The organism is Heyndrickxia sp. FSL W8-0496 (assembly GCF_038007825.1).
Taxonomy (GTDB): Bacteria; Bacillota; Bacilli; order Bacillales; family Bacillaceae_C; genus Heyndrickxia; species Heyndrickxia oleronia.
The window spans coordinates 4258187-4373529 of sequence record NZ_JBBOXX010000001.1 but is presented as its reverse complement, the minus strand read 5'-3'; the positions used below and the strand labels follow the sequence as shown (position 1 = coordinate 4373529).

At 34.4% G+C, this 115343-nt stretch carries 122 protein-coding genes, 2 pseudogenes, 2 riboswitches and 2 other annotated features (1 of these 128 cut by a window edge); of the genes and pseudogenes, 91 read left to right on the top strand and 33 right to left on the bottom strand.

Annotation, left to right across the window (positions count from 1 at the left end):
• The 10 genes from NST63_RS22235 to NST63_RS22190 all read left to right on the top strand — a co-directional run.
• Positions 1-45: the 3' portion of a peptide ABC transporter substrate-binding protein gene (locus NST63_RS22235; protein ID WP_341043775.1), read on the top strand. The gene continues 1626 nt to the left of window position 1, outside the view; the window shows 45 of its 1671 coding nt (coding positions 1627-1671); the start codon falls outside the window, past its left edge; its stop codon occupies positions 43-45.
• A 125-nt stretch (positions 46-170) separates the two neighbouring features.
• Positions 171-1100: an oligopeptide ABC transporter permease gene (gene opp3b, locus NST63_RS22230; protein ID WP_212943973.1), complete on the top strand. Its 930-nt coding sequence runs from the start codon at positions 171-173 to the stop codon at positions 1098-1100.
• On the top strand, positions 1100-2119 hold the full coding sequence (gene opp3C / locus NST63_RS22225) for an oligopeptide ABC transporter permease (RefSeq protein ID WP_212943975.1): 1020 nt from the start codon (positions 1100-1102) through the stop codon (positions 2117-2119). Before opp3b ends, opp3C begins: the two co-directional genes overlap by 1 nt.
• A gap of 16 nt (positions 2120-2135) precedes the next feature.
• The gene (locus NST63_RS22220) at positions 2136-3197 is read left to right on the top strand and encodes an ABC transporter ATP-binding protein (RefSeq protein ID WP_212943977.1); all 1062 of its coding nucleotides are present in this window, start codon (positions 2136-2138) and stop codon (positions 3195-3197) included.
• A gap of 2 nt (positions 3198-3199) precedes the next feature.
• Complete coding sequence (locus NST63_RS22215; RefSeq protein WP_212943979.1) at positions 3200-4132, top strand: ABC transporter ATP-binding protein; 933 nt, start codon at positions 3200-3202, stop codon at positions 4130-4132.
• Between the two features lie 284 nt (positions 4133-4416).
• On the top strand, positions 4417-4845 hold the full coding sequence (locus tag NST63_RS22210) for a MarR family winged helix-turn-helix transcriptional regulator (protein ID WP_058006377.1): 429 nt from the start codon (positions 4417-4419) through the stop codon (positions 4843-4845).
• A 234-nt stretch (positions 4846-5079) separates the two neighbouring features.
• On the top strand, positions 5080-6690 hold the full coding sequence (locus NST63_RS22205) for an MFS transporter (protein ID WP_341043773.1): 1611 nt from the start codon (positions 5080-5082) through the stop codon (positions 6688-6690).
• 14 nt (positions 6691-6704) lie between these two features.
• Positions 6705-7334 (top strand): efflux RND transporter periplasmic adaptor subunit, encoded by a 630-nt coding sequence (locus tag NST63_RS22200; RefSeq protein WP_071977668.1) that lies wholly within the window; start codon positions 6705-6707, stop codon positions 7332-7334.
• Positions 7335-7504: 170 nt separating this feature from the next.
• The gene (locus tag NST63_RS22195; RefSeq protein WP_058006380.1) at positions 7505-7813 is read left to right on the top strand and encodes a CotD family spore coat protein; all 309 of its coding nucleotides are present in this window, start codon (positions 7505-7507) and stop codon (positions 7811-7813) included.
• 433 nt (positions 7814-8246) lie between these two features.
• Positions 8247-8846 (top strand): YdcF family protein, encoded by a 600-nt coding sequence (locus tag NST63_RS22190; protein ID WP_212943981.1) that lies wholly within the window; start codon positions 8247-8249, stop codon positions 8844-8846.
• A gap of 149 nt (positions 8847-8995) precedes the next feature.
• Here the strand turns inward: NST63_RS22190 and NST63_RS22185 are convergent, their stop codons facing one another.
• Positions 8996-9586 (bottom strand): NADPH-dependent FMN reductase, encoded by a 591-nt coding sequence (locus NST63_RS22185; RefSeq protein WP_212943983.1) that lies wholly within the window; start codon positions 9584-9586, stop codon positions 8996-8998.
• 454 nt (positions 9587-10040) lie between these two features.
• On the opposite strand from NST63_RS22185, the gene NST63_RS22180 reads away from it, so the two are divergent.
• The 3 genes from NST63_RS22180 (at position 10041) to NST63_RS22170 (ending at position 14189) form a co-directional block, all read left to right on the top strand.
• The gene (locus NST63_RS22180) at positions 10041-10817 is read left to right on the top strand and encodes a CPBP family intramembrane glutamic endopeptidase (RefSeq protein WP_341043772.1); all 777 of its coding nucleotides are present in this window, start codon (positions 10041-10043) and stop codon (positions 10815-10817) included.
• Between the two features lie 313 nt (positions 10818-11130).
• Positions 11131-13161 (top strand): methyl-accepting chemotaxis protein, encoded by a 2031-nt coding sequence (locus NST63_RS22175; RefSeq protein WP_212943989.1) that lies wholly within the window; start codon positions 11131-11133, stop codon positions 13159-13161.
• Positions 13162-13562: 401 nt separating this feature from the next.
• Entirely contained in the window at positions 13563-14189 is a 627-nt protein-coding gene (locus NST63_RS22170) for a hypothetical protein (RefSeq protein WP_212943993.1), read from the top strand.
• A 102-nt stretch (positions 14190-14291) separates the two neighbouring features.
• Here NST63_RS22170 and NST63_RS22165 read toward each other — a convergent pair whose 3' ends face one another.
• Both NST63_RS22165 and NST63_RS22160 read right to left on the bottom strand, forming a co-directional pair.
• Entirely contained in the window at positions 14292-15866 is a 1575-nt protein-coding gene (locus NST63_RS22165; protein ID WP_341043771.1) for an IS1182 family transposase, read from the bottom strand.
• Between the two features lie 188 nt (positions 15867-16054).
• Positions 16055-16759 (bottom strand): TerC family protein, encoded by a 705-nt coding sequence (locus NST63_RS22160; protein WP_212943994.1) that lies wholly within the window; start codon positions 16757-16759, stop codon positions 16055-16057.
• Between the two features lie 283 nt (positions 16760-17042).
• On the opposite strand from NST63_RS22160, the gene NST63_RS22155 reads away from it, so the two are divergent.
• The 6 genes from NST63_RS22155 to NST63_RS22130 all read left to right on the top strand — a co-directional run bounded on the left by NST63_RS22155 (position 17043) and on the right by NST63_RS22130 (position 22523).
• A complete protein-coding gene (locus NST63_RS22155; protein ID WP_058006387.1) occupies positions 17043-17408 on the top strand; it encodes a hypothetical protein in 366 nt (121 codons plus the stop codon).
• A 45-nt stretch (positions 17409-17453) separates the two neighbouring features.
• Positions 17454-18452 (top strand): 3-oxoacyl-[acyl-carrier-protein] synthase III C-terminal domain-containing protein, encoded by a 999-nt coding sequence (locus tag NST63_RS22150; protein WP_212943995.1) that lies wholly within the window; start codon positions 17454-17456, stop codon positions 18450-18452.
• Between the two features lie 46 nt (positions 18453-18498).
• Positions 18499-19758 carry a methyl-accepting chemotaxis protein gene (locus tag NST63_RS22145; protein ID WP_212943996.1) on the top strand — a complete coding sequence of 420 codons (1260 nt, stop codon included), beginning with the start codon at positions 18499-18501 and terminating at the stop codon, positions 19756-19758.
• A gap of 230 nt (positions 19759-19988) precedes the next feature.
• Positions 19989-20073, top strand: a riboswitch (cyclic di-GMP riboswitch).
• Positions 20074-20161: 88 nt separating this feature from the next.
• Entirely contained in the window at positions 20162-21352 is a 1191-nt protein-coding gene (locus tag NST63_RS22140) for a sensor domain-containing diguanylate cyclase (protein WP_341043770.1), read from the top strand.
• 215 nt (positions 21353-21567) lie between these two features.
• Positions 21568-21960 (top strand): globin domain-containing protein, encoded by a 393-nt coding sequence (locus NST63_RS22135; RefSeq protein WP_180211492.1) that lies wholly within the window; start codon positions 21568-21570, stop codon positions 21958-21960.
• Between the two features lie 107 nt (positions 21961-22067).
• The gene (locus tag NST63_RS22130; RefSeq protein WP_212943999.1) at positions 22068-22523 is read left to right on the top strand and encodes a DUF2269 family protein; all 456 of its coding nucleotides are present in this window, start codon (positions 22068-22070) and stop codon (positions 22521-22523) included.
• Between the two features lie 103 nt (positions 22524-22626).
• Here NST63_RS22130 and NST63_RS22125 read toward each other — a convergent pair whose 3' ends face one another.
• Positions 22627-23094 carry a CBS domain-containing protein gene (locus NST63_RS22125; RefSeq protein WP_341043769.1) on the bottom strand — a complete coding sequence of 156 codons (468 nt, stop codon included), beginning with the start codon at positions 23092-23094 and terminating at the stop codon, positions 22627-22629.
• A gap of 151 nt (positions 23095-23245) precedes the next feature.
• On the opposite strand from NST63_RS22125, the gene NST63_RS22120 reads away from it, so the two are divergent.
• Positions 23246-23644 carry a hypothetical protein gene (locus NST63_RS22120; RefSeq protein WP_235849535.1) on the top strand — a complete coding sequence of 133 codons (399 nt, stop codon included), beginning with the start codon at positions 23246-23248 and terminating at the stop codon, positions 23642-23644.
• Positions 23645-23813: 169 nt separating this feature from the next.
• The gene (locus NST63_RS22115; protein ID WP_242598181.1) at positions 23814-25235 is read left to right on the top strand and encodes an alanine/glycine:cation symporter family protein; all 1422 of its coding nucleotides are present in this window, start codon (positions 23814-23816) and stop codon (positions 25233-25235) included.
• A gap of 271 nt (positions 25236-25506) precedes the next feature.
• Here NST63_RS22115 and NST63_RS22110 read toward each other — a convergent pair whose 3' ends face one another.
• Positions 25507-25866, bottom strand: coding sequence for a winged helix-turn-helix transcriptional regulator (locus NST63_RS22110; RefSeq protein WP_065107337.1), 360 nt, complete (start codon positions 25864-25866; stop codon positions 25507-25509).
• Between the two features lie 129 nt (positions 25867-25995).
• Here NST63_RS22110 and NST63_RS22105 point away from each other — a divergent pair, with 129 nt between their 5' ends.
• Positions 25996-26625 (top strand): nitroreductase family protein, encoded by a 630-nt coding sequence (locus NST63_RS22105; protein WP_058006393.1) that lies wholly within the window; start codon positions 25996-25998, stop codon positions 26623-26625.
• A gap of 82 nt (positions 26626-26707) precedes the next feature.
• Here NST63_RS22105 and NST63_RS22100 read toward each other — a convergent pair whose 3' ends face one another.
• The gene (locus tag NST63_RS22100; protein WP_341043768.1) at positions 26708-28060 is read right to left on the bottom strand and encodes an amino acid permease; all 1353 of its coding nucleotides are present in this window, start codon (positions 28058-28060) and stop codon (positions 26708-26710) included.
• Positions 28061-28378: 318 nt separating this feature from the next.
• Between NST63_RS22100 and NST63_RS22095 the strand changes: the two genes are divergently transcribed.
• Both NST63_RS22095 and ald read left to right on the top strand, forming a co-directional pair.
• The gene (locus tag NST63_RS22095; protein ID WP_212944001.1) at positions 28379-29617 is read left to right on the top strand and encodes a PucR family transcriptional regulator; all 1239 of its coding nucleotides are present in this window, start codon (positions 28379-28381) and stop codon (positions 29615-29617) included.
• 117 nt (positions 29618-29734) lie between these two features.
• A complete protein-coding gene (ald, locus tag NST63_RS22090; protein WP_212944002.1) occupies positions 29735-30868 on the top strand; it encodes an alanine dehydrogenase in 1134 nt (377 codons plus the stop codon).
• Positions 30869-30902: 34 nt separating this feature from the next.
• Here ald and NST63_RS22085 read toward each other — a convergent pair whose 3' ends face one another.
• Together NST63_RS22085 and NST63_RS22080 are read right to left on the bottom strand one after the other, a co-directional pair.
• Complete coding sequence (locus NST63_RS22085) at positions 30903-31289, bottom strand: VOC family protein (protein WP_212944003.1); 387 nt, start codon at positions 31287-31289, stop codon at positions 30903-30905.
• 91 nt (positions 31290-31380) lie between these two features.
• Positions 31381-32448, bottom strand: coding sequence for an undecaprenyldiphospho-muramoylpentapeptide beta-N-acetylglucosaminyltransferase (locus NST63_RS22080; RefSeq protein WP_212944004.1), 1068 nt, complete (start codon positions 32446-32448; stop codon positions 31381-31383).
• Between the two features lie 119 nt (positions 32449-32567).
• Here NST63_RS22080 and NST63_RS22075 point away from each other — a divergent pair, with 119 nt between their 5' ends.
• On the top strand, positions 32568-33146 hold the full coding sequence (locus NST63_RS22075; RefSeq protein ID WP_212944006.1) for a sigma-70 family RNA polymerase sigma factor: 579 nt from the start codon (positions 32568-32570) through the stop codon (positions 33144-33146).
• Positions 33136-34116 (top strand): hypothetical protein, encoded by a 981-nt coding sequence (locus NST63_RS22070; RefSeq protein ID WP_341043767.1) that lies wholly within the window; start codon positions 33136-33138, stop codon positions 34114-34116. Before NST63_RS22075 ends, NST63_RS22070 begins: the two co-directional genes overlap by 11 nt.
• 66 nt (positions 34117-34182) lie before the next feature.
• Here NST63_RS22070 and NST63_RS22065 read toward each other — a convergent pair whose 3' ends face one another.
• Together NST63_RS22065 and NST63_RS22060 are read right to left on the bottom strand one after the other, a co-directional pair.
• Positions 34183-35718, bottom strand: coding sequence for an MDR family MFS transporter (locus tag NST63_RS22065; RefSeq protein ID WP_341043766.1), 1536 nt, complete (start codon positions 35716-35718; stop codon positions 34183-34185).
• A gap of 206 nt (positions 35719-35924) precedes the next feature.
• On the bottom strand, positions 35925-36146 hold the full coding sequence (locus NST63_RS22060) for a spore germination protein (RefSeq protein ID WP_212944011.1): 222 nt from the start codon (positions 36144-36146) through the stop codon (positions 35925-35927).
• A gap of 151 nt (positions 36147-36297) precedes the next feature.
• On the opposite strand from NST63_RS22060, the gene NST63_RS22055 reads away from it, so the two are divergent.
• Positions 36298-37035, top strand: a complete 738-nt coding sequence (locus tag NST63_RS22055; RefSeq protein WP_212944012.1) for a metallophosphoesterase family protein — start codon at positions 36298-36300, stop codon at positions 37033-37035.
• A gap of 27 nt (positions 37036-37062) precedes the next feature.
• Positions 37063-37524 carry a GNAT family N-acetyltransferase gene (locus tag NST63_RS22050; RefSeq protein WP_341043765.1) on the top strand — a complete coding sequence of 154 codons (462 nt, stop codon included), beginning with the start codon at positions 37063-37065 and terminating at the stop codon, positions 37522-37524.
• An 84-nt stretch (positions 37525-37608) separates the two neighbouring features.
• Here NST63_RS22050 and NST63_RS22045 read toward each other — a convergent pair whose 3' ends face one another.
• From NST63_RS22045 to NST63_RS22005, 9 genes are all read right to left on the bottom strand, one after another.
• Complete coding sequence (locus NST63_RS22045; protein WP_341043764.1) at positions 37609-38838, bottom strand: sensor histidine kinase; 1230 nt, start codon at positions 38836-38838, stop codon at positions 37609-37611.
• Complete coding sequence (locus tag NST63_RS22040; RefSeq protein WP_341043763.1) at positions 38838-39518, bottom strand: response regulator transcription factor; 681 nt, start codon at positions 39516-39518, stop codon at positions 38838-38840. Before NST63_RS22040 ends, NST63_RS22045 begins: the two co-directional genes overlap by 1 nt.
• Positions 39519-39923: 405 nt before the next feature.
• Complete coding sequence (locus tag NST63_RS22035; RefSeq protein WP_341043762.1) at positions 39924-40973, bottom strand: alpha/beta fold hydrolase; 1050 nt, start codon at positions 40971-40973, stop codon at positions 39924-39926.
• The gene (locus NST63_RS22030; protein WP_212944018.1) at positions 40966-41319 is read right to left on the bottom strand and encodes a hypothetical protein; all 354 of its coding nucleotides are present in this window, start codon (positions 41317-41319) and stop codon (positions 40966-40968) included. Before NST63_RS22030 ends, NST63_RS22035 begins: the two co-directional genes overlap by 8 nt.
• A 22-nt stretch (positions 41320-41341) precedes the next feature.
• Positions 41342-42115 carry an SDR family oxidoreductase gene (locus NST63_RS22025; protein WP_212944020.1) on the bottom strand — a complete coding sequence of 258 codons (774 nt, stop codon included), beginning with the start codon at positions 42113-42115 and terminating at the stop codon, positions 41342-41344.
• 366 nt (positions 42116-42481) lie between these two features.
• Positions 42482-42685 (bottom strand): YwbE family protein, encoded by a 204-nt coding sequence (locus tag NST63_RS22020; RefSeq protein ID WP_212944022.1) that lies wholly within the window; start codon positions 42683-42685, stop codon positions 42482-42484.
• The gene (locus tag NST63_RS22015; RefSeq protein ID WP_058006203.1) at positions 42686-42889 is read right to left on the bottom strand and encodes a hypothetical protein; all 204 of its coding nucleotides are present in this window, start codon (positions 42887-42889) and stop codon (positions 42686-42688) included.
• A gap of 172 nt (positions 42890-43061) precedes the next feature.
• A complete protein-coding gene (locus NST63_RS22010; RefSeq protein ID WP_212944024.1) occupies positions 43062-43826 on the bottom strand; it encodes a hypothetical protein in 765 nt (254 codons plus the stop codon).
• 40 nt (positions 43827-43866) lie between these two features.
• Entirely contained in the window at positions 43867-44331 is a 465-nt protein-coding gene (locus NST63_RS22005) for an Hsp20/alpha crystallin family protein (protein WP_212944026.1), read from the bottom strand.
• Positions 44332-44588: 257 nt separating this feature from the next.
• Between NST63_RS22005 and NST63_RS22000 the strand changes: the two genes are divergently transcribed.
• Together NST63_RS22000 and NST63_RS21995 are read left to right on the top strand one after the other, a co-directional pair.
• Positions 44589-44804: a hypothetical protein gene (locus NST63_RS22000; RefSeq protein WP_058006214.1), complete on the top strand. Its 216-nt coding sequence runs from the start codon at positions 44589-44591 to the stop codon at positions 44802-44804.
• Between the two features lie 106 nt (positions 44805-44910).
• Positions 44911-45390 carry a hypothetical protein gene (locus tag NST63_RS21995; RefSeq protein WP_341043761.1) on the top strand — a complete coding sequence of 160 codons (480 nt, stop codon included), beginning with the start codon at positions 44911-44913 and terminating at the stop codon, positions 45388-45390.
• 130 nt (positions 45391-45520) lie between these two features.
• Here the strand turns inward: NST63_RS21995 and NST63_RS21990 are convergent, their stop codons facing one another.
• The 3 genes from NST63_RS21990 to cidR all read right to left on the bottom strand — a co-directional run bounded on the left by NST63_RS21990 (position 45521) and on the right by cidR (position 47530).
• A complete protein-coding gene (locus NST63_RS21990) occupies positions 45521-45892 on the bottom strand; it encodes a hypothetical protein (protein WP_078110927.1) in 372 nt (123 codons plus the stop codon).
• A gap of 15 nt (positions 45893-45907) precedes the next feature.
• Complete coding sequence (locus NST63_RS21985; protein ID WP_058006198.1) at positions 45908-46426, bottom strand: acyl-CoA thioesterase; 519 nt, start codon at positions 46424-46426, stop codon at positions 45908-45910.
• 225 nt (positions 46427-46651) lie between these two features.
• A complete protein-coding gene (cidR, locus tag NST63_RS21980; protein ID WP_341043760.1) occupies positions 46652-47530 on the bottom strand; it encodes a cidABC operon transcriptional activator CidR in 879 nt (292 codons plus the stop codon).
• A 203-nt stretch (positions 47531-47733) separates the two neighbouring features.
• Between cidR and NST63_RS21975 the strand changes: the two genes are divergently transcribed.
• The 5 genes from NST63_RS21975 to NST63_RS21955 all read left to right on the top strand — a co-directional run bounded on the left by NST63_RS21975 (position 47734) and on the right by NST63_RS21955 (position 51879).
• Positions 47734-48576 carry a DegV family protein gene (locus NST63_RS21975; RefSeq protein WP_212944032.1) on the top strand — a complete coding sequence of 281 codons (843 nt, stop codon included), beginning with the start codon at positions 47734-47736 and terminating at the stop codon, positions 48574-48576.
• Between the two features lie 159 nt (positions 48577-48735).
• Entirely contained in the window at positions 48736-49149 is a 414-nt protein-coding gene (locus tag NST63_RS21970) for a hypothetical protein (RefSeq protein WP_341043759.1), read from the top strand.
• 63 nt (positions 49150-49212) lie between these two features.
• On the top strand, positions 49213-50016 hold the full coding sequence (locus NST63_RS21965; RefSeq protein WP_341043758.1) for a S41 family peptidase: 804 nt from the start codon (positions 49213-49215) through the stop codon (positions 50014-50016).
• Positions 50017-50354: 338 nt separating this feature from the next.
• Complete coding sequence (locus NST63_RS21960; RefSeq protein ID WP_212944439.1) at positions 50355-51224, top strand: YitT family protein; 870 nt, start codon at positions 50355-50357, stop codon at positions 51222-51224.
• Between the two features lie 163 nt (positions 51225-51387).
• A complete protein-coding gene (locus tag NST63_RS21955; protein ID WP_212944034.1) occupies positions 51388-51879 on the top strand; it encodes an NUDIX hydrolase in 492 nt (163 codons plus the stop codon).
• 398 nt (positions 51880-52277) lie between these two features.
• Here the strand turns inward: NST63_RS21955 and NST63_RS21950 are convergent, their stop codons facing one another.
• Positions 52278-53552 (bottom strand): ATP-binding protein, encoded by a 1275-nt coding sequence (locus NST63_RS21950; protein ID WP_341043757.1) that lies wholly within the window; start codon positions 53550-53552, stop codon positions 52278-52280.
• 503 nt (positions 53553-54055) lie between these two features.
• Here NST63_RS21950 and NST63_RS21945 point away from each other — a divergent pair.
• From NST63_RS21945 to NST63_RS21865, 17 genes are all read left to right on the top strand, one after another.
• Positions 54056-54877 (top strand): lipoate--protein ligase family protein, encoded by an 822-nt coding sequence (locus NST63_RS21945; RefSeq protein WP_212944443.1) that lies wholly within the window; start codon positions 54056-54058, stop codon positions 54875-54877.
• Positions 54878-54889: 12 nt separating this feature from the next.
• Positions 54890-55858, top strand: coding sequence for a lipoyl synthase (gene lipA, locus NST63_RS21940; protein ID WP_212944035.1), 969 nt, complete (start codon positions 54890-54892; stop codon positions 55856-55858).
• A gap of 91 nt (positions 55859-55949) precedes the next feature.
• Positions 55950-56181, top strand: a binding site (T-box leader).
• 52 nt (positions 56182-56233) lie between these two features.
• Positions 56234-56469, top strand: a binding site (T-box leader).
• 99 nt (positions 56470-56568) lie between these two features.
• Complete coding sequence (locus tag NST63_RS21935) at positions 56569-57645, top strand: bifunctional 3-deoxy-7-phosphoheptulonate synthase/chorismate mutase (protein ID WP_251346143.1); 1077 nt, start codon at positions 56569-56571, stop codon at positions 57643-57645.
• 95 nt (positions 57646-57740) lie between these two features.
• Complete coding sequence (locus tag NST63_RS21930; RefSeq protein ID WP_341043756.1) at positions 57741-59090, top strand: sodium-dependent transporter; 1350 nt, start codon at positions 57741-57743, stop codon at positions 59088-59090.
• A gap of 87 nt (positions 59091-59177) precedes the next feature.
• A riboswitch (cobalamin riboswitch) is annotated at positions 59178-59365 on the top strand.
• 269 nt (positions 59366-59634) lie between these two features.
• Positions 59635-60603, top strand: a complete 969-nt coding sequence (locus NST63_RS21925; RefSeq protein WP_341043755.1) for an ABC transporter substrate-binding protein — start codon at positions 59635-59637, stop codon at positions 60601-60603.
• Between the two features lie 28 nt (positions 60604-60631).
• A complete protein-coding gene (locus tag NST63_RS21920) occupies positions 60632-61228 on the top strand; it encodes a cob(I)yrinic acid a,c-diamide adenosyltransferase (RefSeq protein WP_341043754.1) in 597 nt (198 codons plus the stop codon).
• 104 nt (positions 61229-61332) lie between these two features.
• Positions 61333-62382 carry a FecCD family ABC transporter permease gene (locus tag NST63_RS21915; protein WP_058006186.1) on the top strand — a complete coding sequence of 350 codons (1050 nt, stop codon included), beginning with the start codon at positions 61333-61335 and terminating at the stop codon, positions 62380-62382.
• A gap of 3 nt (positions 62383-62385) precedes the next feature.
• Positions 62386-63852: an adenosylcobinamide amidohydrolase gene (locus NST63_RS21910; RefSeq protein ID WP_341043753.1), complete on the top strand. Its 1467-nt coding sequence runs from the start codon at positions 62386-62388 to the stop codon at positions 63850-63852.
• A complete protein-coding gene (cbiB, locus tag NST63_RS21905) occupies positions 63849-64814 on the top strand; it encodes an adenosylcobinamide-phosphate synthase CbiB (protein WP_341043751.1) in 966 nt (321 codons plus the stop codon). Before NST63_RS21910 ends, cbiB begins: the two co-directional genes overlap by 4 nt.
• Positions 64789-65865 (top strand): threonine-phosphate decarboxylase CobD, encoded by a 1077-nt coding sequence (cobD, locus tag NST63_RS21900; RefSeq protein WP_341043750.1) that lies wholly within the window; start codon positions 64789-64791, stop codon positions 65863-65865. Before cbiB ends, cobD begins: the two co-directional genes overlap by 26 nt.
• On the top strand, positions 65847-66431 hold the full coding sequence (locus NST63_RS21895; protein ID WP_341043749.1) for a bifunctional adenosylcobinamide kinase/adenosylcobinamide-phosphate guanylyltransferase: 585 nt from the start codon (positions 65847-65849) through the stop codon (positions 66429-66431). Before cobD ends, NST63_RS21895 begins: the two co-directional genes overlap by 19 nt.
• An 8-nt stretch (positions 66432-66439) precedes the next feature.
• Entirely contained in the window at positions 66440-67927 is a 1488-nt protein-coding gene (locus tag NST63_RS21890; protein WP_341044235.1) for a cobyric acid synthase, read from the top strand.
• On the top strand, positions 67924-68748 hold the full coding sequence (gene cobS, locus NST63_RS21885; RefSeq protein ID WP_341043748.1) for an adenosylcobinamide-GDP ribazoletransferase: 825 nt from the start codon (positions 67924-67926) through the stop codon (positions 68746-68748). Before NST63_RS21890 ends, cobS begins: the two co-directional genes overlap by 4 nt.
• Positions 68706-69329 carry a histidine phosphatase family protein gene (locus NST63_RS21880; protein ID WP_212944047.1) on the top strand — a complete coding sequence of 208 codons (624 nt, stop codon included), beginning with the start codon at positions 68706-68708 and terminating at the stop codon, positions 69327-69329. The genes cobS and NST63_RS21880 overlap by 43 nt, the downstream gene beginning before the upstream one ends.
• On the top strand, positions 69281-69724 hold the full coding sequence (locus tag NST63_RS21875; protein ID WP_212944048.1) for a bifunctional adenosylcobinamide kinase/adenosylcobinamide-phosphate guanylyltransferase: 444 nt from the start codon (positions 69281-69283) through the stop codon (positions 69722-69724). Before NST63_RS21880 ends, NST63_RS21875 begins: the two co-directional genes overlap by 49 nt.
• 14 nt (positions 69725-69738) lie before the next feature.
• Positions 69739-70224: an ECF transporter S component gene (locus NST63_RS21870; RefSeq protein WP_212944049.1), complete on the top strand. Its 486-nt coding sequence runs from the start codon at positions 69739-69741 to the stop codon at positions 70222-70224.
• 1 nt (position 70225) lies between these two features.
• Positions 70226-70927, top strand: coding sequence for an ATP-binding protein (locus tag NST63_RS21865; protein ID WP_212944050.1), 702 nt, complete (start codon positions 70226-70228; stop codon positions 70925-70927).
• 13 nt (positions 70928-70940) lie between these two features.
• Here NST63_RS21865 and NST63_RS21860 read toward each other — a convergent pair whose 3' ends face one another.
• Entirely contained in the window at positions 70941-72335 is a 1395-nt protein-coding gene (locus tag NST63_RS21860; RefSeq protein ID WP_341043747.1) for a protoporphyrinogen oxidase, read from the bottom strand.
• Positions 72336-72604: 269 nt separating this feature from the next.
• Between NST63_RS21860 and gdhA the strand changes: the two genes are divergently transcribed.
• Entirely contained in the window at positions 72605-73984 is a 1380-nt protein-coding gene (gene gdhA / locus NST63_RS21855; RefSeq protein WP_436580674.1) for an NADP-specific glutamate dehydrogenase, read from the top strand.
• A gap of 194 nt (positions 73985-74178) precedes the next feature.
• On the opposite strand, the gene NST63_RS21850 is transcribed toward gdhA, so the two are convergent.
• Positions 74179-74622 carry a MerR family transcriptional regulator gene (locus NST63_RS21850; RefSeq protein WP_212944055.1) on the bottom strand — a complete coding sequence of 148 codons (444 nt, stop codon included), beginning with the start codon at positions 74620-74622 and terminating at the stop codon, positions 74179-74181.
• Positions 74623-75013: 391 nt separating this feature from the next.
• Here NST63_RS21850 and NST63_RS21845 point away from each other — a divergent pair, with 391 nt between their 5' ends.
• From NST63_RS21845 to NST63_RS21830, 4 genes are all read left to right on the top strand, one after another.
• Positions 75014-76204: an MFS transporter gene (locus NST63_RS21845; protein WP_071977700.1), complete on the top strand. Its 1191-nt coding sequence runs from the start codon at positions 75014-75016 to the stop codon at positions 76202-76204.
• Positions 76205-76241: 37 nt separating this feature from the next.
• The gene (locus tag NST63_RS21840; RefSeq protein WP_280616208.1) at positions 76242-76661 is read left to right on the top strand and encodes a universal stress protein; all 420 of its coding nucleotides are present in this window, start codon (positions 76242-76244) and stop codon (positions 76659-76661) included.
• Between the two features lie 222 nt (positions 76662-76883).
• Positions 76884-77474: a hypothetical protein gene (locus NST63_RS21835; RefSeq protein ID WP_341043744.1), complete on the top strand. Its 591-nt coding sequence runs from the start codon at positions 76884-76886 to the stop codon at positions 77472-77474.
• Positions 77475-77633: 159 nt separating this feature from the next.
• Positions 77634-81137, top strand: coding sequence for a S8 family peptidase (locus NST63_RS21830; RefSeq protein WP_341043743.1), 3504 nt, complete (start codon positions 77634-77636; stop codon positions 81135-81137).
• A gap of 159 nt (positions 81138-81296) precedes the next feature.
• Here the strand turns inward: NST63_RS21830 and NST63_RS21825 are convergent, their stop codons facing one another.
• Positions 81297-81710, bottom strand: coding sequence for a GNAT family N-acetyltransferase (locus NST63_RS21825; protein WP_078111279.1), 414 nt, complete (start codon positions 81708-81710; stop codon positions 81297-81299).
• A 26-nt stretch (positions 81711-81736) separates the two neighbouring features.
• Positions 81737-82774 carry a serine hydrolase domain-containing protein gene (locus tag NST63_RS21820; protein ID WP_341043742.1) on the bottom strand — a complete coding sequence of 346 codons (1038 nt, stop codon included), beginning with the start codon at positions 82772-82774 and terminating at the stop codon, positions 81737-81739.
• 239 nt (positions 82775-83013) lie between these two features.
• On the opposite strand from NST63_RS21820, the gene NST63_RS21815 reads away from it, so the two are divergent.
• The 6 genes from NST63_RS21815 (at position 83014) to NST63_RS21790 (ending at position 87675) form a co-directional block, all read left to right on the top strand.
• The gene (locus tag NST63_RS21815) at positions 83014-83496 is read left to right on the top strand and encodes a DUF2975 domain-containing protein (RefSeq protein ID WP_071977705.1); all 483 of its coding nucleotides are present in this window, start codon (positions 83014-83016) and stop codon (positions 83494-83496) included.
• 10 nt (positions 83497-83506) lie between these two features.
• Positions 83507-83734, top strand: a complete 228-nt coding sequence (locus tag NST63_RS21810) for a helix-turn-helix domain-containing protein (RefSeq protein WP_058006168.1) — start codon at positions 83507-83509, stop codon at positions 83732-83734.
• A gap of 53 nt (positions 83735-83787) precedes the next feature.
• Positions 83788-84615 carry a DUF817 domain-containing protein gene (locus NST63_RS21805; RefSeq protein ID WP_341043741.1) on the top strand — a complete coding sequence of 276 codons (828 nt, stop codon included), beginning with the start codon at positions 83788-83790 and terminating at the stop codon, positions 84613-84615.
• Positions 84616-84991: 376 nt separating this feature from the next.
• Positions 84992-86185 (top strand): YhgE/Pip domain-containing protein, encoded by a 1194-nt coding sequence (locus NST63_RS21800; protein ID WP_341043740.1) that lies wholly within the window; start codon positions 84992-84994, stop codon positions 86183-86185.
• Between the two features lie 45 nt (positions 86186-86230).
• Complete coding sequence (locus NST63_RS21795) at positions 86231-86770, top strand: PadR family transcriptional regulator (RefSeq protein WP_341043739.1); 540 nt, start codon at positions 86231-86233, stop codon at positions 86768-86770.
• A gap of 410 nt (positions 86771-87180) precedes the next feature.
• Entirely contained in the window at positions 87181-87675 is a 495-nt protein-coding gene (locus NST63_RS21790) for a DinB family protein (RefSeq protein WP_341043738.1), read from the top strand.
• Positions 87676-87699: 24 nt separating this feature from the next.
• Here the strand turns inward: NST63_RS21790 and NST63_RS21785 are convergent, their stop codons facing one another.
• A complete protein-coding gene (locus tag NST63_RS21785) occupies positions 87700-88596 on the bottom strand; it encodes a LysR family transcriptional regulator (RefSeq protein WP_341044234.1) in 897 nt (298 codons plus the stop codon).
• 625 nt (positions 88597-89221) lie between these two features.
• On the opposite strand from NST63_RS21785, the gene NST63_RS21780 reads away from it, so the two are divergent.
• The 4 genes from NST63_RS21780 to NST63_RS21765 all read left to right on the top strand — a co-directional run bounded on the left by NST63_RS21780 (position 89222) and on the right by NST63_RS21765 (position 92369).
• Positions 89222-89965, top strand: a complete 744-nt coding sequence (locus NST63_RS21780; protein ID WP_341043736.1) for a DUF5694 domain-containing protein — start codon at positions 89222-89224, stop codon at positions 89963-89965.
• A gap of 79 nt (positions 89966-90044) precedes the next feature.
• Entirely contained in the window at positions 90045-90743 is a 699-nt protein-coding gene (gene uppS / locus NST63_RS21775; RefSeq protein ID WP_212944064.1) for a polyprenyl diphosphate synthase, read from the top strand.
• A gap of 365 nt (positions 90744-91108) precedes the next feature.
• A complete protein-coding gene (locus NST63_RS21770) occupies positions 91109-91690 on the top strand; it encodes a histidine phosphatase family protein (RefSeq protein WP_212944066.1) in 582 nt (193 codons plus the stop codon).
• A gap of 115 nt (positions 91691-91805) precedes the next feature.
• A complete protein-coding gene (locus NST63_RS21765) occupies positions 91806-92369 on the top strand; it encodes a GNAT family N-acetyltransferase (protein ID WP_212944068.1) in 564 nt (187 codons plus the stop codon).
• A 56-nt stretch (positions 92370-92425) separates the two neighbouring features.
• Here NST63_RS21765 and NST63_RS21760 read toward each other — a convergent pair whose 3' ends face one another.
• Entirely contained in the window at positions 92426-92950 is a 525-nt protein-coding gene (locus tag NST63_RS21760; RefSeq protein WP_341043735.1) for a hypothetical protein, read from the bottom strand.
• A 618-nt stretch (positions 92951-93568) separates the two neighbouring features.
• On the opposite strand from NST63_RS21760, the gene NST63_RS21755 reads away from it, so the two are divergent.
• From NST63_RS21755 to NST63_RS21730, 6 genes and pseudogenes are all read left to right on the top strand, one after another.
• Positions 93569-93703 carry a hypothetical protein gene (locus tag NST63_RS21755; RefSeq protein WP_341043733.1) on the top strand — a complete coding sequence of 45 codons (135 nt, stop codon included), beginning with the start codon at positions 93569-93571 and terminating at the stop codon, positions 93701-93703.
• 197 nt (positions 93704-93900) lie between these two features.
• On the top strand, positions 93901-93993 hold the full coding sequence (locus tag NST63_RS21750; protein WP_236036520.1) for a putative holin-like toxin: 93 nt from the start codon (positions 93901-93903) through the stop codon (positions 93991-93993).
• Positions 93994-94149: 156 nt separating this feature from the next.
• Positions 94150-94485, top strand: coding sequence for an ArsR/SmtB family transcription factor (locus NST63_RS21745; RefSeq protein ID WP_212944452.1), 336 nt, complete (start codon positions 94150-94152; stop codon positions 94483-94485).
• A gap of 66 nt (positions 94486-94551) precedes the next feature.
• Positions 94552-95058, top strand: a complete 507-nt coding sequence (locus NST63_RS21740) for an SRPBCC domain-containing protein (protein WP_341043731.1) — start codon at positions 94552-94554, stop codon at positions 95056-95058.
• Complete coding sequence (locus tag NST63_RS21735) at positions 95058-95888, top strand: alpha/beta fold hydrolase (RefSeq protein ID WP_341043730.1); 831 nt, start codon at positions 95058-95060, stop codon at positions 95886-95888. Before NST63_RS21740 ends, NST63_RS21735 begins: the two co-directional genes overlap by 1 nt.
• A gap of 399 nt (positions 95889-96287) precedes the next feature.
• Positions 96288-96488: pseudogene (locus tag NST63_RS21730) on the top strand (hypothetical protein); the annotation flags it as partial.
• A 268-nt stretch (positions 96489-96756) separates the two neighbouring features.
• Here NST63_RS21730 and NST63_RS21725 read toward each other — a convergent pair.
• Complete coding sequence (locus tag NST63_RS21725; protein ID WP_212944087.1) at positions 96757-97104, bottom strand: winged helix-turn-helix transcriptional regulator; 348 nt, start codon at positions 97102-97104, stop codon at positions 96757-96759.
• Positions 97105-97144: 40 nt separating this feature from the next.
• Positions 97145-97684, bottom strand: a complete 540-nt coding sequence (locus tag NST63_RS21720; RefSeq protein ID WP_212944088.1) for an NAD(P)H-dependent oxidoreductase — start codon at positions 97682-97684, stop codon at positions 97145-97147.
• A gap of 454 nt (positions 97685-98138) precedes the next feature.
• On the opposite strand from NST63_RS21720, the gene NST63_RS21715 reads away from it, so the two are divergent.
• The 9 genes and pseudogenes from NST63_RS21715 to NST63_RS21675 all read left to right on the top strand — a co-directional run bounded on the left by NST63_RS21715 (position 98139) and on the right by NST63_RS21675 (position 102907).
• Positions 98139-98495 (top strand): YunG family protein, encoded by a 357-nt coding sequence (locus NST63_RS21715; RefSeq protein WP_212944089.1) that lies wholly within the window; start codon positions 98139-98141, stop codon positions 98493-98495.
• 230 nt (positions 98496-98725) lie between these two features.
• Positions 98726-99673: a helix-turn-helix transcriptional regulator gene (locus NST63_RS21710; RefSeq protein WP_341043728.1), complete on the top strand. Its 948-nt coding sequence runs from the start codon at positions 98726-98728 to the stop codon at positions 99671-99673.
• Between the two features lie 339 nt (positions 99674-100012).
• A complete protein-coding gene (locus tag NST63_RS21705) occupies positions 100013-100432 on the top strand; it encodes a VOC family protein (protein WP_341043727.1) in 420 nt (139 codons plus the stop codon).
• A pseudogene (locus NST63_RS21700) lies at positions 100414-100740 on the top strand (MFS transporter); the annotation flags it as partial. The gene NST63_RS21705 and the pseudogene NST63_RS21700, both read left to right, overlap by 19 nt.
• A gap of 169 nt (positions 100741-100909) precedes the next feature.
• Positions 100910-101044 carry a hypothetical protein gene (locus NST63_RS21695; RefSeq protein WP_276513984.1) on the top strand — a complete coding sequence of 45 codons (135 nt, stop codon included), beginning with the start codon at positions 100910-100912 and terminating at the stop codon, positions 101042-101044.
• Positions 101045-101172: 128 nt separating this feature from the next.
• Positions 101173-101328, top strand: coding sequence for a hypothetical protein (locus NST63_RS21690; RefSeq protein ID WP_341043726.1), 156 nt, complete (start codon positions 101173-101175; stop codon positions 101326-101328).
• Between the two features lie 300 nt (positions 101329-101628).
• On the top strand, positions 101629-101970 hold the full coding sequence (locus NST63_RS21685; protein WP_212944093.1) for a DMT family transporter: 342 nt from the start codon (positions 101629-101631) through the stop codon (positions 101968-101970).
• Positions 101971-101973: 3 nt separating this feature from the next.
• A complete protein-coding gene (locus NST63_RS21680) occupies positions 101974-102288 on the top strand; it encodes a DMT family transporter (protein ID WP_212944095.1) in 315 nt (104 codons plus the stop codon).
• A gap of 34 nt (positions 102289-102322) precedes the next feature.
• Positions 102323-102907 carry a TetR/AcrR family transcriptional regulator gene (locus NST63_RS21675; protein ID WP_212944097.1) on the top strand — a complete coding sequence of 195 codons (585 nt, stop codon included), beginning with the start codon at positions 102323-102325 and terminating at the stop codon, positions 102905-102907.
• A 652-nt stretch (positions 102908-103559) separates the two neighbouring features.
• Here NST63_RS21675 and NST63_RS21670 read toward each other — a convergent pair.
• Complete coding sequence (locus tag NST63_RS21670) at positions 103560-104606, bottom strand: YdcF family protein (RefSeq protein WP_212944099.1); 1047 nt, start codon at positions 104604-104606, stop codon at positions 103560-103562.
• A 450-nt stretch (positions 104607-105056) separates the two neighbouring features.
• Between NST63_RS21670 and NST63_RS21665 the strand changes: the two genes are divergently transcribed.
• Positions 105057-105506: a DUF1569 domain-containing protein gene (locus NST63_RS21665; protein ID WP_341043725.1), complete on the top strand. Its 450-nt coding sequence runs from the start codon at positions 105057-105059 to the stop codon at positions 105504-105506.
• Positions 105507-105782: 276 nt separating this feature from the next.
• The gene (locus tag NST63_RS21660; protein WP_341043724.1) at positions 105783-106499 is read left to right on the top strand and encodes a dihydropteridine reductase; all 717 of its coding nucleotides are present in this window, start codon (positions 105783-105785) and stop codon (positions 106497-106499) included.
• Positions 106500-106861: 362 nt separating this feature from the next.
• Here the strand turns inward: NST63_RS21660 and NST63_RS21655 are convergent, their stop codons facing one another.
• Entirely contained in the window at positions 106862-107230 is a 369-nt protein-coding gene (locus NST63_RS21655; protein WP_212944105.1) for a hypothetical protein, read from the bottom strand.
• Between the two features lie 413 nt (positions 107231-107643).
• Here NST63_RS21655 and NST63_RS21650 point away from each other — a divergent pair, with 413 nt between their 5' ends.
• The 7 genes from NST63_RS21650 (at position 107644) to NST63_RS21620 (ending at position 115295) form a co-directional block, all read left to right on the top strand.
• Complete coding sequence (locus NST63_RS21650) at positions 107644-108639, top strand: NAD(P)-dependent alcohol dehydrogenase (RefSeq protein ID WP_212944107.1); 996 nt, start codon at positions 107644-107646, stop codon at positions 108637-108639.
• Positions 108640-108944: 305 nt separating this feature from the next.
• Entirely contained in the window at positions 108945-109631 is a 687-nt protein-coding gene (locus NST63_RS21645) for a response regulator transcription factor (protein ID WP_341043723.1), read from the top strand.
• On the top strand, positions 109628-111406 hold the full coding sequence (locus NST63_RS21640; RefSeq protein ID WP_341043722.1) for a sensor histidine kinase: 1779 nt from the start codon (positions 109628-109630) through the stop codon (positions 111404-111406). The genes NST63_RS21645 and NST63_RS21640 overlap by 4 nt, the downstream gene beginning before the upstream one ends.
• Before the next feature lie 196 nt (positions 111407-111602).
• Positions 111603-112271 (top strand): GDSL-type esterase/lipase family protein, encoded by a 669-nt coding sequence (locus tag NST63_RS21635; RefSeq protein WP_341043721.1) that lies wholly within the window; start codon positions 111603-111605, stop codon positions 112269-112271.
• Entirely contained in the window at positions 112261-113430 is a 1170-nt protein-coding gene (locus tag NST63_RS21630; protein WP_341043720.1) for an acyltransferase family protein, read from the top strand. The genes NST63_RS21635 and NST63_RS21630 overlap by 11 nt, the downstream gene beginning before the upstream one ends.
• 301 nt (positions 113431-113731) lie before the next feature.
• A complete protein-coding gene (locus tag NST63_RS21625) occupies positions 113732-114580 on the top strand; it encodes a polysaccharide deacetylase family protein (RefSeq protein WP_341043718.1) in 849 nt (282 codons plus the stop codon).
• A gap of 40 nt (positions 114581-114620) precedes the next feature.
• A complete protein-coding gene (locus NST63_RS21620; protein ID WP_212944113.1) occupies positions 114621-115295 on the top strand; it encodes an N-acetylmuramoyl-L-alanine amidase family protein in 675 nt (224 codons plus the stop codon).
• Positions 115296-115343: the final 48 nt, after the last annotated feature.

The following is a 115343-nucleotide window of genomic DNA, read 5'->3' as shown; positions in this document are numbered from 1 at the left end:
TTTGGCCCTGACTATACAATGAAAAATACTTATATTCAAAAATAAGTCAATTTTCAATAGAATTAATGGGACCAAAGTAAAGAGAGTATTTTTATTAAGAATACTCTCTTTCTCCTTTTAATCGTTCTGGTTGAAAATTTTAAATAATTCGTGATTAGGAGGCGGATTGAATGGCGAAATATATTTCAAAACGTATCATTTATATGATCATTACGTTGTTCATCATTTCATCATTTACGTTTTTCTTGATGAAATTATTGCCTGGTACGCCGTTTCGAGCGGAAGAGAAGCTAAACGATGAACAGAAGATCATCTTACAAGAAAAATACGGATTGAATGATCCAATTCCTGTGCAATATGGGCGTTATATGATGAATATTGCAAAAGGGGATTTAGGGATTTCATTCCAGTTTGATAATCAACCGGTTACAAAACTATTAATCAACCGAATGGGACCATCACTTCAATTAGGTTTCCAAGCCATGTTTATAGGAACATTAGTAGGGATATTATTAGGTGTTCTAGCTGCGATGTTCCAAAATACGTGGATTGATTATGGAAGTACATTTTTAGCAGTATTAGGTAAATCGATTCCTTCTTTCGTTTTTGCTGCTCTTTTACAGTATATTATAGGTGTAAAATTGCAATGGCTTCCAGTTGCCTCGTGGGATAGTTTTGCTTCATCAATCATGCCTACCATCGCATTGGCTATTTTCCCAATCGCAACAGCAGCCCGTTTCATGAGGACAGAGCTAATTGAAGTGTTAAGCTCAGATTATATTACTCTAGCAAAAGCAAAAGGAAATTCAAGAATGGAAATTTCATTTAAACATGCTGTCCGAAATGCATTGATTCCATTAATTACTGTATTAGGACCTATGGCAGTTGGTTTAATGACAGGTTCCATGGTAGTAGAACAAATCTTTGCCATTCCAGGGATTGGGGAGCAATTTGTTAAATCGATACAAACAAATGATTACCCTATCATCATGGGAACAACAATTTTCTTTGCATTCCTATTAACTTTAATTATCTTAATTGTTGATATTCTTTATGGAATCATAGATCCAAGAATTCGTGTAGCGGGAGGGAAAAAATAATGGCTGAAATGTTAGAAAAAATACCTAAAGAATTGCTCGAACCCGCTCCAATGAACCATGGAGAAAGTGAAGTAATAGCGAAACCGCAACTTTCCTTTGCTAAGGATGCATGGCTAAGGGTCAGAAAGAATAAAGGGGCAATTATTAGTCTAGTTTTATTAGTACTAATTATTCTTATGGCGATTATTGGGCCCCATCTTTCGCATTTTAATCCAAATACACAGGATCTTTCACGGGCGAATCTTCCTCCAAGAATCCCTGGTTTAGAAAAAATGGGTATTTTTGATGGAAGTCAAAAAATTGGTGGCGTTGAAACGAATGTTTATAAAGAACAGCATATAAAAGATTATTATTGGTTTGGAACAGATGGACTTGGCCGTGATCTCTTTTCAAGAGTATGGCTTGGAACAAGGGTTTCATTATATATTGCTTTTCTAGCAGCGATCATCGATATGGTCATTGGTGTAACCTATGGACTAATTTCTGGTTTTAAAGGCGGACAGGTTGACAATGTGATGCAACGTATATTAGAGGTCATCTCTGGTGTACCGAATTTAATTGTTGTTATTCTCATGCTATTAATTATGAAACCTGGGATATTATCAATTACCATTGCGATGGTTATTACCGGATGGATAGGAATGGCACGTGTTGTACGTGGACAAGTACTAAAACTAAAAGGTCAAGAATATGTCATGGCTTCAAGAACATTAGGGGCTTCAAATGGCAGAATCTTATTAAAACATTTATTGCCAAATTTATCAGGTGTCATTATTATCAATACAATGTTTACAATCCCAAGTGCGATCTTTTTTGAAGCATTTTTAAGCTTTATCGGTATTGGTTTACAAGCACCAAATGCATCGTTAGGAACATTAATTGAAGATGGATATAAAACATTCCAATTCTTACCTCATTTAATGATCATTCCTTGTTTAGTTATCTGTATTATTTTAGTTGCATGTAATCTAATTGGTGACGGACTTCGTGATGCATTTGATCCGAAAATGAGAGATTAAAAGTGAGGTGAAAAAGATGAAGAAAATGCTAGAAGTGAAAGATTTGAATATTTCGTTTCATACATTCGCTGGAGAGGTAAAAGCGATTCGCGGTGTAAACTTTGAATTATTTGAGGGAGAAACACTTGCAATTGTTGGAGAATCTGGTTCCGGAAAATCAGTTACCACTAAATCAATTATGAGATTGCTACCCCCAGGGAATTCTGAAATTAAGAACGGGCAAATTCTATTTAATGGAACAGACATAGCGAAAGCTTCTGAAAAGGAAATGCAAAAAATCCGTGGTAAAGATATTTCAATGATCTTCCAGGATCCAATGACGTCCTTAAACCCAACAATGACGATTGGTAAGCAAATTATGGAACCACTTTTAAAGCACCAAAAGCTAGGGAAAGAAGAAGCGAGAAATCGTGCAATTAACTTATTAAAGCTGGTAGGAATTCCGAAGCCTGAATCCCGTATGAAACAATATCCACATCAATTCTCTGGTGGGATGAGACAGCGTGTTGTTATTGCCATTGCTTTAGCTTGTAATCCGAAAGTGCTTATTGCCGATGAACCAACAACTGCTTTGGACGTAACGATCCAAGGTCAAATATTAGATTTAATGAAGGAATTACAAAAGAAAGTTGATACGTCTATTATTTTTATTACACATGATTTAGGTGTTGTTGCTAACGTAGCTGACCGTGTGGCGGTTATGTATGGCGGGAAAATTGTTGAAGTTGGAACAGTTGATGAAATTTTCTATAATCCAAAGCACCCATACACATGGGGACTGATTAGTTCTATGCCAAGCCTTGATGCGACAGAGGAAGAATTATATGCAATTCCAGGAACACCACCGGACTTGTTAAATCCGCCTAAGGGGGATGCATTTGCTCCACGTAACCCTTATGCGTTGAAAATAGATTATGAAAAAGAACCACCAATGTTCAAAATTTCCGATACACACTATGCGGCAACATGGCTGCTTCATCCAGATGCACCGAAAGTAGAACCACCAGAGGCAGTGAAGAAGAGAATGCATAAATTTATTGCTAAGAACAATGCTACTCCGAATAAGGAGGCAAACTAACCATGGCAGAAAAATTATTAGAAATTAAAAACTTAAAGCAATACTTTAATAAGGGAACATCAAATGAAGTACGTGCGATTGATGATATTTCCTTTGATATATATAAAGGTGAAACATTAGGTCTAGTTGGCGAATCAGGTTGTGGAAAGTCAACAACAGGACGTACGATCATTCGGTTATACAATGCAACTGATGGAAAAGTCCTTTTTAATGGAGAAAATGTACATGCGAAAAAGTCTAAAAAGGAATTAAAAAAATTCCACCAAAAAATGCAAATGATCTTCCAGGATCCTTATGCATCACTGAATCCACGATCAAAAGTTGCTGATATAATCGCTGAAGGCATAGATATTCACGGTTTAGCGAAATCGCCACAAGAAAGAATGGAAATGGTAGAACAACTCCTTGAAACAGTTGGCTTAAATCGTGAGCATGCGAATCGTTATCCACATGAATTTTCAGGTGGGCAAAGACAGCGTATCGGAATAGCTCGTGCACTTGCAGTAAATCCAGAATTTATCATTGCCGATGAACCAATATCAGCATTGGATGTTTCTATCCAAGCACAAGTCGTAAATTTAATGAAAAAGCTTCAAAAGGAAAAAGGATTGACTTATTTATTTATTGCCCATGATTTATCTATGGTTAAATATATAAGTGATCGTATTGGGGTAATGTATTTTGGTAAATTAGTGGAATTAGCACCTGCAGATGATTTATATAATCATCCACTACATCCTTATACACAATCGCTGCTTTCAGCTATACCACTTCCAGATCCAGATTATGAACGTACACGTGTTAGAAAAACTTACGATCCGTCTGTTCATCAATATGAACAAGGTGAAGAAGTGAAAATGCGTGAAGTAGTACCGGGACATTTTGTTTATTGCTCTGAGAAAGAATTAAAGCAATATCAAGCTGAATATAAGTAATCAGGAAGGGTTGTCATTTGGCAACCCTTTTTCTATGCAATTTTTCATCAATAACTTTGGCTCTTATCTCAATATTAGGTAAAGTCCTAACCAATAAAAATAGGATTAAACAGTTAAAATTTTTCATTTCACAAACTTCGTAGAAGAATTGACTCCTATAGTAGATTTAAAATTGTATTATGACTTTTACAAAAGCAATAAACCTATACTAAAGCATTCATATCTTTTAGTATGCTATACTAAATTTAACGGTTGTATGTACGTATGAGGAAGGGGAAAGAAGGATGAATGACAAAACTGTCCAGTTGATTGAATATGAAATTGCTTTACTTGTTCGATTGACAACAGCCCATAGTCCCCGGCTTGGTAGTCTAGACAGGGCAGAGTATCTATTATTAAGTCAACTTCAAAAATCTAGTCCCATTGCAATAAATGCCTTAGCAGAACAATTATTGCTTAATCTTTCTACTGCGAGTAGACAAATTGCTGTCTTGGAGAAGAAAGGGTATATTAAGCGCTTTCCTGACCCAATTAATGGAAGAATTAGTCTTATCGAGCTAACGGAGAAGGGATCGAATATTCTTAAAAAAGTACAAGATGCACGCTCTTCTGCTTATACTGAAATGCTAAATGAATGGTCACCAGATGAATTAATACAGTTAAAAGATAGTCTAACGCGTCTTAATCAAGATTTTAAAAAGTGGAGAAAGTAATCTATAGAGGGATAAAGTCTATCATCCCTCTTATTTGAGGTAAAAGAATATATGTAAAAAAATTCTATTGACCTTTTTTATATAAGTTGTATAATACATATTGTATTATGAAACTTATTGTGTTTAAAGGAATTTCCCTTTGTGGAGATTCTTTTTGTGTTTTAAAGAGCAATTTAGTGATGTAGTTCATTTATATGATTCATACTTTGAAGTCAATTGAAAGGAGGAAGATAGATGAATCAAGAGACCCCGAAGGGATTCATGGGAATTCCACAATATATAATTATATCCTTTTTGACTATTTTTGCTATAGGACCCCAATATTTTATAAATTTATCTTATTCAATGAATCAAGAAATTGTTCAAAATAGTCTACATTTCGATTCAGAAGGATTAATGATTCCGTCTATTTTAGCAAATATAGCTTTTGCTCTTGGTATTCCATTTGGACCTGTTTTAACAAGAGTATTAGGCTTTAAGAGAAATTACTTAATAATGGTATGTATCTTTTTACTTGGCTCGATCATTGGGGTAATATCACCTGATTTATTACTACTAATAATGGGGAGAGTCATACAAGGGGTTAGTGCAGGTATTTTGTTTTTAACCATTTTACCTGTCAGCTTAAGATCGTTTCCAAATAAAGTTCGAAATACCTTTTTGTTTATGGTAATTACCGGATTGTTTGGTGCAACTGCAATGGGAGCACTCTTCGGATCATTATCCCTAAGCGTTAATACATGGCGTTGGCTATTTATATTAAATATACTATCTGCTTTGCTATGCTTAATTGTAGGATACTTTGGTCTTCCGAGAAATGAAGTGCATGATCAACAAAAAGCAATGGATAAGACAGGGGGCTTTTTATACTGTCTTATGATGATTATATTGGCCATTCCTTTATGTAATTTAATGGAAAAAGGGTTTGCTTCACTATATGTGTGGCCATTTTTTGTTTTAGCCTTCATTTTGGCTATTTTATTTATCTTTATTGATTTAAAAGCGGAAAATCCATTAATTCCATTTCGAACTTTAAAAGCGGCAAAGCCTATTTCAGGAACGGTGATGGCGGTTGCCTCCCATGTATTGCTAGTACTATCGATTGCAGGGATAAATGGCTTTGTCCGTCATAATATGGATCTTCCATTTCATTATTTACTGCACTTTTATTTTTGGTTTTTTATTGGAATAGTAGTTACCGCAATTCTTCATACATTGCTTTATAGTGCTTTAGGTGCAGGTAAGTTAGGAATTGTTGGGTCATTAATTGTAATCTATGTAAGCTTTCAATGGAGAACGATGAGTCCTGAAATTTCTTTGTCTACCCTTTATTTTCAAATTGCATGTCTAGGTGCAGGGGTAAGTATGGTATTAGTTGGGGGGGCATTAGGAACAGCATTTGCAGGTGATTTACATTTTGCACCGATGCGTTCTGCTACCTTGCATTCTATTCGTAACTTTGTTGGGGCGATCATTACACCAATTGTAGGTTGGTTTATATCCACGCAAAATGCAATCCAATATGAAAATATCAGAGGGAATCTAGGACAATTTGGAGCGGAAACGAAATCTGAAATGGCTCAGACCATTTATCGATTAGTAGAGACAGGAATGTCAGCAAGTGAGGCAAAAACCTTAGCATCATATGAACTAATAGCCAATTCCAAAAAGGCAGCAATTCTAGGAGCCTATCATCATTTATTTACCATCATGCTAGGAGTGGCTGTTATTATGCTCATTGGCTCAATTGGTAAAATGGCAACTGGAAAGGGTATTGGTCTAGTAAAAAAGGAAAAGAAAAGTCAGGTTTCAAATGTAAAAGTAAACCCAAATCATATAAAATGAGAGGAGAAAATTGAATGAGTAAACGTTTAATATTAGCTAATATTATAGGGGTATTGATTATCTTTGTATTGATAGCAACTGGTGCCTATTTTTATTTTCAAAATGAAAACTATGTAAAGACAAATGACGCTGTAGTATCAGCTGATATGCTTCCGGTTGTGTCACCAATGACAGGTGTATTAACGAATTGGAAAGCAGATCAAGGAAAAGATGTAAAAGAAAATGAAACAATTGGTAAAGTATCCGATGGAGTAAAGGAAATTCCAGTTACATCAAAGATGAGTGGAAAAATAATCAAAAATGAAGCAAGAAAAAATCAAATGGTTCAAGCTGGTCAATCACTTGGAGAAGAGGCAGACATGGATCATTTATATATTATTGCCAATATTAAAGAAACCGATTTAAAAGATATAGAGATTGGTGAAAGTGTTGATATTGAAGTTGATGGGGATAAAGATTCGGTGTTTGCAGGAACCGTTAGTGAAATTGGCTATGCGACGAACTCAGTATTCTCAGTATTGCCACAAAGCTCTAATGGAAACTATACTAAAGTAACTCAAAAAGTAGCCGTAAAAATTGAAATAAATCAGCCATCTTCAAAAGTCCTACCCGGAATGAACGCTAGTGTGAAAATATCCATATAACATATTATGATCAGGCACTACTTAGACAAAAGAAGTTAAATCATTAGGTAGTGCCTGATATTTTTCTCAATTTTTTTGTTAAAATATAGGTATTCGTTTAGTACAACTGTCTTCCATGAACATAGTCTATACTGTATAGAAAAATATGAGGATGGAAGGAGTATTGTCCAATGAGTTACTATCATCACCAGCATCTACAAGGGTGTGGAATCAAACATTGCCCACCTTCAGTATTACCAACACAATATGATCCGGGTTTAACAGATCCACCACAGAACGCAGTCAGAACAACAGTTATCCCACATGTAATAAGACATGTTCATCCTTCACATACAACGAATGTGAATAAACATGTTTTTACACATCAACATTATTTTCCACATACAGAATCAGTTGTAAATGTATGCTGTGAGAATCACGTATTCTGTGGATGCCCAGTTGATCCATGCTGCCCACCAAGACATTTTGGATTTTATTAATGATAAGATAAAGTAGTTAGAATAAAAAACATCTACCATTTTGTGTAGATGTTTTTTTAGGTTCTTTTCTCAAACATTGTTACTTCTAAGTAAAGTTTTAACAAATAACTAACGGCTGAAGACTGCTACACCTTTCATTTCAAGGAAAACATTATGAGAATAGATGAGTCTTTTATTAGGTGTAAAAAGCCAGTTAGTTGAGCTTTTACAAAGAAACAAACTGTAAAACAACAGACTTTTTGTAGATATACTAAATTCATTCTTTTTTTATCATAGAATACTCGTCATAAAAAGGGCACTGAGCTTATTTGAGTAATTTAAAGAAGAATATACTATACTGATGATAAATTTTGGGATTATTTTAGTTTTCCTCTACGTAAGACCACTTTCATATAAAATCTTTTAAAGGCTTTTTATTAGGGGAGGTGGGATCATGAAGATATCGGAATTAAATCCAGATCAATTAACAGATAAGCAAATGGCAGACTTATTATACAATCATGTTCATGATGATATGGAGAAAGGGGATTGCATACTTGTATTCGGTAGCCGTCTAGCTACCAAGTCCCGATTGCCAAAGGCTATCCAATTATATCGAGAGGGTCGAGCGAAAAAGATTCTTTTTTCAGGTGGGACGATTTGGGGAATAGGTAATGATTCTGAGGCAATTTTATTGAAGAAGGAAGCTTTGGAGCTTGGTGTTCCAGAGACAGATATTTTGGTGGAGACGGAGTCACAAAATACAAAGGAAAATATTATCGCTTCATTATTAATTTTGGATCGATATTTTGAATTACACAAAATAAAAAGATTGCTTATTGTAACATCCAACTATCATATGAAAAGAGCCTATTTAACTTTAAAAACCTATATGCCTAGCTGGATTGAATATTCTCTATGTAAAGCAGAAAACCAATATACGAAAGAAGATAATTGGTTTCTAACCGAGGAGGGGAGAAAAAGAGTAAAGGAGGAGTCTAAAAAAATTATAAAATATGTAAAATGGGGAGCAATCATTGACGATGAGATCTAAATAATTGGAAGAAAGTATCCACATTAGGAGGCTTCATTTTTAGTGAAAATAGTATAACTATACCACTTGTAGGAATAAAAATAACTCCCCGTAAATAATGGACAATTGGCCAAATTTACGGGGAGATTTTTATTTTTTATCCTTCTGCATTAGCGAATTGTTTTTAAGGCACGGCTCCAAGTATTAACTTGATCAAGCATTAAATTAATATTGTCAAGATGAAGATCTTGTGGTTTAAATACAGTACCATTTTCAAAATCTGTAAATAATGACAATGTAGGATGAGTACGAACATCAGCAATCATCAATTCACCTAGGATACCACGTAAGTGTTCAGCTGCACGAGCACCACCAGTTGAACCATAGCTAACAATCCCTGCTGCTTTGTTATTCCATGCTTCACGAGCTAAATCAAGGGCATTTTTTAAAGCTCCTGTAATACTGTGATTATATTCTTGAACAATGAATACGAATCCATCTAATTCAGCAAGTTTTTCATTCCATGCTGCAATTCCTGGTGCATCTGCTTCACCTAAAAATGGTAGTTTGAAATCTGCAATATCAACGATTTCATAATTAGCATCTCCGCGCTTATCCGCAATTCCTTTTACCCATTCACCGACTTGAGGACTTAAACGTCCTTGGCGTGTACTACCTAAAATAATTCCAATGTTTAATTTTTCTGTCATGATTTCTTCCTCCTTCGTTGTTTTACCAAATAGTTTATTGAGAAAACTCATTTTTACACCACCTTAGTTGTTGATAGATCTATGCTATTGTGTAAAATGTATAAGCATTGAATTAATTTCACTCGTCGAGTTACTTTATGTAAGTTAGTATAGTTTAATAATTTGATTTCGTCAAGTTATTAATTATATATCATTTTGATGTTCGGAAAAAATAAAGTATGAATGATTCATTTGAAAGTTAGATTAACTAAAATATGACATTCAGATTACTATAAGAAAAAAGTTGAAATGCTCAAAGCAAGAGATATCCACTTGCTCTGCTGTCGTATGACTGAATGGAGAATAGCATGGAGGAACATGTTAAAATTTGAATATTCCATAAATTGATAATACCTTTTAAAAAGGCTCACCTTTTTATAGGTATAAAAGCCGAGAGTAGGGCGTTTACAAAAGCATAATAGAAATGAAGACAGTTTAAGTAAATAATTACAAGGAGGGGAAATGAATGAAAAAGATTAGAAATTATCTCATTCTGACATTCTTATTAACCTATGTGTCATGGGGAATCATGATAATGTATACTCAAGTAAATAATGTTCCCTTTGGTTCTTCTAGCTTTATGTTAATTTTATATGTGATCGGAGTAGTAGGTCCTGCAATAGGGGCTATAGTGGTTAATAAAAAAATGGATTCTAATGTACAATTTAAAAGTTTCTTGAAAAATATATATTATCCATTAAAAAGAATAGGATGGTACTTATTTATTGTATGTATCGTTATCATTTTTCATATGGGTCCATACATTCTTATTGGTGGAAATAAAATTGCCCCGTTTTCCCTTTTATTCTTGCAATTTCCTTTGTTTATCGTTATTGGAGGGTTTGAGGAAATTGGTTGGAGGGGACTTTTGCTTCCGGAGTTAGAAAAGAAAATATCTCCGTTTCTTAGTACCCTTATCTTAGGGAGCATCTGGAGTATTTGGCATTTACCATTGTTTTTTATACAAGGAACATACCAATATCAATTTTTAAACTTTTTTACATTTACGATTAGTACGATCGCTTTTTCATTCATATTATCGATTGTTTATTTTAAAACGAGAAGTATTTTCATGTGTATAATGACACATGCATTTTTAAATAGTATTGCAGGAGTGTTTGTTATTAACGAATCGCTGCTAGCGGAAATGATCCCTTTATTATTTGCGTGTATTATATTCTTCATTTCTTTAAATAAGAATAGAGCTTTCGTAATCAATAAAGATTCTAATCTATCAAAATGAGACATGGAGTGATTGTAAGAAAATTGACCTTAAAAAAGTAAGTAGAAAGAACTATTTATCATACAAAATTTTCAATTGATTCTCGGAATAATTCTAAAAAATGCTTCATTCATGAATTTCATTTTATTCAAGAATATTGAATAAATCAATGAAATTCGTACTTGTAGGGCCAATAAAATCCATTAATGATCAAAAATTATATGAGAAGGTGAAGGATCATTTATTGTAACTTACCTTAATGACTATAAATATCCTACTATGTTACAATAGCTCCGAAGTAATAGGTAGTTTTTACCGATATCGGAGGGATAAGATGAAACGTCATAGTAGCATTTCTACAAAAGTATCCCTTGTTTTATTTATAGTTATTGCAATTGTTCTTTCTGCAACCGCTGTTATTGTAAACGTTTATACAAAAGATATAATGGCTGAAAGTATTGAAAAGGAAGTAAACGTTGAAAGCAAATCGGTTGCAGATAAGGTAAATAATTTTTTTGAAGGGAAAGGGCAGCTGGTTGATCAGATTACTAGTAATCAAACTTTGCTCCACTACCTAAAGACAGCAAAAACACGTGACGATGCATTGACAAATAAATATTACAAGGATATGAATCAATCATTAGAAGATATTAAAAGTATGAACCCAGATATAGCTATGGTTTGGGTCGCAAGTGAAAAAGGAAATTTTTTAACTGGAACGGGAAATGTTCTTTCAGATACGGATTTTGATCTATCAGAAAGACCATGGTATAAACCAGTAACGAGTACTGAAGGTGTATATTACACGGAGCCATATATGGATCAAGTATTCGGTAAAGTAATTATGAGTGTAATGAAGGAAGTAAAGGTAGATAATGAGCCAGCAGGAATTGTGGCGGTTGACCTTTTCCTTGATTCCATTCCATCAATAATGGAGCAATATAAAATTGGTAAAACTGGTTACAGTATTTTACTAGCTCCTGATGGCAATGTGATTTATCATCCTAATAAGGATCTTATTATGAGCAAGCCGTTGACAACTCAAAAGGGAGATATCGGAGCAATTGCGAAGAAAATGATTGCTGGGAAAACTGGCCTTGAAACAGCAAAGCTTGATGATAAAGATTATTACATTGGCTATAAACCAGTAGAATCTACTGGTTGGTCCGTTGCAACAACTGTTACGCAAGATGAGGTTTTTAAACCATTAAAAAGTATGGGTACCAAACTCATCATCTTTTTCATTATTGCTATCGTGATCCTGATTACTATTGCTTATATTCTTTTAAAGTATATGTTGAAAAATCTTTCAGGAATGTCTGATATCATTAAAAAGATTGCTGCTGGGGATATGACCCATCGTATAGATATACGGTCAAAGGATGAATTAGGTCAAGTATCTAGTGATTTAAATGGAATGCTCGATAATTTAAATGGGCTTATTCGAACTGTTCAGGTTAATGCATCACAAGTAGCGGCATCATCTGAACAATTAAATGTAAGTACAGATCAAACGGCACAGGCTGCTCAAGTTGTAGCAGGTACTGTTGATTCAGTAACAGCTGGAACATTGCAGCAAATTGATAGTACAAAAAAAGCCGCAGAAACTGTTGTTAGAATGTCTAATACCTTCCAAGAAATTTCTTCTGATTCAGATGAGGTAGCGAAACGTTCCGAAGACGCTGTTCAAAAAGCAAAGCTTGGAGAAGAATCGGTTCATTCTGCGATGACTCAGATGGAAACTATTAAAGAAACGGTAAATAATGCAGCGACTATCATTGCAAAACTAGGTGAACGCTCAAATGAGATTGGCCAGATTGTAGATGCCATTTCTGAAATATCCAACCAAACAAACTTACTGGCTCTAAATGCTTCAATAGAAGCGGCGCGAGCAGGAGAGCATGGAAAAGGATTCTCTGTTGTTGCAAATGAAGTCAAAAAGCTTGCTGAACAATCGAACCAAGCAGCAGGTCAGATTGGGGAATTAATCAAGGAAATTCAGATAGATACGGATACGGCTGTAAACTCAATTAATAAGGGAACTCATGAGGTGAATAAAGGATCAGAGGTTGTTCAAACTACAGGGGAAACCTTTAATGAAATAACGTCTATCGTATCTCGTGTCTCTCAACAAATGATTGCTATTTCTTCATCAATTCAGCAGTTATCATCAGAAACAAAACAAGTAGTCGAAATTATTCAAGATGTAGATGCAGTTGCCCATTCAACTCAAGAAAGCTTTGAAAATGTAGCTGCTGCTGCTGAAGAGCAGACTGCTACTCTTGAAGAAATTGCTTCCTCAAGTCAAGAGTTATCTTCTATGGCTATGGAACTTGAAAATGCTGTGTCTAGTTTTAAAATTTGATTTTCAAGGGACAGTTCTTTTACTTAATCGAAGCTAGAGGACTGTCCTGTCTTTATTTTTAATATCCTTTTGCAAATGAAAGAATGCTTCAACGATATTGATGATTCCCTTTTGATAGAAGTAATTATTGAAGATAGTGCTTAGTCATTATACTTCACCCCATAAGCCATTCCTTATTTTCGATTCAATCTCTGGATATACCTTATAATTATTTCCATTTTTTTGTTTAAACTTATTATCTAAAGGAATAATACGAATATATACAATGGAGAGTGCAGCTCTTTTCTCAGTAAAATGAAATGAGTATCGATCCTTAGTCAATATTTATTTGTTATAACTTTACTTAAATAGCAACAATGTTTGAGAAATGAGCCTAAACAATTGATAAGGGAGATAAGATAATGGGAATAAAGATGATAATGCTTATTTGTTTATTATCATTTGGTTTAATCGCCTGTTCAACTGAAAAAAGTCCAAAGGATAATAGTGATTCTAGTGATCACACTCATAAGCAAGATCAGCAGGATTTAAAACAATACTCACATGATCCAGACAAAGATTCTGATGAAGATTTTGATTTAGTAGGTAGATTAATTGAAGAAAGCGATGATCAAATTAACATAAATATTAATGGAAAAGAAGTCTTAATTCCAAAAAGTAAGTCCTTTGCGGTTAAAGGCTCACATAATAATTTGAAAAATCAGCTTGTAAGAGTAGAGATAGGAAACCACCATCAACAAGCGGAAGAGATGGAGCTAACAGCGTTGGCAAAAGCAGATCGTGATGGGGTATATGAGAAAAATGTTGATGAAACAAAAATCATTGGGAATTACATTTCTGAAACAGATAAGGACTTAACAATACAAGTGAAAAATGGAGATATGACTTATTTGAAATCCCCAGACTATAAGATAGAGGGAAAGCTTCCATCTAAACAAATAAAAGGTAAAATCGTAAGACTAGAATTACAGAAGAATAATAAAGTAAAAAGCTTAGAATATAAGCAGGAAGACCAGAATGTAAAATAAGTAAACGAGAGGCTGGGACATAACTAGCTTCAAATAGTGAAAAAGTTGAATTTGAGCGAACTCAAATTCAACTTTTTCTATTTTGGTGTGTTAATTCTTCTATTACCGTAGTTGTTTGGCCGTGAATTTTCTTAAATTCACGGCCATTAATGCGAGTCCCATTTCATTTTCTACCTTCGATTTTCCTCGTACAGAAAATCGAGTGAAACGCAAATTAGCCTTCAAGAATCCAAAAACTGGTTCCACATCGATTTTGCGTTTTCGATAGATGGAGCTCGTTTTCTCTTCTGAAAGCTTCGCTCTCACATATACTTTTTGTTGTTCCCATTGTTCATTCACCATTAGTTTTCGATTGTTGCCTTCTTTCGCTTTTGTACATGATGAACGGAATGGACATCCCGAACAGTCCTCACACTCGTAGATCTTGAACCTTCGTTGGAATCCCGTACGATCAGTACGGACAGAATGATATTGAAATTCAAGACGTTTCTGGTTAGGGCATATATATGTATCTGTTTCTTCACAATACTGCCAGTTGTCGGGATTCAATGGGTTTTGTTTGTACTTTTTCTTTTGCTCCTTCAAATACAGATTATACGTAATCAGTGCTTCTCGTTTTCTGTTCGAAAGGATATCATTATAGTTTTGTTCACTACCATAACCTGCATCTGCGACAATATGTTTCGGTAACACGAAATAATGGTTCTCGATTTCATCAAGAAATGGAATTAACGTACGTGTATCTGTTGGGTTTGAAAATAAACTATAGGCAAGCGTGTATTGCCCTTCTGTTGCGATTTGTACATTGTAACCAGCTTTCAATTGTCCGTTTTGCATATAATCATCTTTCATTCGCATAACTGTCGCGTCCAGATCTGTTTTGGAATAGCTATTACGTGTGCCTAAAATTTCAAAGTCTCGTTGATATTTTTGTTTTCGTAAGACAAAATCAATCAACTGTTTACGCACTTGTTTCGGGTATTTGCGTTCATTTCTTAAAGCTTTTCGTTCTGGAACGTCTGATGATTCCTCAATTTGTTTATCATACTCAGCTACGACATTGTCCACTTTTCCTACCAATTGAGCGAGCTCTTTCAATGATAATTGTTCATCACCTTCCCGTTCAATTTCAGGTATAATTTCGTTCTCAAGTAGCTCGTTATATAGCTGGTTTGACCTTTCAATTAAACTGTGATGATATTTCTCAATCGATTTCTTCCAGACAAACGTAAATTTATTCGCATTTGCTTCAATCTTTGTACCATCAATAAAAATTGCTTCTTGATCGATTAGTTTTTCTTCGATTAATTGGCAACGAAATTGGACGAAACATTGGCGAATTAATTCTTTCACATCTGAATGAACACGGAATCGATTGATTGTACGGTAGCTTGGTTCATACCCTTGTGATAGCCACATCATCCGGATACTGTCTTTTAATAGGGCTTCAATTTTTCGCCCTGAAAAGACAGATTGGGTGTAGGCACATAAAATAATTTTAAGCATCATGCGTGGATGATAAGCAGGATAGCCCTCATTTCGCAGATATGGTTCGAAAACTTCATGAGGAATACTTTCAACTAGATGATGGATATGAAAGGCAATATCATTTTTTTGTAATTTTACTTCTAAATCTAAAGGCAAAACTAATTGATTCATGGTATAATTTTTAAACATAAGGATCCTTCTTTCTGTATAATTTTGTTGTGGTGACTTAATTTTATCAGAAGTGGTCCTTATTTTTGTTAAAAAAATAATCAAAGCCGGTGAAATTTTACTTGTCGTAAAATTTCACCGGCTTTTTCATCTCAGAGGTGGGTTTTGTCCCAGCCTCTTTCCTTTATTAAATATTTATTTGAGAGTATTCACTTGGTTCTTTTTCTCAGTCGATTTAGCCCAATAAGTAGAACGATAATCATACAATCAAAAGCAAGAATCAGAGTCATTTTATCTACATTTATGATGTTAGTAGCCTGAAAGAAGTGATTCAGGACTTTCTGTAAAAGGGCATCTTTTGCTATTGCAAGAATGCTTATGTGCACTAAAAGTGCACCTGCGATAATTTGAATCCAATAAAATGTGTTAATCATTCGGGTTAATAGTGGGAGTAATGAGAATGCGATGACTAAACTAATGAATAGCCCTAGTAATGCTTGGAAAATATTATTCGTCATTTCGGCCATAATAAAAACAGTGTCGAAGGAGATAACAAAATCAGTTAATAAAATGATAAATAACATTTTATGAATAGGAATTAAAGGGGCAGTAGCACCAAAAGAAAACCAGCGATTATCCTCATCTTGTCCTACATTCATCACTAAACGAAAACCAATCCAAAGAATAATTAATCCCGTAAGTAAATGGAGTCCAGGGAGTTCACTAAGAGTTTGAATAATAGATACATAAAACGTTCTACTAAGAGTCAACATACAAACTGCTAATACTTTAACAATAAAAAGTGCTCTAGGATGTTGTTCGTATAAATTTTTTCTTAATAATGCAGCAATAATTAAAATATTATCAATATCATTTACTACATTTAGCAAAGCTAATTGAAAAATTTTTTCCACATTTAACCCTCCAACACTGTTGGTGAAAAGGAGCAATTTTGTCCAATCATTAAATACTATGCTAGTAAATGAAGAGACATGCTTTATATATAGTAGGGGTACTAAACGTATCATATTTTTCATGCAGAATGACCAAATGATCATACTTTTTGGTTTAGTATAGGCTAAAAGTCTAATAAACTATAAAAAAATTGGAAATTATACCGATAATAAGGTAGATAAATACAATTTTTTGTTATATGAAAATTAAAATACTTTTAATTTCAAAAAGGAGTTTAAACAGATGCCATTGTTTCAAACAGATTCAAGAAATAAAGCTTTTATCATTACAATAGAAGGCTTTGCTGAAGTTGATAGAGCGGCGGATTTTGTTGGAAAGTTAAAAAATGAGGTATCAACCATTGATGTGAACAATTATACGCTTATCGCGGATGGGACCCATCTAAAAACATTTAAACCAGAAATATTACCTCTATTGGAAAAAAGCTATGCTCTTTACATGAGCCTTGGTTTTAAAAAAGTGTTAGTTGTAAATCCACAAAGAGTAACACCACGTTTACAAGTAAAAAGAGTGGCAAAAAATGTTCAATTTACCGGAGAATTTATTCCAAGTTTACAAGAAGCACTACATATATCAGCCAATCTATAAATCTTATAAAAAATACTAGATGTTTTTGAAAATAAGGAGAAAAAAATGACAACCAGTATTACTTTAAAAGATGTAGCTATTTATCACCCAAATAATGCAATAAATAATGATTTCTATATTAATCACTTTCAGGAACAAGGAAAGGATATACATAATTTACTTCAAGCACTTGGAAGAGAAAATAGATATGTAGCGGATTATTCGAAAGAAAATACTTTAACAATGGCAATCGAGGCTTCCAAAAATGTGTTAAATAAAGTGAAGTACACAGGTCAAGATTTGGACATGATTGTTTTTGTATCTAGTACACCTGAGTATTTTGCGCCACCCAGTGCAGTTACTATACACCGTGCATTAGAGGGGAAAGAAGAAGCGATTGTTTATGATATGAATGCAGCTTGTGTTGGGATGATTGTTGCAGTTGAACAAGTGAGTAGAAGTATGCTTGCTAATCCACATATTCAACGAGCATTGGTTGTAGCCTCTGAGCAACTCCTTCGATACGCATGGGAGGAGGAAGCTGTTACTTATTCGAGCTTTGGAGATGGGGCATCTGCTGTACTGCTTGAAAAACAAGAAGAAACCGATCAAGGTTTTATCGATTCCGCATATAAAGTGAATACTGAATCAATTGATAAAATCATGCTTCCAGCATGTGGAGTTTCCAATCTGAAAGATCAGACCATCTCTGATTATGAAAAAAGAGTGAAATGGGAAAACGTTAATAATGATAATGCCTTTAAGTCCACTGTTGAGCTTATCGAAAAGCTATTAAATAGAAATAACCTAACGACCAGTGATATACAAGCTTTTTGTTTTTCACAAATTTCGAGAAAGAATATCTATAAAATACAGGAAATGTTTAATGAAGATCGTGAGAAGTTTCCTGTGGTAGGGACGAAATATGGTTACACGGGTTCGGCTAGTCCCTTTATGGCCTTTGAATATGCTGTACGGACTAAGCAGGTGAAAAAAGGTGATTATGTTGTGTTTTGGTCGGTAGGTGCGGGATCCTCTGCTTCAGCAATGTTATTTAAATATTGAGTTATAGATTAATCATTAATCATCATATTACATTAGGAGAATTAGGATGAGTAAAAATAAGGAAAAAGTAAATATTATTCCAAGCTTAGTAGTGACATCTATACTTCCATCTGTATTAATCGGTTTAATCATCATTGGAAGTTTTTTTACAAAAAATCAAATGCTACAAATTAGTGCAGTAATTATCGGGGTTATTCTTTTAATAGGGGTTACAATATTATCCTCTCTTCGCTTAAAGAAAAAGTGGATTGTTATGGATGAACTGTCGAAAAGACTAGTTTTAGGAGATCTAACCTCGTTGGAGGAAAAGAAGAATAAAGACAGCTTAGACCATATCTCCCATAATTTATACACGGCTACGAATAATATGAGAAAGATTGTTGTAAATATGAAAAATGGCATTACTGATGTAGATAGTCATTCAGATGAATTATTAGCAACAGCTACAGAGCTTACTTATATTATTCAAGATGTAAAAGATACGATAAATGAAATGACTCAGGGAGCATTGGAGCTAAGTGCAACCAATCAACAAGTTAGTGCATCAATTGAAGATATCGAAATTTCGACGAATAAATTGGCAGATAAAGCAAAGGACGCAGGGAAGTTAGCTGAGGAAATTCAGGTTCGCGCGGCTAGAGTGAGAGAGGATGCGACTCATTCAGTACAGTCTTCAGAAAAGATATTCATCGAAAAAGAAGAAAAGATAATGAAAGCTATGGAAGAATCAAAAGTAGTAGAAGAAATTACAATACTAGCCGATACAATTGGTGGTATTGCAGAGCAAACTAATTTATTAGCATTAAATGCTTCTATAGAAGCAGCACGAGCTGGAGAGGCTGGTAAAGGTTTTTCAGTTGTAGCTGAGGAAATACGAAAATTAGCTGAGCAATCTTCCAAGTCAGTAGAAAATATCCGTAATGTTACTAGTAAAGTTCAACAAGCTTTTATTAATTTAACAGATAATTCAAAGGATGTTTTGCACTATATGGATAGTGAGGTTTTACCTGATTACGAGAAATTTATACAAATTGGTATACAATACGAAAAAGATGCTGAATTTATTAAGCAAATGTCTGTTGATATTGCGAGTTCATCAGGTGAAATGGCATCTGCAATAACAGAGGTAAATAAAGCCATTCATAATATTTCTGCCACAACTCAACAATCAGCATCTGGTGCAGAAGAAGTTCTAGAGAATGTTTCTGAAGTTTCCTTAGCCATTAAAGAGGTAGAGGAAGGTGTTCAGAAACAGCATGAGTTGACAGTGAATGTAAAACGGTTATTGGATCATATTACAGTATAAATTGTTCGGGCTGGATAGACTTAATGAAGGATTATATTTCATTCTTTATAGGCTGCGTTTGTGCAGTTAGTAAAAAGAGTCTTATAATAGAAGGTATAGAGATTAGTACTTAATCGATACCTTCTTTTTTTATTTTCTATTCAATTCTGAAAATATTGACCATAGTAAAAAAGAACTATATAATATGAATGAAATAGTTTTACTTTAAGTATTTTGGTGATGGTATATGAGATTTAAAAAGGCAAATTCATTGAAAAATGAAGACGCAAAGCTATAGGGGCTAACATCATAGGATTATGCCAGCCAGTTATTGAAAATGTATGATTAAATGATTAATCGATAGATGATTAATTTTTTTTTTACCATTAAAAAATACCTTTATGATAGTTTGGAAGTGTTCTAAGTGAAAACGGAAAAACAAAATAATGAAGATCAACAAATTTTGGGCATGATTAGTAAGTTACTGAATGTATTTATTTCAAATGAAGGCAATTTATTAGAAGACATAGAAGAATTAACGGCTAAGCCTCAATATCAAACGCCAATGGTTCAAACGATCTTCAACCAGTTACAAACCATCCATGGACAAATAGAAAATATGCACTGGATGAATAAGAATTATAAAATCCTCCACGAATTTGCACAAATATGCAGTAAGACTTTGGACGTTACTGTTCTCCTTAAAAAGGCGTATGAAATGGTATCACAAGTTATGCCGACGGATTCTTTTTATATTGCTTTATATAATGAAGGGGAAACAAATATTCAATTTACTTTTGTTGTTGATGGGGGTGAGATTGCCCCTTCATTCCAAACTGAATATGGTGAAAATTTTACCTCTAAAGTGATTCGAACGAGAGAAATTATTCACCTAAAGGGAAGTAATCAATCGTTAGAATTTGAAACCAGGTATGGAGAGGTAGAAAAAGACACCAATTCTTGTCTTTTTGTTCCCCTTATCATTGATGATCACGTAAAAGGAGTCATTTCAGCACAATCCTATGCAGATTTTGCTTATCGAAAAGAGCATGAAGAACTTCTACAAATTATTGGTACACAGGTTATTAATTCAATTGAAACAGCTAATCTTTATGAAAAAATTTATACCATTTCTCAAACAGATGAACTAACTGGATTAAAAAACCATCGGGCTTTTCATAATGACTTATCGAATCTAATTAATGAGGGAACGCGAGAACTTACTTTAGTAATGCTAGATTCGGATAATTTGAAACAGGTTAATGATCAATATGGGCATGATATTGGTGATCTGTATTTGAAATCACTTGCCAATGGTATCAAAAGCATTAGTGGAGAAGGAATTGAAGGCTATCGATATGCAGGCGATGAGTTCATGGTGATTATTCAATCCAATGATCGAGATGATTTAGAAGGTATGTTTGATAGACTTAAGGAGTATCTCTCTCTTCATCCGATTTATATTGGACAGGTAAAAATAACTGTATCCATAAGTTCTGGTGTTGCTACATATCCTTTACACGGTTTAACTGTTGATTCTTTAAAAAAATCAGCTGATCAAGCATTATATACAGCTAAACAAAGTGGAAAAAACTTAATCGTTTTAGCTAATTAAGTAAATTCAATAAATTATGACACCGATAATACGGTGTCTTTTTTTTATGAATAGTGAAATGAATGAACTTTAATCGGAACAACGATAAAGATACAAAGAGTAATATGCTTATATAGGTTAATTGATAAATTCTACGGATTGATGTGATGAATATTACAGATTCTAATAAAATCTAAGGGTATAATAGATTAAGCAATAAATGGGAGGGAAGAAAAATGCCGGATCCACGATTACAAAATTTATATGATCAAATTGGTGGAGAAAAGATTGAAGAACTTGTCAATGCATTTTATCCAAAAGTTTATGCCGATCCTGATTTAAGTCCATTGTTTCAAGGCGATATGAATGAAATTATGCGAAAACAGCGGATGTTTTTGACGCAATTTCTTGGTGGACCTGCTCTTTACAGTCAGGAATTTGGACCTCCAGCAATGAGACAGCGCCATCACCCATTTGAAATTACGCCAAGAAGAGCGGAATGCTGGCTTCGATGTATGAAAGAGGCATTTGAAGAGGTTGGCTTAGATTCATATCCAGTTGGTGAATTTTTTTATAATCGCTTGAAACAAGTAGCTGCTATTATGATCAATTCTCCAGATCAAAAATAAGGGAAAGGGGCATACCCAATATTTTTTTGTTCAAAGTAGCATGTTTTCAATAGTACTTTTAGAATTGATATATATTAGGATTTACAGCTAAACGGAGGGGAACCAGATTGTTTACTTTTTATTCCATCCTCGTTTTTATACATATTTTTTCTGCAATACTTGGAATGGGACCTGGATTTATTTTAACTAGAATCGCAAAATTGGCGAATTCGATGACTGAAATAAGGCAAGCTTTTAGAATTAGAAGAGATTTGCATATTTTCGTCATGATCGGTGGAACACTACTTTTAATCACTGGATTATTAATGGGGTTCATTCATCCTTATTTGTTTAAAATGGGGTGGTATGTAACAAGCTTGGTATTATTTCTCACTGGACTTGCGATGGGTCCCTTTGTCTTATCACCAAAATCTAAGCCCATTAAGGAATTATTGGAATCGCATAAAGGGGAAGATGTTCCTAAGGAATACGAAACTTTATCTAGGGAACTATTTCGTTATGAAAGAATTTTAAATATCATTTTTCTTATTATCATAGTACTGATGATTTTGAAGCCGTTTTAGCAAGGTTTTTAAAAGTGAGATGGAGGATGCCTATAATAGACGTCCTCCATTTTTTTATCTAATAAATAATAAGCTATTCGAATGTATAATGTGTACAAAAGAATTATAGAGATTGGAGAATATTTTTTTGAATGGTACGAATAATATCTCCGCGACTGATGACTCCGACAACTTTTTGGTTCTGATCAACAACCGGAATTTTTTTGAAATGGTGTTTAGCTAGCAGTTTCAATGCCTTATCCATATCATCATCTTCTTTAACAGTAATAAGGCCATGCTTTTTGGCAATTTTAATTAAAGGTTGATCTTTTAACTGTGATAATACTTTTTCAAGGTTTCCTTTTTGATATGTGTAGGCCATTAAATTAAAATAATCATAGACCACCATATCCTTTGGTTTTATATTTCTTAACACATCACCATCACTAATCATTCCGACAAGCTTCCCATTACCGTTTACAACTGGTACTCCACCAATTTTATTTTCGACAAGAGTATTTAGTAAATGTTTAATGCTGTCGTCTTCTTTAACAGAAATTACATCTTGAATCATGAAGTCTTTTACCTTCATACCAAGTGCCTTCTTTCTCCAAAGTATTTTTTGTACCTACCATTATTTTACCATTAAAATCAGTTAATATAAATGAATACTTAAAGTTGGAATATCTCACCTGATCCTAAAATAAGTATGAATACTGACAATAGGAATGGAGGGATGGCTGTTGAATCATGATATGGATTATTTAATTACTAGGGACATGCTTGTGCACTATGACGAATTGAACCGAAAGAAAAAAGAAGTTGAGACGCAATTAGAAAAGTTGAAAAAAGCATTCAATCAGTATTTTGATACTTCCGTTGGTGAAAATGTAAAAGGAGAAATAAAAATAGGCGATTACCACTTACAAAGACAAATTAGAATATCTGAGAAGTTTGATCAGGACATAACAGTGAAAAGGCTAGAAGAGCTTAATATGCAGGATCTTATTAAGAAAAAACCGGATGAAGTGAAAATAAGATCAGCATTAAATTTAGGATTAATTAAGGAACAGGATTTAGAAGGTTGCATACAAAAAAATGCCTCACAGGCAATATATGTAAGGCAACTTAATGTGAAATAAATTGATCATTTAATGACAAAGCCAATAATTATATTGGCTTTTTTCAAATCCATGTGAGAGTGTAGCACTACCAACCACTTTTAGGTAATTGTAAATTGTATTGTCCTGATAATAAATCTTTGATAGATTAGAATTTAGTGAGCATCTTAGAAAAGAAGGTGATGGAAAGTTGAAAATTTTAGAAAGCATGGTTGGGGGAGTAAATACGATCCTGTGGTCCTATATCCTCATTATATTATTAATAGGACTTGGACTATATTTTACTTTTCGAACGAAATTTGTACAGTTTAGAATGATAGGAGAAATGTTCCGCCTACTAGGTGAGGGGGCAAAGGACGATAAAAAAGGGGTCTCATCCTTTCAAGCATTTTGTATTAGTACCGCCTCACGTGTAGGAACAGGTAACCTTGCAGGTGTTGCAATCGCCATTACAACTGGAGGTCCGGGTGCTGTTTTTTGGATGTGGCTGATTGCTTTGATCGGATCAGCATCAGCATTTGTGGAAAGTACCTTAGCTCAAATTTATAAAGTAAAAGATGGGGATACATTTCGTGGAGGTCCTGCCTATTATATGGAAAAAGCCCTAAATGCTCGATGGATGGGAATTTTCTTTGCGATATTAATTTCACTGACATTTGGACTAGCCTTTAATTCAGTTCAGGCCAATACAATAACTAGTGCATTTCACCAATCTTTTGGAATTAATAAGATTGTCATTGCGATTGTGTTAGCTCTCGTTACTGCTGTGATCATTTTTGGAGGAATTAAACGGATAGCAAGAGTTGCTGAATTAATGGTACCTGTAATGGCAGGAGCATATATTTTAATTGCACTATTTATAATGGTAACTAATATTACAGAAATACCTGGTATATTTAAATTAATTTTTGAAAGTGCTTTTGGAATAAAAGAAATTGCTGGTGGTGCTATAGGTGCTGCAATGATGGAAGGAATTAAGAGGGGATTATTTTCAAATGAAGCGGGTATGGGGAGTGCGCCGAATGCTGCTGCTACCGCTGATGTCAGTCACCCTGTTAAACAAGGGCTTATTCAGTCACTAGGTGTATTTGTGGATACATTAGTGATTTGTAGCAGTACGGCATTTATTATTTTATTATCAGGATTATATAATTCAAAGGAATCTGATGGTATTGTACTAACTCAAAAGGCGCTAGAAACTGGTCTAGGTACATGGGCTAGTATTTTCTTAGCTATTATTGTTTTATTGTTTGCGTTTAGTTCGGTTGTTGGAAATTATTATTATGGAGAATCGAACATTGAATTTATAAAGAATAGTAAACTATGGTTAAATATTTACCGAATTGCTGTTGTTGCAATGGTTGCCTTTGGTTCTTTAGCTTCGCTAGATTTTGTATGGAGTTTAGCTGATTTGTTTATGGCTCTGATGGCCATAACGAATTTAATTGCTATTGCATTATTGGGTAAAATCGCTTTCTCTGCATTAGCAGATTATAAAAGGCAGAAAGCACAAGGGAAAAATCCTGTATTCTATGCTTCAAGTATTAAAGGATTAAAAAATGTAGAATCATGGGAAGACGAACCTTCAAAAGGAAATGAAGAAATTTTATAGGGACTGACCTGTATAAATTTTGGGATAAGTAATGTAATTTTCCTGAATGCATAATCGATGCAATATGTACTGTTTTATCATTAGATATAAATGCTCTCTTTTGGGTGCTGAATCCTTTCATTTCTAGTAAGGATGAAAGGTGACAATTAGGCATTATCATGGCAATTCCTTTATGGGACATGCTTGTGGTATTGCCTTTTATTATGTTGAATAATAACGATAATAAAATGAGGATGTCTTAAAAGGCATCCCCATAATTTTTGTGAGTATATTAACTTTTTAACTTTTTATTGTCTTTTACCCATTTTAATAGTGAAAAAAGTACTGCTTCTAAGCTTTTCCCGGCTTCTGTTAACAAATATTCGACTTTTCTTGGAGAAGAGGTGAGAATTCTTTTTTCCACAAGTCCTTCATTTTCTAATTCTTTAAGACGTTCAGTAAGTAAACGATCAGAGATACCAGGAATTTCCTCAAGAAGTTCATAATAGCGCTTTGGTCCATTTAATAAGTTATAAATGATTAATCCCATCCAACGTCTCCCAATAAATTCTATAGCCCCGTGGAAATTATCACAAATATGTTGAGATTTTAACTTATTTTGTAAGCAATTATCGTTATTTGATTCATTCATTAAGGACTCCTCCTTCCCTTCTTTTATTTTATCATAATGAGTCATTATATTTGACTGTTGAGCTTACTAATAGTAAGCTAATTTCAACTTACTAATAGTAAGTTGAAAAATGGATAGGAGGATGTAAGTATGTTAAAGACATCTGAGAAAAGTTTATCAACTGTTATTAAAGAACGAAAATCAGTCAGGATATATGATCCAGAGTATAAAATTTCGAGAGAAGAAATAGAAGAGATCCTAAATGAAGCCATTCTTGCGCCTTCTTCAAGTAATCTTCAATCTTGGCGCTTCCTAGTTATTACTGATCAGGAAACAAAAAGAGAATTAAGACAAATTGCCAACAATCAGGAACAAGTAGAAACCTCTTCAGCAGTTATCGCAGTACTAGGTGATGTTGATGCATATAAAAATGTAGAAAAAATATATAGAAGCGGATTCGATGCAGGATATATTGATGAAGAAAATATGAATCGAATTATTAATAATACCAATAATACGTATCCTTATGCATCTGTTGAGGCTAGAAAAAATATTGCTTCATTCGATGCTGGGTTAGTATCTATGCAGTTAATGTTGATAGCAAAGTCAAAAGGATACGATACGGTTACAATGGGAGGATTCGATAAGGAGAAATTTATACAAAGATTTAATATTTCAGATCGCTATATTCCAATTGTTTTAATTTCCTTAGGCAAAGCAGCTGGACCTGCATTTAATACAACAAGAATGCCATTAGAAGAAGTGGCTAAATTTATATAAGCTATTATGTTGTCAGACACCATTTACACATTTTTAAATAGTCATTTAACTATATTGTGTAATTGGTGCCTGATAATCTATATTATTGTTTGTTCATTCCTTTTCCGTAATAAACCGCGACTAATAGGAGTAACCATAATGGTCCAACAATTAGTGCTATTCTTGTATCAGGGAAGAATCCCATAAGTATGACAACCATAATAAGAAAGGCTAAGGCAATATAGGATCCGTATGGCCAAAACGGAGCTTTAAATTTTATCTTCGCTTTTTCTTCTGCAGATAAATTTTTTCTATACTTAAGCTGGGATAAGAGAATCATTGCCCATGTCCATATTGCACCGAAGGTTGAGATACTTGTTACCCAGGTAAATACCTTTTCTGGTACTAAATAATTTAAAATAACCCCTATAAGCAATGCAGCCGCTGATAGAACAATAGCTAAGGATGGTACACCACTTTTACTTACTTTTTTCAATGAGGTAGGTGCCTGATTTTGCTCTGCTAAATTAAATAACATACGGCCTGTACTAAAAATCCCACTATTACAGCTAGATAATGCAGCTGTTAAAACAACGAAATTAATAATTCCTGCTGCTTGGCGAATCCCAATTTTTTCAAATGTCATAACAAATGGGCTTCCAGATGTTCCAATTTCATTCCAAGGATAAATGGACATAATGACAAACAATGCCCCTACATAAAAGATTAGAATACGCCAAAATACGCTATTAACAGCTCGAGAAATTGTTTTTTCAGGGTTTTTCGCTTCCCCTGCAGTTACCCCAAGCATTTCAATGCCTAGATAGGCAAACATAACCATCTGCAAGGACATTAGAATTCCTTTAATCCCATTTGGAGCAAATCCGCCATGCTTCCAAAGATTACTAATTCCTGTCGCAATTCCACCATTCCCAAAACCAAATAAGATAATCATTAAACCAATAACGATCATCGCAATAATGGCAACAATTTTAATTAGAGCGAACCAAAATTCAAATTCTCCATATGCTTTGACAGTAATTAAGTTTACAAGAGTCATTATTACTAAGGCAGCCAATGCCCAGATCCATCTAGGGACATCTGGAAACCAAAGATCCATATACACACCAACAGCTGTAATTTCAGCCATACAAGTAACTACCCATAAAAACCAATAATTCCAACCTGTTAAAAACCCAGCTAATGGACCTAAATACTCCTGAGCGTAACGGCTGAAGGAACCTGCTACTGGATTTTGAATAGCCATTTCTCCTAGTGCTCTCATGATGATAAACATCATCGCACCTGCAATCACATATGCAACTAATATTGCAGGTCCTGCTAATTCAATAGTTTGAGCAGACCCAAGAAATAAACCTACCCCGATACATGCACCAAGTGACATTAAGGTAATATGTCTTTCTTCTAGTCCACGATGAAGTTCTTGATTGTTCATATTGTTCCACCCCTTAGTGTAGTCTTTGTTGTCAAAAAGTTTAGTCTGTTAATTCTGACATATTATCTCGATAGAGTAATATACAATTGTATATTTTTTGAAATAATATACTGGCATTCTACTATAATAATACTATTTTGAAAATACTTTTTTGTAATCGTTTACAACATTTGTATATTAAACTATTTTAAAATAGTATAAACTACTTTCGACTTTATTTGTAGTATTTATAAAAAATATCTCTATATTTTTGTGTAAATGCACAAATGGGTGAAATTATGATAAAATAAAGATTATATTTACGAAGGGGGAATCAGTATGAATCATTCTCCATTTCTTAACGATGACTTTGATTCTTTAGAGGGTTTGGCAGATAAAATTGGGGAAATATTAAATTGCCCGATTACAATTGAAGATTCTAATCATCGAATCATTGCTTATAGTAAACATGAGGAAAATGTAGATGCTGCAAGAATAGCTACTATTATTAGAAGAAGAGTACCAGAAAATGTGATTAATACTCTTTGGAAGAATGGTGTTATGCCAAAGCTATTTGAAAGTGATGAACCGGTAGTTATACCAGCAATTGAGAAAGTAGGATTAGGTAATCGTATTGCTGTTTCTGTCCGCAAAAATAATGAAGTATTAGGGTTTATATGGGCACAAACAGATGATGAGAAATTTGGTGAAGAAAAATTACTCTTGCTTAAAGAAGCAGCGAAAATAGTGAAAAATCAATTGCTTCAACACCAGTTAAAAAGACGAAAAGTAGAGGAAGATAACCAAGACTTCTTTTGGAAGCTATTAACAGGACATATCAATAAATTGAATGACATAAAGCGCGAGGCAGATCGATTTGGAATGAAGCTTGATGGTAGTTTGGCAGTTGTGATCATTGAATTTGATAAAGAAGTCAATCAAAAGATTGAAAAGCATTCTTATTATTTGACAGAAACTTTACAGAATGTTCAAGTTGTGTGTCGTGTTTTTGATGAGAATCAACTCATTCAATTGATCCGTCTAGATTCAAATGAAGCAACAATAAAGGATTTAAAACATTTTATCTATAACTTTATCGAACGGATAAATGAAAGACTGCAAATTGGAAAGGTAAAGGGTTCCTGCGGACTAATTTATCAATCACCACAGCAGATTAATAAGAGCTATCAAGAAGCGCTGAAAGTATTGGAGCTTAAGGAGCAATTTCCACAGGAATTACAGAATACTTATAGTTATCAAGAACTTGGTATTTATCAATTTTTAAATGATCTTTATCATATTAGGACGAAAGAACAATATAAAAATTCAGCAATTGAAAAGTTAAAAGAATATGACCATAAGCACCAATCGAATTTATTGAAAACGATGAAGGCATATTTGGAATGTGATAATAATGTCCAGGATGCAGCAAAGGTATTACATGTTCATACAAATACATTGAATTATCGCCTGAAAAGGATTACGGAAATTGCAGATATGGATTTAAAAGATCCCAACCAAAAGATTACTTTTTATTTAGATTTAAAAATTGAGGAAATGAAGAGTGGTGATTTGTGAAATTTCACAAATCATCGCTCTTATTTTTTGTATTCTAAATAAAGAAATTTTCACAAAAAAGACATATAATCGAACTGTAATTGGAAAGTGACTTATATCATTGAGGAGATGTTTTAAATGATTATCGGTGTTCCAAAGGAAATTAAAAATAATGAAAATCGTGTGGCAATGACCCCTGCAGGTGTTGTCCATTTATTAAATGCTGGACATAAAGTAATTATTGAAACCAATGCTGGTTTAGGTAGCGGTTTTACAAATGAAGAATATAAACAAGCTGGTGCTGAAATAATTGAAAGCGCTTCAGATGTTTGGGCGAAATCTGATATGATCATGAAAGTAAAGGAACCACTTTCATCTGAATACAACTATTTCCGTAAAGGATTAATCTTATTCACATATCTGCATTTAGCGGCAGAACCGGAGTTAACAAAAGCGTTAGTAGACAGTGAAGTAATTGCTATTGCATATGAAACTGTAACCGTTAATCGAACGCTTCCATTACTTTCACCAATGAGTGAGGTTGCAGGTCGTATGGCTTCTCAAATTGGTGCACAGTTCCTTGAAAAGACACAAGGTGGAAAAGGAATTCTATTAAGTGGTGTACCAGGTGTTAAACGTGGAAAAGTAACGATTATCGGTGGTGGTATGGTAGGTACAAATGCTGCGAAGATTGCAGTTGGATTAGGTGCCGATGTTACAATCATTGATTTAAATCCAGAGCGTTTACGTCAATTAGAGGATATTTTTGGTACAAGTGTTCAAACTCTAATGTCAAATCCGTATAATATTGCAGAAGCTGTTAAGGAATCCGACCTAGTCATCGGTTCCGTATTAATACCAGGTGCAAAAGCTCCAAAACTTGTAACAGAAGAAATGGTTAAATCTATGCAACCTGGTTCGGTTATCGTTGATGTAGCGATTGATCAAGGTGGAAACTTTGAAACAGTTGATCATATAACAACACATGATAATCCAACTTATGAAAAACATGGTGTTGTCCATTACGCAGTTGCAAATATGCCTGGTGCGGTTCCACGTACATCAACTATTGCGCTTACAAATGTAACCATTCCTTATGCAGTACAAATTGCAACAAAAGGTGTCTTAAAAGCAGTGAACGATAATCCTGCTATTAAATCTGGTATCAATGTAGCGAATGGTCATGTAACATATGAAGCTGTTGCTAAGGATCTTGGTTATGATTATGTAACTGTAGAAGAAGCACTTTCAAAGGAATCCATTAATGCATAATATTAAAAAAAAGTGTCAGGCAATTGCCTGGCACTTATTTTTTTGCTGCTCCAAAACCAATGGAATAACCATCTGGGTCTTTAATAGAGAATTCCTTCCAAGCACCCCAATCAAACTCACTTACTTCAGGTTCCATGTCTACAATGGCTCCGTTTGATTTAAACTCGTCATACAAAGCATCGAGGGAGGAGAAATCCTCAACATAAGCATATGTATTCCAAGTTCCCTTATTTGGCTTGACATCATGAATATCTTCTGCCTGAATTAATTTAAAACCTAATCCGAAATCATCTCGAACAGCCCAAAATTCGGTTACTTCACAACCAAGTGCACGTTGGTAATAGTCCTTCGATTTTTTTAAATCTGATACGAGTAATACCGTAAGAGAACTTTCTATTTTTGCTTTTATTTTTTCTTGCATATACCCACCCCTTAATATAAGAAATTAAATTATACTATTCGCTAAATTTAAGGGATTTCCTCTATTTATAAATTTATTTAATAAAATATCATCAACCTTGCTTTTTAATTTCATTAATAATGACTTGTAACGCATCTCCATGTCCGCTCACATTCATGTTCTTAATAAAGTCATCACGATTATGTTTTAGATTATCTAATGACTGGAGAAGGGTACTACTTGTTAGATTTTCCTCCAATAGCGTGATTGAATAACCTTTTTCTTCAAATGACTTGGCATTTAATATTTGATCACCACGACTTTGCTCCTTTGTTAAAGGAATAATAATCATTGGTATCTTTAAAGCTAAGAATTCAAAGATCGCATTTGAGCCGCCTCTAGTAATAACAAGATCTGTTGCGGCTAATATGTCTGGTAATTCTTCATTGATATATTCATATTGTCTATATCCGGGAATATCGAGCAACTCGGTATCGATATTTCCTTTTCCGCAAAGATGAACAATTTGATAGGCTTTGTTAAGTTTCCCTAGAGATTCCCTTATTGCTTCATTGATTCTTTTTGCCCCTAGGCTTCCCCCCATTATTATTAAGATTGGGAGTTGTTTGTTGAAGTTCAGGAATGCTCTGCCTTTTTCAGCAGATCCAATTAAAATTTCTTTTCGTATCGGTGAGCCGATGACCTTCGTTTTTCTTTCAGGAAAGAATTTTTTCGTCTCTGCAAAGGATGTAAATATTTTAGTTGCAAATCGTTGGGAGATTTTATTGGCAAGTCCGGGTGTCATATCACTTTCATGAATAAAAATAGGAATTTTTAATGATTTAGCTGCAATTATGACTGGTACAGAAACAAACCCACCTTTAGAAAAAACTAAATTTGGCTTTAATCTCTTTAACACACGTCTAGCCTGAAAGCATCCTTTAACAACTCTGAATACATCTTTTACGTTTTCAAAATCAATATATCTTCTTAATTTCCCGCTAGAAATTCCATAGTAAGGAAGATGTAAATGATGGATTAAATCTTTTTCGATTCCTTGCTTAGAACCTATATAGTGTATATCCCATTGTGATGTATCCATTTCTTTTATGATGGCGATATTTGGTGTAACATGACCAGCTGATCCTCCACCTGTAAATACAATTGATTTTTTCTTCATATTTCCTCCATAATGATTTTTATCAATTATATCCTAATTATATGGCCTAGAAATAAAAATCGAACCTTTTGTTTATTCAGAACCAATATATAATGAAAACAATAAAGGGGGGATGAATAGTGAATGAACAAGAGATTCATTCTTTGATAAAGAAATTTATTCAGGGGGATAGACGAGCATTTGAAATCATTTATGACCAGATACATCAAAAAGTTTATCGGACGGTCTATTTTTTAGCTACGAATAAAGATGACGTAAATGATTTAGTAAGTGAAGTGTATATTGAGCTGTTTAAATCGATTGAACGGTATAATTTTGAATCACCATTTCATTCATGGCTTAATGGGTTAATTATAAGACAAGTAAATAATTGGAATCGCCAAATTTGGAGGAAGTTGAGGCTGTTCCATCGATATCAGGAGCTTGAAATTCAACCACCCAATAAGCTTTTAGATGAAATGCTTCTTGCAAATGAAGAGAATGAGGAGTTACTTCAATGGGTTGAACATCTTTCCTTTAAACTTAAGTCTGTTATCGTATTAAGATACTATCATGATTATACATATGATGAGATTGCAGGTATTCTTTGTATTCCTATTGGTACTGTAAAATCAAGACATAACCAGGCGATACGTAAATTGAGACAGTATGTTGAACGTTTATCAAAGGTGAAGGGGGAATCTTTTCATGTTTCTTGAGAATCGACTAAAAAATGAGTTTAGAAAAAAAGCAGATACAATTAAAAGCCCAAAACAATTGGATCAACATATCGCATCATTATATCACTCTCATCACGATAAAAGTCAAAGAAAAGATCATTCTTTTTCACTAAAATTTCCAAGATATGCTCTATTTGCGCTCGTATTTGTTGTTTTAGCGGGATTTGGCTATGCAACCTCCAAGCTTTTATTTGAAACAAAAAGCAACAAATTGAATCTTGAAGTGAGACAGGATACCACTCTAAAGATGAAGACTATCACAAAGGATCAAGTTAGAAGTGATATTGCGATGGTGAAGGAAAACCTTGTCCCTGGAGAAGCTGCCCTTATTTATTTTGCTGATTTTGAAAATGAATCCCATCCATTCTTTAAAGAAATGCCAGGCATGATCGTTTCAAAGCCTATCAAGGTTCGTGCATATGAACAAGGACTGAAAATGCTAGATTCAATGTTTCATTCATATAAGAAACCAATAATGAAAATAGGCAATTATTCTTTCACATATGCATTTGCGGGCTACCCATTAGATGGTGGTCTTACACCTGATATGATTAATCGTTTAGATAAATTAAAGCAGGAAGCAAAAGATACTAACAAAAATGTGATTTGGGAAAAGTTAGACGAGATTCCGCAAATCCTTCCGGCTATTACATTAACTTATAAGAATGACAAAGAAAATAAGATTTATCTTACGTTGAAAAAAATAAATGAAAACACAAAGCTTGAAACAACGATTGACGAGGACAGTAGCTTTGAAAAGCTAATGGTGCATAATAAGAAAGCATATTTCATAAAGAACACCAATCAGTTTCTAAGTTCAACAGGTGAATATGAGGAGATTCTGTGGATTGAGCAGAGTGGAAAAGAAACGATCATTTATAGCATCGCTTCGGATTCTTTGGAAGTAACGAAAGAAGATTTATTAATGATGGCAAATAATATGGATTAACGATAAAAAATGGGTTATCTATTAGGGGTGTAGTCCTTTATAGATAACCCTACTTTCAATGAGTAATTATGAAGCTTGTGATTCCTCTTTAGATGAAAGAACTTCTTTTTTCAAAAACCAACATAAAACAAATGCAATAATGGCAATGACAAATGAATATAAATAGATATGCTGGAATGATTCAACAAATAAGGTTTTAATTTTTGTGAAAAGCTCTGGAGAAAGTCCATCTGGAATTCCGCCGGCAACTAGGCTATTCATATGCTCAGACATATTCTTAGGCAGACTATTGCCTAGTGTACCAAGTTTTGATGTAAGAGTTGAAGACAATAGCGTACCGAAAATACTTACTCCTACTGTAGCACCGATCGATTGAAATAATGGAACGGTTGCTAAAGCAATTCCCTTATGTTCCTTGTCAACAGATTCCTGAACAATTAAATTATCCCCACCGAACATGACCCCTAATCCAAGTCCGGTAATTAGAAAGAAGATAATGATTTGTACAATGGTTGTGTGAATATTCATATGAGAAAATAAGTAGAAACCAATAATCGGCATAATAAATGCAATTCCAAATAATTCACGATAGCGAACTTTAGTAAGTAAGAATCCTGAGATCATTGCCGAAAGAATCGCTCCTACCATCATAGGAAGGGTTAAATAACCTGCCTCTGTTGGAGTAAGACCCAGTACATTTTGTGCAAAATATGGGAAGGATGCGAATGATCCCATAAGACCAATACCAACAGCAAATACAATCATAGACAGCACTAGAATATTACGGTTTTTGAATAAATGGAGTGGTACGATCGGTTCCTTTACTTTCGATTCAACCCATATGAAAAGACCGATTAATACAGTTCCTAAGCATAATAGACTAATAATAGTTGGTGAACCCCATGATAAACCTTCATTTTCAATTAAAACGGGTGTGATGAGTAAAGAAATTATCGCTGAAATTAACAGAATAGCTCCCGCCCAGTCAATAATGACTTTTTTCTTCTCTGTTGTTTCTTTTAACCCACTTGCCAATAGAATCGCTGCAAGAACTCCTACAGGAATATTAACAAAGAAAATCCAATGCCAACTTACTTGATCAACAAAAAATCCTCCCATTAACGGGCCTAACAGCATGGGGATGAACATTATAGGACCCATAAAACCTTGAACCTTCGCCCGTTGTTCTACTGGAAATAAGTCGCTGGAAATAGTCATTGCAAGTGGCATCAATCCTCCGGCACCAATTCCTTGAATTCCTCGTCCTATCAAAAGCATTGTCATGGATTGGGAAAGTCCACAAACAATAGATCCGCCAATAAAAAAGGCCATTGAGATTAAATATATTTTTTTTCTGCCAAATAAATCAGCCAGCTTACCAAGTATCGGCATAAAGGCAGATAAAGCTAACATATATACGCCTGCAACCCAGCCATACATGGAGAGTCCGCCCAAATCTCGAATAATTGTTGGCATAGCCGTATTAACAACTGTTTCATCTAATTCTGAGAAGATTAATCCAATAATAAGACCTACCATTACTAAAACTTTATTACTTTTATTTGTTAAAAGTGACTTATCACTTTGAACGATGTTTTCCATCTTATCAATCCCTTTCTGAAATAATATGGGTATTATATAAGGAATTTGTGAACTGAATATGAACTTATTGAGATTGATTTAAGATGGAGCGAAGATGTAATTAAAAAGTGAACATTGAGGCTTAACTAAATTACATAGGGCAATGAGTTTATCAGATATTCATCATACATATGTAGAAAAAGCAGGGGGGATGGCCGCCTGCTTTATTAATTATTTCCAGTACTAGGTTGCTCAACGATGCTAGTATCCAATGTATTGGTGGTACTATACAAGCTTATGCTATTAAAAAGGACACCTTCTAATCCACTTCCTGCACCATTTGTTGTTTTTGATGCTGATTTTGGTGAAATAAAGGCAGTATCCCCATACTGAATCGTTGCTGTTCCGCCTACATTAATAATTTGGGAGTTCCCTACAAAAGAAGGCATAGACACCATTCCTTTTCAAAACATTTATTTTATTATATTTATAACATGAAAAAATGTATAGGCAGGTAAAGGTAAACAGATGTGTAGAATATCCTTCGGTAAAGTTGTACTATTGTAGATAGAGGCATAAAGGATAAGAAGGGGTATTTTTATGAGACAGAACAGAATCCTTGCGATTAGCGATATACATGGATGCTATGATGAATTTATTGAATTATTAGATTTAGTAGAATATAACTCTAGTGAAGATCAATTGATTTTACTAGGTGATTATATGGATCGAGGCAAGAATAGTAGGGAGGTCATCTACTATGTAAAAGAATTAGTCGAGGTTCACCGTGCAATAGCGTTAAAAGGTAATCATGATAAAATGTTTTGTGACTGGTTGGATGATCCGATTGGTCAAAAAGAGAGGTATTTTAGAAATGGTGCTCAGGAAACCATTACTTCCTTTTTAGGGCAGGTTCAGCTAGATGACATTTCCGATTCCACTTATAAAGCTTGGGCAAAGGAAATTATAGAATCAAATGGGGAACTCATATCTTTTATGAAAGAACTTCCGTTATTCTATGAAATAAACGATATTATTTTTGTTCACGCAGGTATTAATCCAGAGCATAATGATTGGAAAATGACGAATGAGCATGAAATGGTTTGGATTCGTGATCCATTTCTTCAAGCGGATCTTCCATTCGATCAAACCTTTATTCATGGACATACACCAGCAATCAATTTACATGATAAAGCGGATGTTTTTTATGGAAATAAGAAAATCGGCATCGATGGTGCTTGTGTTTATGGTCATCAGTTGAATTGCTTGGAAATAAAAAATGATCAATATAGAGAGTATTTTGTAAAAAGTAAGGAAAGTAATTGGAAGGATGAATAAAAATTATTTGGAAAGTGAGATGGAATTATGGACCTCCGAATTCGAGAGGTGACAGCTGAGAATTGGCTTTCTACAGCCCTTTTATCAGTAGAAGAAGACCAGAAGGAATTTATTGAAAGTAATTCATTTTCACTGGCTCAGTCGATGTTTGAGCCTGAATGGCACTCTATAAGTCTATATGATAAAGAAATAATTGTTGGCTATGCTATGTATGGAGGGAATATATCACATGAAGGGATATGGCTTGATCGTTTCATGATAGATAAACATTATCAAGGGAAAGGGTATGCGAAACGATTCTTACCTTTAGTGATTGAACATATAAAGAGCATCTATCAATGTGATACTTTGTATTTGAGTGTATCTCCAGAGAATAAAGCGGCACAAGCATTATACGAAAAATTTGGTTTTTATCTTAATGGTGAAATAGATAATAGTGGAATAGTAGCGGGGTTGGTTATGGAATTAAAAATAAGCAACCGTAGCTAATAGAAACTGTTTAATGAAAGGGCATGACTCTAGCAAAATTGCTAAAATAAGGTCAAGCCCTTTTCTATTTGAGTATCATTCTTCTTATACATGTTTCTTTTTTGAAAATTGTAGTTCAAACCGGCTTCCTTCACCGAATGTACTATCTACTTTTATCTTTCCTCCATGTTTATCGACTATCCATTGTGCAATAGAAAGACCTAATCCTAGGCTATTCGTTTTGGTACGGGACGAATCTATTTGGTAAAAGCGATCGAAAATCTTCGTGAGCTCCTCATTTTTCATTCCAATCCCATTATCTTCAACAATAATGCCGACTACATTTTTATTTTCATAAGATGTTAACTGAATGATTCCTTTTTCATTTGTATATTTCATCGCATTATCTAAAAGGATAACGATCAATTGGTGTATCCGATCTTTATCTCCAAAGAAAGTAATCGGAGGATTGGATGTAAGAATAATCTCTTTTCCCTGGAATGAAGCTAGTTCTGAATAATGATCTACAATATCATTTAGTAATTGATCGAGAGGAAATTCCTTTCTCTCTATTTCAATTTCATTGGAGTCTGACCTAGCTAATGTAAGTAAACTGGTTACGAGCTTTGTTAGCCTGCGACATTCTTTTAAAACAATTGATATATCTAATGCCTTTTCTTGGATAGTAGCATTGGGTTCCTGCAACAATAATTCACTTCTTGATTGGATGACTGCGAGTGGAGTTCTTATCTCATGAGATGCATCAGATACAAACCTTTGTTGTTTATCCCAGGCATGCTTAATTGGCTTTAATGCTTTTTCTGCAAGAAAAAATCCAGCTACTATAGCTAATATACTTCCCGCGACACAACCGATAATCATAATTATTAAAAGACGATTCATTACTTGATGTTCGACTTGAGTACTGCGTATAAACTCAAGAACAACAGGTTTGTTATCGATATGGGCTTTGACCGAAATAACACGATAGGTCGTATTTTGTACCTTAATATCTTCCAATATATTTAATCTCTTTTGTATGAATTTTGTATAGTTCGCCTGTATGAATTCACTATTAAATAGATCATTTGCATTCAATAGCTGATTGTTTTCGTCCCAAATAAGCACGGAAATAATTTGCTGAGGCTCGCCTCTAGGTCCAGGGAGAGGTCTGCCTTTTTCAAGACTTTTAATAGAAGTTTGTAAAGAATGATCAACATCTTTATAAATATAGGAATTAACAAAGGAATAAATGATCGTTCCTAATATTGCAATAAGAATAATAAAAACAAAAGAGTTTAAGAGTGTTAGTTGTAAACGGGTTTTTTTAAACATTAGCTCTCCTTAGATGCTTTTAATATATACCCTATGCCGCGAACATTTTGGATATCTTTATGATATCCGTAGCCTTCGAGCTTCTTCCTAAGATGATGGATGTAAACCTCGACAACGGCATCCGTTGTATCAGAATCGAATCCCCATATCCGATCAAAGATTTGCTCCTTCGTAACAATTTTACCGCTATTTTGAATGAGATATTCAAGTAACTCGTATTGAGTATTGGTTAATTTTACAAGATTACTATCAATTTTTATTTCTTGCTCCTTGCCAAAGAGCACTATGCCTCTATATTTTATTGTATGATCAATGGTGAGATTTCCACTTCTTCTTAATAATGCCCGAATTCTAGCAACCAGTTCAGGCGCTTGAAAAGGCTTTACTAAATAATCATCACCACCCATTTCTAAACCAGATACGCGATCTTCAAGTGCATCACGAGCAGTTACGAAAAGGATGGGGGTCATAATATGTTCATTACGTAACTTTTTTAGAATTTCAAATCCATTGATCTCAGGCAACATCACATCAAGTAAAATGACATCATATATATTTTGCATACCTAGGAATAATCCATCTTCACCATCTGTAGCAGTTTCAACTGTAAACTCATTTTGGAGAATCATTTTCATTGAATCCAGTAAATCTACATTATCTTCTACAATTAAAATACGCATATAAATCCTCCTCGTTTTTATCATATCAAGGTATTAAAAAATAGGAAATGGTATGAGAGCTTGTCCATTGTAAGAATCGAATGAACTCATTTTATAAGTCAATGTTAATTAAATAGGATTAAATTAGTATATATAGGTATTCTTAATATTTCCTTAACGCTAGAATAAAAAAAATGTCAGAATTAGCATCTGACAATATTTTGAAGAGGAGTTTGGATTTTAATTATGTGAAATAACTTTATCAAAGGCATTCATGTTTGAGAAATGATCCTTAACAAAAGACATTGAAGATTAAACCAGCAAAACCTAAGTATCCAATAAGTTCACAATGATTTTTAAGTGGCTTATAATCTTCTAAGTTGTAAAACATAGAACAACCTCCTTTTTAGTAACCAATAATTCGAATTATGAAACTGAGCGAGCAGGAAGCCAATTCGCTAAATAGGAAGGAATGGCACCATTCTCTGGTAAGCTTGCATGACCAGAGTTAAGAAGATGAATTGTTTTATCTGCACTTGAAACTAAATCCATAATAGGGGTAATCTGATCTCGTGTAACTAATTGGTCAAAATTTGAACCAATTACAAGCAAATTAGCTGATATGTTTGACAAAGAAGCGGGACATCCATCTATTTCAAATTGGCCATCAATAAGCTTATTATCAATGATTAAATCATTAACGATTTGCTTCATTGCAGCACTTGTCATTGGGATATGTCCATTTGTCCATTTGTTTAATTGACCCCATTTTTCCCTATACTTACTGTCAGCGCCACGATTAAGAAGTGATAGATAATGAGAATAATAAACTGGAGAGGTTATTAATCTCATTCCACCTTTTACAAAAGAGGCGGGGACGAGTCCCATAGCGTCTAATATAGGATCAACCTCAATTTGTTTATTCACAAGAGAATTTTGCCACTGATCGAACTTAGGAAAACTTCTGAAATCAATTGGTGTTAAGGAAAGAATGATATTTTTTATAGGCTCCTTAGCTATACTTGCATACATAGTTAAAAGTGTTCCACCTAGGCAAAAACCCATCAAGCTAATCTCCTTAGCTCCTGAGTGGGCTAATGCGCGACGAACTCCCCTTTGAATATATTTTGTCACGTAATCATCGAGGGATGAATCTTTATCCTCATATCCTGGAATGCCGAAATCGAGAAGGTAAACTTCAAAACCCTCATCCATTAACGTCTGTATTAAACTATTTTCAGGTCCTAAATCGAGAATAGATGGTTGATTAATGAGTGAGTAAATAAGCAATAGCGGGACATTATATTTTCTTTCTTTAGGTTCGTAATACCATAAAGTGGTTTTGTTTAATTTCCAAATAGCTTCACGATTCCGTTCATAATCGATTGGAGGATTCACTAATGCTTTCGTAAAGCCCGCCCATCTTTGAAGCTCCTTTGTCGTTTGCGTACTTATTTTCTTTTGTAAATTACCCATTTTCGGACAAACCTTCCGATGTTAATTGTTTAAGCTCCTCTAAGGATAGTAATATTTCATTTACTTTTTCGTTTAGAAGATCGACCTTCTCTTCCGTTTGTATATTGATTTTAGTTGCATTAGCAACATCTTTTTTTGTAGGGAAGTTTAATGGAATTGAAATGGTTTCAATCGAATTTTGCAGTTTCCTAATAACTGCAGCTGCTACTTGATTATGTGAGCCGAAAGTCTGGATAAAGAATTTTTGATTCAGTTGTGACTGTATAGATTGATTCAACATATTTTCAAACTTTAATCCATTCAATTTTAAAATTCGGTAAACATCTACTGCTTGTTTATTCGACATAAATAAACTCCTTTCTAAAGTTTTACAGGTTTACTGTTAGTCCACCATCAACTATTAGGCATTGGCCAGTAAGATAATCGGATGCTTGGGATGCTAGAAATAGGGCGGTTCCTTTTAAGTCTGTATCGTTTCCAAAGCGTTGTGCAGGAATTTTGCTTAGAATAATTTTGTTTATCTTATCAAGTGCCTGTGTAATTTTTGTTGGAAAAAACCCTGGAGCAATGGCATTTACTTGGATATTACTATCTGCAAGCTTTACTGCTAGCTCCTTCGTTAAGGTGATAACAGCCCCTTTACTTGTGTTATACGCAATAGAATCAAGGAATGCAGGATTGGTCCCATATAGACCTGTGACGGAGGAGATATTGATAATTTTTCCGCTTTGCTGATTTTTCATTACTTTAGCTGCTGCTTGAGAGAAGAAAAACATGCCTTTAAGATTGACAGCCATGACTTTGTCCCATTTCTCAGCTGGTAAATCAAGTACAGGAGCGATCCATGATGTTCCGCTATTATTAATTAAAATATCAATACTTCCAAATTGATTTACTGTTTGTTCAATTACATGGTCAATATCCTCTTGTTTCGTTACGTCGCATTGGAGCGCAATAGAGTGGTATCCTTGTTGGTTCAGAGCGTTACTAGTTGCTTTACAGACTTCGAGATTACGAGAGCAAATAACAATATTGGCCCCAGCCTCTGCTAGAGCCTCAGCCATTTGCTTACCGAGTCCACTTCCACCACCAGTAACAATGGCTGTTTTGTTACTGAGGTCAAATAACTCCTTTACACCCAATTGAGTTCATCCCTTCCTATATATAATGTTCAAAAAAACTCAATAATTGATTTCTATTTATTATAGGTTCGACCCTCATAAAAGGTGTTAAAATTGATATATTCGCCGCCGCCTTATTTAGCCTCATTCCTATATATTGCTGTTTTCGGTAATTTTTTTTCTTTTGTAAAAGCCCAACTACCGGATTTTACTCATAATAAAGGATTCTAGCGGTTCTTATGGAGATTGCAGCTCTTTTATCAGTAAAATAAAACGTGTAGCGATCCTCAGTCGATATTTATTAGTTATAACTTTACTTAAATGGCAACAATGTTTGATAAAAAGATCCTTCTTTAAAAAAATAAGGGTAAGACCACCATCAATTTGTTAATGGGGTCTTACCCTTATTTCTTTGACTCTTCCAACTTGACCATCAGTCAATCTTACCTTAATTCCATGAGGATGGTAGCTTGAATTGGTCAATATGTCTTTGACGATTCCACACGTTGTTTTTCCAGTCCTTTGATCCTTTTTAAGGACAATTTCTACTGTCATTCCAGCATTAATGTCGTTACGGTTTTTTCCGTTCATTTATACTCCAGTTCTTCTCCTTTGATTATTCGTTTTCTTCGTTTGTTGACTTTTCATTTTTTTAGTTGTTGGAAGTGTATTTGTATTTGTTTTACTAGAATTTGACTGATTTTTTTTATTTTCGAGTTTTTGTTTCATTGCTTCTTGAAGGCTAATTTTCTTTTTGGGAGTTTGATTTGGTTCTAATTGATTGGACTCGGTCATAAAACATTTTCCTCCTTGTCGTTTATTATAGACAGTATAATCTATTTTTTATTATAATGGAAAACAATATTAAACATTTATAACCAATACCATCCAGTTATAGATGATTTTGAAAAACAATTTTTTCAAAAATAATAAAGGGAATAATGGCTTACTCCCTTTGATCTTACTTTTATTCGATAGGAATATCTTCCAAGTTTCCATAATCTGTGCTTTCCTCTTCGGATGATTCATCGACACTTTCGCTGCTAGATTCATCTGATGTATGTATGTTATCCAAATTTTTATTTTCATTAAGATTTTCCATTAAATTTTCCACCAATTCTGCTGGTATCACACCTTTTCCATAGGTTGCTCCAATATTTAATTGCCCACTAATATTTTTAATACCAAGTTGTCCAAAATTATTTGTTTGTTCATACTTATCTAATAAAATTTTTTCAATATTTACTTTTTGTATAATAATTTGTTGATCATTTTCAGGCCTTTGTGGGGGATCGGGGGGACGATTTTCAAGTATGTGTATTGCTTGTGACAAGTGCTCGGTTATTGATTGCAGGGATTCGTAATTTTCTTCCATTCTATTAAATAGGTTTTCTAGATGATTGATTTGAGTTTTAAGTGGCATCAACTCTTGGTCAATATATTTTTTCATTTTCGAGAAAATTTTATTTTCTAATGTCTGTATAGAACGCTGAGTATCAACTTGATTTTGTTGGGGGACGTGGTCAGCCTTAGGTTGAGGTGTTTTCTTATCCGTTTGTTTATAAGAATATATTTGCTTTTGTAACTCAGGTTCTAATTTGATAAATCTCTTTATTTGAACCTCTAATGTGTTGATTTTTTTTATTTTCTCTTCTAAACGCTCAATTTTTTCTTTAAGTATATCGATGTCATCATTTTTTTCACTGTGATTGAATAATCCTTTTATAGCCATATTTTTCCCCACACTTTTTTTAGACTTATATAGAAATTTTTTAAGAAATTGGAATTTGTTCCTCGCTTGAGTATTTTCTCATATAAGTTACTATCAGGAGACCACTTTCGAACTTTGCATATAATTCTGCGGCTTTTGTTGGTTCAGGAAGTTCTATTTTCCTCTCAAAAGCACCATATTTTCTTTCATTTTGTATAACAATAGGATTCAGTAACGGTAATTGACTTGTTCCTTTTACTACTAGAATATTTCCTGCTAATGATAAGGAAACATCCTCTCGTTTATAGCCAGGTAGTTCAATGATCACAATGATTTGTGTATCAGTAAGATAGATATCCACTAATGGATAGGTACTAGTAGAGCGAACATTTTGTGTAGGAGGTTTGCTGTTTGCTTCATTTTGAGAAGGATCTTTAGAAATTTGGTCGAAAATCATATCCCAAAAGTTCCCGTTTTGATATTTTTGTGAAATATCCATCCATTGCTTTAATTTATCTATGTCCACAAGTATACCTCCTTGCTTATAAGATAATGAACAGGAACTGATGAATGAACCTAAATCATTTCTAATCTCATCTATATATCTTATTAATCAATCATTTTCTTCATGCACCTTTAATTCTTCATAACAAATAACTAACTTCATAAATGTTGGGGAAAAGTAATATATTTGGAAGGAAATCTTTCTCTTACCAAAGTAATAATTATCATAATAAGGAGGGAACAAATGTGAAAGGAGCATCTGTAAATATCAATATTTTTATGTTAAAGATTAATTCCTTTGAGAATGCTTCAGCGGTTAATATAGGGCAAAATCTATTAGCAGACTGGAATAATTCAGATAAAAAATCACAGGGATATGGTCAAAATTTTGGTGATGAAAGCACCTTTGTTAGCCCACAAAGCTTTGTAGATGATAGGGACCAAATAGATTCTCCGGCTTCCTTTAGCTCGAACCCGATACTAAAAAGAGATTAAAAAATTATCGCTTTAGAAGAGGCAAAATTCACCTCGAAAAATGGGACTTGTATGGAATCACATTAAAGCTTAGGAAGAATATGCTGGAAGTAGGGGTGTGAAGATAATGATGACTGGTGAGAGTAAAGAGAAACAAGTAATTCGTACTATTCAGCGGGATATTAATATGGCAACAGCAGCTTTATTACTCACCGGACAAATTACTATTAGGGGAGTGTTTGTTACACCTCAGGCCTTTCGTTTATCATTAGGTGGTCCTATTACTGGTACTCAAAGGTTAGAAGGAGTAAATAAAAATAAGACAGCAACTATTTTCGTTGACGTCATCGATATTTTTATTTCAATTTTACTGATTAAATCATCTTTAGCAGTTGAGGGAGTTTTTATAGGATCTAGAGAATTCTCACTGGTTGTAGGAGGTCCAATCACGGGTTTGCCATTACCAGAACCTTCACTTTCTGAAATAAAAGAGGATTATCATTTATATAAAAAAGTTATTTCCGATCGATTCCATCTGAATAAGGATTTAATAAACACCTTGAAAAGGAATGATAAGTATGGCTTTAACGGATCTTCCAACAATTAAACCCTCTAAAGAAGGGACCTTTCTAATAGCACTTCCTATTATCTTATTTATCTTTTTCTTTACTCAACATAAGGAAAGTGATAAATAAATATAAAAAAGGCATAAAAGGGAGGACCTTTTATGCCTTAAATTATTTAATAATGGGAGCTCCAGTTAATGATTCAGGAACTATGCCGAGAGCAAGAAGGCTTAATTTTGCATAGCCATTGCCTTTGAACTCAGTGAAAAATTGTTTTAGTTTATCAAAGTCTACATCATTTTTTAATAATTGAACTTCTTTTTTGTATAAACGCAGCACAGATGCTTGAACAAAATTAGGCGAAGAAGTGCCTGGATCTTCATCCATTAATAAGCATCCCATATATTGATATTTAAAGTTTAGTGCTCGCGTTAAATTTGTCACATGTACTAATCGATCAAAAAGGGCAGGAAAGGATTGTTGTAAGTTTGCAAGGCGCTCTTTTGCAGTTTGCAATTCATCAAGACTTGACAGTGTCAACATATCAAATTTCCCTCCTTAATTATCCCATGGTTTATTTACATTAAGATAACCAGCGAGCTCTTTACTCTTTTGTCTTCTGAGTCTACGTATTTCTGCTCTTTCTTTTCCTGTATTGTATAAAAACTTTTCTTCTTCTGTTTCTGGAATGACTTCTGGAACGGGAACAGGACGTTTATTTTCATCTAAAGCAACAAAGGTTAAAAATGCCGTTGCAGCAATTCTACGTTCGCCAGTCATGATATCCTCTGCAATTACTTTACAGAATATTTCCATTGACGTACGACCTGTATAAGTGACGAAAGATTCAACACAAACAGAATCAGTTTGGTGAATCGGGTATAAAAAATCAATTGAGTCAGTGGATGCCGTTACACATTCTTTTACTCTTGAATGTCTACGTGCAGACAATGTTGCAGCATCATCTAATTTTTTCATCAAAATTCCACCGAATAATGTATTATAATTATTTAAATCGCAAGATAATACTTGCGCAGTATTTACGATACGACTTTCTTTTACTTTTTTTGCATTCATATTACTGCTTCCTTTCATAAAGAAAATCCTATAAAATTTATGGGAGTTCTCCTAGCTTTAATAAGTTTACGCCCCAAATAACGAGAAGTAAAATGGTTATATTTCATTGAAAATATAGCTTTTATCAATGAAACCGCTTCTCTCTTTGCCTATCTAAATGTCAGCGAAAGAAGGATATAATATAAAAGGAAGAAAAACAGTATATTCAGTCAAATGCGTGATAATTTATGATAAGTGTTTTTTTGTAAATTGCAGCCATTCTTTTGCTGCGTAGGAAAGATATTGATTTTTATTCCAAATGATTGCTAGTTCCCATCGGATGGAAGGGTTTTTTATCGAAATCGCCTTTACATTTTTACTTAAATGCCGACAAATACTTTCAGGTAAAAGTGATACTCCTAAATTCCAAGAAACCATCTCCTCAATGAAAGACCATTGTGAACTTTTTGAGATGACCTGGGGATTGAAGCCTACACTGTTACAAGAAGAAATAATTCGGTCATGTAATGCAAAATCTTTATTAAATAAAATAAACGGTTCAGAAGCTAGTTCAACTAGGTTAACCTCCGTTTTCAGAGCTAATGGATGTGACGGATGAATAATTAATTTTAAATCCTCCTCCATTAAAGGGAAATGTAAAAATAGCTCATTATTCGTTGGAAGTACGATAACACCGACATCTAAATGATTATTGTGAATATCCTCTTCAATTTTTTTTGAACCGTCTTCCCCAAATTCAAAAGTAATTCCAGGATACTGTTCATGAAATCGTCCGATTAGTTGAAGTAGAAATTGTGCGTCAAAAATAGGTGGGATTCCAATTCGAATATGTCCTTTTTTTAACTCTAAAAGATTATCTAATTCCGTTTCTAAATTGTGAAAGGCAAGGTCAATTAACTTTGCTTGTTCCAAAATGATTTGCCCAGCATCTGTTAATGTTAGCTTCTTTTTAGAACGATCAAACAGAGAAACTCCTAGCTCTTTTTCGAGGTTTTTAATCATTTTACTAATAGTTGGTTGGGTGATATATAAATGTTCAGCAGCTAATGAAAAACTATTGTATTTTGCAACCTCTAAAAAATATTGTAAATGTTTAATATCCACGCGTAATCACCACTCAAACTTATATTGTAATTTGGATATTATATCGTATTCTACCCAAAGAAGTACAACTTAGCGATTTTATTAATAAAATGTGATGAAATCTCCTTAATTGGATGCAATAACCCATTTAGTTTTCATTAATGTCTGATATATAATAAAATTAGTGAAATTTTTATTAAATTTATTTTTTAAGGAGTTATGAAATGCCCAAAATTAAAATAGTAACCGATTCAACCGTTGATATGTCTAACGAAATGATAAAAAAATATGGGATTGAAGTTGTTCCCTTATCCTTATCCATTGATGGGGAAAACTTTCTTGATCGTGTAGACATAACTCCTTCTGAATTTATTCGAAAAATGAACGCTGCACAAGAACTTCCTAAGAGTTCTCAACCTCCAGTTGGTGTATTTCTTGAGCTATATGACAAATTAGGGGAAGACGGCTACGATATATTATCGATTCATATGTCAAATGGATTAAGTGGCACTGTAAACTCTGCAGAAAATGCGGCTGTCTTATCAAAGGCAAATGTAACAGTAATTGATTCTCGTTTTATTTCGAAAGCGTTATCATTCCAAGTCGTTGAAGCTGCTCAAATGGCGGAAGATGGAAAGACTATAGAGGAAATTCTAGACAGATTGGAGACCATTCGATCAAAAACTAAGCTCTTTGTAGTAGTTGAAAAACTTGATAATTTAGTAAAAGGTGGAAGAATAGGAAAAGGAAAAGCGCTAATTGGTTCCTTGCTTCATATTAAACCTATAGCATCATTAGAAAATGGAGTCTACCATCCTCTAGCAAATGTTAGAAGTCATGCACAGGTTGTTAAATATTTGGTGAAAAACCTTGCTGAGGATGCAATGGGAAAGACGATTAAGAAAATCGGAATAGCCCATGCTGAAGCATCTGAATTAGTTGCCAAATTAAAAACGGCAATTTTTACCACAACTGGTTACGAAAATATAGATATTGAGTTTACGACTCCAATTATTAGTACCCATACAGGGGCGGGAGCGATTGGTTTTATGTATTATGTAGAATAAATGAGACTGTCTTTTTTGGAAGGGTATGAATTTACCTTTCCTTTTTTTATATTTAGTTTTTATACTTTTTAAATGCAAAAAAATGAAGATCTTACTTTTTAAAAAGGAATTTTCACAAAAGCAGAGAAAATTAAAAGAGAAGAATGGGGGAGTTAGAGAATGTATATTGAAATGTTTGAAGAGATCGTTTCGATTTGTCGTCATGATTATTCCGGATGCCAAGATAAAAAAGGTTGGGATCATCCAGAAAAATATGTTGATGAAATATGTATTTTAGAGGAAAAACAGGAATTAACTCCTGATAAATTTGTAGAAATTGTACAAGATTATTTACTTGATTTTAAGGAACAGCATATGTTTTTTAAATCATCTAAAAAAAGTGTAGAAAAGCGTTATGATGTTGGCTTTAAAGTTAGAAGATTTGAGGATCAATTATTTATTACAGATGTTGGAAAGGAAATGAGAGTAAAGAAAGGTTATGCGATTGTTTCATTAGGGAATGTTCCGGTTATAAATTTAGTTGAAAAGCATCGCAGAGAGTTGATAGAGGACCATCAGGAAAGGGAAAACTGAAATTCTATAATTGGAAAATATCAATTTTGCGAAATAATGGATGGAAATGGGCATACCTATCAGATGAAGCTTAAAAAATATGAGAAGGATGAATACACACCTCAATATTCGATTGAGGAGTTGGAAAAAGGAATTCTTCTTATGACTTTAACAGACTTTGCTAATGCTGATGCAATTACACAGTTAGTGCACCAGCATCAAGAAGCATTAGAAAATTGTAGAAAATTAATTATTGATGTGAGAGTTAATTATGGGGGAAATGACTCCTCTTATTTTCAATTGCTTCCCTACATATTTGAGAATCGAGAAGTGAATATAAATACTGAAGACGATGAATATATGCTCATCAACTGTACAGAACGATCCTGTGAACTTGAAATATCCGAAATGAAAAATGCTATCGCTTCAACGGAAGATGAGTACACAAAAAAAGTATTAAAAATCTTTTTAAGGGAGTGGGAAAAAAATAAAGGAAAGGGCTTTGTTCAGTTTGATTTGTCTGATTTAGAGGATACTATTATACAAGGAAGAAAAAATCCTGAACAAATTATTGTAATGACTGATGTCACTTGTGGTAGCTCAGGAGATTCATTTGTAGAAATTTGCAAAAGATCTTCTAAGGTAACAGTTATTGGACGACCTACTGCTGGTTTAAATGACTACGCTAATCTGTCCGTGATGAAATGGCATGATCAATTTGAATTATGGTACCCAACATCAAGGTTATCAAGAATTGATAATGGAAAGGGAATGACAGGAGTAGGTATTAAACCACATATACATATCCCATGGACCCCTAAACATCTTTTCGACGATATAGATATTCAGACGGCATTGAAGTTATTAGAAGAAAAAGCAAATGCTTAATGTTTTAGTGAGCAGGTAGTCAATATATCTGCTCTATTTTTATCGATGAAAATTCTAAAATATTTGCATGGATAACTGTAGTGTACAAAGTGTGTTAGGTCAACGGTTAGTCGTTCGAGAGCAAAAATCAGCAAGTGGTTAAGGTTAGGACCTTCGGAGAAATCCGTCATTTGATCTCTCTACTTGTAGGGGCACCTGCACATTATTACGATAAAGTAGTATAAAAAGTAAAATTGACAGACTACCCATATAAAAATTAATATATAATAGATAAGTTATATAAAAAATAGAAATTATATCTATATTATAAAATTTGGCTACATAGAAAGGACATAATGATGAAAGAAACGCATAAGTCGAAACATGTGTTAAAAGAATATTTTTTCGTTATTATCGGTGCGGTACTAGTCGGTTTAGCCTATAACATGTTCCTCTTACCTTCAAAGCTTGCTGCAGGGGGAATATCAGGTGTTAGTACAATTTTGCATGAGGTATATGGGATTGAACCAGCCTATACACAATTTTTAATCAATATCCCATTATTTATTATTGGCTGGATTACGATGGGAAAAGATTTTAGTGGGAAAACATTAGTTGGTACATTTTGTGTCCCATTTGTGATATGGCTTAGTACGGATATTCCGATCACTGTAACGAATCCTTTTTTAGGTTCACTTTATGGTGGGATAGTTCTTGGGATTGGTCTAGGAATTGTATATAAAGGAAATGGATCAACCGGTGGAACTGCGGCAATTGCACAGATCGTTAAAAAATTCACGGGATTATCAAGCGGCTATTCTCAATTAATTGTAGACGGTCTTGTTGTAGCAGCATCCTTAATTGTATTTAATCTAGAGCTGACTTTATTTGCTTTAATGTGTATATATGTTTCAAGTAAAGTAATCGATTTTGTACAACTAAGAACATCAGCAACGAAATTAATCTTAATCATTACAGAAGAAGAAGAAAAAGTTCAATCAATGATTCGTGATGAAATCGATCGTGGTTTAACAAAGATTCGTTCAGTAGGTGGATATTCAAATCAAAATAAAACAATGATTCTTTGTGTTACAGAACAGGTAGAAGCGATTTACCTTAAGAAAAAACTCCAACAAGAAATTCCAACGGCATTTGTTGTATTTATTAATGCCTCTGAAATTCTTGGACGAGGCTTCACGATTGATAAATATTATGGTCAACAATTATAGGATGTTATAATAATAAGGAGCTTGTTCCTATATGGACAGGCTTCTGTTTTTTAGAGGGAAGTAATGTGTTAGACGAACAGCAATGATTAAAACAAAAAAACATTGAATCTTATTCCTTAAATAGTAGGGAAATCATATATTCTGACGAAAGGAAGGAAAGTTTATGCAATATAAGTACACGATTTGCTTTATTAAAAGAGGCCATCAGCTCCTCATGCTTAATCGTGAAAAGCCCGAATGGATGGGAGTGTGGAATGGTGTTGGTGGTAAAATAGAGAAGGGTGAAACACCAGAAGCAGCAATTATTCGTGAAATTAAGGAAGAGACTGGAATTGATATCGGTCATGTAGCATATAAAGGAACGGTTACCTGGTCGGTGAATGAAAGTTATATTGGCGGCATGTATGCATTTGTTGCTGAATTACCAGAAACCTATGAATATGACACTCCTATTAAGACTCAAGAAGGGATCTTGGACTGGAAGGATCTATCTTGGATTCTTCATCCAGAGAATGTTGGAATGGCAAATGTGAAGTTTTTCTTACATAAAATGTTGGATGATTATCGTATTTATGATCATCAGTTTATATATATTGATGGCGAAGTGGTTGACTTTCATTCAGAACGACTAGATACCTCGACAGTTCTTCATTAAAGCTCTTTTCTCAAAAAATTGATGCTAATGAGGACATGTTTTAACGATAAAAAAAGGTTGAAAATCGACAAGTCCATCATACTGCAGAGAAAAGAGCTACAATCTAAAAAAGACCGCGCTCTCTTTACTAGGTGTAAAAGCCGGCAGTAGGGCTTTTACAAATACACAAATAATTTTTTTGTATATTAAAGCTCTTTTCTTAAAATTGTGCATTTTAGGTAATGTTTAATTAAAAAAAGTGAAGATCGACAAGTCATCATAACACAAAGAAAAGAGCTGCAAACTATAAAAAGACCGCGCTCTCATTTTTTCAGCAACAAACTATACTAAAATAGCTTTTATTAAAAATTAGTTGTCCTAATAAGGGGGAGCTCCCCTTATTGGACAATCTAATTCAACTATATTCCGAAACCAACACTTGAACGTTCTTCCCAATGGTTTCGCAGTGCTTTTCTATTATTTGTCTGTAAATCCCTCAGTATTTTTTCAATGTTTACCTGCTGCTCATAATGCCATTGAAGGGCAATAGACATATATAATTCATTTAATTGTGCAATGGATAGACCATTCGTTTCTTTAACTAAGTGATCTAGTTCATCTTCAGCTACAAATTGATGGATATTCTTTTTTATCAAATATTGTCTTCGAGTGTGCTGATCTGGAAGTGTAATTTCGTATGCACGATCAAATCGTCCGGCCCGATTAATTAATGCAGGATCAATTTTTTCTGGATAATTCGTTGTTCCAATTAGGAAAATTCCTTCTTTCGAAGAAGCACCATCAAGTGCGTTTAAAAATACAGATCGAGACTCTTCAGGCATGGAGTCTATATCCTCGATAACTAAGGTCATGGGTGCCATTTTAGTAACCGTATTAAACACCTCTTTAATGGAATAACTATTCGTATATTCTGTTATTTGCCAATAAACGACTGGTGCAGATATACTTCCAGCAATCGACTTTACTAGAGTCGTTTTTCCATTCCCTGGACTTCCATACAAAAGAATCCCACGTTTATATGGAATATCATATTTCTTGAAAAACTCACCCCCATGTATAAAGAACTCATCGATTGACCGGAAAATTTCAGTTTTTATTTCTTCATCCAATATCACATCTTCCCGCATTACTTGATGAGTAATTCGTTCCTTTACTCTTTCAATTCCATCATCAGTATCTGTGAAAATAGTAATGGCATCCTTCATATATTCTTTTTGTTTTTTATAAATATAATCAAAGAACCCTAGTAAACTTTCATCATTATTAGCAAAAATAAAATCCTCTTCATAATCATCATGACTTTGAAAGATTGGTAGCTTTGCAAAGGCTACTTGATACATTGGAAAATAATAGACCGAATTATTTAAGGAGGGGATGATGTTGAATTGGTGCTCCTGATTAAAATTCGAGTATTTAATCGTTGCAGTTTCTAAACAGTCAAAGACATGTCCAATGATTTGTATGTCATTTGGATCTGATTGTATGACATATTCAATCGTATCCCATATTTCCTCTTCAATTCCTTCTTTTGAAGTATACATGTTAAAATCGATTCCTGTTTCATTTGCTAAAAGTTCCTTAATCCGATAAATAGCAGCAGCAAAGTCAAAATAGTGAGGCATCATTTCCTTCGTGATATCTTTAAAATTTATAATAGATGGGATATCCTTCATTGTTATTTCCTTTCTTTTATTGAATTAGCTATAACTGTAAATCATTAAAAATAGGATAGCAAGAAAAACATTGATTGGTTAATTAACTTAATCGATCGGCTACATCGACATTACTTTGTTTCATTATGGATGGTTTAGAGGTCCGAGAAATTATTTCAAACAATGTGAAGGGAACTGAACAAGTTCTTCATAAGGTAGGAATCTGTTTTTTAAAAAAGATTACTAGAGTGGATTTTTTGTCATGGATATTATCTGGAAAAATTAGATTGGCAAAAGAACAAAAACTAGTACATTAGTAAGTTGAGTGAGGGGTATCTATTTAGGTGTCTACCCCGATAATTGAAAGAAAATTAGAATTATATTCATAATACAGTAATTAGTTAGGAAGTTGTTGACAATCTTCTTCTGAATGCTATCATAAAATTGATTGAAAACGATGAATATTATTCCAATATAGTAAATTAGGTGATTGTTTTATCTAACTATGCTGAGGCGGTGAAAGCATCATGAGTGAACAGTGGTATTTTATTGATTCAGGTGAAAATAGTCCATCCTTTAATATGGCGATGGATGAGGTCCTTCTTGATTGGCATTCCCGGGGGTTACTTCCTTCTATTCTGCGATTTTATAGTTGGAAGCCCGCAGCATTGTCTCTAGGACATTTTCAAAAAACGGTAGGTAGAATCGATGTTGATAAGGCGAAAGCAATTGGGGTTGAAATTGTGCGAAGGCCAACTGGTGGACTAGCCGTTTTACATGACAAAGAACTAACTTATAGTGTAGTGCTAAGCGAGAAGCATGATAAAATGTCGCCATCAATCATTGAGGCTTACCGAGTACTATCACAAGGTATACTTGAAGGATATCGCTATCTTGGAATTCAAGCTGATTTAGCTATTCCTAATGCACCTATTGGAAAGTCCGGTACAGCCGTTTGTTTTGAAGAATCTTCGTGGTATGAATTGGAGATCGAAGGAAAAAAGGCAGCTGGAAGTGCACAAACCCGTCAAAAGGGAGTTATTTTACAACACGGCTCGATTCCAATGGAAATGGATATTGAACAATTATATGATTTATTTACATTTCCGAATGAGAAAGTGAAGAATAAAGCAAAACACCTTTTTGAACAAAAAGCTGTTACGATTAACCAGATTCTTAGACGTCAAACGTCACTCGAAGAGGTAAAAGATGCCTTTAAAAAAGGCTTCGAAAAAGGATTAGATATTGAATTTACAAGCTATCAACCGAGTGAGCAGATGTTAGAAGAAATAAAAGAACTTATGCGGACAAAGTATGAAAGTGAGAAATATACTTTTCAAAGATAGGGGTTAATATCAATGGCGAGAAATGAAGAGTACATAAGAAAACCTGAATGGTTGAAAATTAAACTGAATACGAATCAAAGCTATACTGGTTTGAAAAAAATGATGCGTGAAGAAAGATTGCATACTGTTTGTGAGGAAGCAAAATGTCCTAACATTCATGAATGCTGGGCCATTCGAAAAACAGCTACGTTTATGATATTAGGGGATACTTGTACACGTGGCTGTCGTTTTTGTGCGGTAAAAACAGGTTTACCAACTGAATTAGATTGGGATGAGCCGGAGAGAGTAGCGAGATCAGTAGAAGTGATGGGACTTCGTCATTGTGTCGTAACTGCAGTTGCTCGTGATGATTTGGCTGATGGAGGTGCAGCAGTTTTTGCTGAAACAGTCCGTGCGATTCGACGTCGTGTTCCATCTTGTACGGTTGAGGTTTTACCTTCTGATATGAAGGGGGATTATGAAAGCTTACATACACTTATGGATGCAGGACCAGATATCTTTAATCATAATATTGAAACAGTTAGACGTTTAACAAAACGTGTTCGTTCAAAGGCGACTTATGACCGTTCTTTAGAATTGTTGAAAAGGGTTAAAGAAATAAGCCCAAACACACCAACTAAATCAAGTCTTATGGTTGGTTTAGGAGAAACTCATGAGGAAGTACTTGAAGCGATGGATGATTTACTTGCGCATGGAGTGGATATTATGACGATCGGACAGTATCTTCAACCTACGAAAAAACATTTGCGCGTAGAACGGTATGTACATCCTGATGAATTCGCTAAGTGGAAAGAAATTGCGCTTCAAAAAGGCTTTAAACACTGTGAAGCAGGTCCTATGGTTCGGTCTAGCTATCATGCGGATGAACAAGTAAACAAGGCTGCGCGTCTCAGACAATTAGAGGGTGAGAATTCTGATCCAGACCATTTAATTAGCCAATATAAAACAAAGGTAACAGGGACAGAACATCCGAAACAATAATTCTTTTCAAGAAAAGAATTCTACTCTGAAACTTAAAAAAGGTATTGACAGTTTTGAAAATTTCGCTATATAATACTAACCATACTTAAATATTCATGCATTGAAGGGAATATAGTATTGTTTATCTCCCTGTTTTATAGAGAGCTGATGGTCGGTGCAAGTCAGTACAAAGATAAACATGAATTTCACTCCTAGAGCACTTTTTCATAATAAAGTTGTCATGCTTTATGAAGGAAAAGGCGGTCAATTGATCGTTAACAATGAAGAGTGGTAGATAATTGGATCTACAACTAGGGTGGTACCGCGATAATATCGTCCCTACTGATTTTATTCAGTAGGGACTTTTTGTATTAAAAAAATAATAATAAGCAAATAATATAAGCGAAGATAGGATGTAAAGTAGTGTTTATCTCCCTGTTTTATAGAGAGCTGATGATTGGTGGAAATCAGTACAAAGATAAACATGAATTTCAATTCTGGAGCTTTCTTTTCTAAAAAAGATGAAACATCTTCTAAAAGAAAAGACGGTCAAATAGATCGTTAACAATGAAGAGTGGTAGATAGTCATATCTACAACTAGGGTGGTACCGCGATAATTGATCGTCCCTACTGGATATCCAGTAGGGACTTTTTGTGTTAGTTAGTTGGTACTGTCTATAAAGCAAAGACAGTTCCTTTAAATACATTTTGAAAAATAGGAGGAATGAAGAATGGGAAACAATGAAATGGTTCAATTACGTCAAAAGGTGGATGAAATTAATACACAGCTTCTGCACCTATTAAATGAACGTGCAAAGGTAGTCCAAGAAATAGGTCAGTTGAAAAAAATACAAGGTACAAAGCGGTTTGATCCGGTACGTGAACGAGAGGTCCTTGATATGATTGCAGAACAGAATGAAGGACCGTTTGAAACAACGACTCTACAGCATATTTTTAAGACGATTTTTAAAGCGAGTCTTGAATTACAGGAGGATGATAATCGAAAAGCATTACTTGTTTCCCGGAAAAAGAAGCAAGAAAATACAATTGTTGATATTAAAGGAGAAAAATTAGGAAGTGGATTACAAACATTTATTATGGGGCCTTGTGCAGTAGAAAGTAAGGAACAAGTAAGACAAGTTGCAGAAGCTATGAAGGAGCAAGGCATAAAATTAATGCGTGGAGGAGCCTTTAAACCAAGAACTTCTCCATATGATTTTCAAGGCTTAGGGGTTGAGGGTCTGCAAATATTACGAGAGGTTGCGGATGAATATGATTTAGCAGTTATTAGTGAAATACTCAATCCGAATGATGTGGAAATCTCTCTTGAATATGTTGATGTGATCCAAATTGGAGCGAGGAATATGCAGAATTTTGATTTACTACGTGCAGTTGGAAGAGTAAATAAGCCTGTTTTATTAAAAAGGGGATTGGCTGCAACCATTGATGAATTTGTTCATGCGGCTGAATACATTATTTCACAAGGAAATGACCAAATTATTTTATGTGAGCGGGGAATTCGTACGTACGAAAAAGCAACTCGGAATACCCTTGATATTTCAGCTGTTCCGATTTTGAAGAAGGAAACTCATTTACCAGTAGTGGTAGACGTTACCCATTCAACAGGACGAAAAGACTTGCTTCTTCCAACGGCCAAAGCTGCATTAGCAATTGGGGCAGACGCAGTCATGGCTGAGGTTCACCCTGATCCTGCTGTTGCTTTATCGGATTCCGCCCAGCAAATGGACATTCCACAATTCCATTCATTTATGGATGAATTAAAGGGGTTTAAAAACAAACTTGCTTAAAGCAAAAGCGTAGCTGTCTATTAAGGGGTCTAACCCCTTAATGACAACTAAAAACGAGAATATAGGAAACATAGTTGTTTACATCTGAGAGGAGAATGAGTGTGAGTCAGCAAGAACAGTGGTCATCAAAACTTGGCTTTATATTAGCTGCAGCAGGGTCAGCAATAGGTTTAGGAGCAATTTGGAAATTCCCTTATATCGCAGGTCAAAATGGGGGAGGAGCTTTCTTTCTAATTTTTATTCTATTTACATTATTACTAGGACTTCCATTGCTTTTAGCGGAATTCTCCATTGGTAGATTAACACAAGAAAATGCAGTGGATTCGTATCGAAAAATAGCACCAAAAGCGAAATGGCACTGGATAGGGATTTTAGGTATGATTGCGTGTTTTATTTTACTTTCTTTCTATAGTGTCATTGGTGGTTGGATTATTATTTATTTATACAAGGCGATTACCGGTCAGTTAAACGGTCTTTCCTCTGATCAATATACACAAGTATTTGGGGACACAATTTCTGATCCAATTATTAGTTTAATCGTGCAATTATTATTTATTCTAATGACGATTGTTGTTGTTGCAAGAGGGGTTCAAAAAGGGATTGAACAAGCAAGTAAGATTATGATGCCAGCATTATTTATACTATTTATATTATTAGTTATTCGTTCAATTACCTTAGATGGTGCAATGGCTGGTATATCCTTTTTACTGCAACCGGACTTTTCAAAATTAACTTCAAAAACGATCTTGGAAGCCATGGGGCAATCATTCTTTACGTTAAGTGTAGGTGTTTCAGTAATGGTGACGTATAGTTCGTATTTACCGAAAAATCAAAGCTTACCCCGTTCAGCTTTTTCTATTGTAGGAATGAATTTAGTCATTGTACTTTTAGCTGGTTTAGCAATCTTTCCAGCAGTATTTGCTTTAGGATTGGAGCCGGGGGCAGGACCTGTACTGTTATTTAATGTACTTCCAACAGTCTTCAGCCAGTTACCGCTTGGAATGCTTTTCTTTATAGCATTTTTAATTTTATTCCTTTTTGCGGCATTAACATCAGCTTTTTCTATGCTTGAAATTATTGTGTCTGTGATCACTAAAAAGGATATAAAAGGACGTAAAAAATGGTCATGGATCATCGGAATTGCCATCTTTATTTTTGGTATTCCATCTGCCCTTTCATACGGAGCGTTAGGTGATGTTACTCTTTTTGGTAAAACATTTTTCGATTTAATGGATTATACCGTTAGTAATATTTTAATGCCGCTTGGAGCCCTTCTTATCGCTATTTTTGTACCACTTAAAGTGAAGAAATCCGTTCTTTACGAGGAATTAAAACAAGGGAGCGGTCTTAAAAGAGGACTGTTCGAAGCTTGGTATTTCCTCATACGTTTTGTTGCACCCGTTTTAATTTTTGTTGTCATGTTAGATGTGCTGGGAGTTTGGTAGTTCTGTAAATCATTTATAAGCATAAAATTTTTCAGGATAGTCATCCATATGTCTTTCCTGTATAATTGTTAATGGTTGAAAATTTAATATATTGCAACGAAAACAGGTACTTTCTATGTGAAGGTTTAAAAGGGAAGTTTGGTGTAATTCCAACGCGGTCCCGCCACTGTAAATGGGAGCAAACTGTAATATCCACTTTATCCATTAAAGGATAAGGGAAGGTACAGGGAGCAATGATCATGAGCCAGGAGACCTGCCTGTTTTTTGAGTGCACCAGTTTGCCTACGAGGATAGGGGGGTGTTGACGAAACGTTTTTTAGCGTGCATGATTTGCTATTATACCGTTTTACATATGACATCTCTTTGGTTAGAGATGTTTTTTTTAGGTCTTTTTCATAAAAGATATGAACGAATGTATTTTTTCTTCCTTCTACATTAATTATGGAGGATAAAGGAAGAAAATATTCAATTTTTAAAATATGTAATAATCTTTGTGAAAATGGCCATCTTTATGACTATTTTAAATGTAAAAAGGAGTTTACAAATGAAAAAGCTATTAAGATTTATACCTATTTTTTTACTAATTTTTATTTTGGCTGCATGTGGTACACAGCAGGATAGTGAAAAGAAAGTTAGTGATAATAAGCAGGAGACTAAGCAACAAGACCAAGCTTTTCCCGTAACAATTACGGATGGAACCGATAAAAAAATCACTATTGATAAGAAGCCAGAGAAAATTGTTTCCCTTCTTCCAAGTAATACAGAAACAGCCTTTGCCCTTGGGTTAGATAAAGAAATTGTTGGTGTCTCGGATTTTGACAATTATCCCGAACAGGTGCAGTCAAAGGAAAAAGTTGGTGGACAAGAATTCAATGTTGAAAAAATAATTTCTTTAAAACCTGATATTGTTTTAGCTGATGCTTCCCAGGCTCATAATTCTAAGGATGGATTAAAGCAATTAGAGGATTCAGGAATTAAGGTTATTGCTGTCAATAATGCAAGTTCATTTGCAGATACGTATAAAACGATTGAAATGATTGGTGCAGCAACTGGAACAAAGGAAAAAGCGGATGAAATTGTCGATGGAATGAAAGCAAAAGTTGAAGAAATTAAAGAAAAGGCGGCAGGAATTTCTAAGGAAGAGCAACCAAATGTATGGATGGAAATCTCTGCTCCACCAGATATTTATACAGCAGGTTCAGGTACCTTCATGAATGAAATGCTAGAAATGCTTGGCGCCAAAAATATTGCAGCTGCTGAAGAAGGATGGCCGAAATATTCGGAAGAAGCAGCAGTAAAAGCAAATCCGGATGTAATGATCATAACATATGGTTATTATGTAAAGGACGCAGTAGAACAAGCCTATAGCCGTAAAGGGTGGGAAGAAGTATCCGCTATTAAAAATAAACGGGTATATAGTGTCGATTCTGACAAAGTGTCAAGACCAGGTCCACGTCTTGTGGAAGGTTTAGAGGAAATGGCAAAGGCGATATATCCCGATACATTTAAATAAGTGAAGATAAGAGTGAGGAGGAAATATTGTGAGAATCTATACGAGAACAGGTGACAAGGGGCAAACAAGTATCATCGGTGGTAGAGTAGATAAAGATGATTTAAGGGTACAAGCTTATGGAACAGTGGATGAAGTGAATTGTTTTGTTGGACAAGCGATGGCTGAATTGGATCCCGATCTTTTTTCTGACGTACTTGATGATCTTGAAAAAATTCAACATGAATTATTTGATTGTGGAGGGGATCTAGCGACAAAATCAGCTAAACGCCCTTACAAGCTTCAACAAGACATGATCGATTATCTTGAAGAGAAGATTGATGAGTATATCGCCAGTACACCTGAATTGGAACGCTTTATTTTACCTGGTGGGACAAAAGCGGCTGCTTCTATTCATATAGCAAGAACAGTTACAAGACGTGCTGAGCGTCTAGTTGTTAGTTTCTCAAAAGCTGAAGAAATTGTTCCTCCACTCGCTCAAATGTATTTGAATCGTTTGTCGGATTATTTTTTTGCTCTTGCAAGAGTAATTAATCACCGATCAGGAAAAAAAGATGTAGAATATATTCGAAGTGCCAAGGTTTTTCGTGACGGCAAAAGAAAAGAGAACAAAACAGAAGAAAATTGATTGATAGAAATAGGGGCTGTCTAAAGGCACAGGGGGTCTGTCTCCTTTTTAGACAGTCCTTTTTCAAATGTACTAAAAGGAGTTGAAAGAGACTGCAGAAGCCAATGACTATTCGGTATCTACGGAAGAATAATTATTTTCCTTATCTATTTGGAGTGGTTTTTTTAAGTTTTTCTATTTTAATAGGTATTTCCATTGGTTCGGTAACGGTGCCAATGAAGGATATCATCCAAATCATCGGAGCCGCTATTTTCCACTTTCCATTAAGTGATAAAATAGATGCGATGAATACGAATATTGTTTTAGATATTCGACTGCCTCGTGTAATATTGGCAGGGCTAGTTGGTGCTTCATTATCGATTGCAGGTGCGGCATTTCAAGGGTTGCTTCGAAATCCTTTAGCAGACCCATATACTTTAGGGGTGTCGTCTGGAGCCTCTGTTGGAGCAGTTGCAACATTATTCTTTCATTTATCTATACCATTCATCGGAATACTTACATTGCCATTAATGAGCATAATTGGTTCATTTATTACGATATTTAGTGTTTTATTTTTTGCAAAAAAAATTGAGAGATCAATGAAAGTAGAAACAATTATATTAACTGGCATTATATTTAGTTCATTTTTTAGTTCGTTTATTTCCTTAATCATTGCTTTAACAGGCGATGAGTTAAGACAAATCATTGGTTGGCTACTTGGAAGTGTATCTATGCGAGGGTGGAGTTATGTATATATTATTATTCCATTCTTTCTTATAGGTTCAATATTATTATTAATGAATGTGAAAGAGCTTAATGCGATGTCATTAGGTGAAGAACGTGCCCAACATCTGGGGGTTAATGTTGAAAAGCGAAAGCTTCTTATTCTAATTGCTGGATCAATATTAACTGGTGCTGCCGTTTCAGTTTCAGGTGCGATTGGTTTTGTTGGATTAGTGATTCCTCATTTAATACGGATTATTCGTGGACCTAATCATAAAGGATTACTACCATTATCGCTACTCTTTGGAGCAGGGTTTTTAATTATAGCAGACTTAGTGTCACGAACGATTATTCAGCCATCAGAACTTCCAATTGGTGTGATTACCGCTTTAATTGGTGCTCCTGTCTTTGCATGGATTTTAATGAATAGTAAACGAAGAAGAAGAGGGTAGAGTATGTTAACGTTACAAAATGTAGCCGGAGGATATAATGGGCATAAAATAGTTAAGGACCTTAGTTTTCAGGTACATGAAGGTGAATTTTTTGGAATCCTAGGTCCGAATGGCAGTGGAAAAACAACGTTACTAAAAATGATTAGTGGGACATTACCTTTGATTGAAGGCTCGATACACTTAAAAGATCAGCTGCTTTCTACGTATTCTCCTAAAGAATTGGCAACCATAATCGCAGTTCTTCCTCAGCTCACAGGTGAATCCTTTTCTTATACTGTAGAAGAAGTTGTTGTTCTCGGACGTTACGCGCATCAAAAAGGTTTGTTTCAATCAATGAGTTCAGAAGATGAGAGAATCATTGAAGAGGCGATGGCTCAGACTGGCATTCTTTCATTTCGTCATAAATCTTTGATGGAGCTATCGGGGGGGGAGCAGCAGCGGGTTTTTCTTGCTCAGGCACTTGCTCAGCAGCCAAAAGTTTTATTATTAGATGAACCAACGAACCATCTCGATTTAACCTATCAAAAGGAATTACTCGATTTGATTAAAAAGATGACGAAACAAAATCGGTTGACTGTCATTTCTGTTTTTCACGATATAAATTTGACAGCGCTATACTGTGATCGCTTGCTTCTTCTTGATCAAGGTGAATTAGATCGAATGGGTTTACCTAATGAAGTCATTAAGGAAGAAATGATTCAACGCGTATATTCTACAAAGGTAAATAAACATTATCATCCATCTATACCAAAACCACAAATTGCCTTAATACCAGAGAGTATACCAGAGATTGCTTTAATGATTTTAAATGAAAATTATTTAAGACAGGAAGGGGAATATCTCGTCTATGAATCTCCTATTCCATTAAAAACGATGTCTTCAGCTGTCATAAATCCTGGAGTTGGCTGGTTCCAATCCTTTGTTAATCGTCACGTTGATAAGAATTATAATTGTGAGAATCATTATGAAGAAATGTCCCAATATCTAGTAGAAAAAGGGTTTCTTCTAGAGTCTACAGTAGGCATGATGACAGCCGTAAAAATGGAGGATGCTATTTGGAAATTTGTCGAGGGAACGGGCTTCTCATTATTCATTGTTGTTACAGCAGGAGTGGGGAATGCGGTAGATGTCTCTAGAGGAACCGACCATTCATCTAATTACATACCAGGTACCATTAACATATGGATATTTATAAATGGAGATTTGTCAGAGGAAGCTTATATTCAAGCGATTGCAACAGCGACTGAAGCGAAGGTAAAGAGTTTGCATGATATGAAAATAATGGACCCTTTAACAGGAACGATTGCAACGGGCACCTCTACAGATAGTATCCTTATCGCAGCAACTCAAAACGGTGAAAAACTGCAATACGCAGGTTCAATAGCACCTTTAGGTCAGTTAATTGGTACATATGTTTATCAATGTACGAAAAAAGCCATTGAAAAATCTATCGAAAGGAAAAGCAAATGATTTTACCTCATCTCTGTGCACTAACCATCGCAATTATCATTGATTGGTTTATTGGAGATCCACCGAAATGGCCACACCCAGTAAAATGGATGGGTTCATTGATTTCCTTTTTCACTAAGCATTTAAATAAGGGAAATCATCGTAAAGGTAAAGGAGTCTTCATGCTTAGTTTAATTGTGTTATTAACAGGTTTAATTACACTAACTATTACGATTCTATTATATCAATGGCATCCATTAGCGGGAGTAATTGGTGAAGCGTTAATGATTGCGACAACCATTGCCCAAAAAGGATTGAAAGATGCTGGATTAGAAGTGTATGAGCCATTAATGAATAAGGATCTACCATTAGCAAGAACTAAATTGTCCTATATTGTAGGAAGAGATACGGAGCAGTTGGATGAATCAGAGATTGTAAGGGGAACGGTCGAAACAATTGCAGAAAATACAAGTGATGGGATAACTGCTCCATTATTTTGGGCACTAATAGGTGGAGCTCCATTAGCTATGATTTATCGAGCAATAAATACCTGTGATTCAATGGTTGGCTATCGGAATCAAAAATACGAACAATTTGGTTGGGCATCAGCCCGTTTAGATGATTGGGTCAATTGGATTCCTAGCCGGTTAACAGGATGTATAATTCTCCTTTTTTGTAAACCTGTGTATTTGAATCTAAAACCAGCTTGGAAACTATTTTTCACAGATGCTAAAAAACATCCGAGTCCTAATAGTGGCTGGTGTGAAGCAGCTGTTGCCGTTATTTTAGGTATTCAGTTAGGAGGCGTGAATTATTATAAAGGGATTGTATCGGATCGTGCGCGGATGGGACAGCCGTTTGAAGCGTTAAAGGCAGTACATATAAAAAAGACGATAGTGATTATGAATAGTGCCGTGCTTCTCTTTGCACTATTTTTATGGATAGGAGGGATTACTATTGACATTGCCATCTCATGGTTCTAACCCAAAATATGTTTATCAGGCAACAAAGCTCCCAACTCCACAACAACTAATAGATTTTAGTGTGAATGTAAATCCATATGGTTCGCCCCCTATTTTAAGAGAAAAGTGGCATGAATGGTTTCCTCTATTGGAAGATTATCCTGATCCACATGCCTCTATTTTGAAACGAGAAATATCAATAAAAGAAGGGATCGGAGAAGAGTATCTTTTAATTGGAAATGGTGGTGCTGAGATCATTGCATTGGTGGCTCAGCTTTTTCAAGGGAAAAGAATCTTAATTATTCAACCTGCTTTTAGTGAGTATGAACAAGCTTGTCTTGCACAGAAATGTATTGTTGAACATCATTTTTTAGAAGAGGGCATTTGGAAGCTAAGAATGGAGGAACTATTGCCGAAAGTTAAACATTATGATGCGATCTTTTTATGTACGCCAAATAATCCTACAGGTGTTGTATATGATCGGAAATCGATCATTGAACTAGTAGAAGAGGGATATCGCTCGCAATGCTCGATTATTATTGATGAAGCATTCTATGATTTTACAGTTGATAGTGAAACGTATATTTCTTTAGTAAAGCAATATCCTAATTTGATTGTATTGCGTTCATTGACAAAGATGTTTGCGATAGCTGGTCTAAGATTAGGCTTCGGCGTAGCCCAACCTCAGGTTATTCAACAAATTGCAGCTTTAAAACCGCATTGGAGTGTGAATGCGATTGCGATAAAGGCGGGGCTTGAATGTATATCTCAAGATTCATATATTCGTCATACGAAGCAATTAATTCATGTGGAACGCAATAGATTAAAAGACTTTTATAAAGAGAATGGATTTTGTATGTCGATATCGGCTGTGAACTTTTATATCATAAAAGATCCTGCCTTAAAAGAGGCAGCACCATTATACGAGTATTTGCTAAAAAAAGGACTTGTACCAAGACATACGATGAATTTCCCTGGACTAGATGGGCGCTGGTTAAGATTTGCGATCAGAAAGCAAAACGAAAATAACCAGCTAATGGAGGCACTTTCGGAATGGAAGAATCAAAACTGATTTTTATAAGTGGAGGAGTTCGAAGTGGAAAGAGCAGCTTTGCTGAGAGCATAGCAATAAATCATGCAAAAATGATTAATGGCAATCTACATTATTTGGCTTGTGGTAAGGCAACAGATCCCGAAATGCTCGATCGAATTGACCATCATAAGGAAACCCGAAATTCTAGTGAGCTTCCTTGGACGAATTGGGAGTGTCCAACAAATATAGGGAAGTTAAGCCCGAATTTTAAGCAAGGCGACGTTATCTTATTAGATTGTTTAACGACTCTATTGAATAATGAATTATTCATAGATGAAAGGGCCTGGGAAAAAGAAAGTTACCAAGAACAGATTTATCACGCTATTCTTGAAGATATTAAAAACATAAAAGATAAATGTAGTGTTTTGCTCATTGTTTCAAATGAAGTGTTCAATGAGGCGTTACCAAAAAGTGAGATTGTTTTTGCGTATGCAAGACTATTGGGGTATTTACATCAAAGCATAATCAAGCAATCGTCTTCTGCATATTTAATTGAATCTGGGCTTCCTCATGTCATGAAGGGAGAGGTGAATGAACTGTGTTAAAAGGTTTGATGATTGTTGGTACGGCATCTGATGTTGGAAAAAGTATACTCGTTACTGCCTTGTGCCGGCTATTTACTCATGAGGGCTGGCGTGTGGCACCATTTAAATCCCAGAATATGTCCAATAATTCCTATGTAACAAAGGATGGAAAGGAAATTGGACGTGCCCAAGGAATTCAAGCAGAAGCTTCAAAGACTGAGGCAACCGTCTTCATGAATCCGATTCTCTTAAAGCCAAAATCGGACCAGCAATCTGAGGTTATCCTTTTCGGAAAGAGTGAGAAAGTACTATCTGGCAAAGGTTATCGACAATCTTTCTATGAAAAAGGAATCGAAGCAATAGAAAAATCCTTAGAAAAATTATCTACTGATTTTGATTTAGTTATCATGGAGGGGGCAGGTAGTCCTGTTGAGATTAACCTGAAGGATCGGGAACTCGTGAACATGAAGGTAGCTGAAATGGCTGATGTACCGGTTATACTTGTTGCTGACATTGATCGTGGTGGCGTATTTGCGAGTATTGTTGGGACGATTGAGCTATTAACTGAGAATGAACGAAATCGAGTAAAAGGGATTATCATAAATAAATTTCGTGGAGACATTGATTTATTTAATGATGGGAAAGTATGGATTGAAGAAAGAACCGGTATCCCTGTTTTAGGAATTATTCCTTATATTCCTCAGCACATGATTGAAGGGGAAGATTCTCTGTCACTACAAGATCGATTTGCTTCCGTAGGACATGGTGCGATTGATATTGCTGTCATTAAACTCCCTTATATTTCAAACTATACAGATATGGAACCTTTTTTGTATGAGGAGGATGTAACCATTCGATGGGTTGAAAATATAAACCAGCTAGGTCAACCTGATGCGATCATCATCCCTGGTACGAAAAGTACAATATCTGATTTGCAGTTTCTAAAGAAAAACGGTCTATATGAATCAATCCGTGTGCAGTTGGAACAAGATAAGTATGTGGTTGGTATTTGTGGAGGATATCAAATGATGGGAGAATACTTAATTGATGAAGCTGGAACAGACACTGGTACTGTAAATTATACAGAAAAAGGTTTTGGAATCATTCCGACGTCAACTAAATTTCACGCTGAAAAGCGGACAATTCAGGTAAAAGGGAAAGGTCATCAAAATACAAGATTACCAGTTGAGCTTACGTTTGAAGGATATGAAATACATGTAGGACAAACATCCATACATGATCGTCCATTTCTTATCTTAGACGATGGTAGTCTCGATGGATATTACCATCTTGATGGTAAAATTATTGGTACGTATATGCATTCATTATTTCATAATGATGAATGGCGAACCTACTGGTTAAATCGGATTCGTGAAGAAAAAGGGCTCCCTGTAAGATCTGTTATTTCACTCCGCCAATTAAAGGATCAAAAATATGATCAACTAGCTACTCATGTGAAAAATTATCTTGATTGGGAGAGGGTAAAAAAGATGGTTAATAAGTGGAGACAAGCATGACAAATAAAATGAAAAAGATTATTGATTGGCGTGGACCTATAAAGGGAATGTTGATAAATCTTCAGTTTTTTACAATCGTTCCAATACCCTATGAACTCCCTATGGATAAAAAGCATATGACCTATGCGGTTAAATTCTTTCCACTATTAGGATTATTACAAGGTGCCATATTTGTCGGGGCTTTATTTTTGTTGACCAACTATACACCATTTTCGACATTAGCTACTGCATTTATCCTTTGGCTGTTAACCATTATCATTACAGGTGGCTTACATATTGATGGTTGGATGGATGCAAGTGATGCTTTTTTTTCATATCAACAAATTGATAAGCGTTTAGAAATTATGAAGGACCCTCGAACTGGCGCATTTGGAGTTATATCGGTGATTATCTTATTAAGTGGACGTTTTCTTTTTATATATGAAATTATCGATATGTTATCTACTAGTAGTTTTATTTTTATTTTAATATTGCCATTTTTAAGCAAAAGCTTGATGGGATATCTTCTATTAAATGTTCCAGCAGCAAAACAAGAGGGGTTAGGTCATTTTTTTCAAAAATCTGTTCATAAAAGTTCACTACTTATTTATCCGTTTTACATATTGCTATATTTAGTGTTTGTTATACTTTCCTATCATCAAGTAATAGAATTTGTGCTTTTATTGATCTTGATTACTTTGCTCGCTGGCTTTCTCTTTAAGCGGAAAATTATTAAATGGTTTAGTGGGATTACCGGGGATATTTTAGGAGCAAGCGTTGAAGGGGTGGAATGGATCTTATGGATGAGCATCTGGTTGTTACATTACTTCGCCACGGTTTGACAAAGCAAAATGAAAAGCATCAATATTTGGGCTGGACCGATGCTTCTTTAAGTGAAAAGGGAATACAACAGGTAGGCAGCTATCAGCTTTTGTCGAAAGCTGACTTACATATTAGTAGTGATTTGAAGAGATGTGTCGAAACAGCGGAAATTTTATTTCCCGATAAGGAAATTTTAACCTGTTCACATCTTCGAGAAATGAATTTTGGAGATTGGGAAGAAAGAACGTATGAAGAGTTGAAAAATAATGATGTATACCAAAATTGGTTGCAACAACCTTTCACCATATGTCCACCAAATGGTGAATGTTTTCATCAATTTACAGCTAGAGTGGATGAAGGGTGGAAGCAGCTTCTCTTGCTTCTTTTTCAAAAGGGGAAAACGAAAGGGATCCTTATTACCCATGGGGGAGTCATTCGCTATTTGTTAAGTCGCTTTTCACCAAAGGAAACAAATTTTTGGGATTGGAGAGTTCCACATGAAACAGCGTTTGAATTGTGCTGGACGAAACAAAAAGGGAGGGGAGAGAACCGATGCACTTTATTACGGGAGGTTATTTTAACGGAAAAGCAAAATGGGTGAGGGATCAATTTGGACTGAGCGAACGAAGTGATTATCTGTGGCTTTCTGCTTATCAATCAAATAAATTAGAACTACCGTTTCAAAATAAAGAAAAACAATTGCTTATTATTGAAGGGGTAGAACAATACATAAAAAAATGGATTGATTTAGATATTGATATACAAATAATTAGAGCCCAAGCAAAAGACCTCGTAGAAAAAGCTTTAAACTGGGAGCAGGCTCATAAAAATAATGAATTGATATTGATTGGAACAGATATTTCAAAGGGGATTGTTCCAATTGAAAAAAAGGATCGACAGTGGAGAGATATTACGGGATGGGTGTATCAGGATATTGTTACAACTTCTGATTCGGTTTATATGGTTTGGTATGGTATCTCAAAACGAATAAAATAACTGTAGGGGGAAATATGACTAGTAAAAAAATCGTTTGGTTTGCCTTAGGTTTTGCATTCACTGTCATTGGGTCATTAATAAAAATCCCTGCAATTGTTGGAAGTGTAGGATTAGATGCATTTCCATCCTTAGTGATTGCGAGTTTGTTTAGTGTAGGAATGGGAGGAATTGTTGCAGGAGTTGGTCATCTTCTTTCTGCCTTGCTAACAGGATTTCCATTAGGTCCGTTCCATCTATTAATAGCGTTTGAAATGACTTTTTGTGTTCTCATCTATGGATATTTATTTCAAGCAGGAAGGAAAAAGCTAGCTGCATTGATGTTTTGGATTGGGAATGCAATTATTAGTCCCATTCCATTTATATTTTTATTAAATTGGTCATTTTTTATAGCTATGATTCCATCGCTAATGATTGGTGCAGCAATAAATATCGCTGTAGCCCTTCTCTTTGTACGAGTATTTCAAGAAAGATTATCTAGAGTGATTAAAAGAGGGGATTAAGATGAGAGATGTGCTGATTGTGCCATTTAATGATACGGAAAATATCGTTATATCAACAGATAATAGTGGAGCCATTGGGTTAAAAGCTGAGGATGTAGTGAAAGTACCTTATGAAACAGTAGCTTATTTTTCATTTCGAGTTGCAGTAATGGAATGTATGGCAGCAGGTGCTATCCCTTTCAGTGTTGTGATTCATAATTTCTGTCATGAGGAATCATGGGAAGCGATGAAATTAGGAATTGAGAAGGGAATAGATGAACTCGGTTTGGATGAATTATCAATGATCGGAAGCACGGAAAGTAATTTTCAATTAACTCAATCTGCGTTAGGAGTAACTATTTTGGGGAAAATGAATAAGTCAGAAATGAAGGAGGTACCTATTCAGCCTACAACGAAATTTGCTTTAATTGGTATGCCATTAGTAGGCAATGAGGTCATTGAACAGAAAGACCAAGTAGCACCACTTTCTTTATTTAAATGGATGTGTAGTCAAGAGGAAATTACACATATTTTACCTGTTGGATCAAAAGGAGTCTTATATAAGTTAAAAAAATTAAATTCGTCTTTAGATAGAATTTCAAAAGAAAGTACGATCGATCTTTTAAAATCCTCTGGTCCTGCTACATGCTTCTTGATTGGCTATCAACAAAAAAGCGAAAATAAATTAATGAAAAAAGCAGGCACTCTTTTCCACCACTTATGAGTGCCCGCGTTCCTTATGCATGTAATTGATTAAAAATAATTTCAGCGGTTTGTTTTCCATTCGAAATGCAGTCCGCAATACCTACACCGTAGTAGGAGCAGCCAGCAAGTAGAATATTAGGGAATAATTCATTTAGTTTTTTGTTTAATGATTCGATCGTTGAACGATGGGTAAGATGGTATTTGGGCATGTTTTTTGTCCATTTTGTTACCTCTGAGCATACCGGTTCCCCTGTTATCCCCAAGCTTTTTTCCACATCTTTTAAAGCCACTTGAAGCAGTTCATCTTTTCCTAAGCTACTTAAATAGGTAAATGTATCCGGATTCGTGTTCTTATAAAAAAGTCTCAATAAAAGCCGATGGTTCTTTGATGTATGTGTCCACTTTCTACTTGTCCACGTACAAGCATTACAAATTAGCTCACTATTTTCTGGAACGATAAAGCCAGTTCCATCTGCAGGAAGCTTTTCATCTGGGATATCAAAACCAATATATACACTAATCAGTGAAGAGTTTACTAGCTTATTGAACTCAGTATCTAAGTTGTCATTCTGTAGGAGCGATTGTGCCACAGTATGAGGGGTGCTTAGAATAATTTGATCCGCTTCAATCCTTTCATCATTTTCAAGCGAAATCATATATCGACTATTATCACGTTCAATCTTAGTTGCTCGTATCCCTTTTAATATATTCACATTCGTTAATTGCTCTTCCATCCGTTTTATTAATGTGGAGAGACCATTTCTAAATGAAACGAATTTTTTGTTATCAGCGGATTGGAATTTCTCTTTATTCTCTGAAAGACCTTGAATAATACTGCCATATTGATTTTTATATTCTAAAAGATAGGGAAGTGTAGTAGCTAAAGTAAGTTCATTTAGTTTGCCTGAATATACCCCAGAAAGTACAGGAGCAATTTGATTATTGACAATTTCTTTACCAAGAAAGTTTTCTAGAAATGAACCAATAGAGCTATCTTTGGTAAAGGTAGTATTTGGTGTTGTAAAATCCTTTAAAGCCTCATTTTTGGCTTCTTCAGATATTAATTCACTATTAAATAAAGCTTCTTTGCTCATAGGAATTCCGAAAATAGTATCATCAGGAATCGGCTTTAGCTGATTGTGATGATAAATATAAGATTTTCCAGTAGCATTATGAACGATTTCGTCATCTAATTCGAGCTCATCTAATAAAGCAGCAACACCAGATTTACGTGCTACAATGGAGTCAGCTCCTGTTTCCATAATAAATTCATCATTATCTATTGATTTGATTTTTCCACCTAATTCATGATCTGCTTCAATTAAATTTAATTTTACTTCTTTATCTGAGGTAGTTAATTGTTGATTTAAATAATACATGGTTGAAAGTCCTGTAATACCTCCACCAATGACTACGATCGTTTTCAAATTGTTCACCCCTATATGTTAAGACAATTTCTGTAATCTATTTATTATTATTATAAATCATTATTTAATTTGTGAATATGTAAACAATGTGACAGCTTTCATGTAGGATTTCCCACAATTATTAATATCATAAGTATAAAATGTGAAAAGGATTGTTAATTGTTCTCATTTCGGCATGATTTCTATCTCTTTTTAATATTGGTTTAATAATTGTAAATAGTGGAAAATTGAACTATCAATGTAAACGCAAAGGAGCTGACAGGATGAAAATGCGTGAATTAGAGAAGCAAACAGAGCTGGAACGGACAGCGATTGAATATATGGACGAAGTTTACGAAAGTATACAAGAAAGAAATCCTTTCGAAGTAGAATTTCTGCAAGCAGTCAAGGAGATATTTGATTCTCTCTTACCTGTGTTTATAAAAAATCCACAATACATGGAAAATGGAATATTGGAGAGAATTGTGGAACCAGAAAGATTAGTGATCTTTCGTGTACCTTGGGTGGACGATACTGGTAAAGTAAGGGTAAATCGTGGATTTCGCGTACAGTTCAATAGTAGTATTGGCCCTTATAAAGGTGGACTTCGATTCCATCCTACCGTGAATGCAAGTATTATTAAATTTTTAGGATTTGAACAAATTTTTAAAAATGCTTTAACTGGCCTTCCAATCGGTGGTGGCAAGGGAGGCGCAGATTTTGACCCGAAAGGAAAATCTGATCAGGAAATCATGAGGTTTTGTCAAAGTTTTATGATAGAACTATATAAATATATTGGGCCAGACAAAGATGTTCCAGCCGGAGATATAGGTGTTGGTGCCCGTGAGATTGGTTATTTATTTGGTCAATATAAAAGACTTGAAGGAGATTTTCATGCTGGAGTCCTAACCGGAAAAGGACTCGGATACGGTGGAAGCTTGGCAAGAAAAGAAGCCACAGGCTATGGGACCGTGTACTTTGTCGAGGAAATGCTTAAGGCAAATGGGATGTCGTTTAGCGGAAGTACAGTAGTTGTATCAGGATCAGGAAATGTTTCTATTTATGCGATGGAGAAGGCAACACAATTAGGTGCTAAAGTTGTTGCATGCAGTGATTCGGATGGATATATTTATGATCCATTTGGAATTAATCTTTCAACTGTTAAACGTTTGAAGGAGGTTGAGAGAAAACGAATCGAAGAATATGTAAATGAGCATCCACATGCACAATATTCACCAGATTGTTCAAGCATTTGGTCTATTCCTTGTGATATTGCTTTGCCATGTGCTACACAAAATGAAATTACTGCAGATTCAGCCCTTCTTTTGATTGAAAACGGAGTAAAAGCAGTTGGTGAAGGGGCCAATATGCCATCCACATTAGATGCAATTGAACTCTTTCATAATCATCATGTACTATTTGGTCCAGGCAAAGCAGTAAATGCAGGTGGTGTAGCCGTTTCTGCTCTTGAAATGGCGCAAAATAGTATGAGGTTGTCTTGGAGTTTTGAAGAAGTTGATGTGAAGTTGCAAGAAATTATGAAAAATATCTATCAAAAAAGTATGGAGTGTGCAGAAGAATATGGTCAACCGAATAATCTCGTTGTCGGTGCTAATATTGCCGGATTTTTAACGGTTGCAGATGCAATGATCGCACAAGGAGTGATTTAATTGTAAAATAGGAGGCTACACAATTTTGTGGCCTTTCCTTCCTTCATTAAGAAATATAAATTGTAGTCCACATACTGTCTTTAGACCCTCGCTCTCAACCACGATGTCGGTAATCAAACTTTGGTACTTGTTTTCCAGTCATCATTATTGAACCTAAAAAAGAAGCATCATGTGCTCTGATGCTTCATTGTTCATTAATTCTTTTCTGACTCTTCCTTTTCAAACCTGATTAAAGCAGCTTTTGCACGATCCCTAAGTGAAACTAAATCAGCTTCTACCTTCAAAATTTTTTTCTTTTTTTGCTCGATAAGATGTAATTGTTCAACTACGGTTTGATAAACCTTTTCTAATTTTTCTTTCTGTTTATTGGTTCCCTTAAACTGTCGATAATCCATGCGTTGAACTTCTAATGCGTCATTCAGTTTAATGAATTCCTGTAATTCTTGTAAGGAAAAGCCCATTACTTCCTTTGCATTGGTGATTTTCTTCAAAAATTCCACATGTTCTTGCGAATACAGTCTGAAGCCACCTTCGCTTCTCGGAGGGGAGGGTAGGATTCCAAGTTGTTCATAGTAGCGTATTGTACGTTTTGTGAGCCCACTTTGTTTAGCCACATCATCTATTTTTAATTCATCCATTGGTACTCTCCTATGAAAAAATATTTTTATATAAAATAATCATGTTGATTAATAATGGATATACGCATATGAAAAAAATCATCGTATATTTTATAGGTAGCTAGTTATAAGCAAAAGAGCTTCTTAGAGGAATGCTTAACATCATTATACATCATGATTTCTGTTTATCCGTAAATCCCTGCATGTTAAAAATATCATATATATCATCATTTTTACAAAGTTGACGTTGACGTAAACGTTATAAAGTAATATACTTAGTTAGGAAGATTAATAGGAATTTTATTCTTTATTTTGTGTGAAAATATGTATTGGTTGCTTAAAAGATTTCTCGACCATTACTGTTTTCATTTTTTATTTTCATATTAAAAATTATACAAAGGAGTTTTGAGGTATGTCAGAAGAAGCGCTGAAAGCTCATAATCAGTCGGCGAAACAGCCACTTGTCATATGGGTAATCTTTTTTGCAACGATTATTTCTTTCATGGGATTAGGTTTAGTTGATCCGATATTACCGGCGATTGCAGAAAAGCTTCATGCTACCCCTAGTCAGGTTTCATTGTTATTTACTAGTTATAATCTGATTACTGGTATTGCGATGTTAATTACTGGAGTAGTTTCTAGTAGAATTGGTATTAAGTGGACATTATTAATAGGAATTTTATTTATTATTATTTTCTCTGCTCTTGCAGGCTCATCCAATGGAATATGGGGTGTGGTAGGCTTCCGTGGTGGTTGGGGTCTTGGAAATGCATTATTTATTGCTACGGCCCTATCTGCTATTGTTGGATTATCAGTCGGTGGAACGGCAAAAGCAATTATCCTTTATGAAGCGGCAATTGGACTCGGGATTTCAGTTGGTCCATTGCTTGGTGGTGAATTAGGATCCATTTCTTGGCGTGGTCCATTTTATGGTGTAAGTGTACTCATGATTATTGCCTTTTTAGCATTATTATTAAAAATGCCTAAAGTAGCTAAATCAAAAACAAAAAGTTCTGTCTTGGATCCAATTAAAGCGTTAAAATTTCCAGGATTATTTAGACTTGGATTAACAGCATTCCTTTACAATATTGGATTTTTTACATTGATGGCATACGCACCATTTGTTATGGGATTAGATGAACATGGTTTAGGCTATGTTTTCCTTGGTTGGGGACTTTGTTTAGCATTTACTTCCGTGTTTGTTGCTCCGAAAATTCAAGCAAAATTTGGAACCATCAAATCTATGTGTACGATGCTAACGCTCTTTGCATTAACACTTTTAGCTATGGGAATATGGACAGATTCAAGCACGGCAATTATTGTAGCCGTAATAGTAGCTGGATTATTCCTTGGTACGAATAACACATTGATTACAACAGCCGTAATGGAGGTAGCTCCGGTTGAACGTTCAATTGCATCTGCTGCATATAGCTTTGTTCGTTTTCTAGGCGGTGGTGTTGGACCGTGGTTAGCAAACAAGCTTGCTGAAACCTATACTCCACACATTCCTTTTATTACTGGTGCTATTTTTGTCTTGTTAGCCATGCTAGTCGTAGCTACTGGACGTAAACACCTTGCACATGTCGACAAAGTGACTCATTAAGAAGTATGGTGATAGATGATTGAAGGGAAGCGATCATATGTATAAAAAAATATTAGTAGCAATGGATGGCTCTACGCCTTCTGTAAATGCTTTACAACATTCTGCGGAATTAGCGAAAGCACTAGGATCTGAAAAGGTAACTATTTTGCATATTAATAAGGATTTACCATTGCAGGAACCTCTTTATAACATTAATTTGGCTGAGTTAATGGATGAAGAAAATCGTGAAATTTTAACTCCAGCTGTTCAATTCTTGACAGATGCTAATATTCCTTTTGAAACACATACTTTTCATGGCGACCCAGCAAACCAGATTACATCCTATGCGAAGGAGCATAAGTATGATGTGATTGTAATGGGGAACAAAGGAAAAGGGTTTATTCAAGAAGCGTTGCTAGGGAGCGTAAGCCATAAGGTAGCTCATTCGGCTCCTTGCCCGGTTATTATAGTAAAGTAAATCAAATATGATGTAAGTGGTTTATAAGTTATATTTCTTATAAACCACTTTTTTTTTGCCATTTTTCTGTTCATGAATAATAAAGTGGTTACATTTACAATAAAGTCATTTAAAAAAATGGTGTGGAATTTTTTTATCCCTTCTTTATTGGTTTCTCTGTATAGTAAGAGAAAGAAGATTTCGGTATTCATATATAAAAGAAAAAGGAGAGGTGTTTCATCTATGTTTTCGAATGAACAGTTGCAAAACTTAATTGAAGGAAAAATTGTTGGGAGCAAGTTCCCTTATGACACAAAAAATGAGCAAGAAATTGAAGCGCATATCAGACGATTGTACTATCGAATAAACCGTATTCCCAATTTAGTATGTGAGGTAGAGTGGGATCATTTTGGTAGTGGCTACGCATCCTTTGTTGAATTTTTTTGTTACCAAAAAGAAGATGCCGTAATCGTTGAAGAGAAACATGGTCGTCGAGAGATAAAGACAGAGGGGATTATTATTGATATTTGCCGTTTAGCACCTGTAGCAATCATGGGGCAAGATGACCGATATAAGACAATTCGTATTGATACGAACGAAATAGTGGGTGGGGCATACGGTTCTTTACTGGGTGGTACAAATCAATTAAAGCTAAGCAAGAAATTCCGAACCATCGAGGAAAAATTGAAACAAGCTTTAAACGAATTTGATTATGAACTGTTAGAAGCTGAAAAGATGAATCAACCTTTGTCTTTTAAAACGAAAATTCCCACGATCTATAGGGAACCTGGAGAGTATTCAGTCATGGATGCTATTTTTTATTGGGAGGATTAGTTTATGATTTTTATTCAATCTAAAACGAGTTTACCATATATAAATATTTTCACAGGAAAAACTTGCTATTTTACTAGATTCATTCCATAATAATTTGGTAAAATTTGAAACTTTTACTAGGAATGAACGTATATAAAGGTGTAAAAGGGAGGTAAAGGAATGAAAAGGATGTTAAAAACCTCATTAGCGATTGCTGCTTCTGTTATGTTGGTCATTCCATCAGTGGCACAGGCAGTAGAAAATGATGAAGTGTATCAGAGTGCAAGTATGAAGAAATCAGCATTGACTGAACAATTATTGAAATCTGAAAAGGAACAAAAGCTTGATGCTTACAAAAGTAGTCAGAAGGAAAATTTAGATATTGATACTTTAGTTGTAAGGTATAGTCATACAATATCTAAGGAAATACATAAAAGAGCTGGTGTCCAAGTGGTTCGTTCGATTCCAGCATTGGGATATGATATTGTTTATATTCCTAAAGGTAAAAAACTTAGTGAAGTACTAAAGGTATACAAGAATGATAAAACAATTACTGAAATTACTCCAAGTGTAAAATTTAAAAAGCTTGGGGATGTTGATCCGAAAAAGAGTAAAATGTATCAACTGCAAATGCTGAATATTGAAAAAGCCTTAAAATATGCAGGAAATCATAAAGTGGTTGTGGCTGTAATTGACGGGGGTGTCGATTATCGTCATCCAGAATTAAGCTCACAGGTATTACCACCATACAATGCTGCAGCACCAGCTAAAACTCCTGTTCCAGATATGCATGGAACCCATGTAGCAGGAATTATTGCAGCCGCGGCCAATAATGGATTAGGTGGTCATGGAATTAACCCTAAAGCCAAAATATTGCCGATTGATGTATTTAATGGTGGTCAATCAGCAAATGACTATACAATTGCTCAAGGAATTATGTATGCAATAGAGAAAAAGGCAGATATCATTAATATGAGTCTAGGAAGTTATAATAATTCACCAATTCTAGCAGATGCAATTCAGAGAGCAATTGATGCAGGAATTACAGTGATTGCTGCCGCAGGGAATGAAGCAACAGATGATTATTCTTATCCAGCTGCATACCCGGGAGTTATTAGTGTAGGGAACATTAATAAAAATAAGCAACTATCAGAATCATCCAATTATGGCTCAAGTGTTGATCTTGTGGCTCCTGGCGAGGAAATTTATAGTACTGCCTATTCAACCGAGAAGAATCACACATTTATGAAATTAACTGGAACATCGATGGCATCGCCAGTAGTAGCAGGTGTAGCATCCCTATTAAAATCAAAATATCCGAATCTTAAACCAAATGAAATAGAGTATATACTAGAAAATACTGCAACCGATTTGGGTGAGCATGGATATGATCTTACCTTTGCAAATGGTTTGGTTAATCCAGTAGCAGCATTGAAGTTTGATCTAAAACAGCTTCCAAAATTCAAAGATGTACAAGGCTCTGAATTATTGAAAGCAGCACAACCTTTAAAACAAGAAGGAAAAAATAGTATTAATGGAAAAATTACATTACAGCAGGAAGTACAACTATTTAAAATGAAGCTTAAAGCAGGAGAACATGTACAAACTGTATTAGATGCAGCAAAAAGCTTCGATTATGGGATGGACTTTTACTTTTTTCCAGAGGGCTCGCAAAAAATAACTGGACAACCTTTAGAAATAAATAAAACAAGAGCTGGTGGTCAGGAAGCCTATTTATATAGTGCAGATATGGATGGAACACTAGTCATTGGGATTAAGGACGTAAATGGAAGCTATAGTAAAACTGGAAAATCGAATTTTACGTTTACAGCTGAAAAATTTACGTCATTAATACCAAATACTAATTCTATGGAACAGCCAATTAAGATTGATTCTTTTCCATATAACTCTGCTGAGGAAAAGGGTGAACCATTAACACTTTTTAATACGGAGGGAATGCCAGATAGTGATTACTTTACTTTTGAAGTGAATGAACCAAAAATATTATCTTTCACATTAGATGGACTTCCAGGGGTTAATTCAACACTTTCCGTATCAGTACTGAAAAATGAAAATAAACAGGAATTAGAGTATCTTCCAATCATATACTCTGATGATAATGGAATTGGAATAGGTGAACGACTCTCCTTTGAAGCAATGCCAGGAATGAAGTATATGCTTACTGTTTCCAATGAAAGCATGCCTGATTTTTCAATCACCGCTCTACTTGCTGGACTTTTAGGAACTGGTGGTGGGATGAATCAAGAGATATCCTTTGATTATTCCGCATATCCTTACAATCTAAAAGTAGAACAAGCGATATTGCCGAAGGATGAGGACGGACTTCCTTTAGTTGATAATCTTGAATCTCAGTTTATTAATGACCAAATGACGATTTCTGAGTATGCTGATAAGAAATCAACAGAGACAAATAGTGGATTAGACGCTTTATTAGATGATGATGGCAACGAATTTAGTGAGAAAGAAATCGAAGCAATATTGACCCAATCTATACCAATTACTCAAAATCATCATAAAGGCTATTTTCAAATTACAGGAGATCAGGACTACTATACAATTTCTCCTAACGAGGATGCAATTTACGATATTTCAGTTGAAAATGGTCCGGGGCAGCTGATAAATTCAAGTATTTATGAATATGATCCAGATCTAAATATGTTAATGCCATATAGTAATTTATCTGGAGGACTAGGTGATATTTTATCCCTCTTATTAGGTATCGGTAGCTCATCTTCCTATGTTCCTTTGAAAAAGGATACCCAATACATTATTAAACTGGAAAATGATATGGGGAATATTTCTGCTGATCCATATTTATTAACGGTAGATAAAGTAGCAACATCACCTGAAAAAGATGAAGATTTAAATAGTTTTGAGACTGCTGTAGATATGATCCAAGGGAAGACCTATCAAAATTACTTTATTTATCCTGGAGATACCGATTATTACTACTATCAACACCATGGTGCAAATCAAATCATGGATTTGAAAATTCAGGAGAAACAACGTACAGCAATGGAAAAGGGGAATCTTCCAGCTGATTTATTTCCATCTACTATTTTTTCAGGAATGTTAATTGAAGATACAAATGGGAATAAACAAATTGATAATGATGAAATGTTAAAATCAATTCCGATTGGTGCAAGTCTATTTGATCTATCCTTAGGAGATATTGACGTATCATTCAAGGCCCAAAATGGTGTAGGGTATTTTGTAGTCCTAAATCCTTTAATTCCTCAGGTTAATTTAAATCCATACGAGGTCAAGATGATCGCATTAAAAGATCAAAAGACTGATGAAGATGGTGAGGTAACCAATCATATACCAAAGAAACCATTGGTATTAAAGAAGCAACAGGGGAAATTGATTGGACAAGGGTATATGAATGCAGGTGTTCCTTTTGGGGATATTGATCATTTTAGATTAGATTTGAAAAAAACAACGAATGTCTCTATGATACTTGAAATGGAAAAATCATTAGACGGAGTAATCGAAATATATAATTCTAAAGGTAAACTGATTAAACGGTTTGATGATTATGGTGAAAGTGATGAAGAGCTAGCTAAGCTAAAGCTAAATAAAGGAACCTACTATATTGAAATAAGTGAAGCTACTGGTAAGGCAGGAACGGAAAAATATAAGCTGACTATTTCATTGAATTAATTGAAGGGAGCTGTGTCTGTTTAGTCTGGGGACTGAATTGGCCAGCTCCTTAGTTTTTTATTAGAAAAGGCATATCTTTGTAGTGTAACTTGTTCGGTTCTGTAAGAGAAAAGCTGAAATAAAAAATCAAATAAAAGTGTGTTTTAGCAAATGCTTTGATCAAACATTATAAACCCAAACATTAAACATTTCACTTTGTTGTTGTAGTTCCCAATCCGTCTTGTGAAAATAGTCATTGAATTCCGAAACAGTTGGGCAAAAAGCAATGATAGGTAAATCATTTATCGTTTTTAACATCCTTTTTAATAACCCCTGACCACGATACTCCTTACTTATTGCAAATTGATATAAAGATATCGTATTTTGTGTCTTTTTTCGGTAAAACCGAAAGGCTCCCACTACTTGACCTTCCACTGTTGCTACGATCATTTGCTTTCTTTTTATAGCTGCTTTAATTCCAAGAGGACATAAAAACTCTTCAGAATAAACTGCGTTGTTATTGCAGTCTAAATTTTTGTTAAAAAAAGTTACAACCTCAGATATATGCATTGGATTCGCTAAAGCTATCTGCATATTTCTTCCCCTTAAAGCAACATTTTTTATGGTAGAAGAGATTTATATATCTCCCCAATAATCCCTTCCAATTGATGAACGCCTAATTCTGTATTCGTCATAATAACGGCAGCTTTTTCTAAGTGTGGATATGCCACCATCATACACTGAAAACCTACTCCCCAACCCATAGATGTAATTTCTAATTCTTTTTCGGAACCCTCTAGAAATACACCTAATCCAGCCCAGCTTTTTCCTCTTTGAGAAGTTATCATTTCTTTAGCTAAACTTTTTGAAATTCCAATTTTACTTTTTCCTTTTAAAGCATTCATTAGCTCAAGGACTAATGCAGCTAAATCTAATGAAGTCGTCCATAATCCTGAAGCTGTTGGATAAGGGTAAATAGGATATTTTCCATCTACCAATTCACCATTTTTATTATGACCACAAGAAAATTTCTTTTTTACTATCTCTAACATCGTTGGATTTAAATAGCTACTTTCCATACCCAATGGCTTAAATATGAACTCATTAACCACTTGATAAAACGGTTTTTTCGTTACATCTTCTATTAGTTGCTGAATAATACAATAGCCTGCATCTGAGTACTGGAATTCACTCTCTGGCTCGTATTGTACTTCAATTGGAACCTTACAATATGGTGTTTTTCCCTCTAGCAATTCAACCATTGAAGGAGTGCCTATATCTGAAATTCGTTCAAAAAAACTACCTTCAGGGTCCTTGATTCCAGCTTGATGACTAAGCAGGTTTCTTAATGTAACAAGTTTATTTTTTGTAAATTCATTATCGGGCACTTTCCACGTTTCAAGTCTTTCATTTACATCTTCATCTAAATCAAGAAGGCTTTCCTCAATTAGCTTTAATACCATCATTCCGGTTAAAAATTTACTAATCGAACAAGCACTAAAAATAGAATTCTCATTTACCTTCCTATCGGTATTCGCCTCAAGAAAACCATAATTTTCCACTCCGTTAATTTGACAGTTTTCAATTAACACAATACTTAAACCTTGCACCTTATAATGTTTCATTCTTTCTTCAATATTAATATTCTTTAACTTCATATTATCCTCCTAGTTAAAGCTTTAATAATATTGTTATTGTATCACGAATATATGTTCTGTTGTATGAATTTGGAAATAATATTAGCGTAAATTTTCAAACCAGTGAAGAATGCTTTTTTGTTTAAAGATAAAGTGATAATTATCAATAAAAATATTATAAAAAACAATATTAATTTATTGTAAAACGATAAATACTGTGATAAATTAATTAAACAATATATAGGTGAGGTGCTTTTTATATGAAACAAGTGTCAACGCTCTTTTTAAAGATAGCAGTTATTCTTATAGGAATTCCTATTCTTGTTATGTGTATCTTTTTGGTTCCTGAGATTGGAAATATTGCAGAGCAATTGTTACCGAAGTTTGCTTTTATAAAATATCTCGTTTTTATTATTTTCTATGGTTCAACGATACCTTTTTATTTTGCTCTTTATCAGGCATTTAAGCTTTTAATCTATATTGACAAGAATAAGGCTTTCGCTCAAATTTCTGTAACAGCCTTAAAGAAAATCAAGTACTGTGCCATCATCATTAGTTGCTTGCATGTGTTCGCCTTACCGCTTTTCTATCTTTTTGCGGATAAAGATGACGCACCAGGTGTTGTTTTTATTGGTTTGGTAGTTCCTTTTGCTTCGATGGTTATTGCCATCTTTGCCGCTGTTCTTCAAAGGCTCTTGAAAGAGGCAATTGATATAAAAACAGAAAATGATTTAACGGTCTGAGGTGAATAACATGGCGATTATAATCAATATTGATGTGATGCTGGCAAAACGTAAAATGAGCGTAACAGAACTTTCAGAGAAGGTAGGAATCACAATGGCCAACCTTTCTATATTAAAAAATGGAAAGGCAAAAGCGATTCGACTATCTACATTAGAGGGCATTTGTAAAGCTTTAGAATGCCAACCTGGGGATATTTTAGAATATCGCAGTGATGATGATACAAAGGACAATAAGTAGTAAACTTCTTTTTTTGTATGACAATTGAACAAATTTATAAAGGGGATATACTCATGAATTTAATCATGGAATCATGGAGGAGCAAAAATTTTAGAGCTTTAAAACAGCTTATTCATTTTGGGTGGGAGCAGGCCATATCATGTTTGTTTCCTGTTGTTATCTTTGCCTCATTGGCTGTTACAAAAATGATCCCACTTCCCTTCTTACCACGGTATGACTGGTTGCTTATCATCTGTCTGTTGATGCAATGGTTGATGGTGCGTTCTAGACTTGAAACACGAGATGAACTAAAGGTTATTACCTTATTTCATCTCATTGGTCTAGCGCTTGAACTGTTCAAGGTACATATGGGCTCTTGGTCTTATCCAGAGGAAGGGTATTCTAAAATATTTGGAGTGCCTTTGTATAGTGGATTTATGTATGCGAGTGTAGCGAGTTATCTATGCCAAGCGTGGAGAAGACTAAAGGTTGAATTGATTAAGTGGCCACCATTTTTAGTGGTTGTGCCTCTTGCTGCTGCGATTTATTTGAATTTCTTTATTCACCATTATTGGATTGATGTTCGTTGGTGGTTATCAGGACTTGTGATTATCGTCTTTTGGCGATCATGGGTCATATATGAGGTAAATGGAACTCGTTACCGTATGCCACTCGCACTTTCCTTTGTGCTTATCGGATTTTTTATTTGGGTAGCCGAAAATATTGCAACATTCTTTGGTGCTTGGGAATATCCCAACCAAACCGATGCATGGAGTCTTGTCCATCTTGGCAAAGTGAGCTCATGGCTCTTATTAGTCATTGTTAGCTTTCTAATAGTAGCGACATTAAAACAGGTGAAGGGACAATCATCTACTAGGTTAGATACTAGTCAATCTTTATAATAGTTAAGAACTAGCTTTTCTAAAAAGTCGAGATGATGTTCTCCTTTTTAGATTGTTGTTAACCTTTATAGCATAGTTAAGCAGTAATTGCTGCTATTTCTTCATAATAGCTTCATCATTATTAGAGGTTCGTGTGAAAAGAATTACTTTAATCGGTGAGGGCATTAATCATAAGATGGATTAATGCTTTTTTTGTTGCAGAGAATTTAATAGGTATTTTCGCCTTTTGCAAATAACGGAAAATTGATTATTATTGTTGACTTTATTTAAAGAGTGGAATAGAATGAGTAAATACTCTAATTAAAGTACTTTTATAAAAGTAATAAATTTAAAGTATCTTAATTGTACACATATCTTTTAGAAAGGATGCAAAAATATGAAATTTACTCAGTTTTTAAAAACAAGAGGTGCGATTGCTGCAATATTTATGGGGATTTTCTATGCTGTTGCAATGCTGGGCATCTTTTTACCTGGATATGCGGCAATTCCCGGAAATGTTGATAAATTACCGATTGCTATTGTCAATGATGATGTAGGTGGATATGGGGCAAAGATTGCTGACCAACTAGAAAAGAATTTACCGTTTAAGAATATTGAGACGGATGTAGCGAATAAACAGGCAATAAAAGACTTAGAAAAAAATGAGTTAGCACTAGTTGTACACATTCCAGAAACATTTTCAAAGGATATGCAAAAAGGAGAAACATCATCAAGTATTGACTTTACAATTAACGAAGCAGGGGCAACAACGATTTCCAGTACGATGAAATCAGTCGTCACGGAAATTAATAACCAGTTAAGTACTCAGTTCTCACAACAAACAGCTCAAGGGGTATTAATGAATTTTAATGTACCAAAAGAGCAAGCAAGCGAATTAGCAAAAAAGATAGAAACAGCTTATGTCGGTAATGTAGTTTCAATTAATGAAGTGCCAAATGGTATGAATAATAATATGCTACCAATGTTTTTAACAATGGCTGGATATACAGGTGCAATGATTGGAGCAATGCAGCTAGTAGGAGCATTTAAAGAGAACCGTAGAAAGGCAAGTAAAACACGCTTATTCATTTATGTACAATTGACAGCATTACTCATTGCAGTTGTTGCATCACTTGCCGCTACGGGAATAGCCTATATAATTAATGATCCAAGTGCTAGCAAGTTCTTAAGTATAGTAGGACAACAAATATTAAATTATATGGTATGCTTCAACTTCACCGCCATTTTAATTTTCTTAGTTGGTGAAGGTGGTATGATTTTAAATTTACCAATTTTATTGATTCAAACACTTGCAAATGGTGCAACGATGTCACGTGAAATGATGTATAAACCTTATGAATGGATGAGCCACATCTCACCAATGTATTATTCAGTACAGGCTTACTTCGCTAAACTATATGGAAGCATTAGTCCGAGTCATTTTATTTGGCCATTGATTGCCGTTGGTGGAGTTGCCATTCTAATTAATATTGCGATAGTTGCGTTTATCCATAAACCAGTACCAGTAGAGAAGTCGGTATCAGAGGATAAATTGGAAAGTGTAAAGAATGAAACTGAAGTTACTGCTTAGATTTGCTACAATAAGAATGTAATTCTTCTTAAAGGAGATAAGAGAATGTCCATTCAAATTTTTATATTGAGTAAACTAATGGAGGATAATAATTATCCTTATAAATTAAAAAAACAGATCTCAGAGCCTATACCATTGGATAGATTAGCTGGATTAACAGAAAGTAAGCTGTACTACCATTTTGATTCCTTAGCAAAAAAAGGATTAATTGAATCGGTCGAAATCATCAAAGAAGAGAATCGCCCTGATAAACAAGTATTTGCGATTACGGCTAAAGGTCAAGAAGAACTACCGAAAATGATATACAAGTTGTTTGAAAATGCGGATTCAATTAGTGATATGGTGGTAGGTTTAGCTAACATCAAGTATGTGGAACGTCAGAAGGTAGTAGAAATATTAGAAAAAAAATTAACAAATATAAAGCAACGTTGGGAAGAAGTTAGTGGGTACGAAGAGAAAGTAGAGGTAGACAAAGCTCAAGAAAAGTTTTCAGAATTTATGTTGGGCTATGTTTCGACTAAAGCAGAGCATACGATTTATTGGCTTGAGGAGTTAATTAAACGGGTTAAACAAGGGGAAATATAATGAAATGATACCTTGTATCATAAGTTGATTTTTACTTCTTAAATTGTTTGATACTTTACTATTGATTAAGAGAAATGAATTGTTTGTAGCAAGGGCTTTACTTCATTACGAAGTAGAGCCTTTTTTGTTTTTTCACTAATAGCCTATTTTGTAGAGGAGGACTTCTGATCCAAACTGTTAAGTGTGAAAGGATCATTGAAATGATAGGTGTTATTTATTCTTTAAATGAATGGTAGTTTATTCTAATTGTGAAATTTATGTATAGCAAGGCTATTTTTTTGAGAGAGAGCATATATTAATTTTATGCTTGCTAGATAGGAAGATTGAAATCGATTAATTTGAAGGACAGCAAAGTTTTAGTGGTGCTTATCAAGTATAATGTGGATAACAGTGATAAAGGGGAGATAGAAATGAGTAATTTAAGAGTGATTGATGAATACAAAAGCGATCTTCAAAACTATTCATTGGAACAATTAAGATATAAATCGGCTGAAGATGTTTGGTCTTTGGGTCAGATGTATGATCATATAATACTTGTTGCACATGAATACCTTGACAATGTGGAAACTTGTACTAGAGAAAAAGAAGAGCAGAAACTTGGGAAAACGGAATTTGGTGAGCAATTATATAAAATGGGTGGGTTCCCAAAAATTAAAATCAAGTTACCTGACGAATTAAATACTCCACCAAGCAATTCTGATAGTCAAGAAAGTCTTATGTGGCGACTAGATCAGGTAAAGCAGAGATTAAAACGATGGGAACCACAAGTAGATAGTATCAATTCAAATTTTAAAGTTAAACATGGGGGTTTTGGTTGGCTAAACGCAAGGGAGTGGTATGATCTTGTATTCATGCATTTCCATCATCACTTGCGTCAAAAACGTGAGTTAGAACAAAAACTCTAGGAATATACTGATTGTTGTTAGAAATTATTTTAAACCAAAGGTATTGCAAGTTAATTGAATAAAAGATTGTAAAGCAAGAGACATATATTTATCTTTATGCCAAACCATTTGTGTATAAACAGGTGTCGTAACCTGATGACAAACTAATTCTTTTAATATCCCTTTCTCAATCTCTGCTTTTACTACCATCTCCGGTAATACTGCAATACCTAAGTCTAAAATAATACATTGTTTAATTGCTTCCACACTTACAAATTCAAATTTATTCGATGCACAGATTCCAGATTGTCGAAACAAATTTTCTAGTATCACCCTATATGAACACCCTGATTCAGTTAATAAAAGAGTCTCATGTTCAAGATCTTCTAAATGAATTTCAGCTTTATCAGCTAAATGGTGTTGGGGAGAAGCAACAATTGTTAATTTTTCTTCAACAAGACTTTGTGCTTTTAAGTTTGAATCTTGATGTTGAATAGGCTCCATTGTAAATGCAATATCCAGAGTACCATCAAGTAATTGCGCCTTCGTTTGCTCTTGTAAGTAAATCGGTTTAAAGATAATTTTTACCTTTGGAAATTGCTCCTTAAATTCCTTCAATATTGGAGGCAGTCTATATGTACATTGGCTCTCAGAAGCTCCAATGATAAGTGTACCTGCCGGTTCCTCAACTCCGCTAATAGCGTTTTTCGCCTCATTCGTCAGTTGAATCATTTTATCTGCATATATTTTAAACTCTTTACCTTGTTCTGTAAGGACTAAGCGCTTCCCTAAGCGCTCAAATAAAGGAGTTTCAAGTTCATTTTCAAGCGCTTTTATTTGAGCAGTAACGCTTGATTGAGCAAAGTTTAAGATTTTAGCTGTATAGGTAAAATTTAAATTTTCCGCAGCCGTTTTAAATGTGATAAGCTGTTTAATTTCTATTTTTCTCACTCCTATATAATCGATAATTACGATTGATCTGATCGTAATGTTCAGCTGTATTGATTTGTAAGTTAATTATAAAATAGAAAAAATCAAACAACAACATATAAAACTACCTAGAAAGGAAAAGGGGTGTAGTAATGAGTAGCAATAAAGTGGATAAAAATGAACAAAAAAATCTAGACCAAAAGAACAAAGACAAAAAGGATTTTAAGCACTATTGGAATGAAATTATTCGTGCTCTTATCATAATTAAATAACTCAGATTAACTAATTATCTTCCAATCTATTTTTGTTTCGATAGCATACTTATTTTCATAGTTATATTCTATTTATTAATACAGATTACATAACGATTTAAGAATGGTGAAAAAAACTTAATCATACTTTGTGAAAAATGGTTCTTATTTATTGGGATATATTAGAGTATGTTTTGTTAAATTAATTTTATTGAATAATGAGATGAATCTGTTAGACAAGCAAAAAACCCCTTCAAAATAAGTTGAAGGGATTTTTTTATACGGTCGTATTTTAGAAGAATTGGTGAGATATAGGAGAACAATAAAAGGATAATTGTGGAATTATGTCGAATCTCTTAATTGATTAATGAAATGGAGGGGGAAATATGAGAAAGCCAAGTATTCTTGTTCTTGGTACTGCCCATTTAAGTAATCCCGAAAATAATGGAGATTTAGTTAAAATAAATTCGGGAGATATTTTCAGCGAAAAAAGGCAGATAGAAATAAAAGGAGTGGTAGACTCTTTAAGGAAGTTCGAGCCAACAAAGGTTGCGCTAGAAATCCTATCAGAAGATAGTGATCATATAAACGAAACTTATAAAAACTTTCTATTGGGGAAGTACGAATTAACGAGGAATGAATGTCATCAAATCGGTTTTCGATTGGCTAAGGAAATGAATCACAAGGAAGTATTTTGTGTTGATTGGAATGGTTCTGTTCCTGAAGTACCTGACTTAGATATATGGACTAAGGAACATAAATCGGAAAAATACGATCAAGCTGTAAGAAGAATGCAAGACTTAGCAACAAAGATGGAGGAATTTTTAAAAAGTCATACAATAAGAGATTACTTACTATATCTTAATCATGATGATTTTATTAGAGAAAACCAAAGGTTTTATATGAATCTTACTCTAGTAGGAGATAAAAGTAATCCATTAGGTGCGATGTGGACAGCTAAATATTGGTATTATAGAAATTTACTCATATATAAAAACATAGTTGAACTAATTGAGTCTGATGTTGAAAGAATTTTTGTTTTATACGGAGCAGGACATCTTCATTTACTTAATCAATTTTTAAATGAAAGTGGACTTTTTAAAGTGGAAAAAGCGGAAGATTATATATAAATATATCATTTTTTAGTAGTTATATGATTAATTGTCTATGACTTTTTTGGCATAACATGAACGAAAAGGAGCGTCAATTATGCAAAATGTTCCAACACATATTGCAATTATGATGGATGGGAATGGTAGATGGGGAGAAAAAAGAGGTTTGACAAGAAGTCAGGGGCATTTTGCTGGCTCTAAAACAATGGAAAATATTATTGATGCCTCATTAGAATTAGGGGTAAAAATCTTAACCTTATATGCATTTTCTTCTGAAAATTGGACAAGACCAGAAGAAGAAGTAAAGTATCTAATGGACTTACCAGTAATGTATTTAAATGAAAAATTGCCTAAGTTTATACAGAAGGATATAAGAATCTGCGTTTTAGGTGATATAAATGGCTTACCCATACATACTAGAGAAGCAGTAAAAACAGCTGTTGACCAAACATCAAATAATAGTAAATTAATTGTTAATTTCGCTTTAAATTATGGCGGAAGAAGTGAAATTTTATCTGCTATCAAGTCCTTAATAAATGATATAAACAATTCTAAAATAGCGGATAGTGACATTACTGGAGACTTAATAGAAAATTACTTATATACAAAAGGGCAGCCAGAGCCAGATATAGTGATTCGTACTGGAGGAGAAAAGAGAATGAGTAATTTTTTATTATGGCAATCATCCAAATCTGAATGGTGGTTTACAGATACACTCTTTCCTGATTTTGATAATAAATTGCTCCTTCAAGCAATTAATGAAGTCAATCAAAGAAAGGAAATCAATATTAGTTAATTTAATTATTAGGATGATTAATCATTTAGTATTTCGCTAGTGCTAAGGAAAAACATGAAAAAGCTAATTAATAGATTTAAAATGAGGTGTATCATGGGCTTTTATTATATATTATTACTCCTTATAGGTGTTGTATTTCTGATAGTTGGAGCGCTTAACAAAAATGTTTCTCGTTCAATAAAAATAGTTATCTTCTTCTTTGTTTTTGGCACTCTATTTATTGTTACTTCGCTAATATTATTAATGCCGGGAAGCTCTGAAATAATATCAGATTTAATTAAGAGTTAGAACTAGGTTTTTATTGAATAGAAGTAAAGATTTATGAGGAATGAATACATTTTCAAAATATATCGGAGGGATCCTATTTGAGAACTTTCATTTATATGGTGAGACACGGGGATTCGCCAAAAGAAGGAAATGAAAGAACAAGGGGCTTAACTGAAAAAGGAAAATTAGACGCTCAAAAAATAGCAGAAGTTTTAAAAGATGAAGGGATTAACACAGTGATCTCCAGTCCATACTCTCGATCAATTTTAACGGTTGAGCCGTTAGCTAAACACATAGGACAAGAAGTTTTAATAATTGAAGATTTAAAGGAAAGAATTTTTACAGCTGAAAACGAGCGAATCTCTGATAGAGAACTCTTTCCTTTATTGGAAAAATCGTATGTGGATCCGAATTTCTCTTTAGAGGGAGGAGAAGCGAATGCCGAGTGTCAAAAAAGAGCTGTAAAAGTTTTAAAAGAAATATTAAATACTTATATAGGAAAAAAAGTAGTAATTGGCACTCACGGATTAGTTATGACATTAATGATGGGAGACTATGATTTAAGCTATGATTTGACCTTTTTACATAATACATCTAAACCTGATATTTACAGGATGGAGTTTAATGGACAGGAATTAGTTAAGGTTAATAGACTATGGGAAAGTCATCGTTTAAAGTAAATCATTATCCATTTAGATTTTATGCTATAACTCACTCTCGTCCTCAAGAATGTTTTCTTGGAGGTGAGATTTTTTTTATTAGCTATTAAATGAAAAATTCTAAGAGGTGAATCAAGTGATTCCAATATTATTGGATGTTCCGTTACAATTAGAAACTGAAAGACTAATTCTCCGTGCACCCTATCAAACTGGAGACGGGCACATTGTAAACGAAGCAATTAGAGATTCCTTTCATGAATTGAGAGCTTGGTTACCATTTGCACAAGAGCTTCCTAGTGTTGAGGAAACTGAGATTAACTTGAGAAATGCTCATATAAATTTCCTTAAAAGAGAAAGCTTTCGGTTTCTTATCTTTCATAAAGAAAGTAATGACTTTATTGGAACAACGAGCCTTCAGAGTATTGAATGGAAGATTCCTAAATGTGAAATAGGATATTGGATTAATACCAGGTTTAGTGGAAATGGATACATGACAGAAGCAGTGAAGGAATTAACTAACCTTGGTTTAAATTACATCAAATTTAAAAGAATTGAAATAAGATGTGAATCTACCAATTTTAAAAGTCGTTCTATCCCAGAAAAACTTGGTTTTGTGTTAGAAGGTACTTTAAGGAATGATGATTTGTCCGCAGATGGTAGTAAGCTGACCGACACTTGTTTTTATTCGATAATAAAATAAAGTCATTAACGATTATACCTATATGAATAGATGTAAATCACCTTAGTGGCTTCCATCTATTTCAAGGGTATAAGAAAACCCTTAAAGGTTAGATAATTACCATCCTTGTTAACTACATAATTTAATTTCCAAAAATCAGAGTAAGTTTCACTTTTAGTTGAAACAATTTTATGATATCTTCCTTGATTTACATAAACCAAAGGGAGAACTTCTTTATAAACAAAAACAACTAAATCCGTGTTATCATTCCCTAGATCGCTATCATGTCTTTCAATAATATAATCTTGATTAAGATGATGATCTTTTATTTCATAAAATGTAGAACCAGCTAATAATCTGGGGAAAATAAGAAATAGGGATAAAACAAAGATCCCATATAAAGTTAATGTATATGCCTGTTTCTTAAAGTATATTGTCGATAGTACTCCTGCAGAAATTAAAAAAATATAATCTAGATATAATGTCCCTATTGTAAAATCTGTTTGTAGGAAAGTTGAATATACAACTAGTTTTCTTGTGAAAAGTCCTCCTAACCAAATAATACGAACAATACAATAAACGATCGTTAAACCAACTGTCAAAATGTAAAGGCGTTTTTTTAATTTGGCTGATTTTGTACTGATAATTTTTCACCCCATGTTTATTTTTAATCTATTTTACCTAATAAATAATATAATTACTTCTTTTTTTATAACAGATTCTTCTCTTAAAAAAGGCCGTTGTATCAACCTTGTGCTAAAATGGTTGATTAATTGAAAATGAGAGTGTTTTGTTAAAGCTGAATAGGATTTTTTTCTTTATAACCTTCGATAGGAATTATCATTAGAACAAAGACAAAATAATGGAGGTATCAATTATATAGTGTTTAAGTATACAAAGTATTTGAGGAAATAGGCATCATAGTAGATAACTATTTTTCTAAAGGTACTGTAAGTTGGAAATCAGCCATTTTGGCAGTTTTTTTTTATTGAAGTAACTGAATCATTTAGTTGAAGAAGGATTTTATTATATTATCAGAAGTTAGTGATGGTGATTGCTGAAGATAATTACAGACACAAAGAGATATGAATAAGATTACATAATAAGCGAAGAGCATCTGAGCATAATCAGTCAATTCTCCTATTTTATAAATGTTTATGTTTAAAAGAATGAAAGTTTGGAAATTATAGAAATAAAGATGTTAATAGGAGGATATGATTATGTCGAGAGAAAACCAATTAGAGTTGTCTGATTTTATTAAAAAAGATCAATTTGAACTAAGCTCTTACTTAACATATTTATTTCATCAGTTTTATGATGCTTATCCAAGCGATATGCAGATAAATAATAAATAATATGGTTAAACTTAAATATAGGTATGAACGTGGAAAAAGTAAGCGACGATATTATTCAAATCGGAATAATATCGTCGCTTATTGTGTTTGATCTTAATCTTATTAAAAAAAGATGTTATACATAACAAAAAAATATTTCCTTTGTATAGGACAAGTTTAGAGTTGGGAAGGATGAAAAGTAAGGAGGCGATATATAAATGAATACTTTTGAAGTGTTATCTCTGATGATCAGCTTTGGAATGTTTGTAATCGCCGTTTTGGGTTTTAAAAATAATGATAAAAATTCTTAAACACGTTAAAGAAGCTGAGGTCGCTGCGGCGATCTTTTTTTGTTCCACTAACGGAGTAGTTAGTGGAATAGCATTTTGTGAGTATATGATAAAATTTTTAGAAAAAATATTTTATATACGTTGACGTGTATATGCGTGAAGGTGTATATTAATAATATGAATACAACTACGATGCAATTAACATTACAAACAATCGCAGAGCCTAATCGTTTTAATATTGTGGAGCTTTTAAAAAAAGGTCCTCAATCTGTAAGTGAAATTGTTAGGGCTCTAAATATTGGTCAGCCTCAGGTATCTCGTCATTTACGTATCTTGAGCGAGAATGGATTGGTACGTTCTCATACTAAGGGACAGATGCGAATATATAGCCTTGAAGCTCAGCCATTTCAGGATTTAGATGCCTGGTTCGATTCCTTTAGCGTTTTATGGGAAGAACGCCTAGATAACTTTGAGGACTATATGCTTGACATTATGCGAAAGGAGGATAAATAGCTTCATATGCATTTGCTGAACGGAAGGAAAAAAGTGGGTTAACTCGCTAACAAGGGTGAAATTAAAATGAGTAAAAAAACAAAAATCTTCAAAGACCAGGTTCGTAGAGAGCTAACAATTGAGCGCATAGTAGCTATCCCAATCAAATATGCATGGGAGGGATGGACGAAACCAGAACATATTTCCCGTTGGTGGGGCCAAAAATATTGGACCTCGACTGTTTACGAGATGGATGTGAGACCTGGTGGTGTTTGGCGCTATCAATTATGTCCTGATTATGGTGATGGAGAAGAAGTATACTGCAGAGCTGTCTATCAGGAAGTTATTGAACAATTAAAACTTGTCTACATAGACTCATTTACAGATAAGAATTGGAACATTGTAGAAAACAGTGAAATGTACACTATCGTAACCTTTGAAGAGGTGATAGATGGCTCCAAACTTAGGATTATTACTCGATTTAATAGCATCACAGAGCTAAATAATGCCGAAGAAATGGGAATGATTCAAGGCTTTATAGATGCCTTTAATCGTCTGGAAGAATATTTAATCACAATTAGTGGAGGGAAATGATGAACAGATTAATTTCAAAAGATGGCTCAATTATTTCTTATGAAAAAATAGGTACTGGACCAGCATTAATTCTAGTATCATCTGCTGCAGCTGACCACAAAGATGCTGAACAACTAGCAGTACAGCTTGCAAACCATTTTACTGTTTATAATTATGATCGTCGCGGGAGAGGCCAAAGCACCGATTCTTCAAAGTATGCAGTTGAACGTGAAGTGGAAGATATTGATGCCCTTATAAATGAAGCTGGTGGCAACAGCTTTTTGTTTGGAAGTTCTTCTGGTGCGGTGTTAGCTCTTGAAGCTGCAAATAAACTAGGAGACAAGGTTACGAAGCTATTTATGTATGAGCCTCCTTTTATAATTGATCATAGTCGTCCACGTGTTCCAGCAAATTATGTTCAGCATTTGAACAATTTGATTGGGGAAGGGAAACGGAATGAAGCTGTTGAATACTACATGAGAGAAGCACTTGGTATTCCTTCTGAATATTTAGAGTATATGAAAGCTGATCCTTCATGGAATTCAATGGAAGGGATGGCGCATACTCTTGCTTATGATGGAATGGTTATGGGTGAAACCCAATCTGGTAAGCCATTACCGGTTGATCGATGGAAAGTGAATATTCCAACAGCCATTATGGTTGGAGAAAATAGTGAACATTATTTTCATGATGCTGCTAAGTCACTTGTTGAATTATTACCTTTAGCTAAATACCAAACACTTTCAGGGCAAGATCATTCGGCAGTTGTGATGGCTCCAAACGTATTAGCCAATGAGATGGTGAATTTCTATTTGAATCTTCATCAAAATCCGAATGGCTTATCTATTTAATTTTATACTTGTAATGGTAACCTTAAGATTAGGCACATTTCTTAAAATGAAATGTGCCTATTCTCTTTTTAAAGGGGCATTCCTTTGATAAGGAGTTTTGAAGTAATAGTAAGCTAGTTGAATAATCTTCTTTAGTTTTTATTCAACAATCTGGCGGTATTTATTAAAAGGAAGGAATTTATATGAACAATCTTGAAGTTGTAATTGATACCGAAAAAAGGTCATCGTTGTTGAATAAGGTACAAATATAAAGTCAACCAGTCCATGTCTATTATGTCATTTACTTAAAGAATATAAAGAATAAACAGGCACTAATTTTGAATAAGAATACAAAGGGTGGAACTTAGGTAGTTTTTAAAACGAATAGGCTACATTTTTTATAAGAAGGGAGAATGTCTTTTGAGTTTAAAACATGAAAAAACTAAGGGGGTAGAAATAGCTGATAAAACTTATTTGAATAAAGGATGGGGCTATGTTGCAGCTTTTGCACTGTTGCCGTATGCTATTTTAAAATCGCTTTGGGCATGGGGATCAACGGTAGGACTTTCAACAAAACAAGCGGTACAAGATGTAGCAGGGTTTGGTGAAACTCTCTCGGATTAGGTAAGCATTAATAATTACCTAAAAGTAGAAAAGCTAAATACTGCTCCAGGTTGGGGAAAACCAAAGTTCATTGGATGGGTAACACTTGAACGTATTATTGTTGGGTTTTGAAGGAAAATTTGTAATTTTAAAATTATTGTAAAAAATGTATTTATACAAACGGGTACGTTAATCGAATATGACTGAACCCCAATTGTTAGACAACATCTAACAATTGGAGGTGTCTTTATTGAGCAGTGCAATCATCCATTTAACCAATCAATCTTTACGATCCAAAGTGTGAGTTCTTCCTTTTTTGGTTGTCTATATGTTTACTCCCCCAATTGCACATCTCTTTTAAAATGGGATAGAGAGTTTTTCCATATGGTGTTAGTGTATATTCGACTCTAGGGGGGATTTCTGGAAATACAACACGTTCGATCAGTCCGTCACTTTCCATTTCGCGTAGCTGTTTTGTGAGCATACCTTGAGTAATACCGGTCAATATTCTTCGAAACTCTCCGAACCTCTTTGTTCCTGATTCTGCCAATATAAAAAGAATCAATGGTTTCCACTTTCCTCCGATTAACTCTAATGTAGCTTCAATTGGATAATGATAGTTCTCTTTAGTCAATCTCTACTCTCCTCTCCATATAAAAGAACAACATCTTATGTTAATGAGCTAACTTTAAAGAATAGTCTTGTTTAACCTCTTTTACATAGGCAAACGCATTGTCAGAGATGTCCTCATCAGAAATATTATTGATATTATTAAGTGAGAAAGTAGGCAGTAAAATCCCCTGGCAACGCATGATTATTCCTTGGATGGGTCTTAAATACTCACTAAGTGTAAAGGCGTTGTATCCTCCAGCTTGGTACCCTTCCTTCGCACCACCTGTTGTCGTCGCCATCATAAACTCTTTTCCTTTAAGCCGAAGATCTTTAATCCCGAATTCTGGTGAAATCACTTCTTCAAACCATTTTTTCAATAAAGCCGGACAGCTATACCAATAAAATGGAAATTGAAAAATAATGCGTTCGTGGTTTAATAATAACTGCTGTTCTTTTTTAACGTCAATTTTCCAGTCCGGATATTGCTTGTATAGATGATGAAGGTAAATATCCGGATGTTTCTTAATTTCCTTTACCCAATACTTATTCCCTCTAGATGCTTCAATGTTGGGGTGCGCAACGATAACCATAATTTTTTTCATGTATAATATCCTTTCTTATGTAGAGTTTTCATTTCTAAGTACAGTATTACAACGTTTCTTACATAAGAAAAGTACTTAATTTTTTCATACTAAGTACGTTTAATCGTACTAATGGATGTTTTTAGGATTTTTAAGTCAAAAAAAGTTTTATTAAGCTCTACAATCAAAGCTGGTATTATTATATGAAAAAGTATTCCAAGCAAAAAAATAGACACAGAGTATGTCCCGAAAAGGTATCCATAAATAAGACAATTCTGTAACAGACAACATTTTTACTATTATGAAATCTGAGTTTCTCTATTTAAGAGAATTGGAGGTAACTCCATAATAATTCGGCTGTCATTTTTGACGGCTTTTTTATTATACGACTAAAGGGGCTAGTTGAAGAGTAGACTTTAATTTTAAACAGTAATAGGGTAAATTCTAAATAAGAAAATCAAAAAGAGGGGTTTTTATGGAAAACAATCACTCTAAGCAAATAGAAAAATTGATTAAAGCGTTAGCTAAATCTTGGTCTTTAGAATCAAGTTCAAAATGGAGTAAAGATAACCCTGCAAATGGACAATGTGGTGTAACTGCATTAGTAGTAAATGATATATTAGGTGGGGAAATAAGGAAAACTAGACTTTCTAGTGGATGGCATTTTTATAATTTTATTAATGGACACCTATACGACTTTACAGCAACTCAATTTGAAGAAGACATAGTGTATATGGATATTCCTTCAAATAGAGACGAAGCATATTTGGATACCAATGATAAACAATATAACTATTTAAAACAAAGCGTTCTAATCAATCTAAAACTTTAACTAAAAGCGTTGCATCCAATATAAATTTAATACTCTATTATGTTGAACTTATGTTTATCATTCGGCCCAGTTGTGAGAATAACTCCAACAGAAGCCTTACCCTTATTTTGTAGAGATTCCCTAATAGATTCCTTTACACAGCCATGTCGAGCAACTTCAGAGACACTAAATAATCTTCTCCATTAAGATGTGGTATATTATTTTGTAATTACATTCAAGGGGGGCAACCAATGAACAAAACAGACCGATTGTTAGCCGTCGTGCTGGAGTTGCAACGTAAAGAAGTTGTACGTGCCGAGGATTTGGCAACCCTGTTTGAAACGAGCGTGCGAACCATCTACCGCGATATTCAGGCGCTGAGTGAAGCTGGCGTCCCAATCATAGGAGCTCCTGGTACAGGATATTCCTTAATGGAAGGCTATTTCCTGCCTCCTATCAGTTTTACGGTACCTGAAGCCGTGAGCCTACTGATTGGAACAGACTTTATCGAACAACAATTTGATGATGATTATCGTACCAGAGCTCAAGACGCTCGTAGCAAAATCGAGGCCATTCTTCCGTCGAGCGTTCGCAATGAAACTTCTCATGTACTCAAGGCCATGCGTTTGCTCATTTCTGATAAACAGGTTACGCCTTCAAAAGAAAAGAAATATCTAGAAAAGATCCGTCGAGCGATATTAGACGAGCGAAAGATAAACTTTCATTATGCAAAAAGACTTGCAGATTCCGAAGGGAATTACCATAGTATTCGTACCGTTGCTCCCTATGGATTGGTGCTTATTCAAGGATCGTGGATGCTCGTAGCTCGATGTGATCTTCGTCAAGACATTCGCCACTTCCGCTTGTCCCGAATGACGGAACTTATCAATCTGGAAGAACGATTCGAACTGCCGGCGCATTTTAACTTAAGGGAGTATACCCCTCCGGATGATAGGAACTTGCGAGTTCGCCTTCGATTTAACCATGACATCGTGGATAAAGTGAGGGAGTCGAACTATCATTATATAGAGTATATGGAAGAGCATCAAGATGGATTGCATATGGTCTTACGCGTTCGTCACCTAGACGAATTGCTACAATGGGTGCTTGGCTGGGGAGCGGGAGTGATTGTATTGGAGCCTGAATCATTCCGATATCGGATTCGTGAGGAAGCAAAAAAAATGTTAAAACACTACTGACATACTGTTGTCAGTAGTGTTTTTTTTATAATCGGAGTAAGTAAACATAAAGGAGTGGGATGCGAAGTATGTTTTGCAAAGGATAATTCATATCACTATAGACCAATTGCACAATAGCCAGACATGGAAAATGGTCGTTAAACCAAAAATGGAATAATTATAGATTCAATCGAGCCCTTACAGAGAGCCAACGAAAGTTGGTTAACCCGCAAATTAGGCTACTGAAAATGGAAAAAACAGGCCTCGTAACCCTTTGCAATTTATGATAGCATCGCTGGTTCTGGCCAAAAATGAAATGATACGATATTTTATCAGTTATTATAGGAAGGATGATATCTCGTGAATTTTGCTTCTGTACGCATTATTACTGACGATTTGGATCGTCTTGTCAAGTTCTATGAAAAAGTCTTGGGGGTTTCGGCAGAACGCCCCGCGCCTGTCTTTGCGGAACTTGTTTTGACATCGTGCACCCTGGCAATCGGCCATTCGCAGACGGTGCCACTGTTTGGTACTGGTTCCGCAATAGCAGCCAGCAATAAAACTGTCATCATCGAATTCCGTGTCCATAATGTCGATGCTGAATACGCACGTTTAAAACCGTTTATTGACGAGTGGGTAAAGGAACCGACCACGATGCCGTGGGGAAACCGTTCTATGTTGTTCCGTGATCCTGACGGCAACCTCGTTAACCTCTTCGAGCCAGTGACCGAGGAAGCAATCAAACGGTTCAGCAATAGAATTATATCATCCTATTTTTAACAGGACAGTTTACTATAGCAACGGCAATCATTATTTTAATTTGGGGGATCATTGCTGGAATAGGAGCGAATATTAATCAATATTTAGTTACTTCCGCGGCTCCGGAAGCGCCTGATTTTTCTAACGGGATGTTTTTATCAGCTTGTAATATTGGAACTACCATTGGTACATCTATTGGGGGATTATTTATCTCAGGAATGGGGACACGATATGTTGTCTTAGTGGGAATAATATCTGTCATTTTGAGTATCGTGTTTATTTTGTTAAGAAACAACAAGTATCGTTCTGAACCTCAATTTGATAGCTAAGAGAAAAATAAAAGGATATCTATCATTATTACTGAAGAGGATATGGAGTTCTTGAAAAATCTAGAACGCATCAAATATTACGGCGAGGTAAGTATATTGCCTGTATTTAGTGGAAAGAGGAATAGTCAGTTACTGAAATGTTCATATAAAAAAAGAGGGAATTAATTAATTGAGTGAGCAAGTGTTGCTTTTTCTTTCATTAACGGTGGCATTGATCCAAGCAGGATTAATGCCTTTTTTGGGTGAAAATTATTATTGTGCTAAAGGACAGGATAGTGAAACAGTCGTCATTAGCCTTTTTTAATAATCATCCATATAATGGAATATTTGAGCGATCGTGAAGAAGTTATACAGGAATTGAAATGCGAGAATAAAAGGAATAAAAAGAAGAGAAATCTTCGGTGGTTAAAGTAAACGTGTATTTGAAATTTAATGGTCAAACAGAGGAAGCAATATCATTTTATAAAGATGCGTGCGTTGAAGGTTGATTTAGCAGGGCTAATTGTACGCTATCAAGATATGAGTGACAAAGAATTACCGGATGAAGAAAAATCTAAGCAGATAGCTATGCCAGGATTTTTACAGTAAATACTTTTGAATTTAAATAAATTAAACTTTAATTTCAATTAAGACACTCATGCAGAAATTGGGTGTTTTGTTGTTGGGTCATATTTAGGGGTTGTATTTTTATGTTTCTGATTATAAAATCTAACTAATGTTAGGTAGATTTTAAATAAAGAGATTTTTGTATTTATCATTGAGCTATTTAGATGAAGGAGGGACCTTAGTGCAGTCAAAGAGATAAAGTCACAATTTTTTGTTACAAAATCTAACGAATATTAGTTAATTTTTTGGCGCTAAATATATTAGGAAGAAGGAGCGATTCTAATGGCTTGGTTTTATCTTATTCTTGGAGGAATATTTGAAGTCGGCTGGGCACTTGGATTAAAGTATTCCAATGGATTTACTAATATAACTGCTTTAATCCCTACACTTGTGTTATTGATATTGAGTTTTTGGTGTTTTGCTAAAACATTAGTGATACTTCCTGTATCAACTGCTTATGCTGTGTTTACAGGACTAGGGGCATTTGGGACAGCTATAGTAGGTATGACTTTGTTAGGTGATCCAGTGAACGTTATAAAAGTTGTTTTAGTATTAGTATTAATCAGCTGCATTATCGGTTTAAAATTAGTATCAAATGAAACAGAAACGAAAAGTGGTGATTAAAATATGGGTTGGCTTTTTATAGTAATGGCAGGGTTGTTTGAAGTTGGAGGCATTATTAATCTTAAATTATCTGAAGGGTTTACGAAACTTAAACCTACAATATTTTTGATCATGTGTATGGGATTGAGCTTTTTCTTTCTTTCAGTATCATTAAAAGAAATTCCCATTAGTATTGGTTATGGTCTGTGGACAGGTATTGGTGCAGCAGGAAGTGTGTTACTTGGTATGTTCATCTTTAATGAGCCTAAAAGTATAAAAAAGTTAGTGTTAGTTGGTGGTATTATAATTAGTATCGTAGGCCTTAAGCTTGTGTCATAGTAATTTGTATTTATTTTTAAATTGAGGTGAGGAAATGAAAAAGGGAGAAGAAACTAAACAAAACATTCTAGAACATGGTTTAAGCTTGTTTTCTTCAAAAGGGTATGAAGAAACTTCTCTTAAGGATATAGCGTCTAGAGTTAACATTAAGACGCCTTCCATTTATGCTTATTTTTCAAGTAAAGATGAACTCTTTGAAAAAATAGTAGAATTTGTTATAGATGACTATGTGAAATTTATTGATTATCAAGCATCTAATATAGGTTCACTTTCCATTAGAGATAAATTATACAATTTGTTAGGAGAATTAAATGAATACTATTATATGAATGACAGAGGGGTTTTTCTTAAAAGGTATGGCGTTTTCCCACCTGAAAGATTTAAAGAACTGATCTTTCAAAAAAACAGTAGGGTTGAAAATGAAATTAGAAAATTACTTTATACTATTTTAGATGTTGAATCAGACGATAGTCAGTTTATTGATAAAGAGACAATTGCAACATCTTTTATTTGTCTTTTAGATGGAATGTTGTTCTATCTAATGAATCATTCTTATGAAGAATATGAAAGAAGGTTACAATCTACTTGGAAAGTGTTCTGGAAAGGTATATTGAAATAAATGTCTTCTGAGTCTGTATGACAGAGTATAATAAGATTCCCTCCAAAATGGATTCTTATTTTTTGCATAAACTTTGATAGCCGTCAAGTGAAGGTGGTACTTAGAATAGGGAGAGGGATTTACCTTCCCCTGTTCTTACTTATAAGCTCAACTTTAAGGCTTCTATCATCATTGTTACCGCTGTTATAATAAAGCACAAACCATAGACAATGAATGTTGACTGATTATTTGGCTCCCATTTGGCTCATTAACATTGGAACAAGATGCATCTTATCATATATGTGAATAATCTCACCCATTCGATGTACAACAGCTGCGAGGTTTGAAAAGCTATTGGTTTTAGGAATTAGGACTCAATAACAGACGAAATGCGCTGATATTTATGCAGCTTGTCTGCCTTATTATTGTTTAATTGTATACACTGACTTCCATCAACTAGGAATACTTGTGCTTTTCAATCACCAGATACCATCTATTATTCATTAAAGCCATTCACCTTTATACTAGATACTTTTAAAAGCAGTTCAATTATTTGGTCACAACCGAGGGCGTATTATTCAGATATTCAAATTTGATCAATGGTGCGTCTTTAAACTTAACTAACTCATATTAGAAAAGCCATTCACAATCAATGAATGGCTTTTTGTATTGGTCAACTAAATAGAACTATTAGAAGGGATAAAAGGGTTAAAAGGATAGAACCTCCTAAAATTGTCCCCACTACAATGGTATGACGTTTACGTTGCATCACAATGATGGCGATATATTCTCGAATCATTGCATTTGGCCAGTAGTAGAATGCAGTTTTTGAACCAATTCCTTGGCTCTTTAGCCCTGCCATTTTTGCATATAAGCTGGCCCTGAATAGATGGAAATTGTTTGTAGTGAAGATGCTGTTATATTGGTCTCCCTTTATTGAATCCATTATTTGTTTTGAGTAAAGCATATTCTGGAGCGTATTAACTGAACGAGTTTCTGTCAATGTATGTTCAGAAGGAATTCCTTTCTCTACAGCATACTTTTGCATGGCTTCCGCTTCAGGAAGGTTTTCATCCTGCCCTTGTCCGCCTGAGAAAAGTATGATTGGCGGGAAAGTGGCAGCCGCTTGTTTCCAATAAAAATCAATGGCCTTATTAATTCGACTGGCCAAGAGCGGAGGCACCTTATCGTTAATTAAACCACTGCCAAGTACGATGATAAAGTCTTGGTTCAATTTTGGCTTGTTAAATTGATACAAAAAATAAGCAGTTAAAAAATTGGTTAAGTGTAAAAAGAAATAAACGATTATTAAAGTAGCCCCAGTGTATAAAGGGTGAAATTCAGTAGAAAAAAAACGTTCAGTATTCATGATTCTAAATAAGAACAATACTAAGAGAAAGATCCCTAAAATGAGGGTTAAACTGTTAGAGAATCGCCTACTTTCTTTTTTCATCAGGATTCGACCATTTAAAAATAACCCTACACCTAGTGCAAATAATCCGAATGCTGAGATAAAAAGTAGAAATAAAACAGTCGGGATAAGAGCGATTAACTTAAAAATCATAATCTCTGAGCTGAATCCTACATAACCACAAAAAATAAGAAATGAACAAATAAACAGGTTAAATAAAAAGCCATTTATCATTCTTCTAGGATCTGTTAAATAAAATGCTAGGAATATAATAAATAAAATAAGAGTAATAGTTCCAATAATAACCATTTTATACCTCGATTTTTTATAAGATTGTACAGTTTATTATAAATGATAGTTGAATTAGTTTATAAAGCTTTTTTATTTTTGCCTATTTATTTGTTTACCATCAAAAAAACTTTAGGCTTACCCTCTCCATAGCATCCTTAACAATTCTATTCAAATTTAAATGATAACATCAATGACCTCTTTCTTACTGAACAATCGGAGCAAGAGTTGAAGGTCCAATGAAGATCAACAACTCTTTTTGAACGAAAAGGGTAATTCAGTTGAATAATCGACATTAGTTTTGTTTAACAATCAAGTCGTTAAATAAAATGGAATCTTCTGAAAAAATCTAATTGTTATGTTATTATTGTTTTGATATTTTGGAGAGAATTGCTTTCTAAAGAAGCAGAACAGAATCGAAGGATTTTTTTGTGGTGATATAGAGCTAGATTGGTAAAGGGAGATGCACAAATGAAAAATATTTTTAATCAATTGCATTCAAAGGAAATTTTAAAGCGTATTGACAAATTAAACCCAAATTCAAAACCCCAATGGGGTAAAATGGATGTTGCCCAAATGCTAGCACATTGTTCATCCTTTCAAGACATTGCAATGGGACATTCTTTTCCACCAAGAGGTTGGTTAGGAATATTAATAGGAAACTTTGTAAAACCAATGTTTTATAACGACCGGACTTTAGCGAAAAATATGTCCACCATTCCGACCATTTTGATTGTAGATGAAAAAGAATTTGAAACAGAGAAGGAAAAACTGAAACAAAAAATTATAATTTTCCAAAATGATGGTCCAGAAAAGTGTACGACTCATCCACATCCCTTTTTCGGTAAACTTACTTCCGAGCAATGGGGAAAAGGTATATACAAGCATCTTGACCATCATTTAAAACAGTTTGGAGTTTAGTTAGTTTTTAGAATTATAAATAAAAGTTGACCAAAGAGACAAGTAACGAAATGCCTTTTCTTTTCTTATTGAAGTAAAGGGACAGGTTAACGGAAGAGTCCAGCTTTTTCTTAGTTCAGTAATAGAACCATTATCTAGAAAAATACTGTATGAATTAAAGGTAAATTTAAATCACATAAATTATCTGAAATAATCAATCAAATTAATTGAGAACCGTTATCATTTGTGATATATTAGGTAATAACAATACATGTAATTGAGTGAGGAGAATATACATTGCAAATATACTGGACTAAAATAAATAAGATTATTGAGGAAACGCCTGAGGTTAAAACGTACTTGCTCGACTGTCCGGAAGACTTTACATGGGAAGAAGGCTCCCACACACACTTCGCATTGGAAGGTTTCAATGCTGGAGATAAACCAAACCGCAGCCTAATTCGCCATATGTCAATCTCTACTTTACCGCACGAAAATGCAATTGGTATCACAACACGCATTAGAGAGCAGTGCTCTGAGTTTAAATCGATTTTAAAAAATCTTGAAGTCGGCAATGAAGTGGCGATATTTAAAACTCATTCGAATGTACCGCTTAAAAGAGAAGACAAAAATGTTTACCTGCTGTCATCAGGTGTCGGTCTTGCAACTTTCAGACCACTTGTACTTGAATATTTCGAACGTGCAGACAATGTCAATAAAATTCATTCTCTGAATATTGATTCAACAAAGGATTTCTTATTCACTAATATTTTTAAATCTGAACCTGACAAGAAATTTACGGCACAGTTCGTCAATAACCGTAAAGACTACTATGAAGAAGTGAAAAATCTTGCTGCAGACAAGGATGCTATTTTCTATGTTGTTGGCAGCGACGAGTTCCTTGAGCAGAACATTGAAGTACTGCGTGAGCAGGGTATTAAGCCAGAACAGATTATGCTTGATAAGCGTGAAAATGAACTGCCTAAGTTTTTATCATTTGATATGTCAATTTAAGAGTGACAAAATATTTTCGGAGTTAAAACTAAATAGATGTTCCATACAAGAGTGCGATTCTTCAATAACGAAGGATCGTTTTTTTATTGTAAAAATGGAGCTACTCATTTGATAAAAAAGTTTTAATAATGAAGTATAACAAAAACAATCCTGGAATCTTAAATTTGTATCCCAGGATTTGATAGAGAAATGAAAGGAAATAATTCCTGTAGTAAAAAATTAAGACTATCATTGATATTAACGTATAAATTAAAGCAGTATAAACTTTGTAGAACTAATGACTTGTTATTTTGAGGGTCAAACCAGGTTTTCCCCTCTTAACTGAACCTGTTACAGGTTAACAGTTGACTTTGAAAATATTATTAATCTTGGATGCTATAAGCCTCTTCAATGGAATCTACAAATATTCCAGGAAAGATAATTTCTCTTACACAATTTATAACCTGCATTCTTGAACTAGGAGAGGAAGGAATAATAACTAATATTTTTTTAAAATTAGCCATCGAATATAATTTTAAAACGAATATGATATCATCCACCACTTGACCTGCCACTTCTTCTTGTCCACTTGCATCTATAATTAATTTATACCTCGAAGGGTTAATAGTATTTACGATGGTTTGAAACTCGCTTAAATATATTTTTGCATCTTCCTCTTTAAAAAAGCCGCCCACTTTTACAAAAAAAATGCCCTTCTCCTCATCCAATTTAAAGGAATATAGTTTTCCCATTGTTTTTCCCCCAAAGCGTCAAAAATAACTATTGGTACCATAATACATAAAACGACTCATTTCGACAATCCTAGATTTCTAATCTGACTAGACTCTAAGTTTAATTATAATGGTACCATATGAAATATTTTACTTAAACTACCATGAAAGAACGTAATTATCTTTCATTCCCCGTGGTGAATCTTAATTCATGGATGGCTAACGGGGGCATAATTGAAGAATGATTAATGCTTTTTTTTTTGAAGTTACTAAAAAACAAAAAGGCTGTTTTAGTGTAAGAAGGAATTAACAAACTAAACTAGAATTTATCTTTAATAAAGACATATATTTTAAACTTCTTGTTCATAAACTCAGTTAAAGCTTTAAAAAATAGGTGCTGTTACCCGAATGAAATTTTAAAAGGAGCTTTTTAGATGAAGGCGATAATATATGAAAAATATGGAACGGCAGATGTACTTAAACTCAAAGAACTAGAAATACCTTATCCTCAGGATAATGAAGTACTGGTAAAAGTCCATGCAGTTTCCGTCAATTCTTGGGACTGGGATCTCCTAAGAGGTAAGCCATTCTTGGCTCGGATGGGAGGACTTTTTAAACCAAAATACAAGATACTCGGAGCGGATATATCAGGTAGAGTGGAGGCGATTGGGAGTAATGTAAAAAAACTTGTTCCAGGTGATGCGGTATTTGGTGACATTTCCTGGTGTGGTTGGGGGGGATTTGCAGAGTATGTGTGTGTACATGAAGATGCATTGTCCATAAAACCAGCTAGTATGACATTTGATCAAGCGGCGGCCATTCCACAAGCTGCTGTTCTCGCCTTGCAGGGACTATGCAATAAAGGCCAGATTAAGGAAGGGCAAACAGTTTTAATTAATGGTGCAGGTGGAGGTGTGGGAACTTTTGCGTTGCAAATTGCTAAATTACATGGTGCAAAAGTAACTTGTGTGGACAGCCCCGTCAAGTTGGATATGTTGATGGCAATGGGGGCAGATCATGTAATTGATTACACTAGAGAAGATTTCACCCAAAAGGACCAGTTATATGATCTAATTCTCGATGTTGTAGGAATTCGATCAATCTTCGATTACAAACGTGTATTAAATCCTAATGGTACATATGTTATGGTTGGAGGATCTTTGTCTCTAATCTTACAATTATTGTGCTTGGGACCTTTGTTTTCAAAAACTGAAAATAAGAATATGGTGATCCTTGTACATAGACCAAATAAGAATGATCAAAATATTTTAAAAGAACTTTTTGTTGCTGGTAAACTGGTACCTGTTATTGATAAACGATACAAGTTAAATCAAACAAAAGAAGCTATTCGGTATCTTGGTGAAGGACACACCAAGGGGAAGGTAGTTATCAGTGTGGAAGATGAAGAAACTATTAAGAATAATAATTAAACAATAAAGCGTTAATCCAGTGTTAACTAAAACCAACATGGTTTGTATAGTGTAAGTGATTGTAAATATTGTATTTAAATTCAGGGAGCAAAAGGTAAAGAAAATAAGGTCGCAGCGGCGATCTTTTTTTGTTCCATTAATGGACATTATCTTAAATTATCATTTTTTTTAAATAATAAAATTGCTAACAATTCTCAAAGAGGGTTTATCATGAGTTGTATAAAGTTAACTTCTTTATCTCATCTTTACATCGTTATGATATTCTTGCATTGGTATTAACCTTTTAGACATTGTGAGGGAGAGAAATGCAAAGAACGATATTAATTGTAGAAGATGAAGACATCTTACGTGAAATAGTTAAAGATTATTTATTGCATGAAGGATTTGAAGTATTAGAATCAGCAAATGGAAATGAAGCCTTAGCTATATTTGAAGAACATGATGTACATTTAATTATCCTGGATATTATGTTACCGGAGTTAGATGGATGGTCTGTTTGTCGACGGATTCGCAAATCATCCGATGTGCCTATCATTATGTTGACTGCCCGAGTGGATGAAGATGATACCTTACTTGGTTTTGAATTAGGTGCTGATGATTATGTTACAAAGCCGTACAGTCCGCCAATTTTATTGGCACGAGTAAAACGATTAATTAATAGTCGATATGCTTCTGCAGGTAAGTCTTGTAATGAAGATACTATAATTAATAGCGGTATCCACGTCCATTTCCCGTCACGTACAGTGCAAGTAAATGGAGAAAATATAAGTTTGACACACACGGAATTTGAATTATTAACATATTTAATGCAAAATCAAGGGATTGTTATTTCAAGAGATCAGCTTATTACTAAAATTTGGGGTTATGAATTTGCTGGTGATGATCGTACGGTCAATAGTCATATCCGAAATTTACGTTATAAATTAGGTGAAAAAGCAAATTGTATTGTAACTGTTATTCGAGCCGGTTATAAATTTGAGGGCAAAGTATGAAAATAGGGATTGTATCAAAATTATTTATGCTAACAACAACATTATGCATGCTTATTTTGGTGACTATTTTTATTGGGCAAACAATATTTTTTAAACAATATTATGCAAACCAAAAGGTTAATAAAATTGAAACTGGTATTCAATCTTTTACGAAAGATTATTTAAAGGCAGGAGAAGATGTACCAGCAATACAAAAACTTCAGCAGGATTTTTACCAAGAAAATACGACGTGGATTACAACGCTAGATAGTGTAGGAAATATTAGATACGCTAATGATTTTTCTGTAGATATTCATTTAGATCCTCCTCTAGATAAGAATTTTTCTAATCGTGTAATGAACATCCCACTATACAGCTTCATTGGATTAGAAGATTTGCAAAGGGTAAGATATGATTTAGAACAGGGTAATAGCATTTTGATTGATGGAGTGCAAAAAAACGATACCGTCATTCCTTCAATTTTAACGGTAGAAAATAATAATGTTGTATTAGAAAATGTGCAACTATCTGAAAAATTATATGGCAAAAGGGATGCAAAAGATCCTAAAGGCAGCTCGCAGATATTTTTAAAGGGGGTCATTAACAAATTACAAATACCCGAAGGAACCATAGGTTCAAACATTTATACAAATCGTGTGTTAATAGATAGAATAAAACAATTTCAAGTAAATCTCATATTCAATGAAAATCGTTATAGCAAAGCTGAAATAATGGACTATGAGGAAAATAATATTCATTACAAAATATTTATTAGTCCCATAAAAGATATGAATGGCGAGACAACGTATATTTTTGCTATGACATCATTACAACCAGTGGATGAAGCTGTACAAATGTTAGGAGGTTATTATATATACCTGATTATATTTGTACTACTTCTTATTGTTCTGGCATCATTTTATTTTTCGAAAAAGATCGCTAAACCATTGTTAAAAATTAATGATACGACATATAAGATGGCAAACTTGGATTTTTCAGAGACAATACCTATTACATCAAAAGATGAAATTGGTACATTATCCTACAATATAAATACACTTTCTAACACTTTACATTCGTATATCAATCAGTTGCAAGAAGATATAGAGAAAGAAAAACAATTAGAAAATACACGTAAAGAGTTTATTTCAGGTGTTTCACATGAATTAAAGACGCCTTTGAGTATTATGAAGAGCTGCATTTCAATCTTGGAAGATGGTGTTGCCAAAGATAAAAAAGATTATTATTTTAAGGCAATGACTAAAGAAGTGGATAAAATGGATATGCTCATAGTTGATATGCTTGAATTAGCAAAATTTGAGTCTGGTACGTACAAAATGAAAATGGAAGTTTTTTTTATTGACCAAGTTATTGAGTATATATGTGAGCAATTAGCTATAGATATAACGAATAAGCAAATACAGGTTTATAAACAACTATCTAAAATTCAGGTTGTTGCCAATCAACATCGAATCGAACAAGTTATCACGAATTTTATTACCAATGCAATTCGTTACACACCAGAACATCAAAGTATGATGATTTCCGCGATAGAAGAAAATGAGCGCGTAAAAGTATGTGTGGAAAATAAAGGGGCACATATCTCCGAAGAACATCTAGAGAAAATATGGGATCGATTTTATCGTGGAGATACATCTCGTCAACGTTCGAAAGGCGGAACTGGATTGGGGCTTGCTATTTCAAAGAATATTTTAGAGCTACATGATTCGGAATATGGGGCAAAAAATACTGAAGATGGAGTACTGTTTTATTTTTACTTAAACAAAAAAGTGTAGATATTTTATTCATACTGTATTTTAGCTGTCTGTCCAATGGTCCTTACATTGAGCAGATGGCTTTTTTTGTTTGGCATGCTCAGTAATTCACAGCATTATTTTATTTCTTTAAATGATATCAATATCATCTTTACCTAATCTTTATCCCTCTCTATTATTCTGTCTACAGTAAAAGAAAACCTGGAGGTATATTGATATGACAAAAAAAATATTTTTGAGTGCGCTAATTGCAATGCTCATAATATTCGCGGTAGCCTGCGGAAACGAGCAGAATAAAAAACAAATAGTTCCAGTTGATTCGCAAGATCGATATAAGTCGGTTTATAGTAAAAGTGTATTTTTAGGTGATTCGTTATTAACCGGATTAGCAGATGAGTTAGAGGATTCCAATGTGATTAGTAATGCAGGTGCCACTGCTTTATTCTCCCTAAAAGAAGTTGATAATATAGCAAGTAAAAAGCCTGAAAATGTATTTATCTTGTTGGGGTCAGATGACTTGTTGTGGCCAGTAGACAATCCTGTTGAGGAATCATTAATGAACTACACAAAATTAATAGAAGAAATAAAGGGAAAGCTGCCGAATGTAAAGGTATATGTTTTATCGGTTCCCCTTGTGACAAAAGAAGCAATGAAGGTGGAACCACGCTATAAAAATATTCCGGATTATAATAAGGCACTCGAGAAGATGGCAGCAACGGAAAAGATCGATTACATCGCTTTGTCCCCTATATTTGAAAAACACCAAAATCTCTATGATAAGGATGGGATACATTTTACGGCAAGTTTTTATCCTCTTTTACTAGATCATATTGAAAATTATTTCCACTCTTCTAAAAACAATGGAGAAGTGCGTGATGGATTATAAAAGGGAAGTAGCTACAGATAAAATCAAGAAAAGCCGTTATATGCCAGGGTTAGATGGGATAAGAGCGTTCGCAGTTTTTGCAGTGATCGCCTACCATCTAGGTTTTGGATGGGCTTCTGGAGGTTTTTTAGGTGTAGGCGTATTTTTTGTCCTATCTGGTTATCTCATTACAGATCTGCTGCTAATGCAATGGGAGAATACCGGACAGATTAATTTGCGTAATTTTTGGGTCAGACGTGCCAAACGCTTGTTACCAGGACAGCTTCTTGTATTGTTAGTGGTGGCTATATGGATAACAGTGTTTAACTTTTCCGAATTAGCTAATCTCTGGGGTGATTGGCTAGCTTCGCTTTTTTATGTAACTAATTGGTGGTTCATTTTTAATGATGTTGGCTATTTTTCCAATTTTGGAGATCCCTCTCCTTTATTACATTTCTGGTCTTTGGCTGTCGAGGAGCAGTTTTATCTTGTCTGGCCATTTTTGCTCTTACTGGGACTCCGTTTCATACATAAACGCAAGCTACTTATTGGGTTTATACTTATCTGTACATTAGCTTCTACTCTTGGAATGGCATTCCTCTATCAGCCAGGGCTAATGGATACAAGCAGGATTTATTTTGGAACAGATACTCGTATGTTTGCCCTGCTAATTGGAGCGATACTTGCATTTTGTTTACCTAATCAAATGTTTGCGGAGAAGAATACTGATAACAAAGCCTTGCGTATTTCATTAGATATAATTGGCGCAACTGGTCTTGCCATTCTATTTTGGATGATTTGGCAGACCAATCAGTATGAAGCTTTCCTATACCGTGGCGGAATGGTATTACAGTCTATTGCTACGGCTTCAGTAATACTCGCAGCGATTCATCCATCAACATGGATCAGCCGTGTTTTGGGATGCAAGTTGCTGCGCTGGTTCGGTGTTCGTTCATATGGAATTTATTTATGGCATTATCCTATCTTAGTTTTATTCTTCCCTCTATCAGAAGGGGGAAACTCCATCGTTCGCACTTTCATACAAATTGTAATGATTCTTTTGATTGCTTCGATATCTTGGCGGTTTATCGAGCAACCAATCCGTTACGGGACGGATAGAAGTATGTGGAGGAAGATTTGTCGTTCCAATAGTACAGCAGGTTCTACTATGAAAAAATAAAATACAGTGCCCAGTCATCTTTTCGAGAACCGTTAATGAACCCTTGAACTTTACAATTGACCAATTAATATCAAATTGAAGTCTGTTATTTGTTTGAAATCCGTTAGTCTAGTTCCGTTATACCACGGGGAAAGGACTGACGGATTTTTGCCGTTTTTTAGAAAAACTTATATTTTAGAGCACTATCCACATTTTATTATTCTTTAAATGATAACGATATGAACTTCACCTGCTCTTTACCTCCATCTAATATTCTTTAAACGGTACTAAGATTCATATAGAAAGAGGAGGAAGATCGACTTTGGGACAGCAGCGGGAAAATCAGAGAAATCATACGATAAAAAGGAAAAAAATCATAAGTTTGGGACTACTATTATTGACTATTTTCCTATTATTCTTTCTTATTAGAAGTTTTAATTCTCCTCCTCTAAAGAGAGAGATAGAAAAAGATGTGAAAAATTTTAATAGGAAAACAGGGACATTAAAAACTTCATCAACCAATTCAAAAAAAGCTAACGGGAAAGTCATTTACTTAACTTTTGATGACGGTCCATCTTCCGCAACGGATGACATCCTTAAAACCTTACAAGAACATCAGGCTAAAGCAACTTTTTTTATGCTTTCTCCTCATATGCAGGAGCGTCCTGATGTTGTAAAACGGATAGTTGAAGAGGGGCATAGCGTAGGCTTACATGGTGTAACACATGATGTTAACCAGTTTTATCATTCCAAACAAACGGTTCTTGGTGAAATGAATGAAGCGCAAAAAGTACTCGAAAGTATTACTGGAATCCATTCTGTACTTATTCGTTCTCCATACGGAAGTGTACCTTATCTAGTCAAACCGTTCAGAAAAGCTTTGAATGCACAAGGCTATCAAATATGGGATTGGAACATGGACAGCCGTGACTGGGACCTAAAAAATGGGAAGTATGTGGAAACTGTTATTGATCAAATCCAACAATTCGAAGGAAATGATGCTGCCCAACCGGTTGTGTTGTTGCATGATAAATCCAATACTGCGAAATATTTACCGAAGTTATTGGGCTATTTAACAAAACAAGGGTTACAAATGAAGAAACTTGATGATTCTATAGAACCGGTACAATTCAAATGCTATGACCGTTGCCATCGACTTGATGAACAATAAACACTCCAAAACAATAGAAAAATAGAAAGAAGGCAGAAACATGAAGAAAAAAATGTTGAGTATTACTTTTCTCTTATTTTCAATCATTATATTATCTGCTTGCACAAGCAATTCCAGCGACAAAGACAATAGCGGAAATCATCAGAGCAAGAGCGGTAAAAACAGTGACACAATATATAAGGTTGTCATTGATCCAGGACATGGCGGTACAGATGTCGGGGCAACAGGAGCCAGTGGACAGAATGAAAAGAATTTTACTTTAAGTGTGTCGAAAAGGGTGGAAAAACTATTGGAACAGGAACCCCAAATAAAAGCTTTTATGACAAGGTCGGATGATCGTTTTATATCGCAAGAAAGCCGGTACAGACCCCAATATGCCAATAAATTGAATGCAGATTTATATATATCTATTCACGGAAACACTTTTTCCAATCCCGATGTTTCAGGGACGGAAACGTTTTATTATCACAAGAATTCCCGTCTTTTAGCTGAGATATTACAGAAACATGTGGTAGAAGTAAGCGGATTTAGGGATAGAGGGGTAAAGAAGGAAGATCTTTTTGTTGTAAGGGATACTAAAATGCCGGCTGCTCTGATAGAAGTAGGCTATCTGACGAATCCTCAGGAAGAATCAAAAATGTGGAATGATGATTTTCAAAATAATATTGCCACTGCGATTGTAGCGGGGATTAAAGAATACATATACGCAAAATAGGAATATTCGCGATAAATCTATTACTATGAAACTAACATAAATGGAGTG

Bases quoted from the DNA above. Each gene is read 5' to 3' on its own strand.
- opp3b (WP_212943973.1), top strand. From the start codon at position 171: ATGGCGAAATATATTTCAAAACGTATCATTTATATGATCATTACGTTG.
- opp3C (WP_212943975.1), top strand. From the start codon at position 1,100: ATGGCTGAAATGTTAGAAAAAATACCTAAAGAATTGCTCGAACCCGCT.
- NST63_RS22220 (WP_212943977.1), top strand. From the start codon at position 2,136: ATGAAGAAAATGCTAGAAGTGAAAGATTTGAATATTTCGTTTCATACA.
- NST63_RS22215 (WP_212943979.1), top strand. From the start codon at position 3,200: ATGGCAGAAAAATTATTAGAAATTAAAAACTTAAAGCAATACTTTAAT.
- NST63_RS22210 (WP_058006377.1), top strand. From the start codon at position 4,417: ATGAATGACAAAACTGTCCAGTTGATTGAATATGAAATTGCTTTACTT.
- NST63_RS22205 (WP_341043773.1), top strand. From the start codon at position 5,080: ATGAATCAAGAGACCCCGAAGGGATTCATGGGAATTCCACAATATATA.
- NST63_RS22200 (WP_071977668.1), top strand. From the start codon at position 6,705: ATGAGTAAACGTTTAATATTAGCTAATATTATAGGGGTATTGATTATC.
- NST63_RS22195 (WP_058006380.1), top strand. From the start codon at position 7,505: ATGAGTTACTATCATCACCAGCATCTACAAGGGTGTGGAATCAAACAT.
- NST63_RS22190 (WP_212943981.1), top strand. From the start codon at position 8,247: ATGAAGATATCGGAATTAAATCCAGATCAATTAACAGATAAGCAAATG.
- NST63_RS22185 (WP_212943983.1), bottom strand. From the start codon at position 9,586: ATGAGTTTTCTCAATAAACTATTTGGTAAAACAACGAAGGAGGAAGAA.
- NST63_RS22180 (WP_341043772.1), top strand. From the start codon at position 10,041: ATGAAAAAGATTAGAAATTATCTCATTCTGACATTCTTATTAACCTAT.
- NST63_RS22175 (WP_212943989.1), top strand. From the start codon at position 11,131: ATGAAACGTCATAGTAGCATTTCTACAAAAGTATCCCTTGTTTTATTT.
- NST63_RS22170 (WP_212943993.1), top strand. From the start codon at position 13,563: ATGGGAATAAAGATGATAATGCTTATTTGTTTATTATCATTTGGTTTA.
- NST63_RS22165 (WP_341043771.1), bottom strand. From the start codon at position 15,866: ATGTTTAAAAATTATACCATGAATCAATTAGTTTTGCCTTTAGATTTA.
- NST63_RS22155 (WP_058006387.1), top strand. From the start codon at position 17,043: ATGCCATTGTTTCAAACAGATTCAAGAAATAAAGCTTTTATCATTACA.
- NST63_RS22150 (WP_212943995.1), top strand. From the start codon at position 17,454: ATGACAACCAGTATTACTTTAAAAGATGTAGCTATTTATCACCCAAAT.
- NST63_RS22145 (WP_212943996.1), top strand. From the start codon at position 18,499: ATGAGTAAAAATAAGGAAAAAGTAAATATTATTCCAAGCTTAGTAGTG.
- NST63_RS22135 (WP_180211492.1), top strand. From the start codon at position 21,568: ATGCCGGATCCACGATTACAAAATTTATATGATCAAATTGGTGGAGAA.
- NST63_RS22125 (WP_341043769.1), bottom strand. From the start codon at position 23,094: ATGAAGGTAAAAGACTTCATGATTCAAGATGTAATTTCTGTTAAAGAA.
- NST63_RS22110 (WP_065107337.1), bottom strand. From the start codon at position 25,866: ATGAATGAATCAAATAACGATAATTGCTTACAAAATAAGTTAAAATCT.
- NST63_RS22105 (WP_058006393.1), top strand. From the start codon at position 25,996: ATGTTAAAGACATCTGAGAAAAGTTTATCAACTGTTATTAAAGAACGA.
- NST63_RS22100 (WP_341043768.1), bottom strand. From the start codon at position 28,060: ATGAACAATCAAGAACTTCATCGTGGACTAGAAGAAAGACATATTACC.
- NST63_RS22095 (WP_212944001.1), top strand. From the start codon at position 28,379: ATGAATCATTCTCCATTTCTTAACGATGACTTTGATTCTTTAGAGGGT.
- ald (WP_212944002.1), top strand. From the start codon at position 29,735: ATGATTATCGGTGTTCCAAAGGAAATTAAAAATAATGAAAATCGTGTG.
- NST63_RS22085 (WP_212944003.1), bottom strand. From the start codon at position 31,289: ATGCAAGAAAAAATAAAAGCAAAAATAGAAAGTTCTCTTACGGTATTA.
- NST63_RS22080 (WP_212944004.1), bottom strand. From the start codon at position 32,448: ATGAAGAAAAAATCAATTGTATTTACAGGTGGAGGATCAGCTGGTCAT.
- NST63_RS22070 (WP_341043767.1), top strand. From the start codon at position 33,136: ATGTTTCTTGAGAATCGACTAAAAAATGAGTTTAGAAAAAAAGCAGAT.
- NST63_RS22065 (WP_341043766.1), bottom strand. From the start codon at position 35,718: ATGGAAAACATCGTTCAAAGTGATAAGTCACTTTTAACAAATAAAAGT.
- NST63_RS22060 (WP_212944011.1), bottom strand. From the start codon at position 36,146: ATGCCTTCTTTTGTAGGGAACTCCCAAATTATTAATGTAGGCGGAACA.
- NST63_RS22055 (WP_212944012.1), top strand. From the start codon at position 36,298: ATGAGACAGAACAGAATCCTTGCGATTAGCGATATACATGGATGCTAT.
- NST63_RS22050 (WP_341043765.1), top strand. From the start codon at position 37,063: ATGGACCTCCGAATTCGAGAGGTGACAGCTGAGAATTGGCTTTCTACA.
- NST63_RS22045 (WP_341043764.1), bottom strand. From the start codon at position 38,838: ATGTTTAAAAAAACCCGTTTACAACTAACACTCTTAAACTCTTTTGTT.
- NST63_RS22040 (WP_341043763.1), bottom strand. From the start codon at position 39,518: ATGCGTATTTTAATTGTAGAAGATAATGTAGATTTACTGGATTCAATG.
- NST63_RS22035 (WP_341043762.1), bottom strand. From the start codon at position 40,973: ATGGGTAATTTACAAAAGAAAATAAGTACGCAAACGACAAAGGAGCTT.
- NST63_RS22030 (WP_212944018.1), bottom strand. From the start codon at position 41,319: ATGTCGAATAAACAAGCAGTAGATGTTTACCGAATTTTAAAATTGAAT.
- NST63_RS22020 (WP_212944022.1), bottom strand. From the start codon at position 42,685: ATGAACGGAAAAAACCGTAACGACATTAATGCTGGAATGACAGTAGAA.
- NST63_RS22015 (WP_058006203.1), bottom strand. From the start codon at position 42,889: ATGACCGAGTCCAATCAATTAGAACCAAATCAAACTCCCAAAAAGAAA.
- NST63_RS22010 (WP_212944024.1), bottom strand. From the start codon at position 43,826: ATGGCTATAAAAGGATTATTCAATCACAGTGAAAAAAATGATGACATC.
- NST63_RS22000 (WP_058006214.1), top strand. From the start codon at position 44,589: ATGTTAAAGATTAATTCCTTTGAGAATGCTTCAGCGGTTAATATAGGG.
- NST63_RS21995 (WP_341043761.1), top strand. From the start codon at position 44,911: ATGATGACTGGTGAGAGTAAAGAGAAACAAGTAATTCGTACTATTCAG.
- NST63_RS21990 (WP_078110927.1), bottom strand. From the start codon at position 45,892: ATGTTGACACTGTCAAGTCTTGATGAATTGCAAACTGCAAAAGAGCGC.
- NST63_RS21985 (WP_058006198.1), bottom strand. From the start codon at position 46,426: ATGAATGCAAAAAAAGTAAAAGAAAGTCGTATCGTAAATACTGCGCAA.
- NST63_RS21975 (WP_212944032.1), top strand. From the start codon at position 47,734: ATGCCCAAAATTAAAATAGTAACCGATTCAACCGTTGATATGTCTAAC.
- NST63_RS21970 (WP_341043759.1), top strand. From the start codon at position 48,736: ATGTATATTGAAATGTTTGAAGAGATCGTTTCGATTTGTCGTCATGAT.
- NST63_RS21965 (WP_341043758.1), top strand. From the start codon at position 49,213: ATGAAGCTTAAAAAATATGAGAAGGATGAATACACACCTCAATATTCG.
- NST63_RS21960 (WP_212944439.1), top strand. From the start codon at position 50,355: ATGAAAGAAACGCATAAGTCGAAACATGTGTTAAAAGAATATTTTTTC.
- NST63_RS21955 (WP_212944034.1), top strand. From the start codon at position 51,388: ATGCAATATAAGTACACGATTTGCTTTATTAAAAGAGGCCATCAGCTC.
- NST63_RS21950 (WP_341043757.1), bottom strand. From the start codon at position 53,552: ATGAAGGATATCCCATCTATTATAAATTTTAAAGATATCACGAAGGAA.
- lipA (WP_212944035.1), top strand. From the start codon at position 54,890: ATGGCGAGAAATGAAGAGTACATAAGAAAACCTGAATGGTTGAAAATT.
- NST63_RS21935 (WP_251346143.1), top strand. From the start codon at position 56,569: ATGGGAAACAATGAAATGGTTCAATTACGTCAAAAGGTGGATGAAATT.
- NST63_RS21930 (WP_341043756.1), top strand. From the start codon at position 57,741: ATGAGTGTGAGTCAGCAAGAACAGTGGTCATCAAAACTTGGCTTTATA.
- NST63_RS21925 (WP_341043755.1), top strand. From the start codon at position 59,635: ATGAAAAAGCTATTAAGATTTATACCTATTTTTTTACTAATTTTTATT.
- NST63_RS21915 (WP_058006186.1), top strand. From the start codon at position 61,333: ATGACTATTCGGTATCTACGGAAGAATAATTATTTTCCTTATCTATTT.
- NST63_RS21910 (WP_341043753.1), top strand. From the start codon at position 62,386: ATGTTAACGTTACAAAATGTAGCCGGAGGATATAATGGGCATAAAATA.
- cbiB (WP_341043751.1), top strand. From the start codon at position 63,849: ATGATTTTACCTCATCTCTGTGCACTAACCATCGCAATTATCATTGAT.
- NST63_RS21895 (WP_341043749.1), top strand. From the start codon at position 65,847: ATGGAAGAATCAAAACTGATTTTTATAAGTGGAGGAGTTCGAAGTGGA.
- NST63_RS21890 (WP_341044235.1), top strand. From the start codon at position 66,440: ATGATTGTTGGTACGGCATCTGATGTTGGAAAAAGTATACTCGTTACT.
- cobS (WP_341043748.1), top strand. From the start codon at position 67,924: ATGACAAATAAAATGAAAAAGATTATTGATTGGCGTGGACCTATAAAG.
- NST63_RS21880 (WP_212944047.1), top strand. From the start codon at position 68,706: ATGGATGAGCATCTGGTTGTTACATTACTTCGCCACGGTTTGACAAAG.
- NST63_RS21875 (WP_212944048.1), top strand. From the start codon at position 69,281: ATGCACTTTATTACGGGAGGTTATTTTAACGGAAAAGCAAAATGGGTG.
- NST63_RS21870 (WP_212944049.1), top strand. From the start codon at position 69,739: ATGACTAGTAAAAAAATCGTTTGGTTTGCCTTAGGTTTTGCATTCACT.
- NST63_RS21865 (WP_212944050.1), top strand. From the start codon at position 70,226: ATGAGAGATGTGCTGATTGTGCCATTTAATGATACGGAAAATATCGTT.
- gdhA (WP_436580674.1), top strand. From the start codon at position 72,605: ATGCGTGAATTAGAGAAGCAAACAGAGCTGGAACGGACAGCGATTGAA.
- NST63_RS21850 (WP_212944055.1), bottom strand. From the start codon at position 74,622: ATGGATGAATTAAAAATAGATGATGTGGCTAAACAAAGTGGGCTCACA.
- NST63_RS21845 (WP_071977700.1), top strand. From the start codon at position 75,014: ATGTCAGAAGAAGCGCTGAAAGCTCATAATCAGTCGGCGAAACAGCCA.
- NST63_RS21840 (WP_280616208.1), top strand. From the start codon at position 76,242: ATGTATAAAAAAATATTAGTAGCAATGGATGGCTCTACGCCTTCTGTA.
- NST63_RS21835 (WP_341043744.1), top strand. From the start codon at position 76,884: ATGTTTTCGAATGAACAGTTGCAAAACTTAATTGAAGGAAAAATTGTT.
- NST63_RS21830 (WP_341043743.1), top strand. From the start codon at position 77,634: ATGAAAAGGATGTTAAAAACCTCATTAGCGATTGCTGCTTCTGTTATG.
- NST63_RS21825 (WP_078111279.1), bottom strand. From the start codon at position 81,710: ATGCAGATAGCTTTAGCGAATCCAATGCATATATCTGAGGTTGTAACT.
- NST63_RS21820 (WP_341043742.1), bottom strand. From the start codon at position 82,774: ATGAAGTTAAAGAATATTAATATTGAAGAAAGAATGAAACATTATAAG.
- NST63_RS21815 (WP_071977705.1), top strand. From the start codon at position 83,014: ATGAAACAAGTGTCAACGCTCTTTTTAAAGATAGCAGTTATTCTTATA.
- NST63_RS21810 (WP_058006168.1), top strand. From the start codon at position 83,507: ATGGCGATTATAATCAATATTGATGTGATGCTGGCAAAACGTAAAATG.
- NST63_RS21805 (WP_341043741.1), top strand. From the start codon at position 83,788: ATGAATTTAATCATGGAATCATGGAGGAGCAAAAATTTTAGAGCTTTA.
- NST63_RS21800 (WP_341043740.1), top strand. From the start codon at position 84,992: ATGAAATTTACTCAGTTTTTAAAAACAAGAGGTGCGATTGCTGCAATA.
- NST63_RS21795 (WP_341043739.1), top strand. From the start codon at position 86,231: ATGTCCATTCAAATTTTTATATTGAGTAAACTAATGGAGGATAATAAT.
- NST63_RS21790 (WP_341043738.1), top strand. From the start codon at position 87,181: ATGAGTAATTTAAGAGTGATTGATGAATACAAAAGCGATCTTCAAAAC.
- NST63_RS21780 (WP_341043736.1), top strand. From the start codon at position 89,222: ATGAGAAAGCCAAGTATTCTTGTTCTTGGTACTGCCCATTTAAGTAAT.
- uppS (WP_212944064.1), top strand. From the start codon at position 90,045: ATGCAAAATGTTCCAACACATATTGCAATTATGATGGATGGGAATGGT.
- NST63_RS21755 (WP_341043733.1), top strand. From the start codon at position 93,569: ATGTCGAGAGAAAACCAATTAGAGTTGTCTGATTTTATTAAAAAAGAT.
- NST63_RS21750 (WP_236036520.1), top strand. From the start codon at position 93,901: ATGAATACTTTTGAAGTGTTATCTCTGATGATCAGCTTTGGAATGTTT.
- NST63_RS21745 (WP_212944452.1), top strand. From the start codon at position 94,150: ATGAATACAACTACGATGCAATTAACATTACAAACAATCGCAGAGCCT.
- NST63_RS21740 (WP_341043731.1), top strand. From the start codon at position 94,552: ATGAGTAAAAAAACAAAAATCTTCAAAGACCAGGTTCGTAGAGAGCTA.
- NST63_RS21735 (WP_341043730.1), top strand. From the start codon at position 95,058: ATGAACAGATTAATTTCAAAAGATGGCTCAATTATTTCTTATGAAAAA.
- NST63_RS21720 (WP_212944088.1), bottom strand. From the start codon at position 97,684: ATGAAAAAAATTATGGTTATCGTTGCGCACCCCAACATTGAAGCATCT.
- NST63_RS21715 (WP_212944089.1), top strand. From the start codon at position 98,139: ATGGAAAACAATCACTCTAAGCAAATAGAAAAATTGATTAAAGCGTTA.
- NST63_RS21710 (WP_341043728.1), top strand. From the start codon at position 98,726: ATGAACAAAACAGACCGATTGTTAGCCGTCGTGCTGGAGTTGCAACGT.
- NST63_RS21690 (WP_341043726.1), top strand. From the start codon at position 101,173: ATGGTCAAACAGAGGAAGCAATATCATTTTATAAAGATGCGTGCGTTG.
- NST63_RS21685 (WP_212944093.1), top strand. From the start codon at position 101,629: ATGGCTTGGTTTTATCTTATTCTTGGAGGAATATTTGAAGTCGGCTGG.
- NST63_RS21680 (WP_212944095.1), top strand. From the start codon at position 101,974: ATGGGTTGGCTTTTTATAGTAATGGCAGGGTTGTTTGAAGTTGGAGGC.
- NST63_RS21675 (WP_212944097.1), top strand. From the start codon at position 102,323: ATGAAAAAGGGAGAAGAAACTAAACAAAACATTCTAGAACATGGTTTA.
- NST63_RS21670 (WP_212944099.1), bottom strand. From the start codon at position 104,606: ATGGTTATTATTGGAACTATTACTCTTATTTTATTTATTATATTCCTA.
- NST63_RS21665 (WP_341043725.1), top strand. From the start codon at position 105,057: ATGAAAAATATTTTTAATCAATTGCATTCAAAGGAAATTTTAAAGCGT.
- NST63_RS21655 (WP_212944105.1), bottom strand. From the start codon at position 107,230: ATGGGAAAACTATATTCCTTTAAATTGGATGAGGAGAAGGGCATTTTT.
- NST63_RS21650 (WP_212944107.1), top strand. From the start codon at position 107,644: ATGAAGGCGATAATATATGAAAAATATGGAACGGCAGATGTACTTAAA.
- NST63_RS21645 (WP_341043723.1), top strand. From the start codon at position 108,945: ATGCAAAGAACGATATTAATTGTAGAAGATGAAGACATCTTACGTGAA.
- NST63_RS21640 (WP_341043722.1), top strand. From the start codon at position 109,628: ATGAAAATAGGGATTGTATCAAAATTATTTATGCTAACAACAACATTA.
- NST63_RS21635 (WP_341043721.1), top strand. From the start codon at position 111,603: ATGACAAAAAAAATATTTTTGAGTGCGCTAATTGCAATGCTCATAATA.
- NST63_RS21630 (WP_341043720.1), top strand. From the start codon at position 112,261: ATGGATTATAAAAGGGAAGTAGCTACAGATAAAATCAAGAAAAGCCGT.
- NST63_RS21620 (WP_212944113.1), top strand. From the start codon at position 114,621: ATGAAGAAAAAAATGTTGAGTATTACTTTTCTCTTATTTTCAATCATT.